Here is a 112614-nt window from a genome sequence, read left to right on the forward strand (position 1 = left end):
TCGAGGTCACCTCGCCCTGCCGGGTACGGCTCACCGCGTACCGCGTCGACCGTCTCCGCCGCACCCGCACCCACGAGGTCTTCGACGGCGTGCTCGAACCGGGCGGCCACCGCATCGCCCTGGACGCGCGGACGGTGAAGGGGGAGTCCTTCGTGGTGGCACGGGCGCCGGGAAGCGTGCTGGTGGCGGCGGTGACGCACGGGAAACCCCACTGATCGGGCGGCCGGCCGCCGGCAGGGCTGTCCGACCACTCCGTGCCTGCCTCGCGGCGCCCTCCGGGCGGACGACGGGAACGGTCGGACAGGCCCTAGGATCGACGGTCTGATGACTGCCACCCTCGTCGCCAAGAACCTCGCCGCCGGCCACGGCGACCGCTCCCTGTTCACCGGGCTCGACCTCGTCGTCGCCCCCGGTGACGTGATCGGACTCGTCGGAGCCAACGGCGCGGGCAAGTCCACCCTCCTGCGGATGCTCGCCGGGCTGACCACGCCGGAACAGGGCGAACTGCGCCTGTCCCCGCCGACCGCCACCGTCGGCCACCTCCCGCAGGAGCCGGAGCGCAGGCCCGGCGAGACCGTCCGCGCGTTCCTGGCCCGCCGTACCGGCGTGACCGAGGCCCAGCGCGCCATGGACGAGGCCACCCAGGCGCTGGTCGACGGGGCTGCCGGAGCCGACGACGCCTACGCGACCAGCCTGGAGCGCTGGCTCTCCCTCGGCGGCGCCGACCTGGACGACCGCGCGGCGGAGACCGCCGACGCGCTGGGCCTGACGGTCGATCTCGACCAGCCGATGACGTCCCTGTCCGGCGGCCAGGCCGCGCGGGCCGGCCTCGCCTCCCTCCTTCTCTCCCGCTACGACGTCTTCCTCCTCGACGAGCCGACCAACGACCTCGACCTGGACGGCCTCGAACGCCTCGAACGCTTCGTGACCGGCCTGCGCGCCGGCACCGTCGTCGTCAGCCACGACCGCGAGTTCCTCACCCGCACCGTCACCAAGGTGCTCGAACTCGACCTCGCCCAGCAGCAGATCAACCTCTACGGTGGTGGCTACGCGGCCTACCTGGAGGAACGCGAGGTGGCGCGTCGGCACGCCCGCGACGAGTACGAGGAGTACGCCGACAAGCGGGCGGCCCTCCAGGACCGGGCGCAGACGCAGCGCGCCTGGATGGACAAGGGCGTCAAGAACGCCCGGCGCAAGGCGGGCAACGACAACGACAAGATCGGCCGCAAGTTCCGCAGCGAGGCCAGCGAGAAGCAGGCAGCCAAGGCCCGCCAGACCCAGCGCATGATCGAACGCCTGGAGGTCGTCGAGGAGCCGCGCAAGGAGTGGGACCTGCGCATGGAGATCGCCTCGGCACCACGCTCGGGCGCGGTGGTCGCCACTCTGCGCGACGCCGAGGTCCGACGCGGCGGCTTCGTCCTCGGCCCGGTCTCCCTCCAGATCGACTGGGCCGACCGGGTCGCGGTGACCGGAGCCAACGGCGCGGGCAAGTCCACGCTGCTCGGCGCCCTCCTGGGCCGCGTCCCGCTCGACGCCGGGCACGCCGCGCTCGGCTCCGGCGTTCTGCTCGGCGAGGTCGACCAGGCCCGCGAGCTGTTCTACGGCCCCGAGGTCCTGCTGGACGCCTTCCGCGCCGCCGTCCCCGACACGGAACCGGCCGAGAACCGCACCCTCCTGGCCAAGTTCGGCCTCAAGGCGGACCACGTCACACGGCCGGCGTCGACCCTCTCCCCGGGCGAACGCACCAGGGCCGCCCTGGCCCTCCTCCAGGGCAGGGGCGTCAACCTCCTGGTCCTGGACGAGCCGACCAACCACCTCGACCTGCCGGCGATCGAACAGCTCGAATCGGCTCTGGACGCCTACGAGGGCACGCTGCTCCTGGTCACCCACGACCGCCGCATGCTGGACGCGGTACGGGTGACCCGCCGCCTGGAGGTGGCGGACGGCAAGGTGACGGAGCACTGAGACCGGCGGCACGGGCGGGGGCGCGGCACGCCGTCGGCGCCGGGCCGCGCACCCACCCGCAGTGGCTAGTGCCGCGGCAGGCAACGGCTTCCGGCCGGCACGCCGAGAGCACGCACCGGACGCCGCTCCTTCACGGGCGAACGTTGCCCGCCGCGGCACTAGGCCAACCCCGCCCGCCGCAACGCGTCGGCCATCGCCCCGTTGGACGGCGCGGGCGCCGCGGACGGCCGCCCCTTCCCGCCCCCGGAGCCCTGCCGCTGCTGCCGCTGCCTGGGGGGCTTGCCGCCACGCTCCCGCTTCTGCTCGCCCTGCGGAGCGGCCTCGTCCTCCAGCCGCAACGTCAACGAGATCCGCTTGCGCGGAATGTCGACGTCCAGCACCTTCACCTTCACGATGTCCCCGGGCTTGACCACGTCCCGCGGATCCTTCACGAAGGTCTTCGACATCGCGGACACGTGCACCAGGCCGTCCTGGTGCACACCGACGTCCACGAACGCCCCGAAGGCCGCGACATTGGTGACGACGCCCTCGAGCACCATGCCGGACGACAGGTCGGAGATCTTCTCCACGCCCTCCTTGAAGGTGGCCGTCCTGAACGCCGGCCGCGGGTCGCGCCCCGGCTTCTCCAGCTCCTTCAGGATGTCGCTCACCGTCGGCAGACCGAACTTCTCGTCCACGAACTCCGTCGGCCGCAGCGACCGCAGCACCGAGGTGTTGCCGATCAGGCCGGCCACCTCCTGCCCGGCGGTCTTCACCATCCGGCGCACCACCGGGTACGCCTCGGGGTGCACGCTGGACGCGTCCAGCGGGTCGGTGCCGCCCCGGATGCGCAGGAAGCCCGCGCACTGCTCGTAGGCCTTGGGCCCGAGCCGCGACACCTTCTTCAACTCGGTCCGGGACCTGAACGGCCCGTTGGCGTCCCGGTGCGCCACGATGTTCTCGGCGAGCCCGGAGGTGATGCCGGAGACGCGGGCGAGCAGCGGGGCCGACGCCGTGTTGACGTCCACGCCCACGCCGTTCACACAGTCCTCGACCACCGCGTCCAGCGAGCGCGAGAGCTTCACCTCGGACAGGTCGTGCTGGTACTGGCCGACGCCGATCGACTTCGGGTCGATCTTCACCAGCTCGGCCAGCGGGTCCTGGAGCCGCCGGGCGATCGACACCGCGCCGCGCAGCGAGACGTCCATGTCCGGCAACTCCTGGGAGGCGAAGGCGGAGGCCGAGTACACGGATGCGCCCGCCTCGGACACCATCACCTTGGTGAGCTGCAACTCGGGGTGCCTGGCGATGAGTTCACCGGCGAGCTTGTCGGTCTCGCGGGACGCCGTGCCGTTGCCGATGGCGACCAGCTCGACCGCGTGCTCCTTCGCCAGCCGGGCCAGCTTGGCGATCGCCTCGTCCCACCGGTTGGCGGGGACGTGCGGGTGGATCACGTCCGTGGCCACGACCTTGCCGGTGGCGTCGACCACGGCGACCTTCACGCCCGTACGGAAACCCGGGTCCAGGCCGAGCGTCGCGCGGGTGCCCGCGGGAGCGGCCAGCAGCAGGTCGCGGAGGTTGGCGGCGAAGACGTTCACCGCCTCGTCCTCGGCGGCCGTGCGCAGCCGCAGCCTGAGGTCGATGCCGAGGTGCACCAGGATGCGGGTGCGCCAGGCCCAGCGGACGGTGTCCGTCAGCCACTTGTCGGCGGCCCGGCCGCGGTCGGCGATCCCGAACCGGCTCGCGACGATCCCCTCGTACGAGGACGGCCCGTCGGTGGCCTCCTCGGGCTCCAGGACGAGGTCGAGCACGTCCTCCTTCTCGCCGCGCAGCATCGCGAGGATCCGGTGCGAGGGCAGGTCGGTGAATGGCTCGGCGAAGTCGAAGTAGTCGGCGAACTTGGCGCCGGCCTCCTCCTTGCCGTCCTTCACCCTGGCGGCGAGCCGTCCGCGCTTCCACATCCGCTCCCGCAGCTCGCCGATCAGGTCGGCGTCCTCCGCGAACTTCTCCGTGAGGATCGACCGAGCCCCGTCCAGGGCCGCCTGCGGATCCGCCACGCCCTTGTCGGCGTCGACGAACGCGGCGGCCGTGGCGACGGGGTCCACCGACGGGTCGGCGAGCAGGCCCTCGGCCAGCGGCTGCAGACCCGCCTCGCGGGCGATCTGCGCCTTCGTGCGCCGCTTGGGCTTGTAGGGCAGGTAGATGTCCTCCAGGCGCGCCTTGGTCTGGGCCGAGCGGATCCGCGCCTCGAGCTCCTCGGTGAGCTTGCCCTGCTCGCGCACCGCGTCGAGGACGGCCGTACGCCGCTCCTCCAGCTCCCGCAGATAGCGCAGCCGCTCCTCGAGCGTGCGCAGCTGCGCGTCGTCGAGCATCTCGGTCGCTTCCTTGCGGTAGCGGGCGATGAAGGGCACCGTCGAGCCGCCGTCGAGCAGCTCCACGGCGGCCTTCACCTGCCGCTCCCGTACGCCGAGTTCCTCGGCGATCCTGCTTTCGATGGACCCTGCTTCAATGGACCCGCTGGACCCGGGTGTCGTCACGATCCCGTACCGCCTTCTCACTGGGGTTGCGCGGCAATTGTGGCAGGTGGCGACGACAATCGGGGATCAGGGCGCGACGCGAGCCGGTCGAAACCGGGCGGAGCCGGACCCGCGGGACGGTCCCCGCGGGCCGGACCCCGCCGCTCAGACCCGGCGGCCGCGAGTGGCGGACGAGGCCCCGCCGAAGAGCCGGGCCAGGGCCCGGAAGGGAAGCGTCACCACGGTGGCGACGGCGCCACCGATCTGGCGCAGCACGTCTGCGACGGCACGGAACACGGACAGCCCCTTTCCTCTCCCGGCCCCTCGGCCGGGAACAGCACGGGTACCTCGTCATCGGCCGGACATGCCCGGCCGCGTGCCCGGACCGCCGCTCAGGCCCTGCCGAAGAGGTCTGCCGGGAAGGCGCCCGCTCCGACTGCCGTACGCGCGAAGGCGGTTGCGAGCTCCGTCAGACGGGCCACGCCCTCCGCCCCCAGGTGCGCGTAGGGGGCCGCGTCGAGCCGGTCCGTCTCCCGCTCGATCTCGTCGCGCAGCGCGGTGCCCCGCTCGGTCAGGGCGCCGGTCTCGTCGAGCAGTCCGCGGTCGCGGAGCCGGTCCGTCGCCGCGTCCCATTCCTCGCGCGTCCAGCCCCGGGTGCCGAGGACCCACTTCGGCGCGATGCCCTTGCCGGTCGCGGTGTGCGTCACCAGCGCCTCGAGGCCGTCGAGGTCCGCGGCCATGAGCACGGCGAGGTGGCCGTCCCCCCGGTGCTCGCGCAGCAGGGTCGCCGCGTGCCAGTACGCCAGGTGCGCCTCCTCGGGCACGGGCAGGTCCGCGTGGGCCGAGTACAGCGGGCGCGCGCCGCGCGAGCAGCCCTCGGTGGCCCGCAGGGCCAGGCCGGCCGCCTCCGACATCTCCGCGGACGTCAGGGTGTCCTCGCCCAGCAGGCGGCGCAGCGTCGCGTCGACGGCACGCGCGCGTGCCGCCAGCGCCTGCCGTGGCGTGACCGTCTCCCACACCGCGGGCACGTGCCGCGCGACGAGGTCGTGCTTGTAGTTGTAGAACGCGGCCGTCACCGCGCCGGCCCCGACCGGCCCGAGCGCTGCGGCACGCACCGCGAAGTTGACGGCCCGGGGGTCGGTGACCCCGAGGGCGCCCAGCTCCCGGCCGAGGTCGGGCGAGAAGTAGTGCGTCGAGTGCAACGAGTTGAGGGCGTTGTGGCAGCGGCGGCCGGCGCGCGCGTCGAGGGCGGCAGTTGTCATGCCGCGCAGGTTACCAACCGCTCAGTACGTGCTCCAGGCTTGTTCCACGCGCGCGTGCCGCATGGCAGGAAAGGTGGGGAGCTCGTCATTGCGGCCACCGGGGGCCGGGCGAAGAATCGACGGCATGGCCCAGCGAACCGTCCGAACCGTACTGGTCCTCCTCTTCGACGACGTCCAGAGCCTCGACGTCACCGGCCCCGTGGAAGTCTTCGCGGGCGCCGAGAAGCACACGCCGGGTACCTACCGGATCCGTACGGCCTCGCTGGACGGCGCCCCCGTACGCACGTCCAGCGGTCTGAGCGTCGTACCGGACGGGGCGCTCACCGACGCGGCCGACCCGGACACCCTGATCGTCCCCGGCGGCCGGGGCACCCGCCGACCCCACCCGCGCCTGACCGCATGGTTGCGCGGGCACGGACCGCGCGCCCGGCGTCTGGTGTCCGTGTGCACCGGGGCCGTCCTGCTCGCCCGTGCCGGTCTCCTGGACGGCCGCCGCGCCACCACCCACTGGGCGTACTGCGACCGGCTGGCCCGCGACCACCCGGCCGTGGACGTCGACCCCGACCCGATCTACATCCGCGACGGACACGTCGCCACGTCCGCCGGAGTCACCTCCGGCATCGACCTCGCCCTCGCCCTGGTCGAGGAGGACCTGGGCCGGGACGCGGCCCTGACCGTCGCCCGCCACCTGGTGGTGTTCCTGCGCCGGCCCGGGAACCAGGCCCAGTTCAGCGCCCAGCTCGCCGCCCAGACCGCGCGGCGCGAGCCCCTGCGGGAACTCCAGCAGTGGATCACCGAGCACCCCGGCGCCGATCTCGGCGTCGAGGCCCTGGCCGCCCGCGTCAGTCTCTCGCCGCGTCACTTCGCCCGCGCCTTCCAGGCGGAGACCGGCATGACACCCGGCCGGTACGTCGACCGGGTACGCCTCGAACACGCCCGCCGACTGCTGGAGGACACCGGCGACGGCGTCGAGGAGGTCTCCCGCGCCAGCGGTTACGGCACGTCCGAGGCCATGCGCCGCGCCTTCGTCAAGGCGCTCGGAACCCCACCGGCCGAGTACCGCCGCCGGTTCCGCCCCGCCCCCGTCCACTGAGCGGACCTTTTCCGCTCACCGACCCACCACGAAAGGCAGCCCGTGCAGATCGCCATCGTCCTTTACGACCGCTTCACCGCCCTCGACGCCGTGGGCCCGTACGAGGTCCTGAGCCGCATCCCGGACGCGGAGACCGTCTTCGTCGCCGAACGGACCGGCCCCGTCCGCAACGACACGGGAAGCCTCGCGCTGACCGCCGAGCGCACCCTCGCCGACGTACCGGCCCCGGACGTCGTCCTCGTGCCGGGCGGCCCCGGTCAGGAGGCGCAGATGGACAACGAGGCCCTGCTGGGCTGGCTGCGTGCCGCCGACGCCACCAGCACCTGGACCACTTCGGTCTGCTCCGGCTCCCTGCTGCTCGCCGCGGCGGGACTGCTCACGGGCCGCCGCGCCACCACGCACTGGCTGGCCCTGGGCCTGCTGAAGCGGTACGGCGTCGAGCCGACCGGGGAGCGCGTGGTCATCGACGGCAAGTACGTCACCGCGGCCGGCGTCTCCTCCGGCATCGACATGGGCCTCACCCTGGTGGGCCGGATCGCCGGCGACGAGCACGCCCAGGCGGTCCAGCTGCTGACGGAGTACGACCCGCAGCCGCCCTACGACGCCGGGTCCCCGCAGAAGGCCCCCGCGCATCTCGTCGAGGAGTTCCGCACCAGGAACCGGTTCATCCCGAGGTAGGCACGCTCCAGCCGAAGCGCGGCTGCCTGCGCTCCAGGAAGGCGGCGACCCCCTCCGCGGTGTCGCCGCTGCCGCGTGCCTGCGCGGCCCAGTACGCGTCCCGGTCCGTGCGCCCGTTGGCGAACTCCTTCGCCGCGGCCTGCGTCAGCTGCGAGCGCGACACCAGGACACGGGTGAACCCGGCGACCCGCTTGCCGAGTTCGCCCTCCGGCAGTACCTCGTCGACCAGCCCGGTGCGCAGCGCCCGCCCGGCGTCGATCAACTCTCCGGAGAACAGCAGGTACTTGGCGGTGGCCGGTCCCACCAGCGACACCAGCCGCCGGGTCGCCGACGCCGGATACACCACGCCGAGCTTGGCGGGGGTGACCCCGAACAGTGCCCCCTCCTCGGCGAACCGCAGGTCGCAGGCGGCCGCCAACTGGGCGCCGCCGCCCACGCAGTGACCGCGGATCGCCGCCAGCGTCGGTTTGGGGAAGGCCGCGAGGGCCTCCTCGGCCGCGACGGCGAGTCGCTGCGCCTCCTCCGCGGAGCCCCGCAGGGTCGAGATGTCGGCGCCGGCGCAGAACGTCGCCCCCTCACCGGTGAGGACCAGCGCCCGCACCGCCGGGTCGTCCGCCAGGGTGTCGAGCAGTTCCGGCAGCGCCCGCCACATCGCGGTCGTCATGGCGTTGCGCTTGGCCGGGTGGTGGACGACGACGGTGGCGACCGAGTCGGTGACCCGGTGCAGCAGCTGCGGCTCCATGGGCCGGATGCTATCCGCCGGCCGATGGGCTCGGGCAGGCGGTACAAGCGGGACAGGAACGGTCCCACAACTGACGGTGTCATACGCCAACGATCAGAAGTGTTCGATATCTGCAGACTTGTGCTCAGTTCTCCGGTACGGAGCGACGCGTACCGACACTCAGGGTGTGGTGACAATCGAGCCCGAGGGTGGCGACCGGACGATGGACGAGACCGGGCCCGCCGGGCCGCTGCCGTACGAAGGCGTCTGGCGGTTCACCGCCCCCGCCGTGGACGCGTCGGTCCCGCAGGCACGGCACGCGGTGCGGGACCTGCTGGTGCGCCAGGGCGTGCCGGTCTCCGACGACGTGACTCAGGGCCTGCTGCTGATCGTCTCGGAGCTGGTCACGAACGCCGTCCGGCATGCGGCGGTGCTGTCGCCGATGCTCGCCGTGGAGGTCGCCGTCGGGCCCGAGTGGGTCCGGGTGTCCGTGGAGGACAACCACCCCTACCGCCCGACCGCCCTGGAGACCGATCACGCTCGGACCGGCGGGCGCGGGCTGCTCCTGGTGCGTGAGATCACCCTGGAGGCGGGCGGGGCGTGCGACGTGGCCCACACGGCGAGCGGCGGCAAGGTGATCTGGGTCGCCCTGCCGCTCAAACCCGCCCCGCGGTAGCGCGGGCCCGCGCCGCTCACCAGCCGGCGGACGGGCCCGTCAGCTCGCGGACGGCGGGCCGGGCCGCGTCCAGCACCGTCATGAACCACGCGGAGAAGGTGTCCCGCGCATGCCGTTCGGTCAGCTCGGCGGGGGACACGAAGGCGGTCTGGGCCACTTCCTCCGGGTCGGGCCGCGGCGCTTCCTGCACCAGGCCGACGAACAGGTGGTTGTACTCCTGCTCGACCAGCCCGGAGGCCGGGTCCGGGTGGTTGTAACGCACCGTGCCCGCCTCGGCGAGCAACGACGGGGAGACGCCGAGCTCCTCGAACGTCCGCCGGGCCGCCGCCGCGAACGGCGCCTCGCCGGGGTAGGGGTGCCCGCAGCAGGTGTTGGACCACACACCGGGGGAGTGGTACTTGCCGAGCGCCCGCTGCTGGAGCAGCAGCCGGCCCCGTTCGTCGAAGAGGAACACGGAGAAGGCACGGTGCAGCCGCCCCGGCGGCTGGTGCGCGGAGAGCTTCTCCGCGGTGCCGATCGTCACACCGTTCTCGTCGACCAGTTCCAGCAAGATCGCGTCTGCGGTGCCGTTCGACGAGCTGGGCGTCGCGGTGGCAGGAGTGATCGGCATACCCATCCTTCACATCGGTCCTCGCGCCCCAAGTGTGCCGTACGAATCCGGCACTCCCGGCACTTCCCGGCACCCCCGCATGTCCCGCGCGAAGGCGTGGGCGGCGATCGTCACCGGTCGGACGCCGAGGAGGGGTCCGGAGGTTGATCGTTCCCGACATCGCGGACCGGGAACCGTCCGGGGCGTGACGGGGAGGAGTGCCGCGGGCGGACCGGAAGCGGACGAGCAGCGGACGGCGCACTTCACGGCGCGTTCCCCAACCCACGCGCCCCTGGGTGACGTACGGCGCCGCCACCGCGTCTCAGTGGCACAACCGCGCCTCGTGCTCCGCGTGGCCGCTGGGCTCCAGCTGGAAGGTGCAGTGCTCCACGTCGAAGTGGTCGCCGAGGCAGCCCTGCAGCTCGTGGAGCATCTTCTCGTGGCCGATCGCGTTCAGCGCCTCGCCGCTCACCACCACGTGCGCGGACAGCACCGGCATGCCGGAGGTGATCGTCCAGGCGTGCAGGTCGTGGACGTCCTCGACCCCGTCCAGCGCCAGTATGTGGGCGCGCACCTCGGCGATGTCCACGCCCTTGGGCGCCGCCTCCAGCAGTACGTCCAGGGTCTCGCGCAGCAGCCGCCACGTACGCGGCACGATCATCAGACCGATGACCAGCGACGCGAGGGGGTCGGCCGGCCGCCAGCCCGTGGCGAGGATCACCAGCGCCGAGACGATCACGGCCAGGGAGCCCAGCGCGTCCGCCGCCACCTCCAGGAAGGCGCCCCGGACGTTCAGGCTCTCCTTCTGGCCCCGCATCAGCAGCGTCAGCGACACCATGTTCGCCACCAGGCCGATCGCGCCGAAGACGACGGTCAGCCCGCCCGCGGTGGCGGCGGGTGTGATGAACCGTTCGACCGCCTCGTACAGGACGTAACCGCCGACCCCGAGCAGCAGGAGACAGTTCGCCAGGGCCGCGAGGATCTCGGCGCGGGCGTAGCCGAAGGTGCGCCGGTCGCTCGGCGGCCGGTTCGCGAAGTGGACGGCCAGCAGCGCCATGCCGAGGCCCAGGGCGTCCGTCGCCATGTGCGCCGCGTCGGCGATCAGCGCGAGGGAGTCGGCGAGCACGCCCCCGACGATCTCGACGACCATGACGGTGAGGGTGATCGCCAGCGCCACCCGGAGCCTGCCCCGGAACGCGGCGGTCGCCGTCCCCCCGGCGTGCGCCCCGTGCGCGTGACCGTGATCGTGCCCAGCCCCCATGCGAAGCCGCCTCCCTGTCCGTGTCCGGTTCCGGCGTCCGCGTCACAGTCAACTACGGGTGGGGGGTATCGGGCAACGCGGCACTGAACACCGTTGTCATAAGCTCTGACCTGCGGAAACGATCCGCAGGTCAGGGCGTCGCCGGCTCGCGGAGGCACTGCCTGGACCGTGTGGGTGACCGGACCGCGAGAGGGGCGCCCTGACGGTGCGCGCACAGGCGTCGACACTGTGCGATGTCCGCGATGCCCGGTCTGCGAGCGCGGTTTGTGGGGCGGGCTCCGGATCCACCATGATGATCGCGGCAAAGGCGGGTGCAAGCGGCGTGGACCGACCGTGAAACGGGCGGTGAACACGGCGTTCCAGGCATCCGATAGCCTCTGCCGACATGCTGCCCGGGTGCCACAGGCACGGGCGCTCCACCATGCACAGGCCCGGCGCCCAGGCGCCGGCACCCAGGGAGTGAGTTCGGTTGCCGACCGCCATCCTCACCGGTCAGCCGGTCCCCGGTTCGTCGATCGAGAGCGAGCTGCGGTCCCTGGGCTTCGACGTCCGCCCGGCCTCCGGCACCGACGACACCGAGGCACTGCTGGCCCGGGTGCCGGCCGGTGAGCGGGTCGCCGTGGTCGACGCCCGCTTCGTCGGCCATCTGCACGCCCTGCGCCTCGGCCTCACCGACCCCCGCTTCCCGCTCGCCGCGATCCCGGGCGCCGTGACGGCCCAGCCGGACGCCCGGCAGGCCCTGACCCGCGCGATGGCCCGCGAGAACTCCGCGGGCGGCCGCACGGCCGACGGGGGCGCCCCCGCGCGAGCGGAGCCGGGCGCGGAGGACGTCGACAGCCTCGCCGACCGGATCACCGCCGCCCTCGACGCCGACGGCGCCGACGTGCACCGGCCCGAGCTCGGCAGCCTCGTCGCCGCCGTCCCCGCCGACCCGCAGACCCGCAACGAGGCACGGCAGGCCGTCGCCGCCGTCGACGACGAGGCCGTACGCCTGAAGTCGGCGGTGAAGGCCCGCGACGGGTTCGTCACCACCTTCTTCATCAGTCCCTACTCCCGCTACATCGCCCGCTGGTGCGCGCGCCGGGGCCTGACCCCCAACCAGGTCACCACCGCCTCGCTCGTCACCGCGCTCATAGCGGCGGGCTGCGCGGCCACCGGCACCCGCGGCGGCTTCGTCGCCGCCGGCGTCCTGCTCATCGCCTCCTTCGTCCTCGACTGCACCGACGGGCAGCTCGCCCGCTACTCCCTGCAGTACTCCACGCTCGGCGCCTGGCTGGACGCCACCTTCGACCGTGCCAAGGAGTACGCCTACTACGCGGGCCTCGCCCTCGGAGCCGCCCGCGGCGGCGACGACGTGTGGGCCCTCGCCCTCGGCGCGATGGTCCTGCAGACCTGCCGGCACGTGGTGGACTTCTCCTTCAACGAGGCCAACCACGATGCCACCGCGCTCGGTAAATCGTCGCTGGCCAGCCCCACCGCCGCCCTCTCCGGCAAGCTCGACAGCGTCGGCTGGACGATCTGGGCGCGTCGCATGATCGTCCTGCCGATCGGTGAACGCTGGGCCATGATCGCCGTCCTGACCGCGGCCACCACCCCCCGGATCACCTTCTACGCGCTGCTGATCGGCTGCGCGTTCGCCGCGACGTACACCACGGCGGGCCGGGTCCTGCGCTCGCTGACCCGCAGGGCCACGCGCACCGACCGTGCGGCGAAGGCACTGGCCGACCTCGCGGACTCCGGGCCACTGGCCGAGGCGGTCTCCGCGGGCCTCGGCAAGCCCGCCCGCCGGCTGCCCGGCTTCACCGCCCCCGCGGCCGCCCTCCTCGGCGGCGTCGCCGTCGTCGTGACGGCCGCGCTGACCGACTTCGGCGGCCCCTGGCCGGTCGTCGCCGCGATCGCCTACGTCCTGACGTCCGGACTCGCTGTCGCCCGCCCCCTCAAGGGCGCCCTCGACTGGCTGGTCCCGCCGTTCCTGCGCGCCGCCGAGTACGGCACCGTCCTCGTACTGGCGGCGAAAGCGGACGTGAACGGGGCGCTACCGGCGGCTTTCGGGCTGGTGGGAGCGGTCGCCTACCATCACTACGACACGGTCTACCGCATCCGCGGCGACGCGGGCGCGCCGCCGCAGTGGCTGGTGCGGACGGTCGGGGGGCACGAGGGCCGCACGCTGGTGATCACCGTGCTGGCCGTGCTGCTCACCGCCCCGCAGTTCAAGGTCGCGCTCACGGTTCTCGCCGTGGCCGTGGCACTCGTGGTGCTCGTGGAGAGCATCCGCTTCTGGGTCGCCGCCCACAAGGTCGGCGCACCCGCCGTACACGACGAAGGAGAACCCGCATGATCGGCCTCGTGCTGGCGGCCGGCGCCGGACGCCGTCTGCGCCCCTACACCGACACCCTGCCCAAGGCACTGGTCCCGGTCGGCCCCGAGGGTGCGGAGGACAGCATCACGGTGCTGGACCTGACGCTGGCCAACTTCGCCGAGGTCGGCCTGACCGAGGTCGGGATCATCGTCGGCTACCGCAAGGAGGCCGTGTACGACCGCAAGGAGGCGCTGGAGCAGAAGTACGGCGTCAAGCTCACCCTCATCGACAACGACAAGGCCGAGGAGTGGAACAACGCCTACTCCCTGTGGTGCGGCCGTGACGCCCTCAAGGACGGCGTGATCCTCGCCAACGGCGACACCGTGCACCCGGTCTCCGTCGAGAAGACCCTGCTCGCCGCCCGCGGCGACGGCAAGAAGATCATCCTCGCGCTCGACACGGTGAAGAACCTCGCCGACGAGGAGATGAAGGTCGTCGTCGACCCCGACAAGGGCGTGCAGCGCATCACCAAGCTGATGGACCCGGCCGACGCGACCGGCGAGTACATCGGCGTCACCCTCATCGAGGGCGAGGCCGCCGTGGAGCTGGCCGACGCCCTGAGGACGACCTTCGAGCGCGACCCGCAGCTCTACTACGAGGACGGCTACCAGGAGCTGGTCGACCGCGGCTTCAAGGTCGACGTGGCGCCGATCGGCGACGTCAAGTGGGTCGAGATCGACAACCACGACGACCTCGCCAAGGGCAGGGAGATCGCGTGCCAGTACTGACGAGGCTCATCCCGTCGCCGGTCGTCGTGGACATCCGCGCGGGTGCCCTCGACGACCTGGGATGTGTGCTCGCCGACGAGCGCATCTCCCATTCGGGCAAGCTCGCCGTCGCCGTCAGCGGCGGCTCCGGTGCCCGGCTGCGCGAGCGGGTCGCCCCGTCGCTGCCCGGCGCCGACTGGTTCGAGGTCGGCGGCGGCACCCTGGACGACGCGATCGAGCTGGCCGGCGCCATGAAGGGCGGCCACTACGACGCGGTCGTCGGCCTCGGCGGCGGCAAGATCATCGACTGCGCCAAGTTCGCCGCCGCGCGGGTGGGCCTGCCGCTGGTCGCCGTGCCGACGAACCTCGCGCACGACGGTCTGTGCTCCCCGGTCGCCACCCTCGACAACGACGCGGGTCGCGGCTCCTACGGCGTCCCGAACCCGATCGCCGTCGTCATCGACCTGGACGTCATCCGCGCGGCACCGGCACGCTTCGTGCGGGCGGGCATCGGCGACGCCGTCTCCAACGTCTCCGCGATCGCGGACTGGGAGCTGGCCAACCGGGTCAAGGGCGAGCGGATCGACGGCCTGGCCGCCGCGATGGCCCGCCAGGCGGGCGAGGCCGTGCTCCGGCACCCGGGCGGCATCGGGGACAACGAGTTCCTCCAGGTGCTGGCCGAGGCGCTGGTGCTCAGCGGCATCGCCATGTCGGTGTCCGGCGACTCGCGGCCGTCCTCCGGCGCCTGCCACGAGATCAACCACGCCTTCGACCTGCTCTTCCCCCAGCGCGCCGCCGCCCACGGCGAGCAGTGCGGCCTGGGTGCGGCCTTCGCGATGTACCTGCGCGGCGCTCACGAGGAGTCCGCCCACATGGCCGGGGTCCTGCGCCGGCACGGGCTGCCGGTGCTGCCGGAGGAGATCGGTTTCACCCCGGAGGAGTTCTTCCGGGCCGTGGAGTTCGCCCCGCAGACGCGACCCGGCCGCTACACGATCCTCGAGCACCTCGACCTCAAAACCGACCAGATCAAGGACCTGTACGCCGACTATGTCAAGGCCATCGGTAGCTGAACTACGTCCGGTCGTCCATCCCGCGGGGGTCAAGGACCGGCGCAGCGGCGAGCACTGGGCGGGACGCCTCTACATGCGCGAGGTCTCGCTGCGGATCGACCGCTACCTGGTGAACACCAGGATCACGCCCAACCAGCTCACGTACCTGATGACCGTCTGCGGCGTCCTGGCGGCCCCGGCGCTGCTGGTGCCGGGCATCACGGGTGCCGTGCTCGGCGTCGTGGCGGTCCAGCTGTACCTGCTGCTGGACTGCGTCGACGGCGAGGTCGCGCGCTGGAAGAAGCAGTACTCGCTCGGCGGCGTCTACCTGGACCGCGTCGGTGCCTACCTCACCGACGCCGCGGTCCTGGTCGGCCTCGGCCTGCGCGCCGCCGACCTGTGGGGCACCGGGCGGATCGACTGGCTGTGGGCCTTCCTCGGCACCCTGGCCGCCCTCGGCGCCATCCTGATCAAGGCCGAGACCGACCTCGTGGGAGTGGCCCGGCACCAGGCCGGGATGCCCCCGGTCAAGGAGGCCGCCTCCGAGCCGCGCTCCTCCGGCATGGCCCTGGCCCGCCGCGCCGCGGGGGCGCTCAAGTTCCACCGGCTGATCCTCGGCATCGAGGCGTCCCTGCTGATCCTCGTCCTCGCGATCGTCGACCAGGCGCGCGGCGACCTGTTCTTCACCCGCCTCGGCACGGCCGTACTCGCCGGTATCGCGCTCCTGCAGACCCTGCTGCACCTGGTCTCCGTCCTCGCCTCCAGCAGGCTGAAGTGAGCGGGGCCATGAAGGTCGGCGCGGTCGTCATCACCATGGGCAACCGACCCGACGAGCTGCGCGCCCTGCTCGACTCGGTCGCGAGGCAGGACGGCGACCGGGTCGAGGTGGTCGTGGTCGGCAACGGCTCGCCCGTCCCGGAGGTGCCCGAGGGCGTCCGCACCGTCGAGCTGCCCGAGAACCTGGGCATCCCCGGCGGGCGCAACGTCGGCATCGAGGCGTTCGGCCCCGGCGGCACCGACGTCGACATCCTGCTCTTCCTCGACGACGACGGCCTGCTCGCCCGCACCGACACCGCCGAGCTGTGCCGCAAGGCGTTCGCGGACGACCCGGAGCTCGGCATCATCAGCTTCCGCATCGCCGACCCGGACACCGGCGAGACCCAGCGCCGGCACGTCCCGCGGCTGCGCGCCTCCGACCCGATGCGCTCCTCCCGGGTGACCACCTTCCTCGGCGGCGCCAACGCCGTGCGCACCCGCGTCCTCGAGCAGGTCGGCGGCCTGCCGGACGCCTTCTTCTACGCCCACGAGGAAACCGACCTGGCCTGGCGGGCCCTGGACGCGGGCTGGATGATCGACTACCGGTCCGACATGGTGCTGAACCACCCCACGACCGCGCCCTCGCGGCACGCGGTCTACCACCGCATGGTCGCCCGCAACCGTGTCTGGCTCGCCCGCCGCAACCTGCCCGCGCTCCTCGTCCCGGTCTATCTCGGGGTGTGGATGCTGCTCACGCTGGTGCGCCGCCCCTCGCGACCGGCCCTGAAGGCCTGGTTCGGCGGGTTCCGGGAGGGCTGGACCAGTCCGTGCGGTCCTCGCCGGCCGATGAAGTGGCGTACGGTGTGGCGGCTGACCCGGCTGGGCCGCCCTCCCGTGATCTGACAAGCTCGTACCCGAGGGCATCCGGCCCCGTCCGGGGCCCCCCGGGCCCCACCCGAGGCCGACAGGCCCGTGCCGGGCCGCTACCGGCCCGGCACGGACGAAAGACGAAAGTATCCACTAGTGAGTGAGACAACGCACGACGGCACGGTCGCCATGACCAAGCCCGTGTCGCCCGACGAGGGCCTCACGGCGGCGCGGCTCGCCGCCAAGTACGGTCTGTCCGTGAGCGGTGCCAGGCCGTCGCTCGTGGAGTACGTCCGTCAGCTCTGGGGACGACGGCACTTCATCCTCGCCTTCTCCCAGGCGAAGCTGACCGCCCAGTACAGCCAGGCCAAACTCGGCCAGCTGTGGCAGGTCGCCACCCCGCTGCTGAACGCGCTCGTCTACTACGTGATCTTCGGTCTGATCCTGAGCGCGGGCCGGGGCATGGAGAAGGACGTCTACATCCCGTTCCTGGTGACGGGCGTCTTCGTCTTCGCCTTCACGCAGTCCTCGGCGATGGCGGGCGTGCGCGCGATCTCGGGCAACCTCGGCCTGGTGCGCGCGCTGCACTTCCCGCGGGCCTCGCTGCCGATCTCGTTCTCGCTCCAGCAGCTCCAGCAGCTGCTGTACTCGATGATCGTGCTCGTCGCGGTGGTGATGGCCACCGGCAGCCGTCCCTCCCTGTCCTGGCTGCTGGTCCTCCCGGCGCTCGTCCTGCAGTTCCTCTTCAACACCGGTCTCGCGCTGATCGTGGCCCGGATGGGGGCGAAGACGCCGGACCTGGCCCAGCTGATGCCGTTCATCATGCGGACCTGGATGTACGCGTCGGGCGTCATGTTCTCCATCCCGGTCATGCTGGAGGACAAGCCGGCCTGGATCACCGACGTGCTCCAGTGGAACCCGGCCGCCGTCTACATGGATCTGATGCGCTTCGCCCTGATCGACGGATACGGCTCCGAGCACCTGCCGCCGCACGTGTGGGCGGCCGGGCTGATCTGGGGCGTGCTGTTCGCCGCGGGCGGCTTCGTGTACTTCTGGAAGGCGGAGGAGAGGTACGGCCGTGGCTGAGCAACAGGGCGAACGGGTGCCGACGGTCATCGCGGACGAGTTGCACATCGTCTACCGCGTCAACGGCGCCAAGACCGGCAAGGGCAGCGCGACCGCGGCCCTGAGCCGCATGATCAGGAGAGGCTCCGGCGACGCGGCGCGGGGCGTGCGCAAGGTGCACGCCGTGCGGGGCGTCTCCTTCACCGCCTACCGGGGCGAGGCCGTCGGCCTGATCGGTTCCAACGGATCCGGCAAGTCGACCCTGCTGCGGGCCATCGCCGGCCTGCTGCCCGCCGAGCGCGGCAAGGTCTACACCGACGGTCAGCCCTCCCTCCTCGGGGTGAACGCGGCCCTGATGAACGACCTGACCGGCGAGCGGAACGTCATCCTGGGCGGGCTCGCCATGGGCATGACCCGCGAGCAGATCAAGGAGCGCTACCAGGACATCGTCGACTTCTCGGGCATCAACGAGAAGGGCGACTTCATCACCCTGCCGATGCGGACGTACTCCTCCGGCATGGCCGCCCGCCTGAGGTTCTCCATCGCCGCCGCCAAGGACCACGACGTCCTGATGATCGACGAGGCGCTGGCCACCGGTGACCGCAAGTTCCAGACGCGCTCCGAGGAGCGCATCCGGGAGCTGCGCAAGGAGGCCGGCACCGTCTTCCTGGTCAGCCACAACAACAAGTCCATCCGCGACACCTGCAACCGCGTCCTGTGGCTGGAACGCGGCGAGCTGCGCATGGACGGCCCGACCGACGAGGTGCTCAAGGAGTACGAGAAGTTCACGGGCAGGTAGCCCGACACGCCGGGACCGCGCCGGAACTGGTCCGGCGGGGTCCCGCGTCCGCGAAGGAAGCATCAACTCCCGGCGTTCTCAGGAATCTTGAACCCGATCGATGTGTTCTCGTGATGCGAGGAGCACCCCGGCGGACCGCCGTGAGTTGTACAACGTAAGCTGTACCGGTCCCGAAACGCGGCACATGGGGCGATAATGCCCGACACCCTCGAGCGGGCCTGCCGCGCGGGCAGTGGGGCGGCGTGTCCGAAATAGTATGTATTGGGTCGGCAGTGTAGAACGGGAGATGTGACGGCAATGGCTACGGAAACTCCCCAGCTCCGCGAAGCGTGCGCCGTCGCCGCCCAGGGCAGCCCGCGATGACGGTCAGTGACACGGCGCACGCCGTCGACCCCTCGCGCGGCACCCTCGACAAGGCCGCGGGTGAGAACTTCCCCGTGGCTCCCTTCTTCCTGCCCCGCGACTGGCGCACCGACCTGATGGCCGTGTACGGCTTCGCCCGCCTCGTCGACGACATCGGCGACGGCGACCTGGCCCCCGGCGGCGCCGACGCCCGTCTCCTCGGCGTCCCCGGTGATCAGGCCGACGACCGGCTGCTGATGCTGGACGCCTTCGAGGAGGACCTGCGCAGGGTCTTCGACGGGACACCGCGCCACCCGCTGCTGCGCCGCCTGAAGCCCACCGTGCGCCGCCGCTCGCTCACCCCCGAGCCCTTCCTCGGGCTGATCGCCGCCAACCGCCAGGACCAGCTGGTCCGCCGCTACGAGACCTACGAGGACCTCCTCGCCTACTGCGAGCTGTCCGCCAACCCGGTCGGCCATCTGGTCCTCGCCGTCACCGGCACCTCGACGCCCGAGCGGATCCGCCGCTCCGACGCGATCTGCACCGCCCTCCAGATCATCGAGCACCTCCAGGACGTCGCCGAGGACCTGGGCCGGGACCGCGTCTACCTGCCCGCCGAGGACATGAAACGCTTCCACGTCCAGGAGACGGACCTCGCCGCCAGGAGCGCCGGCGCGTCGGTGCGGGCCCTGATCGCCTACGAAGCACAACGCGCCCGTGATCTCCTGGATGAAGGTGCCCCCCTGGTGGGTAGCGTCCACGGCAGGCTGCGACTGCTGCTCGCGGGGTTCGTGGCCGGGGGCCGGGCGGCCGTCCGGGCGATCGCCGCCGCTCAGTACGACGTACTTCCCGGACCGCCCAAGCCCGGCAAGGCGCAGTTGCTGCGCGAGGTGGGCGTGACCCTGCGAGGAGAGGGGTGATCGGGACCGTGGAGTCGTCAGCGCACGCGTCGGCACCGGTACTCGCCGCCTACAGCTACTGCGAGACCGTCACCGGACAGCAGGCCCGTAACTTCGCCTACGGCATCAGGCTCCTGCCGACGCCCAAGCGCCGGGCGATGTCGGCGCTGTACGCGTTCTCGCGCCGCGTCGACGACATCGGCGACGGGGCGCTGGCGGACGACGTCAAGGTCGCCAGGCTCGAGGAGACCCGGGCCGTACTCGCCCGCATCCACGAGGGCGCGGTCGACGAGGACGACACCGACCCGGTCGCCGTGGCCCTCGCCCACGCCGCGCGTGCCTTCCCGATCCCGCTCGGCGGGCTGGACGAGCTGATCGACGGCGTCCAGATGGATCTGCGCGGCGAGACCTACGAGACCTGGGACGACCTGAAGGTCTACTGCCGGTGCGTGGCGGGCGCCATCGGACGCCTCTCGCTGGGCGTGTTCGGTACGGAGCCGGGGGCGCGCGGCGCCGAGCGCGCGTCCGAGTACGCCGACACGCTCGGGCTCGCGCTCCAGCTCACCAACATCCTGCGGGACGTCCGGGAGGACGCCGAGGGCGGCCGCACCTATCTGCCCGCCGACGACCTGGCCAAGTTCGGCTGCTCGGCCGGTTTCGCGGGGCCGACGCCACCCGAGGGCTCCGACTTCGCGGGCCTCGTGCACTTCGAAGTGCGTCGGGCCCGCGCCCTTTTCGCCGAGGGCTACCGGCTGCTCCCGATGCTCGACCGGCGCAGCGGCGCCTGCGTCGCCGCCATGGCCGGCATCTACCGCCGCCTCCTGGACCGCATCGAGCGCGACCCCCAGGCCGTGCTGCGCGGACGCGTCTCGCTGCCCGGCCGCGAGAAGGCCTACGTCGCCGTGCGCGGCCTGTCCGGGCTGGACGCCCGGCACGTGACCCGGCGGGCCGTCAGGAGGCGCGCCTGATGGCCACACCCGACACGCCGGCCCCAGGCGACGCCGACGGCGGACAACGGCGCGCAACCCTCCGGTGGCGCGCGGCGTCCCTGACTGAGACGGTCGGCGGTACGCCGTTCAAGCACCACACGGACCATGGCGACCGGACAGGGAAGGGCGCACCATGACCCACGGCAACGGCACGCGTGACGGCGGGCGGCTCGCGGACGTCTCCGCCGTCCGCCCCGGCGGACACGCCGTCGTGGTCGGCGGTGGACTCGCCGGTGTCACCGCCGCGCTCGCGCTCGCCGACGCCGGGGTGCGCGTCACCCTGCTCGAAGGCCGGCCGCGCCTAGGCGGGCTCGCCTTCTCCTTCCAGCGCGGCGACCTCACCGTCGACAACGGCCAGCACGTGTACCTGCGCTGCTGCACCGCCTACCGCTGGTTCCTCGAGCGCATCGGGGGGACGGCGCTCGCTCCCGTGCAGGAACGTCTCGACGTGCCCGTCGTCGACCTGGCCCGGCCCGAGGGACGGCGGCTCGGCAGACTGCGGCGCGACGCCCTGCCCGTGCCCCTGCACCTGGGGCGCAGCCTGGCGACGTACCCGCATCTCTCGCTCGCCGACCGCGCCAGGGTCGGGCGTGCCGCGCTCGCGCTCAAGGGGCTCGACCTCACCGATCCGGCCCTGGACACGCAGGACTTCGGCAGCTGGCTGGCCGCGCACGGTCAGTCGGCGCGCGCCGTCGAGGCCCTGTGGGACCTGGTCGGGGTCGCCACCCTCAACGCGGTCGCGGGCGACGCCTCCCTCGGGCTCGCCGCGATGGTGTTCAAGACCGGTCTGCTGTCCGACCCGGGCGCGGCCGACATCGGGTGGGCCCGCGTCCCGCTGGGCGAACTGCACGACCGGCTCGCCCGCAAGGCGCTCGACTCCGCGGGCGTCCGTACCGAGGTCCGTACACGTGTCACCTCCCTCCGTGTCAACGACCACGGCGGCTGGAGCGTCCAGGTTCCCGACGAGACGCTGGAGGCGGACGCGGTCGTCCTCGCCGTACCGCAACGCGAGGCGCACGACCTGCTGCCCGCGGGCGCCCTCGACGCCCCCGGGGAACTCCTGGAGATCGGCACCGCGCCGATCCTCAACATCCACGTCGTCTACGACCGCAAGGTGCTCGCCACGCCGTTCCTCGCGGCACTGGGCACCCCGGTGCAGTGGGTGTTCGACCGTACCGACGCCTCCGGGCTGAAGGACGGCCAGTACCTGGCGCTGTCGCAGTCGACGGCGCAGGACGAGATCGACGAGCCCGTGGCCGCGCTGCGCGAGCGGTACCTGCCCGAACTGGAGCGGCTGCTGCCCCGTACCCGGGGTGCCGAGGTGAAGGACTTCTTCGTGACCAGGGAGCGCGCGGCGACCTTCGCTCCCGCCCCCGGCGTCGGCCGGCTCAGGCCCGGCGCCCGCACCAAGGCACCCGGCCTGTACCTGGCCGGAGCGTGGACCGCCACCGGGTGGCCCGCGACCATGGAGAGTGCGGTTCGCAGTGGTGTCGGGGCGGCGGGCGCCGCGCTCGGTGCCCTCGGCCGGTCCCGCGGCCTCCTCCCCGACTTCTTCGAGGAGGCGGCGTGAGAACCGATCCGCGTGGGACCGACCCCCGCACTCCCGGTACCGCAACTGGAGGAGAGACTGTGCCCACTGTGCCCCCGGCCCCGAAGGCCGATCGACGGACCACGGTGGACGTGACCGCGCTTCTGGAGCGCGGCCGGACCCTGGCCACGCCGGTCCTGAGGGCGGCCGTCGACCGCCTGGCACCTCCCATGGACACCGTCGCCGCCTACCACTTCGGCTGGATCGACGCCCAGGGCAACCCCGCGGACGGCGACGGCGGCAAGGCCGTCCGCCCCGCACTCGCGGTGCTCTCCGCCGAGGTGACCGGCGCCGCGCCCGAGACCGGCGTACCCGGCGCGGTGGCCGTGGAACTGGTGCACAACTTCTCCCTGCTGCACGACGACCTGATGGACGGCGACGAGCAGCGCCGCCACCGCGACACCGTCTGGAAGGTGCACGGCCCCGCCCAGGCCATCCTGGTCGGCGACGCCCTGTTCGCCCTCGCCAACGAGGTGCTGCTGGAACTCGGCACCGTCGAGGCCGGCCGCGCCACCCGCCGCCTGACCAAGGCCTCCCGCGCCCTGATCGACGGTCAGGCCCAGGACATCTCCTACGAGCACCGCGACCGGGTCAGCGTCGAGGAGTGTCTGGAGATGGAGGGCAACAAGACCGGCGCCCTGCTCGCCTCCGCCAGCTCCATCGGCGCGGTGCTCGGCGGCGCCGACGAGCACACCGCCGACACGCTGGAGAAGTACGGCTACCACCTCGGCCTGGCCTTCCAGGCCGTCGACGACCTCCTCGGCATCTGGGGCGACCCGGGGGCCACCGGCAAGCAGACCTGGAGCGACCTGCGCCAGCGCAAGAAGTCCCTCCCGGTCGTGGCCGCGCTCGCGGCGGGCGGCCCCGCCTCCGAACGGCTGGGCGAGATCCTCACCGCCGACGCCAAGAGCAGTGACTTCGAGAACTTCTCCGAGGAGGAGTTCGCGGCCCGCGCCGCCCTCATCGAGGAGGCGGGCGGCCGCGACTGGACCGCCGACGAGGCACGCCGGCAGCACACCATCGCCATCGAGGCCCTCGACACCGTGGACATGCCCGACCAGGTGCGGGATCGTTTCACGGCGCTCGCGGACTTCGTCGTCGTACGAAAGAGATGATCACTATCGGTCGAATAGCCCTCGCGTAGTCGCCGGCCGGTGCCCTCCACTTCCGGCTTCTCCCCCCACTCCCGGCTTCTCCCCGCTCCGACCCCCACTCTCGGCTTCGCCCGAGCGGGGGGACCTTCCATGAGCGGGGGCCCCATGAGTGGAGGGACCCCCACGTGGACGAGCACCGGCCGACGGCGGACCCACAGCAGACGCACCGCTTGCACACTGCACGAAGGGGAAGCCATGACAGCGACGACCGACGGAAGCACCGGGGCCACCCTGAAGCCCCTCGCAGCCGCGGCCAGCGAAACAACCGACATCACCATCCCCGCCGCGGCGGCCGGGGTACCAGAAGCCGCCGCACGCGCCACCCGGCGCGCCACCGACTTCCTGCTCTCCCTGCAGGACGCCCAGGGCTGGTGGAAGGGCGACCTCGAGACGAACGTCACGATGGACGCCGAGGACCTGCTCCTGCGCCAGTTCCTCGGCATCCAGGACGAGGAGACCACGCGGGCCGCCGCGCTCTTCATCCGCGGCGAGCAGCGCGAGGACGGCACCTGGGCCACCTTCTACGGCGGCCCCGGCGAACTGTCCGCGACCATCGAGGCCTACGTCGCCCTCCGCCTGGCCGGCGACGCCCCCGACGCACCGCACATGGCGAAGGCGTCGGAGTGGATCCGGTCCCGGGGCGGCATCGCCGCCTCCCGCGTCTTCACCCGGATCTGGCTCGCCCTGTTCGGCTGGTGGAAGTGGGACGACCTGCCCGAACTCCCGCCGGAACTCATCTACTTCCCCACCTGGGTACCGCTCAACATCTACGACTTCGGCTGCTGGGCCCGGCAGACCATCGTGCCGCTGACCGTCGTCTCGGCGAAGCGGCCGGTGCGCCCCGCACCCTTCCCGCTCGACGAACTGCACACCGACCCGGCCCGCCCCGGCCCGCCGCGCCCCCTGGCGCCGGCGACGAGCTGGGACGGCGTCTTCCAGCGCCTCGACAAGGCGCTGCACGCCTATCGCAAGGTCGCCCCGCGCCGGCTGCGCCGGGCCGCGATGAACACCGCCGCCCGCTGGATCATCGAACGGCAGGAGAACGACGGCTGCTGGGGCGGCATCCAGCCGCCGGCCGTGTACTCGGTCATCGCGCTGTACCTCCTCGGCTACGACCTCGAACACCCCGTCATGCGCGCGGGGCTGGAGTCCCTGGACCGCTTCGCCGTGTGGCGCGAGGACGGCGCCCGGATGATCGAGGCCTGCCAGTCCCCGGTGTGGGACACCTGCCTGGCCACCATCGCGCTGGCCGACGCCGGGGTGCCCGAGGACCACCCGCAGCTGGTGAAGGCCGCCGACTGGATGCTCGGCGAACAGATCGTGCGCCCCGGCGACTGGTCGGTGAAACGGCCCGGACTCCCGCCCGGCGGCTGGGCGTTCGAGTTCCACAACGACAACTACCCCGACATCGACGACACCGCCGAGGTGGTCCTCGCCCTGCGCCGGGTCAGGCACCACGACCCGGAGCGGGTCGAGAAGGCCATCGGCCGCGGGGTGCGCTGGAACCTCGGCATGCAGTCGAAGAACGGCGCCTGGGGCGCGTTCGACGTCGACAACACCAGCGCCTTCCCCAACCGGCTGCCGTTCTGCGACTTCGGCGAGGTCATCGACCCGCCGTCCGCGGACGTCACCGCGCACGTCGTGGAGATGCTCGCCGTCGAGGGCCTCGCCCACGACCCGCGCACCCGGCGCGGCATCGAGTGGCTGCTCGCCGCACAGGAGCCGGACGGCTCGTGGTTCGGCCGCTGGGGCGTCAACTACGTCTACGGCACCGGATCCGTCGTCCCCGCCCTGACCGCCGCCGGACTCCCCGCCTCGCACCCGGCCATCCGCCGCGCGGTGACCTGGCTGGAGTCCGTCCAGAACGGCGACGGCGGCTGGGGCGAGGACCTGCGCTCCTACCGCTACGTCAGGGAGTGGAGCGGCCGGGGCGCCTCGACCGCCTCGCAGACCGCCTGGGCGCTGATGGCGCTGCTGGCGGCGGGGGAGCGGGAGTCCAGGGCCGTCGAGCGCGGCGTCGAGTGGCTGGCCGCCACCCAGCGGGAGGACGGCTCCTGGGACGAGCCGTACTTCACCGGCACCGGCTTCCCCTGGGACTTCTCCATCAACTACCACCTCTACCGGCAGGTCTTCCCGCTCACCGCGCTCGGCCGGTACGTCCACGGAGAGCCTTTCGCCGAGAAGTCGCGTGCGGCACGGACCACCGCCGGGCAGACTTCGACCGAGACATCCACGGCCGAGGCGAAAGGCAGCTGATGAACCGGCAGTCCGGCCCGTCCCCGCTGCTGATCGCCTGCGCGCTCGGCATCGAGCACCTCGCCCTGCGCACCGGCGACCGCGGCGGTGCGGGCGGGCCGGTCACCGTCCTGCGCACCGGTATGGGCCCGAAGGCGGCCGAGCGCTCGGTCGCCCGGGTCCTGGCCGACCCGGCGCTCGGTGACGCCGTGGTGCTGGCCACGGGCTTCTGCGCGGGACTGGCTCCCGGTATGCACCCCGGCGACCTGGTCGTCGCCGAGGAGACCCGGGACCCGCGGGGCACCGTCGCGTGCGTGGGGACCGACCGGCTCGTCAAGGAACTCGCGCGGGCCGCCCCCGGACGCACCCTGCACACCGGACCGCTGACCGGTTCGGACCACGTCGTCCGCGGCGCCGAGCGCGCCGACCTGCTCGCGACCGGCGCGATCGCCGTCGACATGGAGTCCGCGGCCACGCTCCTGAGCGCCGTCCGGGTGGGCGCGCGCCCGGTTGCGGCCGTCCGGGTGGTGGTGGACGCTCCAGAACACGAACTCGTCCGGATCGGCACAGTGCGCGGTGGAATATCGGCTTTCCGCGTTCTTCGATCCGTTCTTCCCGCATTTTTCGAATGGCACCGTTCTTTGCTGCTCCCCCGGAGGTGAGCCCAGATGGCCATGCCGCTGCGTCAGTCCATCAAGGTCGCTACATACCTGGCCGAACAAAAGATCCGCCGACGGGACAAGTTTCCGCTCATCGTGGAGTTGGAGCCCCTCTTCGCCTGCAACCTGAAATGCGAGGGATGCGGCAAGATCCAGCATCCGGCCGGGGTGCTCAAGCAGCGCATGCCGGTCGCGCAGGCCGTGGGAGCGGTACTCGAATCGGGTGCCCCGATGGTCTCCATCGCCGGCGGGGAACCGTTGATGCACCCGCAGATCGACGAGATCGTGCGCCAGCTGGTGGCCAAGCGGAAGTACGTCTTCCTCTGCACCAACGCCCTGCTCATGCGCAAGAAGATGGACAAGTTCACCCCTTCCCCGTTTTTCGCCTTCGCGGTGCACATCGACGGGCTCCGCGAGCGGCACGACGAGTCCGTGGCGAAGGAGGGCGTGTTCGACGAGGCCGTGGAGGCCATCAAGGAGGCCAAGCGGCGCGGCTTCCGGGTCACCACCAACTCGACCTTCTTCAACACCGACACCCCGCAGACCATCGTCGAGGTCCTCAACTTCCTCAACGACGACCTCAAGGTCGACGAGATGATGATCTCGCCCGCCTACGCCTACGAGAAGGCGCCCGACCAGGAGCACTTCCTGGGCGTGGAGCAGACCCGCGAGCTGTTCAGGAAGGCCTTCTCGGGCGGCAACCGGTCCCGCTGGCGGCTCAACCACTCCCCGCTGTTCCTGGACTTCCTGGAGGGCAAGGTCGACTTCCCGTGCACCGCGTGGGCGATCCCGAACTACTCCCTCTTCGGCTGGCAGCGCCCCTGCTACCTGATGAGCGACGGGTACGTGCCCACCTACCGGGAGCTGATCGAGGAGACCGACTGGGACAAGTACGGCCGGGGCAAGGACCCGCGCTGCGCCAACTGCATGGCGCACTGCGGCTACGAACCGACCGCCGTCCTGGCCACCATGGGCTCCCTCAAGGAGTCCCTGCGCGCCATGCGGGAGACGGTGTCCGGGAACCGGGAGTGACGGCATGACCGCCGTCTCCCTGGGCGTCCCCGAGGTACCGGTCCGGCCGATCGCCGAGCGGCGCGTGCCGCGGCGGATCCAGGTCGGGCCGGTGGCGGTCGGGGGTGGGGCCCCGGGTCGGTGCAGTCGATGACGACGACCCGTATCTCGGGCGTCGGCGCGACGCTCCGGCAGAGCGGAGCCGACGGCCTCCGGCTGCCAGATCGTGCGTCCCGCTGCGCGTCGCCGTCATGGGGTGCGTGGTCAACGGGCCCGGTGAGGCCCGCGAGGCGGACCTCGGCGTCGCCTCCGACAACGGCAAGGGCCAGATCTTCGTGAAGGGCCAGGTCGTCAGGACCGTCCCCGAGTCGAAGAGTGTGGAGACGCTGATCGAAGAGGCGGCGCGGATCGCCGAGCAGATGGAGAAGGACGGCGCGTCGGGGGAGCCGGCCGTCACCGTGAGCTGAACAGCACGGACCGAAGGGGGCCCGAGCGTGACGATTCTGGAGAGCATCCGGGGACCACGCGACCTGAAGGCGCTGTCCGAGGCGGAACTCGGCGAACTGTCCGAAGAGATACGTGACTTCCTGGTGCACGCGGTCGCCCGCACCGGCGGGCACCTCGGGCCCAATCTGGGGGTGGTGGAACTCACCGTCGCCCTGCACCGGGTCTTCGAGTCACCGGCCGACCGCATCCTGTGGGACACCGGCCACCAGAGCTACGTGCACAAACTGCTGACCGGCCGTCAGGACTTCTCCAAACTGCGCGGGAAGGGCGGCCTCTCCGGCTATCCGTCGCGTGAGGAGTCCGAGCACGACGTCATCGAGAACAGCCACGCCTCCACCGTCCTCGGCTGGGCCGACGGCCTCGCCAAGGCCCGCCAGGTGCAGGGGGAGCGCGGCCACGTCGTCGCCGTCATCGGTGACGGCGCGCTCACCGGAGGCATGGCCTGGGAGGCCCTGAACAACATCGCGGCCGCCAGGGACCGGCCGCTGATCATCGTCGTCAACGACAACGAACGCTCGTACGCGCCCACCATCGGGGGCCTCGCCAACCACCTCGCGACGCTCCGTACGACCGACGGCTACGAGCGGATGCTGGCCTGGGGCAAGGACGTGCTGCAGCGCACACCCGTGGTCGGCAACACCGTCTACGAGGCCCTGCACGGCGCGAAGAAGGGCTTCAAGGACGCCTTCGCCCCGCAGGGCCTGTTCGAGGACCTGGGGCTGAAGTACCTCGGCCCGATCGACGGGCACGACATCGGGGCCGTCGAGTCGGCGCTGCGGCGCGCGAAGCGCTTCCACGGGCCGGTGCTGGTGCACTGCCTCACCCAGAAGGGCCGCGGCTACGAACCCGCCCTGCGCGACGAGGCCGACCACTTCCACACCGTCGGCGTGATGGACCCGTTGACCTGCGCACCGCTCGGCCCCGCCAACGGGCCGTCCTGGACCTCCGTGTTCGGCGAGGAGATCGTCCGGATCGGCGAGGAACGCGACGACGTCGTCGCGATCACCGCGGCCATGCTGCACCCGGTCGGCCTCGGCCGTTTCGCCGAACGGTTCCCCGACCGGGTCTGGGACGTCGGCATCGCCGAGCAGCACGCCGCCGTGTCCGCCGCCGGCCTAGCCACGGGCGGACTGCACCCGGTCGTCGCCGTCTACGCCACCTTCCTCAACCGCGCCTTCGACCAGCTCCTGATGGACGTGGCGCTGCACCGCTGCGGCGTCACCTTCGTCCTGGACCGGGCCGGCGTGACCGGCGTCGACGGGCCCTCGCACAACGGCATGTGGGACATGTCCGTGCTGCAGGTCGTCCCGGGCCTGCGCATCGCCGCGCCGCGCGACGCCGATCAGCTGCGTGCCCAGTTGCGCGAGGCGGTCGCCGTCGACGACGCGCCGACCCTGCTCCGCTTCCCGAAGGAGTCCGTCGGACCGGCCGTGCCGGCCGTCGACCGGGTCGGCGCCCTGGACGTCCTGCACGCCGCCGACCGGCCCGAGGTGCTGCTCGTGGCGGTCGGCGTGATGGCGCCCGTCTGCCTCGGCGCCGCCGAGCTTCTCGAGGCCCGCGGCATCGGGTGCACCGTCGTCGACCCGCGCTGGGTCAAACCCGTCGACCCCGCACTCGCGCCGCTGGCCGCCCGGCACCGTCTGGTGGCCGTCGTCGAGGACAACAGCCGTGCGGCCGGGGTCGGTTCCGCGGTGGCGCTGGCGCTGGGCGACGCCGAGGTCGACGTACCCGTACGGCGGTTCGGCATTCCCGAGCAGTTCCTCGCGCACGCCAAGCGCGCCGAGGTGCTCGCCGACATCGGTCTCACCCCGGTCGAGATCGCCGGCCGGATCAGCGCGAGCCTGGCCGTCGGGGAACGGGCGGGAGAGCGGGCGGGAGAACCGGCCGGAGAACAGCCCGGGGACGAACGGATCGTCATGCCAGCGCAAGGAGAGTACTGAATGACCAAGGAGTTCGACCTCGCCGCGCTCTTGGCCGAGCGCGGAGCCGAGCGGTACGAGCTGCACGCGAAGCACCTCAACCACCAGCTCCCGCGCATGCTGCGCACCATCGGCTTCGACAAGGTCTACGAGCGGGCCGAGGGCGCGCACTTCTGGGACGCGGACGGCAACGACTACCTGGACATGCTCGCCGGGTTCGCGGTGATGGGCCTGGGACGCCACCATCCCGTCGTCCGCAAGGCGCTGCACGACGTCCTCGACGCCTCGCTGGCCGACCTGACCCGCTTCGACTGCCCGCCGCTGCCCGGGCTGCTGGCGGAGAAGCTGCTCTCCTACAGCCCGCACCTGGACCGGGTCTTCTTCGGGAACAGCGGTACGGAGGCGGTCGAGACCGCGCTGAAGTTCGCCCGGTACGCGACCGGCAGGCCGAGGATCCTGTACTGCACGCACGCCTTCCACGGGCTGACCACCGGGTCGCTGTCCGTCAACGGCGAGGACGGGTTCCGCGACGGCTTCACCCCCTTGCTGCCCGACACCGCCGTCCCTCTCGGTGACCTGGACGCCCTGGCCCGGGAGCTGAAGAAGGGCGACGTGGCCGCGCTGATCGTGGAGCCGATCCAGGGCAAGGGCGTCCACGAGGCCCCGCTCGGATATCTGCGCGCCGCCCAGGAGCTGCTGCACCGGCACAAGGCACTGCTCATCGCCGACGAGGTGCAGACGGGGCTGGGCCGGACCGGGACCTTCTACGCCTTCCAGCACGAGGACGGGGTCGAGCCCGACCTGGTCTGTGTGGCCAAGGCGCTGTCCGGCGGATATGTGCCGGTGGGGGCCACCCTGGGCAAGGACTGGATCTTCCAGAAGGTGTTCTCCTCGATGGACCGGGTCCAGGTCCACTCCGCGAGTTTCGGGTCCAACGCCCAGGCCATGGCGGCCGGACTCGCGGTGCTGTCGGTGATGGAGAACGAGGAGATCGTGGCGAACGCCGAGGCGGTGGGAGGGCGGCTGAAGTCCCGGCTGGGTGAGCTGGTGGACCGCTACGAGCTACTGGCCGACGTCCGAGGCCGGGGGCTGATGATCGGGATCGAGTTCGGCCGGCCCAGGTCCCTGAAGCTGCGCAGCCGCTGGACGATGCTGCAGGCCGCGCGCAAGGGGCTGTTCGCGCAGATGGTCGTGGTGCCGCTGCTGCAACGGCACCGGATCCTGACCCAGGTGTCCGGCGACCACCTGGAGGTGATCAAGCTCATCCCGCCGCTGATCATCGACGCCCAGGACGCGGACCGGTTCGTCGACGCCTTCACCGAGGTGATGGACGACGCGCACAACGGCGGTGGCCTGATGTGGGACTTCGGCAAGACCCTGGTCAGGCAGGCGGTGGCCAACCGCTGACGCCGCCGACCGCCGGCGGTTCCGCTTCCGGCGTTTGCCTGTGAGGCAAGAAAATTGCCTCCTGGGTAATTCTCGGGCTGAATGGAGGCATGACCTCGCACGAGACGGAGCCGCCGTCGCCGGACGTGGCGGACGTGGCGGACGGAGCGGCGGCCGCGGTGTCCGTCGTCGCGCCGCAGCTGCGCGCCCTGCGCCGCAGGGCCGCCCTCACCCTGGAGGTGGCGGCCCGCTCGGCCGGGCTGTCGCCCGCCCACCTCTCGCGGCTGGAGACCGGGCAGCGCCAGCCCTCGCTGCCGATGCTGCTCTCCCTCGCCCGTGTCTACGGTACGACCGTCTCGGAGCTGCTCGGCGAGACGGCCGCCGACCGGGACGCCGTCGTGCGCGCCGACGCCATGGAGCCGACGGAGGCGGGCGGCTGGACGTACTGGCAGGCGGGAGGGGCCGGCCGCGGGATGCAGGCCCTGCGCGTCCATGTGCCGCACGGCTCCCAGGGCGACATCGTGCGGGTGCACCCCGGTGAGGAGTGGCTGTATGTCCTCAGGGGCCGGCTGCGGCTGCGCCTCGGGGACACGGTGCACCGGCTCGGGCAGGGGGACAGCGCGCACTTCGACTCGCTGACCCCGCACCGGATCGCCGCACGGGACCCCGACGGGGTCGAGCTGCTCTTCGTCCACACCCTGTTGCAGAGCCCCACGGCCGCGCTGTGCCTCGGCCCGACCCCCGGAGAGATGCCATGAGCGCCATTCAGGACAAGTTTCCGCGTGCCCTGTGGGTACGACTCTTCATCTACATCGCCCTCGGGCACGTCTTCGGTGCCTTCCTGTACCTGCTGTTCGAGGTGGGGGCCAAGTAGCCGGCGACCGACCGGGCGCGTGGCTCAGTCCAGCATCCGCTCGCGCAGCCGCTCCCGGGTCTCCGGAGTGACCCGCAGGCCCTTCTCCAGGTAGGCGTCGACCCCGCCCCAGGTCTCCTCCACGGTCTCGAAGGCCGCCGTCAGATACTCGGCGCGCGCGTCGAACAGCGGGTTGAGCAGCTCCATGACCTCGGGGGAGTACGCCGAGGCGGCGGAGCTGCTGCGGTGCACCTTGTAGCGGCGGTGGGCGGCGTTCGACTTCAGGTAGTCCTCGACGACGGCCTCGCGTTCGACGCCGAGGGCGAGCAGGGTGATCGCGATCGACAGGCCCGCGCGGTCCTTGCCGGCCGCGCAGTGCATCAGGGCGGGGACGCTGTCCTCGGCGAGTGCGTGCAGCACCCGGGAGTGCTCCGCCGTGCGCTCCTTGATGATCGTGCGGTAGGAGCCGATCATCCGCTGGGCGCCCTTGTCGTCCGCCAGGATCTCGCGCAGCTGGTCGAGGTCGCCGTCGCGGACCATCTTCCAGAACTCGGCGCCGTCGGCCGGATCGCTCAGCGGCAGGTTCACGTTGCGCACGCCCGGAAGCTCGACGTCCGGACCCTCGAGCTTCTGGTCGGCCGCGTTGCGGAAGTCGAAGACGGTGTGCAGGCCCAGTGAGGCCAGGAACGCCGTGTCCTCCCCGGTGGCGTGCGCCAGGTGACCGCTGCGGAACAGCACCCCCTGCCGCACCCGCCGCCCGTCCACGGTGGGCAGTCCGCCCAGATCGCGGAAGTTGCGCACACCGGCCAGCTCGGGCTCGGTCGACGGGACCTGCTGCGTCACGGGGGCTCCTCCCACTCCGCCCCGCCGGCGCTGCTCGACGACGGGCGCCACTCGACGATACGGCATCTCTTGCCTGGGGCAATGAGTTGTCCACAGGGCATTGCGGGAGGACCGCACCAGTGGCAACGATGTTGGTATCTGAGCGAACCTGTTCGCATCCGTTTCTTCCTTGTGGGGGCCTGATGCCGGAGATCTCCGAAGACGGCCGCACCTGGCTCCGCACCGGACCGGGCAGCGCCTACGCCCTTCACCTCACCGGACGCGACGAGCTCGTGCATCTCCACTGGGGCCCGCGCATCGCGCTCCCGGCGCCTCGGGGTGCTCGCCCGCACGGACCAGGTGTGGACGTCTGACAACACCGACCCGCTCGACCGACTCGCCGTCCAGGAGGGCTCAGTCGGATCCACCCGGCGCGGGTCACGGCCGCCTGGGTCACCGACAGCCCCCAACGCCATGCGCAACGGCCGGGTCGGCTCCCTGCGCTTCCGGTTCGTCAGCGCGATGGCCGGGGTCGGCATCGGCGGCGACCTCACGAAGTGGACCGAGGCGGAGCCGGCCGAGGCCCGGGACCGGTGGCTCTCCACGAGGGGATCCGGCCCCTCGTGCGGCGCGGCGACCTCTACCGGCTGCGGCCTCCGCGGGGCGGGCTCAGTGCCGTGCAGTACGTGTTCGGCGACGGGACCGCCGTCCTCGCCCGGCTGCAGGCCCAGCACCACGGCGAGCCCGTACCCGCGCCGAGGTGGCGCGGGCTCGACCCGGAAGCACCGTACGCATGCCGTGAAACGGGTGAAGTGCATCGAGGGGCGGTCCCGCTGCACCACGGTGTGTGCCTCGCTCTGCGTGGGGACCTCGACGCCACGGTCATCCGGCTGCGCCGCATCTGAGCCTTCTGACTCTTTTGGCTCTTCTGTCCGAAATTGACGCCTTCCTTCCAACTCGCTCTGGAATAAAAGAGGCTGGGGCGGTCTCGGGTGAGCAGCGTCATATCCGTGACGGTGCGTTGTTCGTCATGCTCACGTAATTCTGGCGGTTTTCAAGGCCGTTTACGTGAAGGGCCGCATGTGAAATCGACGGAGTGTGACCGGCGATTCCCGCAATGGATCACATGAAAGTCCCGCCCCAGGAAAGTCACGCTTGTCCCTGGGAGTCCTGGTCCCTTACGTTCACCACCGATCCGGACGGACGCCTAATCCTGCCGCCGACCGGAGCCCCACTCATCCATCACCCGTACCCGGCAGGAGCGGGGGACCCACAGGTACCACTGCCTGTTCCGGTTCCCGGAACGGCTCGGGGTAAAGCCGCGCTTCGGCGCGGCCGGGCATCTCCAGCCCGCACCCGACAGCTCACCTCGCAGGCGCCGGAGAGGAATCCGCCATGCCCGCGAAGGGTAAGCACCGCCGTACCAGGGCCATGCGCCTCACCCGAACCCTCGCCGTCGCCGGAACCGGTGGCGCCGCGCTCGCCCTCCCGCTGATGGGTGCCGCCGGTGCCCAGGCCGCTCCCGCGCAGTCCGTCTCCGAGCAGGCCGCGCAGTCCCTCCCGACGACGGCCGAGCAGGCCGCCGGGAACAGCGCCGGGAAGAACTCGGGCGCGACGACGTACACCGTGCGGAGCGGTGACTACCTGTCGAAGATCGCTGACGAGCAGCACGTCGACGGCGGCTGGAAGAAGCTCTACTCGGACAACCGCCAGGTCATCGGCTCCGACCCGGCGTTGATCCACCCGGGCCTCGAGCTGTCGATCGGCCAGAAGGCCGCGGACGAGTCCGCCGAGAAGCCCGCGGCGCCGAAGAGCACCGCGCCGAAGAGCGCCGCGTCGGACAGCACCGAGCCGGAGAAGTCGTCGAACGGTTACACCTCCCCCGTCGCCGGCGGCAGCGTCGGTACGCCGTACCACCAGTCGGGCAGCATGTGGTCCAGCGGCTACCACACCGGCACGGACTTCGTCGTCCCGACCGGCACCTCGCTCAAGGCCGTCGGCGCGGGCACGGTCGTCTCCGCCGGCTGGGGCGGCGCGTACGGCAACCAGGTCGTCATCAAGCTCGCCGACGGCCACTACGCCCAGTACGCCCACCTGTCCTCGCTCTCCGTCTCCGCCGGCCAGTCGGTGACGGCGGGCCAGCAGGTCGGCCTCTCGGGCGCCACCGGCAACGTGACCGGCCCGCACCTGCACTTCGAGATCCGCACCACGCCGGACTACGGCTCGGACGTGGACCCGCTGTCCTACTTGCGCTCGCACGGCGTCTCGGTCTGACGCCGGTTTCGGCGCGGCCTCCGCGCCACCGAAGGCCGGACCCCGATCCCCGGGTCCGGCCTTCGGCCTACGGTCCGTCTTCGGCCTGTCGTCGGTCTTCCGCGTATTCCGGAATTGACGAACACTTTAGGCGTGGTTTTTCTCACCGCCCGTCAACCCCTTCCTACGGTCGCGTAGGTCACATTCCACGGTGAATCATGGGCCGATGTGGCAGACGATTCGAAGAGTGACAGCAGAGCAGTGATCGGGTCGTACGTGGCGGTGGGGGACAGCTTCACCGAGGGCGTCGGCGACCCCGGCCCCGACGGGGCGTTCGTCGGCTGGGCCGACCGGTTCGCCGTCCTGCTCGCGGACCGGCGCCCCGAGGGCGACTTCACGTACACGAACCTCGCCGTGCGCGGCAGGCTGCTCGACCAGATCGTGGCGGAGCAGGTCCCGCGGGCCGTCGAACTCGCACCGGACCTGGTCTCGTTCTGTGCGGGCGGCAACGACATCATCCGGCCCGGCACCGACCCCGACGAGGTGGCCGAGCGGTTCGAACGGGCGGTGTCCGCGCTGACCGCCGCGGCCGGCACCGTCCTGGTGACGACCGGGTTCGACACCCGCAAGGTGCCCGTCCTCAAGCATCTGCGCGGCAAGATCGCCACGTACAACGGACACGTGCGCGCCGTCGCCGACCGCTACGGCTGCCCGGTGCTCGACCTCTGGTCGCTCCGGAGCGTCCAGGACCGCAGGGCGTGGGACGCGGACCGGCTGCACCTCTCGGCGGAGGGCCACACACGTGTGGCGCTGCGCGCGGGCCAGGTCCTCGGCCTCAGCATCCCGGCCGACCCGGACCAGCCCTGGCCGCCGCTGCCGCCCCGCGGCACCCTCGACGTCCGGCGGGACGACGTGCACTGGGCACGCGAGTACCTGGTGCCGTGGATCGGACGCCGGCTGCGCGGAGAGTCCTCGGGAGACCACGTGACCGCCAAGGGGACGCTGTCGCCGGACGACATCAAGTCGCGCATCGACGCGGTGGCCTGAAGGCGGGACGGGGACGGGGGACAGGGAGGCAGACGGGGACGGGGCGCAGCAGCGGAGATCCCGGGGCCGGGCGGCTCATCGCGGCGATGCCGTCAACGCCTCCCGTGCCAGGCCCAGTTCCCGGGCGAGCGCCTCGTCCGTCCACTCCTGTGCCTGGGCCCGTGTCACCGCGCCCGCGTACGACGTCAGCTGCACGGCCAACCCGTCGAGCAGGGCCGTCAGTCGCAGGGCGGCGCCGTCGGGGTCCGGGCACGGGAACTCCCCGGCGGCCACGCCCTCCGCGATGACCTCGGCGATCGCCGCCTTCCACTGCCGGTCGAGCTCCCGCGCGACCTCACGCAGGTCGGGCTCGCGCAGGGCCACGGCCCAGCTCTCGATCCACAGCCGCCAGCCCTTGGCCTGCCCGGTGGGGGCGTACCACCGCACGGCCGTCCGCAGGCGGCGCAGCGCCGACGTACGGCGGCCCAGCAGCTTGCGCAGATGGGCGAGATCGTCCTCGGCGGCGTGCGCGAAGGCGGCGGCGACCAGCTTCTCCTTCGTCGAGAAGTGATAGAGCACCAGTGCGTTGCTGACACCGAGCGCGGCGGCCACGTCGGCGATCCGCAACGCCGCCACGCCCCGCGCCGATATCTGCTCGATGGCCGCGCACAGCAGCTCCTCGCGCCGCTCCGTCACACTCAACCGGACTCTCGCCACGCCCGTCAGCCTATACAGGCGCCCGGACGTGCGGCGACGCCCGCCTCCGGCCCCTGGATTCAGTCCGTCGCGGCGGCGGCACCGGCCCCGCGGCCCGTGTCGGACAGGTCGCAGGAGTCCTTGAAGCCCTGGCTGGTGAGGTCGGGCGCCTTGCCGGGGTCGAGGACCTTGCCGTAGGTGCGCCTGGAGTACCACTCCATGACGCGGAGGAGGAGCGTCCGGGGCGGGGTGAGGGATACGCGGGCCATGGGGGCCACCCTCCTGTCCGTCGGTCGTGCCGTGCCGTTCCGGGCGCTTTGGCGGGGCGCCCTCACCGGTACGACGGGTGGAGGGAACCCGAATGTGACACCGGTCGTTCGAGGTGACGTCGGACAGGACGACAATGAGATCCTGACCCACTCCACCAGGAGGTACCGTGGCCGCCCCCCGTTCCCCTCACACCGGGCTCCGCGTGCCGCGGCCCGCGGCCTTCGGCGCCGACCCGGGCGGTGAGCGCATGGCGCGTATCCGCCGTTCGCCGCACTTCCGCGACGGGGTGTTCCAGAACCCCGGAGGCACCGCCCGCACCCGGCCCTCCGGATCGGCCCGCGAGTTCGCCAAGATCTATTTCGACCGGGAGTCGCGGCTGCGCCGTTCCCCGGGGGGACCGGTCCCGGTACACGCCACCACGCTCGCCGACATGGCCCGGCCGCCTGCCACCGGACTGCGGCTGACCTGGATGGGGCACTCCAGCGTGCTCGCCGAGATAGACGGGCAGCGGGTGCTCTTCGACCCGGTGTGGGGCGAGCGCTGCTCCCCGTTCCCGTTCGCCGGGCCCAAGCGGCTGCACCCGGTCCCGGTGCCGCTCGCCGCCCTGGGCGAGGTGGACGTGGTCGTCATCTCCCACGACCACTACGACCACCTGGACATGCCCACGATCAAGGCGCTGGCCGGCACGGACACCCTGTTCGCGGTGCCGCTCGGTGTCGGCGCCCACCTCGAACACTGGGGCGTGTCCGCCGACCGGCTGCGCGAACTGGACTGGCACGAGTCGACGCGCGTCGGCGGCCTCACCCTGACCGCCACCCCGGCGCGGCACTTCTGCGGGCGCGGCCTGCGCAACACCCAGCACACCCTCTGGGCGTCCTGGGTCGTCGCCGGCGAGGAGCACCGCGTCTACCACAGCGGCGACACGGGCTACTTCGACGGCTTCCTGGACATCGGCGCCGCCCACGGCCCGTTCGACGCGACGATGATCCAGCTCGGGGCGTACGCCGAGTTCTGGCCGGACATCCACATGACACCTGCTCAGGGGGTCCAAGCCCATCTCGACCTCCAAGGAGGCCGGCCGGGCGGGGTCCTGCTCCCGATCCACTGGGGCACCTTCAACCTGGCACCCCACCCGTGGGCGGAGCCGGGGGAGTGGACGAAGGACGCGGCCGAGGAGGCCGGCCAGGCGGTGGCGTTCCCGCGGCCGGGCGAGCCGTTCGAGCCTGCGGGGAAGCTGCCGGTGGAGGCGTGGTGGCGGGCGGTGTCGGGTCCGGTCGCGCACCCCTGGCGGCGTCCCCAGGGTACTGAAGGTGTGGCCGAGACGAGCAGGAAGGATCTCGACCTCGCGGGTGAGCGGTGACGTCGGTCGGGCACAAGGTGGGGGAGACGGTGCGGACGGCGGAGCGTCTCCAGGCTGAAGAGCAGGATGGATCGTTTGCTGCGAGCCTTGGACGGAGCGCCCAGCGTGGAGCGTGAAGCCATTGCTCAGCGATTCTCACCCTTGCCGTCCCTCACCCTCGGCGAGGCCACCCCCCGCCCTGTCCGGCGGCGAGGCCCAGCGACTGAAGCTCGCCACCGAACTGGGCCGCGACCAGCGCGACGCCCTGTTCGTCCTGGACGAACCCGGCGTCGGCCTGCATCCGCTCGACGTCCGCGTCCTGCTCGGCGTACTGCAACGCCTGGTCGACAACGGGGCCACCGTCGTCTTCATCGAGCACGACCTCGACGTGATCGCCAACGCCGGTCACGTGATCGACCTCGGCCCCGGCGGCGGTGTGCACGGCGGACGCGTCACCGCCGCCGGCACCCCCGAACAGATCGCCGACAGCCCCGACGGAGTCACCGGCCGCTACCTGGGCGAGGTACTCGCACACGCTGGCCGACCCGGCCCGCGGTGACGGCCCGCTGCGACCCCGAGGGCCGATGGGTGTCGCCCGCTCCAGCCGTCGTCGCGGTGAAGTCGACCGTTCCGGCAAGTACGCACCCCGCCACCGCGACTCACCCGCCATCGCCATCGCCAGCACCGTCGCCCGTGCACGGGCAGGTGGCCGAGTCGGTGCCGAGATGTGCAAGGTCCCGAGTGCCCTCCAACAGGGCTGGAAACCGGGGCGCGCCGGGTTTCCCTGCTGTGTGATGATCCTTCCGGTGTGCCGGGGCTCCTGGCACATCAGTCACCTTTCCACACACTTGGGGGGTAGCAATGAGCCTGTCATCTGCCGGACGCCCGGTACGTCTCAGATCCGGCGCCGCCGTGGTGATGGCGGCCGGCCTGCTGGCGGCCGGCCTCGCCTCGCCCGCGTTCGCCGCCGACGACCCGCCGCAGAGCGACCAGCTGTGGATCAACACGCCGTACGAGCAGATGCTGCCGATCGGTACCGACGGCGGTCAGCCGCAGTCCCGCACCCTCGGCGTCGGCATCTACCACGACAACGACAACTTCACGGTGACCGACGGCAGGCTCACCGTCGACGTCTCCGGCCTCGCCGGGGTCGCCGAGGTGACCTGGTCCGACAACTGCACGCCGAGCGGCGCCGGCGCGGTGTGTGACATCCCCGTGGTCCCCACGATCGGGGGCGACTATGAGGACCAGGTGTTCCTGACGGTGCGCGCGGCCGCCGGTGCCGAAGTCGGCGCGCAGGGCAGGATCACCTACGAGGCGACGGCCACCGGCGGCCCCGACGGGACGCTCACCGCGCCGCACGAGAGCTTCGACACCACGCTCACCGTCGGCGCAGGGCCCGACCTCGCCATCGACCCCGTCGCCGGCATCGAGGAGGGTCTGCCCGGCGACGAGCGGACGATCCCGTTCAAGGTCACCAACAAAGGCAACGAGAGCGCGAACGGGTTCACCGTCGAGCTGTACGCCTCGTACGGCCTGACGGATCTGACCCGGTACGACGCCTGCACTTACACCACGACGGACGGCAACGACTACGCACCGTCGAACAAGGCGGTCTGCACGTTCGATCAGGTGCTGGCGCCGGGCGACACCTTCGAGCTGCCCGAGCCGCTGACGGTGCGACTCGCTCCGCACGCACTGAACGAGCGGCTGGACATCGACGTCGAGCCGGGCGACGGCGCCCAGGACATCGACCCCGACAACGACTACGAGGTCGTCCAGATCGGTGCGGAGAACACCGCGGACTTCTCGGTGACCGGTGACACCGTCTCAGGCGCGGCGGGCGAGACAGCCACGGCCGAGCTCACGTTCAAGAACAACGGTCCGGCCTGGCTCGGCAACCTCGGTTCCGGCGACCCGGTCGCCGAGGTCCGGCTGGTCGTTCCCGCAGGCACCACGGTCACCGGCGTGCCGTCCGGCTGCTACCCGCGCACCCTCGACGGCGGCTACCACCCGAAGCAGACGGGGGCCCCGCGCTACGACTGCAGCCTGCGGTACTGGGTGCTGGAGGACACCCGGCGCACGTTCGCGTTCTCCGTGCGCGTCGACACCGTGGTGCCCGGCGCGACCGGTGCCGTGAGCATCCACCCCGCGTACGGTGAGTTCGGCGAGTACCCCTTCGGCTTCGACCCGGATCTCACGAACAACACGGCGGTCCTGGCCGTCAACTGACCGCCCGGAGGGTTCGGAGCAGCCGCCCGAGAGGCTGCTCCGAACCCGCGCTCCACAGGGCGGCAGGTGCCCCTCGGCACGCGGCTGGACATCGACCCGCCGGTGTACGAGTCGTGGCGCGATGAGGAGCGCCGTCCGTCGGCGAACGCGGCGGAGGGCGGGTGAACCGAGCAGGACGGCTCTGCCGCGTTACTGACGGGGAAGCTGCCCTCGGACCTCTGGTGCCGGGCTGTGACTCATCCGGTCGCTCGCCCTTGGCGTCGGCCCCGGCCGCGGCCGTCTCCCACCGAGGCCCGCACGGACGTCCTCGACCTTGCGGGTGATCGGTGACAGCGGGGCGAGGACGACCTCGGAGTCAGTGCCAGGGCGCCGAGGAGTCGTTCAGCCTGCCTGAGCAGACGCCCCTATGGTCACCGACGGTGACAGTTTCTGATTGGTTCCGACCGGTATTCCGTCCTTTCGGAGCGGGCGCTTCACCGGCTTATCGGCCTGTCGTACGAGGCCTCATACCAGAGCGGGACGTTGTCCGAGGGACTTTGCCAACTGCCCACCACACATGATGCGCAGGCGACTACTGTCAGTGTCCGTCGGGCGACGCAGGGCTGGATCACCCGGTCCTCTCGGCCGACACCGCGATGACGCGTGCCCACGTGGCGTCGCGTGTCCGCGTGGCGTCCGGCACCACGCGCGAGCACCCAGGCCCGACGGACCAGTACGAGGACACCGATGTCTCACCTCCGCGCCCCGGCCGCGCGAGCAGATCGCCGTGAGGGCGGGCGGCACGGCCGGCCGGCCTCCAAGACCGCCCCCGCGCTGCCCGAGACCCACATACGGCCCCAGCTCCTGCGTCTCGCCGTGCTGCCGCCCGTCGCGGTCGCCCTCAGCGCCTGCGCGGCCGTCCTGTTCACCATCCGGTCCACCGGCGTCCGGCCCGGCCTCGGCCTGTGGGGCGTGCTCGCCGGGGCGGTCTCGGTGGCCCTCGCGGCCGTCGTCATCGCCGCCGTCGCCGCCGACCGCGCCGCGCGGTCGGTGTACGAACGCGTCGGAGCCCTGCGCCGCAGCACCGCGCGTGGCGAGGGCGATCTGCAGGCCGTGGTCGAGGCGCTGCGCCGCGGCGAGACCCCGCCCCAGCGCAAGCCCCGCGGCGGACCGCCGCAGGACGCCGACGACTTCGAACTGCTGGCCGCCGACCTGTCCCGCGCCCACGACGGGGCCGTCACCGCCGTGGTCCGGGCCGCCCAGCTCTCCAGCCAGGCGGGCAGCGAACAGAAGCTGGAGGTCTTCGTCAACCTCGCGCGGCGCCTCCAGTCGCTGGTGCACCGGGAGATCTCCATCCTGGACGAGATGGAGAACGAGATCGAGGACCCCGATCTCCTGAAGGGCCTCTTCCACGTCGACCATCTCGCCACCCGCATCCGCCGCCACGCCGAGAACCTCGCCGTGCTCGGCGGTGCCGTCTCGCGTCGGCAGTGGAGCAACCCCGTCGACATGACCGAGGTGCTCCGCTCGGCCATCGCCGAGGTCGAGCAGTACTCGCGCGTCCGGCTGGTCCCGCCGATCGACGGCACCCTGCGCGGACACGCCGTCGCGGACGTCATCCACCTGCTGGCCGAACTCGTCGAGAACGCCACGCTGTTCTCCGCCCCGCAGACCCAGGTGCTGATGCGCGCCAACCTCGTCACCTCCGGCCTCGCCGTCGAGGTCGAGGACCGCGGACTGGGCATGCCCGTCGGCGAGCAGAGCCGGATGAACGCCCTGCTCGCCGACCCCGACCAGGTCAACGTCGCCCGCCTGCTCGCGGACGGCCGCATCGGGCTGTACGTCGTCTCCCAGCTCGCCAGGCGGCACGGCATCACCGTCCGCCTGCAGACCAACATCTACGGCGGTGTCCAGGCCGTACTGGTCGTACCGCAGGCCCTGTTGGGCGCGGAGCCCGGAGCTGGGCCCACGGCCGCGAACCGGACGCAGGAGGCGACGGGGGCCGAGGCGACGCCCGTACCACCGCCCCGGCATCAGTCGCGCCCCGCGATGCCGCCGGCTCCCGTGGCGCCGGTTCCCGTGCCGCCGGCTCCCGTGGCACCCGGGCCCAGCGCGTCGGCCGGTGTCCACGGGGGCGAGCCGGTGCCGCTGCCCGTGCGCGGCGCCCACGAGGACCGGTCCAACCCGGCGGCCGCCGTGCCCGGCGTCAGGCCCGACGACCGGGGCGTCCTGGCAGAGCACGCGGCCACCCCGCCCGTCCCGCGCCACAGCGCCGTGCGCGGCACCATGGGCAAGCCCCACCTGCCCCGCCGCCGCGCCCAGGAGCACATCGCACCCCAGTTGCGCGGCGGCCCCGCGCCGCGCCAGGAACCCGAGGACCACGCGGGCCACGACCCGGGCCTGATGGCGGCCTTCCAACGCGGCATCGGCCTCGCGGAGGCCCAGCAGCACGTGCGAACGAGTCCCGTGCGAACGAGTCCCGTGGAGCCGGCCCGCGTAGAGCCTGCCCACGCGGGGCCGGTCCACGTGGAGCCGAGCCGTGTGGAGCGGGTCCATCCAGAGCCGACCCCCGTAGAGCCGGCCACCCCACAGCCGCCCCGACCAGAGCCGACTTCCGTAGCGGCAGCCCCCGTAGTGCCGATCCACCCGGAGTCGCCGCACGGGGAGCCGACCCACAGGGACTCGTCCGGATGACCACCCGGATGCCCACCCGGGCGATCACCCCCGCCCCCGCCCCCACCTCCACCACGACCAGCGCTCCCGCAGACCTTCGTACCCCAAGGAGTCGATCCACCATGGCGAGCGATGCGCCGACCGGCCAAGTGTCCGACCTCGACTGGCTGATGAGCGGCCTCGTGCAGCGCGTGCCGCACACGAGCAGCGCGGTGCTCCTGTCCTGCGACGGACTGGTCAAGTCCGTGCACGGCCTCGATGCCGACAGCGCCGACCACATGGCGGCGTTGGCCTCCGGCCTGTACTCCCTCGGCCGCAGCGCCGGAGTCCGCTTCGGCGACGGCGGAGACGTACGCCAGGTCGTCGTCGAACTCGACTCGACCCTGCTCTTCGTCACCACGGCCGGCTCCGGCACCTGTCTCGCCGTGCTGGCCGGCCGGGAGGCCGACGCCGCCGTACTCGGCTACGAGATGGCGATGCTGGTCAAGAGCGTGCGCCCCTACCTGGTCACCGCACCCCGACAGCACGCCGTCGAACCCCCGGCGATGAGGCCTTGAGGGTGGCCGCGGCCGGCGACGGGCCCTGGCTCGACGACGCGGCCGGTCGGCTGGTGCGCCCCTTCACCGTCAGCAACGGCCGTACCCGGCCCACCGTCGCCCTCGACCTGATGTCCCAGGTGATGGCCACGGGGACGACCCCCCTCGGCTATCTCGGCCCCGAGCACGCACAGGCACTCGACCTGTGCCGGGCGCCCCTCCCGGTCGCCGAGCTCGCCGCTCACCTGAGGCTTCCGGTGGCAGTCACCAAGGTGCTGCTGTCGGACCTCGTCGACTGCGGCGCGCTGACCACCAAACCCCCCGCCGCGTTCCACCACGACCCCACGGACCGGGCCCTTCTGGAGGCAGTGCTCGATGGACTACGACGACAGCTCTGACTACGGCCACGGATCCGTCCCGGGACCCGGCCACGACACCAGCGACCCCTTTCCCACCGCGCTGAAGATCCTCGTGGCGGGCGGATTCGGAGTGGGCAAGACGACCTTCGTCGGCGCGGTCAGCGAGATCGCTCCGCTGAGCACGGAGGAACTGCTCACCACGGTCAGCGCCGCCACCGACAACCTCGACGGAATCGAGAACAAGCTCGAAACGACCGTGGCCATGGACTTCGGCCGCATCACCCTCGACCCGGAACACGTGCTGTACCTGTTCGGGACGCCCGGCCAGGAACGGTTCTGGTTCATGTGGGACGAGCTGTGCGAGGGCGCGCTCGGCGCGGTGATCATCGCCGACACCCGGCGGCTCGAGGAGTCCTTCGCCGCCGTCGACTTCTTCGAGGAACGCGGACTCGGCTTCATCGTCGCGATCAACGAGTTCGACGGCGCGTACCGCTACGACCCCGAGGAGGTGCGCGCGGCCATGGACCTCCACCCCGAGATCCCGATCGTGCGCTGCGACGCCCGGATCTCCAGTTCCGGCGTACAGACGCTGCTCACCCTCGTACGCCACCTGATCGCCCACACACCGGCCCCCACGACGGGGTTCGGCGCCCACAGGTGATGCCCAGGCATACACAGGTGATGCCCGGGCACGCACGGGTGATGCCCGGGCACGCACAGGTGATCCCCGCCCACACCGCCACGGAGCCGCACATGACGCACGTCCACAGCGACGGAGCCCGCCGATGAGTTATGACCCGCCGCGCCCGGTCGGACGTCTGCTGCTCACCCCCGAGGACCGGGAGGCCCCCGCGCGGGTGCGACGGCTGCGCCGGCTCGGTCTCGCGGAGCGCCCGGATCCGGCCCTCGACGCCTTCGCGGCCCACCTCGCCCGCCTCGCCGAGGCGCCGTACGCGATGGTCAACTTTCTGGTCGAGAACGGGCAGTTCTTCGCGGGGCTGCGGATTCCCGAGATCGCGCCGGTGACGCGCGGGGACGGCACCAGCCCCGAGTTCGGCCGGGTCCAGCCCCGCGACCACGGTTTCTGCCCGCACGTGGTGGTCCGGCGCAAGGCGCTGGTCCTGGAAGACGTGCGCGACTATCCGCGGTTCGCGGGCAACCCGGTCGTCGACGAGTTCGGCATCCGCTCCTACCTCGGAGCTCCCCTCATCGACAGCACGGGGACGGTACTGGGCACGGTGTCCGCGGCCGACGTGCGGCCCCGGGTCTGGGGCAGGGCGGGCCTGGCGACGATCAAGTCGACGGCGGCCGACCTCGTACGCCGCATCGAACGCAGCGCGGAGGACGGGCTGCCGCTGTGAGGCTCCCCGTTGTGAGGCCCCCGCTGTGAGCTGCCGGGCGCCGTGCGGGGCGTGAAGGAAAGCTGTGACCAGGCTTAAGAAAGGCTCGATGGACCCGGGACGGTGTCGTACGGCAGATTGCTGTGCGATTCCCCTCCCCTCCTCGGACGCGGGCCGCTTCGGCGTGCCCGGCGCCGGGACCTCACCCGTCAGGAGCCGTAGCGTTGAAGGCGCTGGTCAAGGAGAAGGCGGAGCCCGGGCTGTGGCTCGCCGACGTCCCCGAGCCCGTCATCGGACCCGGTGACGTACTCATCAAGGTGCTGCGCACCGGCATCTGCGGCACCGACCTGCACATCCGGGCCTGGGACGGCTGGGCGCAGCAGGCCATCCGCACCCCGCTCGTCGTCGGGCACGAGTTCGTCGGCGAGGTCGTCGAGACCGGGCGGGACGTCACCGACATCAAGGCCGGCGACCGCGTCAGCGGCGAAGGACACCTCGTGTGCGGCAAGTGCCGCAACTGCCTGGCCGGACGGCGCCACCTGTGCCGGGCCACCGTCGGGCTCGGCGTCGGCAGGGACGGGGCGTTCGCCGAGTACGTCGCCCTGCCCGCCGCCAACGTCTGGGTGCACCGCGTCCCCGTCGACCTCGATGTCGCGGCGATCTTCGACCCGTTCGGCAACGCCGTGCACACCGCCCTGTCCTTCCCCCTGGTCGGCGAGGACGTCCTCATCACCGGCGCCGGACCCATCGGCCTGATGGCCGCCGCCGTGGCCCGGCACGCGGGCGCCCGCAACGTCGTCATCACCGACGTGAGCGAGGAGCGCCTGGACCTGGCGCTCAAGGTCGGCGTGAGCCTCGCCCTCGACGTGTCGAAGGCGACCATCGCCGACGGCCAGCGCGAACTCGGCCTGCGCGAGGGCTTCGACATCGGCCTGGAGATGTCCGGCCGCCCCGAGGCGATGCGCGACATGATCACCAACATGACGCACGGCGGCCGGATCGCGATGCTCGGCCTGCCGTCCGAGGAGTTCCCGGTCGATTGGGCCCGGATCGTCACCTCGATGATCACGATCAAGGGCATCTACGGCCGCGAGATGTTCGAGACCTGGTACGCCATGTCGGTGCTGCTCGAAGGCGGCCTCGACCTCGCCCCCGTGATCACCGGCCGCTACGGTCACCGCGACTTCGAGGCGGCCTTCGCCGACGCCGCGAGCGGCAAGGGCGGCAAGGTCATCCTCGACTGGACCGCGTAAGTCATCTGCTTTCCTAGGAGCTTCTGAGATGTTCGACTCCGTGCGCGACGACCTGCGCGCCACCCTCGACGAGATCCGCGCCGCCGGCCTGCACAAGCCCGAGCGCGTCATCGGCACCCCGCAGTCCGCGACGGTGAACGTCACCGCCGGCGGCCGTCCCGGCGAGGTCCTCAACTTCTGCGCCAACAACTACCTCGGCCTCGCCGACCACCCAGACGTCGTCGCCGCCGCCCACGAGGCGCTGGACCGCTGGGGCTACGGCATGGCGTCCGTGCGCTTCATCTGCGGCACCCAGGAGGTCCACAAGGAGCTGGAGGCCCGCCTCTCCGCGTTCCTCGGCCAGGAGGACACGATCCTCTACTCCTCCTGCTTCGACGCCAACGGCGGCGTCTTCGAGACCCTCCTCGGCCCCGAGGACGCGGTGATCTCCGACGCCCTCAACCACGCCTCGATCATCGACGGCATCCGCCTGTCCAAGGCCAGGCGCCTGCGCTACGCCAACCGCGACATGGCCGACCTGGAGGCCCAGCTCAAGGCAGCCGGCGACGCCCGCCGCCGGCTCATCGTCACCGACGGCGTCTTCTCCATGGACGGCTACGTCGCCCCGCTCCGCGAGATCTGCGACCTCGCCGACCGCTACGACGCCATGGTGATGGTCGACGACTCGCACGCCGTCGGCTTCGTCGGCCCCGGCGGACGCGGCACCCCCGAGCTGCACGGCGTCATGGACCGCGTCGACATCATCACCGGCACCCTCGGCAAGGCCCTCGGCGGCGCCTCCGGCGGCTACGTCGCCGCCCGCGCCGAGATCGTCGCCCTGCTGCGCCAGCGCTCCCGGCCGTACCTCTTCTCGAACACGCTGGCCCCGGTGATCGCCGCCGCCTCCCTCAAGGTGCTCGACCTGCTGGAGTCGGCCGACGACCTGCGCGTCCGGCTCGCGGAGAACACCGCCCTGTTCCGCCGCCGGATGACCGAGGAGGGCTTCGACATCCTCCCCGGCGACCACGCCATCGCGCCGGTGATGATCGGCGACGCGTCGAAGGCGGGTCGCATGGCCGAGCTGCTGCTGGAGCGCGGGGTGTACGTGATCGGCTTCTCGTACCCGGTCGTCCCGCAGGGCCAGGCCCGCATCCGCGTGCAGCTGTCCGCCGCCCACTCCACCGAGGACGTCGACCGCGCGGTGAACGCCTTCGTGGCGGCACGCGAGGAGCTGGACGCCTGACACCGGCCCGACCGGCCCGTGTCCGAATATCGGTGTCCGACCTGAGAGAATCGATCCCGTGATCGAAGCGCGGCGGCTGCACATCCTCCGAGCGGTGGCGGACCACCGCACCGTGACGGCCGCGGCCGCCGCGCTGTACCTGACGCCGTCCGCGGTCTCCCAGCAGCTGACCGCCCTGGAGCAGGAGACCGGTCACCGCCTGGTCGACCGTGGCGCCAAGGGCGTACGGCTGACCCCGGCCGGCGAGATCCTGCTCAGCCACACCAACGCCGTCCTCGCCCAGTTGGAGCGCGCCGAGGCGGAACTGGCCGCGTACGGTTCGGGCGCCGCCGGCACCGTCACCGTCGCCTCCTTCGCGACCGGTATCGCCCTGGTCGTCGCGCCCGCGCTGGCCCGCCTCGCCGAGTCGGCGCCCGGCATCCGCATCCGCGTCCAGGACGCCGAGGGTGACGCCAGCCTGCCGATGGTGCTGGACCGGCTGGTCGACGTGGCCGTCGCCGTCGAGTACCGCGGGGCGCCCTCCGCCGACGACCCGCGCCTCACCCACGTCCCCCTGTACGCCGAGCCCTTCGACGCGGTCGTGCCGGTCACCCACCGGCTCGCCGACGTCGACGAGGTGCCGCTCGCCGAGCTGGCCAAGGACCCGTGGATCGGCCCCTACCCGGGCAACCCCTGCCACGACGTGGTGGTCCTGGCCTGCGAGAACGCCGGCTTCCAGCCCAGCCTGGAGCACTCCTCGGACGACTTCCGCGCCGTGGTGTCGCTCGCCGCGGCCGAGGCCGGCGTGGCCCTCGTGCCGCGGTCGGCCCTGCACGGCACGGACCTCACGGGTGTGGTCGTCCGCCCGGTCGACGGGGTCGCGCCCACCCGCCGGGTCTTCGCGGCCGTGCGCCGGGGAGCCGAGGAGCATCCACTGATCCGCCCGGTGCTGGACGCACTCGACGAGGCGGCCCGGGCGTGATGCCTCGGTGTGTGAGGCTTCGGCAACACGGCCGTCTCATGTTCGGGATAACGTCCCGGATGTGAGAGAGACCGATGAGGTTCCCGACCTCGTGGACACCCGGCTCGCCGCCCGTCTGGCCGAGCTGAGGGCCGAACGCGGCTGGTCGCTGGACGAGTTGGCGGAGCGCAGCGGAGTGAGCCGGTCCACGCTGTCCCGGGCCGAGCGGGCGGAGATCAGCCCCACCGCCTCCTTCCTGAACCGCCTGTGCGCGGTCTACGGACGGACCATGTCCCGGTTGCTCAGCGAGGTCGAGGCGCAGCCCGCGCTCCTGGTGCGGGCCGCCGAACAGCCGCTGTGGGAGGACCGGGCCGCCGGGTTCGCGCGACGATCGGTCTCGCCGCCGCACGCCGGGCTGCGCGGCGAACTCGTCGAGGGACGGCTTGCCGCCGGCGCCGACATCGCCTACGACCGGCCGCCCGTGCCCGGCCTGGAGCAGCACATCTGGGTCCTGGACGGAGCCCTGGAGGTGACGGCCCAGGACGTCGGGCACCACCTCGGCACCGGGGACTGCCTGCGGCTGCGGGTGTGGGGGCCGACGAGGTTCCGGTGTGCCGGACCCGGGGACGTGCGCTATGCGCTGGCGGTGGTGCTGCCGTGATCGTGAGCCGCCTCGACGAGGACCGACTGACCGCGCTGCTGGGCGGGCTGGCCGACCTGCTGACCGATACCGTGGCGGGCGGGGCGTCGGTCGGCTTCCTGGCGCCGCTCGACCGCGCGGAGGCCGTCGCCTGGTGGCGGGAGCGGACCGCCGCCGTGGCCGCCGGGCGGCTCGCCGTCTGGGTGGCGCGGGAGGGGGAGCGGGTGGCGGGGACCGTGAGCCTCGCGCTGCCCGACAAACCCAACAGCCGCCACCGCGCCGAGCTGGTCAAACTCATGGTGGCCCGCGAGGCCCGCGGCAGGGGACTGGGCCGCAGGCTCCTGACCGCCGCCGAGGAGGCGGCCGCGGCGGCCGGCATCACCCTGCTCCACCTGGACACCGAGACCGACAGCCCCGCCGAACACCTCTACCGCTCCGCCGGATGGACCCGGGCCGGGACGATCCCCGACTACGCCGCGGACCCGGGCGGGCGGCTGCGGCCGACGACGCTCTACTTCAAGCAGGTCGGCGCCTCGGCGGTCACCGGGTGATTGTCAGTGGGGGCCGCTACGGTGCCTGACATGCCGGACGCAGATGACGTACGCCGTATCGCCCTGTCCCTGCCGGACACGACGGAGAAGACCGCCTGGAGCATGCCCACCTTCCGGGTCGCGGGGAAGATGTTCGCCACGCTGCCCGAGGACGAGACCTCCATCGCGGTGCGCTGCCCGAAGGAGGAGCGCGACGAGCTCGTGCTGGCCGAGCCGGAGAAGTTCTGGATCGCCGGCCACGAGGCCCAGTTCGCCTGGGTGCGGGCCCGCCTCGCCGCCCTGGAGGGCGAGGACGAGCTGCGTGACGTCCTCGCCGACTCCTGGCGGCAGGCGGCTCCGCCCCGGCTGCTGGAGGCCCATCCCCGGCTGGGGTTGCCGGCCGGGGGCTGAAAACCCCTCGGGCACGGTCAGTGCGCCGTGGCATGATCCGCAGACGTGCTCGGCAGCCGGGGCCGGAGGGGGCTCCGGCTGTCGGACGTACGACGTGAGCGGGGGATCGGCAGCGGTGGCACGGGGTGGCCGGCGGGGCCGGCCGGGGAGGGGAGCGCGCAATGACCGGGATGTCGTCGCAGCCCACGCGTGAGGGCGAGGGGACGGCCGGGGCGCCTGCGGCGCGAGCCGTCTGGTCGCGGGACTTCGCGCTGTTCTTCATGGCCCGGGCCATCGCCCGGCTGGGCGACACCATGCTTCCCGTGGCGCTCGCCGCCGGACTGCTCCAGCACGGGTACGGGGCGGGTGCGGTCGGTCTCGCCATGGCGTCGACGGCCGCCGCGTTCGCCGGGCTGGTCGTCTTCGGCGGAGTCGTCGCCGACCGCTTCAGCACCCGCAAGCTGATGATCGGCGCCGACCTGGTGCGGCTGGGCACCCAGGCCCTGGCCGCCGCGCTCTTCTTCTCCGGCCATGTCGTGCTGTGGCAGATCTGCGCGATCGGGTTCGTCAACGGCGTCGCCGGTGCCGTGTTCCAGCCCGGCGTCGCCAGCACCGTCCCCCGGCTCGCCTCCGACATCCAGGGCGCGAACGGCGCGATACGGGTCGCCGAGTCCGCCGCCCAGCTCGCGGGCCCCGCCGTGGCCGGGCTCCTGGTCGGCTTCGCCTCGCCCGGCGGAGTCTTCGCCGCCCATGCCACCACCTACGCCGTCAGCGCCCTGTGCCTGCTGCTGCTCCGGCTCCCCCCGCTCGCGCCGGGCAGTGGGCGGGCAGCCGTCGGCCGGGGGACGAAGGCCTTCCGTGCCGACCTGGTCGAGGGGTGGCGCGAGTTCCGCTCCCGCCAGTGGCTCTGGGGCGTCATAGCCGTCTGGTGTCTCTACATGATCGCCGTCTGGGGGCCCACGGTGCCCCTGGTGGCCACCGAGGTGGTGCGGGAACACGGCCCGCGCGCCTACGGCCTGGTCAACTCCGCCCTGGGCGCCGGCACCGTCGTCGGTGGGCTCCTCGCGCTGCGGCTGCGGCCCCGCCGCATGCTCCGCGCCGGCGCGATCGCGCTCTTCGGCTTCGCCGCCTTCCCCGCGACCGTGGGAGCCGGGCTCGGTCCACCGGCCATGGCGACCGGAGCCGCCGTCGCGGGGGCCGGCATGTCCTTCTGGGGCGTGATGTGGGCGACCAGCGTGCAGACGCAGGTCCCGCAGGACGTGCTCAACCGGATCCACGCCTACGACGTGGCGGGCTCACTGGCGATGATGCCCGTCGGCCAGGCCCTCGCGGGACCGGCGGCCTCGGCCCTCGGCGCCGGCCACGTCCTGCTCGTCGCCGGCGCGACGAGCTTCGTCGTCTGCACCACCCTGCTCCTGATACCCGCGGTACGCGGACTGGTCCGGGTCGACGCCGCGGCGGCCGGCTCGGCCCGGACGGCGGTGCCCGGGCCTTCCCCCGCCCACAAGCGCTGACCGCGGCCCGGGCCTCGAAAACCGGTGCGCGACCACCGGCCCGAGTGCGGTATGGTTTTCCTGCGCGTCCGGCCAGGGAAACCCCAGGTCAGACGGGTAACGGGACGTGGCGCAGCTTGGTAGCGCACTTGACTGGGGGTCAAGGGGTCGCAGGTTCAAATCCTGTCGTCCCGACTGGAGACAGTCGCGGATCGAGGGGCGGTTTCGGAGGAATCCGAAACCGCCCCTCGGTCGTGGACGGGTCCGCGCGGCGGGGAGTTCCCCGGAAGCCGGGTCGGCCCGGGGCCGGTCCGGTGGCGTCGCGGACGCTGCGGCGTGCCTGGACGCCCGGTCGATATGCCCGATATATCACTGACGGGTGTCCTGTCCTCCCGCCGCCCCCGTGCCCTCGCACGGGCCCACGTGACCGCGCTCATCCTCTGCCACTTCGTGCTCGCGCTGTTCGCCGCGCCGCTCGTGAGGTGGTGGGGTACCCGTGCCTTCCTCGTGCTGGCCCTGCCGCCCGCGGCGGCGACCGTCTGGGCGGCCACACGGTGGAGCGCGACGGCCGCGGGCGGCGTCGACACCGCCGAGTGGCACTGGCTACCGGCCTACCACGTGGACTGGGCGCTGCGGCTGGACGCCCTCGCCGAACTCATGGTGCTGCTCGCCGCCGGGGTGGGCACCCTCGTCCTGGTCTACTGCGCCTCGTACTTCGACGACCGGTCGCGGCAGCTGGGCAGGTTCGCCGGGAGTCTGCTGGCCTTCGCCGGGGCCATGCTCGGCCTGGTCCTCGCCGACGACCTCGTCCTGCTCTACGTCTTCTGGGAACTGACGACCGTCTTCTCCTACCTGTTGATCGGCCAGACCAGCGACCACAAGCGGAACCGGCGCAGCGCGCTGCAGGCCCTGACGGTCACCACGCTCGGCGGACTGACCATGCTCGTCGGTTTCCTGATCCTGGGTCACGAGGCGGGCACCTACCGGATCTCGGCGATCCTCGCCGACCCGCCGCCCGCGTCGGCGGCGCTGTCCACGGCGATCGTGCTGATCCTCGTCGGCGCCCTCTCCAAGTCCGCGATCTGGCCGTTCAGTCTGTGGCTGCCCAACGCCATGGCCGCCCCCACCCCGGTCAGCGCCTACCTGCACGCCGCCGCGATGGTCAAGGCCGGCGTCTACCTCATCGCCCGGCTCGCCCCCGCCTTCGCTGAGGTCACGCCCTGGCGGCCGCTCCTGCTCGTCCTGGGCTCCGCGACGATGCTGCTGGGCGGCTGGCGGGCGCTGCGCCTGAACGACCTGAAGCTCGTCCTCGCCCACGGCACCGTCAGCCAGCTCGGCTTCCTCACCGTCCTCACCGGCGCGGGCCGTCACGACACCGGCCTCGCCGCCACCGTCATGATCCTCGGCCACGCCCTGTTCAAGGCCCCGCTCTTCCTGGTCACCGGAATCATCGACCACGCCACCGGAACCCGTGACCTGCGCAGACTCTCCGGGCTCGGGCGCCGGCTGCCCGCCGTGTGCGCCACGGCCTCGGTCGCCGGACTGTCCATGGCAGCCGTACCGCCGCTGCTCGGCTTCACCGCCAAGGAGGCCGCCTTCCAGTCCCTCCTGGAAGGGACCACCGCCGACCGCTGGGCGCTCGCCATGACCGTCGTCGGCTCGGCCCTGACCACCGCCTACACCCTGCGCTTCCTGTGGGGTGCCTTCGCCCGCAAGCCCGGTGTCCCGGACACGGACGCGCACGCCGTCCCGCCGGCCTTCCTCGCGCCGCCCGCCGTGCTGGCCCTGGCCTGCCTCGCCCTGGGACCCGGCGTGTCCTGGCTCCAGGGGCTCCTCGGCACCTACGCCGAGCAGTTCCCCGTACCCGCCCACCCCTATCACCTGGCGCTGTGGCACGGGGCGGGTCTCGCCCTCGGCCTGTCCTGCGCGGCCTGGGCGGGCGGTGTCCTGCTGTTCCTCGCCGCGAGCCCCGTCCGGCGCGTCGGGCAGGTCCTCGCCTGGCGCTCGGCCGACCGGTTCTTCGGACGGCTCCTGCTCGGACTGGAGCGCACCGCCCTGCAGTGCACCGGTTTCGTGCAGTGCGGCTCGCTGTCGGTGTACCTCGTGACGACCATGAGCGTGGTGCTCGCCGGGCAGACCGCCGTCCTCCTCGTGGACGAACCCTGGAGCGGAGTCCCCGCCCCGCGACTGTGGGACCACCCGGCCCAGGCCGGCGTCGCGCTGCTGACCTGTGCCGCCGCCCTGCTGTGCCTGGGCGTGCGGCGCCGGATGAAGGCCGTCGTGCTCGCCGGGCTCACCGGATACGGCACCGCGCTGCTCTTCGTCGTGCAGGGCGCGCCCGACCTCGCGCTGACCCAGTTCTGCGTGGAGACCGTCTCGATGATCGTCTTCGTGCTCGTGCTGCGCCGGATGCCGGTGCACTTCGAGGAGACCTACAGCAGGTGGCGGCGCGCACTGCGGATGCCGGTGGCGCTCGCGGGCGGCGCCGCCGTCGCCGTCGTCGTCTGGATCGCGGCGGGGCACCGCCGAGCCGACAGCGCCGGGGCGGCGATGGTCGAGGAGACCGCCCACCACGGCCTGAAGGACGTCGTCGCGACGATCCTCGTGGACCTGCGGGCCTGGGACACGATGGGGGAGTCCGCGGTGCTCGCCGCCGCCGCGATCGGCGTCACCAGCCTCATCTACCTGCACCGCCGCACCGACAGCGCCGAGCAGCCGGTACTGCCGCTGCCGGGGGACCACCCGCACGCCGGGCTGCGCACCGCCTGGCGTGCCACCTCGTACGAACTGGCGGGCCTGCCCAGCGGCGACGAGGGCGCGCCGGAGCGGACCTGGCTCGCGGCCAGTTCCACCCTCGCCCCCGAGCGCCGCTCCCTCATCCTGGAAGTGGTCGCGCGCCTCATCTTCCACCCCATCCTCCTCCTCTCCGTCTACCTGCTGATGTGCGCGGAGAACCTGCCGGGCGGCGGCTTCGTCGCGGGCCTGACCGCCGGCGTCGCCTTCATCGCCCGCTACCTCGCGGGCGGGCGCCACGAACTCGCCGACGCCGTGCCCTTCAAGCCGGGACTGTTCACCGGCCTCGGGCTGTTCCTGTCCACCGGGGTCGCGCTGTGCGGCCTCGCCGAGGGCACCGTGCTGCACGGCTGGACCTGGCACGGCCACCTGCCCGTGTGGGGCGACGCCCACCTGTCCACCGCCGTCCTCTTCGACTGCGGGGTCTACCTCCTCGTGCTCGGAGTGGTCCTGGACATCGTGCGGGCCCTCGGCGCCCGGATCGACCGGCAGATCGAACGGGCCGCCGCCCAGCGCGCCGCACGCGGGGAGGCGGGCCCCGCATGACCGTCAGCCTCGCCCTCCTGGTGGCCGCCGCCGTCCTCAGCGCCGTCGGCACCACCCTGCTGCTCACCCGGTCCCTGACCCGCATCCTGCTCGGCGCGGTCGTCCTCGGCAACGGCGTCAACCTGCTCGTGCTCGCCTCCACGGGCAGCGCGGGAGAGGCGCCGTTGCTCTACCCGCACGTCATCCGCAACCGGGTCACCGACCCGCTGCCCCAGGCCATCGCCCTCACCGCGATCGTCATCACCCTCGCCACCACCGCCTTCCTCCTCTCCATGGCCTACCGCAGCCACCAGGTCACCGGCTCCGACGAGATCAGCGACGACACCGAGGACCGGCTGGTCGCCCTGCGCGCCGAGTTCCTCGACCGGCGCGGCGAACTGCGGGAGCGCTACCGCGAGGTGCGCGCCGAGCGCGGCACCACCCACGAGCAGCGCGCCCGCTACCGCGCCGCACGCAAGCGGCTGCGCCGGCGGGTCCGCGAGGAGCGCGCCTACCAGGCCCGCGCCAACGACGTCTCCGGGAACCTCTGGAACGACATCCTGGGCGCCGACCCCGAGGACTACCGCGAGGGCCGGGAGCGGGGCTCCACCGACGCGACGGGCCGCCCGGGGCCGGCACCGGCCCGTGTCGCCGGGCCGTCCAACGACCCCGAGGAGTCCGGCCGCGAGCCCGACTCGCACCCCGGCGAGGACTCCGGCCACCCGCCGCCGGACCAGCCCGACGACCCCGCGGGCGCCGGCACGGAAGGAACCACGTGAACGCGCTCGTCCCCCTCCCCGTACTGCTGCCCCTGTGCGTCACGGGCCTGAAGCTGGCCATCGGCCCCCGGCTCCAGCGGTTCCAGCGCTTCGTCAGCCTCGCCGTGCTCGGCGCGGTCCTCGTGCTCTCCGTGATCCTCATGGTGGCCGCCGACCGCCAGGGCCCGCTCAGCGTGAACCTCGGCGACTTCGCGCCCCCGCTCGGCATCACCCTCGTCGCCGACCGGCTCGCCGGCCTGATGCTCACCGTGTCCAGCGCCGTCACCCTGCTCGTCAACCTGTACTCCCTGGGCCAGGGCATGGCCGACCGTGACGACCAGACCCCGGTCGGCGTCTTCCACCCCGCCTACCTCATCCTCGTGGCCGGAGTCTCCTGCACCTTCCTCGCCGGAGACCTCGTCAACCTCTACGTCGGCTTCGAGATCATGCTCGTGGCGAGCTTCGTCCTGCTCACCATCGGCGGCACCGCGACCCGCATCCGGGCCGGGTCGACGTACGTGATCATCTCGCTGTTCTCCTCGGTGCTCTTCCTCGTCGCCATCGCCATGACGTACGCGGTCGCGGGAACCGTCAACTTCGCCCAGCTCGCGGGGCGGTTGCAGGAGATCCCGCTCGGGGTGCGCACCCTGCTGGAGGCCATGCTGCTGACGGTCTTCGCGATCAAGGCGGCGGTGTTCCCGCTCGCGGCCTGGCTGCCCGACTCCTACCCGACCGCCCCGGCACCGGTCACCGCGGTCTTCGCCGGCCTGCTGACCAAGGTCGGCGTGTACTCGATGCTGCGCACCCAGACCCTGCTCTTCCCCGGCCACCGCCTCGGCGACCTGCTGATGCTCGCCGCGCTCGCCTCCATGCTCATCGGCATCCTCGGCGCGGTCGCCCAGACCGACCTGAAGCGGGTGCTGTCCTTCACCCTCATCAGTCACATCGGCTACATGGTCTTCGGGATCGCGCTCGCCGGGCGCGGTTCGATCAGCGGGGCGATCGTGTACGTGGCCCACCACATCACCGTGCAGACCACCCTCTTCCTCGTGGCCGGGCTCGTCGAACGGCGCGGCGGCACCACGGAACTCACCCGCCTCGGCGGCCTGGCGAAGACCGCGCCGCTGCTCGCCGTGCTGTTCTTCGTCCCCGCCATGAACCTCGCGGGCATCCCTCCGCTCTCCGGGTTCATCGGCAAGCTCGGCCTGATGCGGGCGGGCGTCGACAACGGCGGCGGCTGGGCCTGGGTGCTGGTCGCCGCGTCCGCCGCCACCAGCCTGCTCACCCTCTACGTCATGGCGAAGGTGTGGAACCTCGCGTTCTGGCGCGACGCCCCGCCCGGGTCCGAGGGCGAGGGCGTGGTGCTGGAGTCCGCCGAGGACGAACCGGGCGACGACGAGGACGACGAGGCCGAGGGGGCGGCCGGGCCGGGGAGCGGCCTGCCGGTACCGGCGGGCGCCGTGGTCTCCGCCGGCTTCCTGGGACAGTCCATCACCACCACCAAGCGGCTGCCCTGGCCGATGCTGGTGGCGACCGGTGCCGCCGTCGCCCTCGGCCTGCTCTACACCGTGCTCGGCGGCCCCCTCACCACCTTCACCGAGGCCGCCGCCACCGAACTCCTCGCCCGCACCCCCTACGTCGAGGCGGTGCTCGGCCGATGAGCGACCTCTTCCGCGACCGCTCCCCCTACAGTTGGTCCCTGCGCGTCGGCAGCGGCAGACGCGTGCTCGACCTGCCGCTCATCGCCTGGCTCACGGTCATCTGGATCCTGCTGTGGGGCACCCTGTCCTGGGCCAACCTCGTCAACGGCGTCATCGTCGCGGTGTGCCTGTGCCTCGCCTTCCCGCTGCCCGCCGTCGACCTCGGCCTGCGGCTGCGCCCGCTGGGCATCCTGCGGCTCGCGGCCTACCTGCTGTACGACATGTTCTCCTCGAGTGTCCAGGTCACCCGGCAGATCTTCGCCAAGGGCCCCCACCACGCCGCGGTCGTGGCCGTCCCGCTACGGGTGCGCAGCGACCTCATGCTCACGGCCACCGCCGTCGCCGTCTCCAACGTCCCCGGCGGCTCCGTGATCGAGGTGCGCCGGTCGACGGCCACCTTGTTCGTGCACGTCCTCGACGCCGACGACCCCGGCGAGATCGAGAGCGCCCAGCGGTCGGCGTGGCGCATGGAGGAACTCGTCGCCCGCGCCTTCGGCACCGCCGAGGACATCGCCCACGCCGCTCAGCCCGTACCGGAAGGGGATGTCTCGCCGTGACCACCCTGCACACCGTCGAAGAGGCCATGCTGGTCGCCTCGGTCGTGATGATCCTCGTCGCCGGCGCCCTGCTGCTGTACCGCATCTGGTACGGGCCCTCGATGCTGGACCGAGCGGTAGCCCTGGACGTGGCGGCGGCGCTCATCATCGCCGGCATCGGCGTCAAGGCCGCCCACGACGGCGACTCCTTCTACTTCCCGGTGATGCTGGTGCTCGCCTTCCTCGGCTTCACGGGCTCGGTGGGCATCGCCCGGTTCATCGCCGTGCGCGACCGGCCCTCGGTGCGGGCGGACGGCAAGGAGGACCACCGGTGAACGCCTGGGCCGAGGCCGCCGACCTCGCGGGGGCGGTCCTGCTGTTCCTCGGCAGCCTGCAGAGCCTGCTCGGTGTGGTCGGGATGCTCCGCTTCCCCGACGTGCTCTCCCGCAGCCACGCTGCCACCAAGCCGCAGACCCTCGGGATGCTGCTCGTCCTCGTCGGCGTGGCGCTGCGGTTGCGCAACGGCATCGACCTGGGCACCCTCGCGCTCGTCGCCTTCTTCCAGTTCCTCACCAGTCCGGTCGCCTCCCACCTGGTGGCCCGCTCCGCCTACCGCACCGGCCAGACGGGGTCGCGGGGTCTGCTCCGGGACGACCTGGACCCGCAGCTGAGCGACGGGGAGCGGCCCGGGGGGTAGCTCCGGGGAAGCCCCGGCCGGCCGGCGGTACGGCGGCCTGCCCCGGCTTTCCGCGCCGGGGCAGGCCACCCGCCGGGGCCCTCAGATCACGCAGCCCACATGCGCCAGCGCCTGCTTCAGCAGCACCCCGTGCCCACCGGGCATCTCACTCTGCACCGCCGGCGACAGGGCCTCCTGCGGGCTGAACCAGACCAGGTCCAGCGCGTCCTGCCGGGGCCGGCAGTCTCCGGCCACCGGCACCACGTAGGCGAGGGAGACCGCGTGCTGCCGGGGGTCGTGGTACGGCGTGACGCCGTGCGTGGGGAAGTACTCGGCCACCGTGAACGGCTGGAGCGAGGACGGGACCCGGGGCAGCGCCACCGGGCCGAGGTCCTTCTCCAGGTGGCGCAGCAGGGCGTCCCGGACCCGCTCGTGGTGCAGCACCCGGCCGGAGACCAGAGTCCGGCTGACCGTCCCGTCGGGCCCGATGCGCAGGAGCAGGCCGACGCTGGTGACTTCGCCGCTGTCGTCGACGCGCACGGGCACGGCCTCGACGTACAGGATCGGCATGCGGGCGCGCGCCATCTCGAGCTCGTCGCTCGGGAGCCAGCCTGGCGTGGTTTCGGTCATGTCAGACATCGCTTGATCATACTTTCAGCGTCTCGTGCTTCCTGGGCGCCGCTCCGGACTGTGACCGTCCCCACGTCGCTCAGCCGTCGTCCGGCGGGTCGTCGGCAGGGCCGCCGGGCAAGCGGTAGACCCGGCGCGCGTTGTCCCGTCCCGCCCAGCGCGCGATGCGCAGCGCGTCCGGCAGGGCCAGTTCGTCGGCGTCCACCCGCTCCTGGAGCAGTGCGGCCAGCCCCTGCCGGAAGGCCAGCGCCCCGAGGTGGTGGAACTCGGCCACGCCATAGGCGTCGGAGCTGTACAGCAGCTTGCGGAACGGGGTGATCTCCAGCGCCTCGGCGAGGATCGCGGGGGCCCGGGCGGGGCCGACGTGGTGCAGGGTGAGGCCCACGTCGAGGTGGACCCGTTAAGACCGCCGCGAGATAGGCCGCCTGGCGCACGTAGGGCCAGCAGTGCAGCAGCAGGACCGGGATCGTGCCCGCGGTCAGGTGCAGCCAGTCGGTCAGGTGGGTGGGGTCCACACGGTGCATGCGGATGTCGCTGTCGCCGAACCCGGTGTGCAGTTGCAGCGGCAGCCCGAGATCGACGGCGGTCCACAGCAGGTGCCGTACGAGCACCGGGTCGTCGAGTCGGCCGCCGCGGGTGAGCCAGCGCCGGGCGGCGTCGGTGACCTCGTCGGGCGAGGGCCTGGCGGGGTCCAGGTCGAAGCCGGTGCGGTAGGCCGCCACCGACTTGACGCCCACGACGCCCGGCCGCCGCACCGCCTCCCACGCGGCCGTGCGGAACGCCTGAGCGTACGCGTCCGGCTCGACACCCCCCGTCGCCACCGCCTCCGCGACGCCCTCCAGCCGGACCACCTCGTACGCCACCGCGTCCGCCGCCCGTGCCAGTTGGGCCGGCGTGGTCAGACGGTGCGGGGCGTACCCCGTGTCCACGCAGAACACGCCCGTGCGCGCGGCCCGCAGGAACCGCCGGTTCACCTCGGCGCCGCCCAGCTCGCTCCGCCGGGCCAGGTACGCGTCGGCGGAGGCGTGGCGCGGCAGGTCCAGCAGGGGAGCGCAGTGGCGGCGGACGGCGATGCCGACGGGACTGTCGAAGGGGGAGACCCCGGGCCACGCCTCGCCCTCGGTGAGGAGGGACTCGAAGCCTTCCCGGTCGAGGTCGTCGGTGACGGCGCCGTGGCAGTGGTGGTCCACCAGCTCCAGCGCGGCGAGCCGCTCGTGGACGGGTCCGGCCGCCACGTCAGTACTTCCAGCGGTAGGCCGCCGCCACCTGGTCGTCGTCCAGTCCGTCGACCGCCTCGATCTCCCCGCGGCGTACGGCCGTCACCGCGTCGGCGAGGACCGGCCCCAGCGCGGAGCGGAGCACGTCGTCCGCGCGGAACGCCTCGACCGACTCCGCGAGCGAGACCGGCAGCCGGCGCACGCCCCGGGCCGCGGCCTCGTCCGCGTCGAACCGCGCCGGATCGCCGGTGATCTCCGCCGGCAGGGACGCCGCCGACGCGAGCCCGTCCAGCCCGGCGGCGATCACCGAGGCGAGGGCGAGATAGGGGTTGGCGGCCAGGTCGACCGGCTTCACCTCCAGGTTCGCCGCCCGGTCGCGCACCCCGGCGGTGCCGGTGACGATCCGCAGGGCGGCCTCGCGGGTCTCCCGGCCCCAGGCGGTGAACACCCCCGCCCACTGCGAGGGCCTGAGCCGCAGACGGCTGGCCGGGCTCGGCGCGGTCACCGCCGTCAGCGCCGGGAGGCGGCCCAGCACCCCGGCCACGAAGGACTCGGCCCCGGCGGTCATGCCGTACCGGCGCCCACCGCCGGCGTGCAGGTTCCGCCCGTCCCGCCAGGCGGAGAGGTGGAGGTGCCCGCCGTTGCCGACGCCCTGGCCCAGCACCGCCGGGGCGAAGGAGACCCGCATCCCGTGCCGCCGGGCCACCGCCCGGATCGTCTGCCGCACCAGCACGCTGCGGTCGGCCGCCCCGACCGGGTCGAGCGCCCCCACCGAGACCTCGAACTGCCCGGGCGCGTACTCGGGATGGAACTGGTCCACGTCCACGCCCTGCGCCGCGAGCGACGCCAGCAGCTCCGCGGCGCAGTCGCTCAGCTCGACCTGCCGGGTGGCGCCGTACGCGGGTCCCGACACGGCCGGGACGAACGCGCCCTCGGGAGCGTCGTCCCGGCCCAGGATCCACTCGATCTCGATCGCGGCCTTGAAGGTGACGCCGTGCCGCTCGGCGGCCCGCGCCACGATCCGGCGCAGAACGGTGCGCCCGCACGCCGGATGCGGTTCGCCCTCCTGCGTGATCCGGTCGACCGGCGCCCACGCCCAGCCGGGCTGCGCCGCCAGCACGGCCAGCCGGTCGAGGTCGGGGTACAGGCGCAGGTCGCCGTCCGGGGAGCCGAGGACGTCCGTGGTGACGACCGCGTCGTTCGCGAGGAAGGTGTCGAACACCGGCGACATGCCGACGCCCCAGGCCGCCGCGGAGGCGAGCTTCGCGGTGGGTACGGTCTTCACCCGGCCGATGCCGGCGGTGTCGACGTAGGCCAGCACGACACCGTGCACGCCCTGCCCGGACAGCTCACCACTCAGCGCGGTGGCCCGCTCGACCTCGCCGGGACGTCCGCCGGGAACGGGACCGGCGGGAGCGGCCGTACCTGCCGCGGCGGTGCCCGGTCCCGGTAATCCGCCCGGCACGGTGTCGCTCTCGCTCACGTCTCGGCTCCTTCGTGCGTGTGCCGCCCGACGCGCACCATTGTGCCGTCCGGTGATCACGCTGTCCGGGTTTCGCCCGAGGTGCGCACACGGCGGTGCCCCGCAGGGGTGACCGGGCGACCGGCCGCCGGGCCGGGAGGATCACCCCGCGCGGTCGAGGGTGTCCCGGACGATCTCCTTGTCGACCGCCGCGCGCACCAGCGCGGCCGCGAGGACGGCCGGTTCCGTCTTCCCGGCCAGGTCGAGGAGCCGGTCCGGTTCCCCCGGCAGGCCGAGGCGTTCCGCGCCCTTGAGGGCCTTGGGGTCCAGGTAGGGGGCCGCCTCCGGCCACACGCGCTGGGCCTCGCGCAGGAAGATGTCCGCACCGGTCGGGCCCACGCCGGGGAACTCCTGGAGCAGCCGGCGCACTTCGGGGACCTCGCCGTCCGCCTCCTTGCGGAGCCGGCGCAGATCCCCGCCCCACCGCTCGGTCAGCAGCTCGGCCGCCTCGCCGAGCTGGGTGGCGGTGCGCTCGTCGTAGCGCCGGTAGCCGCCCCGGCCCAGCGCGTCCACCCGCTCCTGCCAGTCGGCGTCGGCCATCCGGCGCGGGTCGCGCAGTCCCGCCTCCTGCAGGGCGCGGGCGGTGGCCACGGCGATCGAGCCCTGGATGCGGGCGCTGAGCAGATGGGCGAGGACCAGCAGCCGGTACAGCGGTTGCGGGGTGTCCTTCAGCCGGATGCCCGCCTCCTCCGCGTACGTCTGCCCGTGCGCGTCGACGAGTGCGCGTACGACGCGCCGTTGGTCACGGCTCACGGCTACGGCTTCAGCGGGTCGTGACCGACCGTCATCAGCCGGTGCCTGAGCCGGGTGTCGTCGGACTGGGGCTCGTTCTCCAGGTCGGTCTGTGATGTCACGATGTCCACGACCTTGCGCATCGCGCGGAGGTCGTCCTCCGTCAGGTCCGTGCGGCGCTTCTGCAGGATCGCGAGGACGTGCTGACCGAGCGGCGAGCCGGCGTCGTCGGGCAGTGGCTCGGTCAGCTCGCCGGAGTCGCGTACCCGCAGCCAGTCCGCGAGCTCCGCGGACGTCATGTTCACCACGCGGTGGAAGTCCTCCCACAGCGCGTCGAGTTCGAGGGCGTCGGCCATGAGGTGCCCCTCTTTTCGTCGTGCGTACGTGCGTACTGCGTGGTCGTACGGAGCAGAGCGACGCGCTCCTCCTCGCAGGTGCCTCCCCACACGCCCGACGTCTGCCCCAAGTCCAGGGCGAACGCCAGGCACTGGGCGGTCACCGGGCACCGCGCGCAGACGCGCTTGGCGGCCGCGGTGTCCCGCAGGGCCGGTCCGGCGGTGCCCACCGGGAAGAACAGTTCGGGATCCTCGTCGACGCAGGCGGCGCGGCGCAACCACTCCATGGGGGCGCGGGTGCCCATGGGGCTCCGGGGCAAACGCCCGACGCCGCTCAGTGGGCGAGCGCGCCGTCCAGGAAGCGCGTGACGTCCGCGAACACATCCGCCCGGTTCGTCTCGTTGAAGACCTCGTGCCGGGCGCCCGGGTAGATCCGCTCGGTCAGGCCGCCACCGCTGAGCCGCTCGACGCCGACGCGGCTGCCGTGCAGCGGCACGAGCCGGTCGTCGTCGCCGTGCACCCACAGCAGCGGGAGCCGGCCGACGTGGCCGCCCTCGGCCACGGTCTCCAGGGTCCGTACGAAGGCCTCCAGCGTCGGCCGCTTCATCGGGCCGTGCCACACCAGCGGATCCGCGGCGTACGCGGCGCCGACCGCCGGGTCGCGGGAGAGCGAGGCCGGGCTGATCGGGGTGTCGGGGATCTCCTCCAGGGCGAGCAGCCGGCGCGGCAGCTTCCAGTCGCCGATGACCGGGCCGGACAGCACCAGCGCGATCAGCGTGCCGGGGTGGCGCTGGGCGTAGCGGGAGGCGATCAGGCCGCCCATGGAGTGCCCGACCATGACGACCGGAATGTCGGGGTGGGCGGCGCGGGCGAGGTCCGCCACGCTCCGCAGGTCGGTGACCACGTCCTCGAAGTCCTCGATCAGCACCCGTTCGCCGTCCGACCGGCCGTGCCCCGTGTGGTCGACGCCGTACACGGCCGCGCCGTGCTCCACCAGGACGCCCGCCACCTCCTCGTAGCGGCCGATGTGCTCGCCGTAGCCGTGCACCAGCAGGGCCACGTACCGGGGCCGCTCGGCGGGCCACTCGCGGGCGGTGATCCGCCCCCGTGATCCGGTCAGGACGTGTTCGCGGGTCTCGGCCATGTCTCCTCCGGCTGCGTCGGTGAAGGTCACCGACGGATCTTCCCAGGGAGCCGCCCGGCGGTCTATAGTCCAAAACTAGCAGTGCTAATTAAGGCCCCACGGCATCCACGGACGACGTCGAGATCCATGGATGCCGAGCGACCACGGTCAGGAGTCCCCTCGTGCGTCCCGTCCACTTCGCGGCCGCCCGCCGCACCCCGATCGGCAAGCTGCGCGGCGCCCTGTCCGGCGTGCGGCCCGACGACCTCGCCGCGACCGTGATCCGGGGCCTGGTCGCCGACGTGCCCGCGCTCGACCCCGCCCGCGTCGACGACGTGTACTGGGGTGCCGCGAACCAGGCGGGCGAGGACAACCGCAACGTGGCCCGCATGGCCGCCCTGCTCGCCGGCCTGCCCGAGTCCGTGCCCGGTGCCACGGTGAACCGGCTGTGCGCCTCCGGCCTGGAGGCCGTCACCACCGCGGCACGCACCATCGCCGCCGGCGAGGCCGACGTGGTGCTCGCGGGCGGTTCGGAGTCGATGAGCCGCGCCCCCTTCGTACTGCCCCGCCCCGACGAGGCCCTGCCGCACCGCATCGAGACCGCCGACACCCGGCTCGGCTGGCGCCTGGTCAACCCGGCGATGAAGGACCTGCACGGGCTGCTGGCCATGGGCGAGACGGCCGAGGAGGTCGCCGACCGGTACGGCATCGCGCGCGAACGCCAGGACGAGTTCGCCCTGCGCAGCCACCGCCTGGCCTCCGAGGCCAGGAAGAACGGCCACTTCGACGACGAGCTGCTGCCCGTCGAGCGCCCCGACGGTGTGGTCGTCGACACCGACGAGTGCGTCCGCGAGGACACCTCCGTCGAGAAGCTGGCCCGCCTGAGGCCGGTCTTCCGCCCCGGCGGCACGGTCACCGCGGGCAACGCCTCCCCGATGAACGACGGCGCCGCCGGACTCCTGCTGGTCAGCGAGGAGGCCCTCAACGACCTCGGACTGGAATCGCTCGGCCGCTACGTCGCCGGCGGCTCGGCCGGTGTCCACCCCGACGTCATGGGCATCGGCCCGGTCCCCGCCACCCAGAAGGTCCTCGCCCGCGCCGGCTGGAGCATCGAGGACGTCGCGGAGGCCGAGTTCAACGAGGCGTTCGCCGCCCAGGCCCTCGCCTGCGTGGACCAGCTCGGCATCGATCCCGGCCTGGTCAACCCCTACGGCGGCGCCATCGCGCTGGGCCACCCGCTCGGCTGCTCCGGCGCCCGCATCCTCACCACCCTGCTCCACCGCATGCGGCGCACCGGAGCCGCCCGCGGACTCGCCACCATGTGCGTCGGCGTGGGGCAGGGCAGCGCGGTGCTCGTCGAGCGGCACTAGGGCCTGCCTGACGCCGCGAGGCCGCCCTCCGGGCGACGACGGGAATTGTCAGACAGTTCCTGGCGCCGTACCCCACCCATCCCTCTGCAGAGCCGCAGCAAGGAAACGGAGCAACACCCCATGGCAACCCTCTCCGTCGCCGCCATCCTCGCCGAGAACGCCCGGCGCCGCCCCGACAAGGAGGCGCTGGTCGAGGGCGACCTGCGGCTCACCTTCGCCGAGGTGTGGCAGCGGGCCCGGGCCCGGGCCGGGGCACTCACCGGCCTCGGCGTCCGGCCGGGGGACCGGGTCGCGCTGATGGCGCCGAACACCGCCGACTTCCCGCAGGCGTACTACGCGATCGCCGCGACCGGGGGTGTCGTCGTCCCGGTCCACCTGCTGCTGTCCCCGGCGGAGGTCGGACACGTCCTGCGCGACAGCGGCGCGACGCTGCTGCTGTGCCACCCGGCGCAGGCGGAGACCGCGGCGGCCGCCGCGCGGGAGACGGGCGTACGGATGATCACGCTCGGCGACGAGTTCGACAAGCTCGCCGCGGACGCGGACCCGCTGCCCTCGTACGTCACCCGCGACGCCGACGACCCGGCCGTGGTCTTCTACACCAGCGGCACCACCGGCGTCCCCAAGGGGGCCGTGCTCAGCCACTTCAACCTGGTGATGAACGCGACCGTCAACGCCTTCGACGCCAACGACATCCGGCCCGACGACGTCGCGCTGGGCGCGCTGCCGCTGTTCCACGCCTTCGGGCAGACCGTCTCCCTGAACTCCACCTGGCGGGCCGGGGCGACGCTCGTCCTGCTGCCGCGCTTCGACGCGGCCCGCGCGATCGAGCTGATGGTGAAGGAGAAGGTCAACACCTTCCACGGGGTGCCGACCATGTTCGTCGCCCTCGCCGCCGCGGCGGCCGACGCCGACGCCCTGCCGGAGCTGCGGGTGTGCGTCTCCGGCGGAGCCTCGCTGCCCGTCGCCGTGCTGGAGCGGTTCGAGGAGGCCTTCGGCGCGAAGATCTACGAGGGGTACGGACTGTCGGAGACCTCTCCGGCGGCGGCCGTCAACCAGCCGGTGTTCGGTGCCCGGCCCGGCACCATCGGCCACCCGCTGTGGGGCGTGGACGTGGAGATCGCCCGCGCGGAGGTCGAGGAGCGCGTCGAGCTGCTGCCACCCGGCGAGCTCGGTGAGGTCGTCGTGCGCGGCCACAACGTCTTCTCCGGCTACCTCGGCCGCCCCGAGGCCACCGCCGAGGCGCTCGTCGACGGCTGGTTCCGCACCGGCGACCTCGGCACCAAGGACAACGAGGGGTTCCTCAGGATCGTCGACCGGAAGAAGGACGTCATCATCCGGGGCGGCTACAACGTCTATCCGCGCGAGGTCGAGGAGGTCCTGGTGCGCCACCCCGGCATCGCACAGGTCGCCGTCATCGGCCTCCCCGACGAACTGCACGGCGAGGAGGTGTGCGCCGTCGTCGTCCCCGCCGCGGACAGCGCGCCGGACGCCGCCGCGATCACCGAGTGGTCCCAGCAGTACCTCGGCAGGTACAAGTACCCGCGCCGCGTGGAGTTCGCGGACGAACTGCCGCTGGGACCGAGCATGAAGGTGCTGAAGCGGGAACTGCGGGTGCGGTACGCCGCCCGCCCGGGCGCATAAGGATCATCTGGCAAGACGCTGCTTACGGCCACGGTCGGGTGCGCATAGCATCGGTGCCCGCAATGGACACCATGACGCTCTGGCACCTCACCGGCTGGGAATTCGCCGCCCTCGCCTTCGCCGCCTTCCTCGTCGGCTTCTCCAAGACCGCCGTGAGCGGGGCCAACACCGTCAGCCTCGCGATCTTCGCGGCGGTCCTGCCCGCCCGCGCCTCCACCGGCATCCTGCTGCCGGTCCTGATCGCCGGTGACCTCCTCGCCGTCCTCACCTACCGGCGCCACGCGCACTGGCCCACGCTGTGGCGGCTGTTCCCGGCGGTGGGGGTCGGCGTGGTCGCGGGCACCGTGTTCCTGGTGTGGGCGAACGACGCGGTCGTACGGACGTCGATCGGCGTGATCCTGCTGGTCATGGCCGGGGTGACGGTGTGGCGCCGACGGCAGGCGGACGCGGCCGGGCAGCCGGACGAGATCACCTCACGATCCGGCCGGGTGAAGGCCCGCTCGTACGGTGTCCTGGGCGGCTTCACCACCATGGTCGCCAACGCGGGCGGCCCGGTGATGTCGATGTACCTGCTCTCGGCGGGCTTCCGCAAGCTCGGCTTCCTGGGTACGTCGGCGTTCTTCTTCCTGATCGTCAACGTCTCCAAGCTGCCGTTCAGCGCCGGCCTCGGCCTGATCGACGGCCGCTCGCTGCTGCTCGACGCCGCGCTCGTGGTGTTCGTGGTGCCCGGCGCGTTCCTCGGCAAGTGGGCTGTGCGCAGGATCAACCAGCGGCTGTTCGAGCGGCTGGTGATCGCGGCGACGGTGGTCGGGGGCCTCCAGCTGCTGCTGCGCTGACGGGCCGTACCCTCGGCGTCATGTCCCCGCACGTGCTGATCCTCGGCGGCACCACCGAGGCCCGCCGACTGGCCGCCGACCTGGCGGCGCGCCCCGGCCTCAGGGTGACCACCTCGCTCGCCGGCCGCGTGACCCGTCCGGGGTCCCTGGCCGGCGAGGTACGGATCGGCGGCTTCGGCGGCGCCGAGGGGCTGGCGGCCTGGCTGCGCGACCAGGATGTGGACGCCCTGGTCGACGCCACGCACCCCTTCGCCGCCACGATCACGGCGAACGCGGCACGAGCCGCCGCGATCACGGAAACCCCCGCGGTGATCCTGCGCCGCCCGGGCTGGCAGGCCGGCTCCGGCGACCACTGGCACCCGGTCGGGTCCCTCGCCGAGGCGGCGGACCTGCTGCCGGACCTCGGCCGCCGCGTGTTCCTGACCACCGGCCGCCTGGGCCTGGCGGCCTTCGCGCACCTGACGGGCCTCCACTTCCTCGCCCGCTCGGTGGAGCCGCCCGAGCCGCCCCTCCCACCGGACACCCGGGTCCTGCTGGCGCGGGGCCCGTTCACGGTGGCCGACGAGACGGCTCTCCTGCGCGAGCACCGCATCGACGTCCTGGTGACGAAGGACAGCGGGGGAGCGGCCACCGCGGCCAAGCTCACCGCGGCCGGGGCGCTGGACCTGCCCGTGGTGATGGTCCGCAGGCCCCCGCCGCCGGCGGGGGTGCCCGTGGAGCCCGACGTGCCGGCGGTACTGGAGCGGCTTGAGCGGCTGGGCCTCAGCCGGTCGTGACCGGCTGCCGCACGCGATCGGGCAGGCCGCTGCTCAGGTCCTCGACCAGCAGGCGCTTGGCGATGGAGTCGACGGCGGCGCGCAGCTCCGTGTCCGAGGGACGGCCGATGTCCTGCTCCACCCGGTCCTCCAGCCAGGCGGCCCAGGCCCGGCCGATGACCAGGGCCTCACGGGCGCCCGCGTCGGTGTGGGTGAGCAGGGAGCCGTGGCGGGTCAGGAAGCCCTCCTCGACCATGCGGTCGAAGACCGGCAGCAGCACCTCCGGCGGCAGTCTGCGGCGGGCGGCGATGAGGCCGAGGCTGGCGTGCCCGACCAGCCGCGTGAACAGCTCGACCTGCATGACGGCCCAGGCGCCGGCGACATCGAGCCGGGTGTCGCTGTCCGCGATGATCCGGCGGGCGGTGTCCAGCTCCGTACGGCCGATGATCTTCCCGACGGCGGTCTCCAGCGTCCGCCTGCTGCTGGCGTCGTGCGGTGAGGCGAACCCCTCACCCATGTCGGTGGAGCCCGCGCGGGCGCTGTCGCGCAGCTGGACCTGTTTGAGGAACAGGGCGACCAGGAAACCGAGCGCCGCGACCGGCACCGTCCACAGGAACACGGTCTGGATGGTGTCCGCGTACGCGCCGATGATCGGCGCCGACGCGTCCGGCGGCAGCCGGTGCAGGCCCTCGGGACGGGTCGCCGCCCCGCCGATCACGGCCGGATCGGCGGCGCCGGTCCTCGTCGCGGCGGCGATGCCGTCCCGCAGGTTGGGGCCGAGGGCGCCCGCGTAGATCGTGCCGAACACGGCGGTGCCGAAGGAACTGCCCAGCGTGCGGAAGAAGGTGACGCCGGAGGTCGCGGTGCCGAGGTCGGCGTAGTCGACGGTGTTCTGCACGGCGATGGTCAGCACCTGCATGGACAGGCCGATGCCCGAACCCAGCACGAACATGTACAGCGACTCCAGCCAGGCGCCGGTCGACGGCCCCATGAGGGACATCAGGTACAGGCCGGCCCCCATCACCAGGGTGCCCACGATCGGGAACAGCCGGTACCGCCCCGTCCTGCTGACCACGCTCCCACTGAAGACCGAGGCGATCAGCAGGCCGGCCACCATCGGCAGCGTCCGGACGCCGGAGACGGTGGCCGAGTCGCCGTCGACGTACTGCAGGTACGTCGGCAGGTAGGTCAGCGCACCGAGCATCGCGAAGCCGACGATGAAGCTGAGGACCGAGCAGACCGTGAACACCGGGTTGGTGAACAGCCGCATCGGCAGCATCGGTTCGGCCGCCCGGCTCTCCACCCAGCAGAACAGGCCGAGCGCGATCAGCCCGCCGGCGAACAGGCCGATGATGACGCCCGAACCCCAGGTGTACTCGTTGCCGCCCCAGCTCGTCGCCAGGATCAGCGCGCCGGCGCCCAGCGCGACCAGCGCGATGCCCAGGTAGTCGACGACGGGGCGGGCGGCCGACTTCACCACCGGGATGGTGCGGGCGGCGGCGATCACGACGACGATCGCGATGGGCACGTTGACGTAGAACGCCCAGCGCCAGGACAGGTGATCGGTGAACAGCCCGCCCAGCAGCGGTCCGATGACCGTCGCCACCCCGAACACCGCGCCGATGGCGCCCTGGTACTTGCCGCGCTCCCGCAGGGGGATGACGTCCGCGATCAAGGCCATCGACGTGACCATCAGGCCGCCCGCGCCGATGCCCTGCATCGCCCGCCAGGCGATCAGCAGCGGCATGCTCGTGGCCAGCCCGCACAGGAACGAACCCGTGATGAACACGATCGCCGAGATCTGGAAGACCACCTTGCGGCCGAACAGGTCGCCGAACTTGCCGACCAGCACCGTCGCCACGGTCTCCGCGAGGAGGTACGAGGTCACCACCCACGACATGTGCGCGGCGCCGCCCAGGTCCGACACGATCGTCGGCAGCGCGGTGCCGACGATCGTCTGGTCCAGGGCCGCCAGGAGCATCCCGAGCATGATCGTGACGAAGACGACGTTGCGGCGACGCTTGTCCAGCACGGGCGGTTGGGCGGCGGCGGTCCGTGGCGTTTCCTCGACGGCTGTCACCTGGTCACGATCACACCGGTGCACCGGCCACGCATGCGGGAACGGTCCGCCCGGGTGCCGCCCGCCGGCCGGACTACCGGTCCTTCGGGTTGCGCCGCAGCAGGTACGTGTCCATGATCCAGCCCTTGCGCTCCCGGGCCTCGGCGCGCAGCCGCTCGATGCGGGGTGCGGCTTCGGCGATCGGGCCGGAGGCGAGGATCTCGTCCGGGGTGCCCAGGTAGGCGCCCCAGTAGATGTCGATGTCCTGGTCCGCGTACCGCCGGAAGGCCTGGTGGGCGTCGAGCATGACCACGACGTCGTCCACGCCCTCGGGGAAGCCCTCCGCGAGCCGCCGCCCGGTGGTGATCTGCACGGGCCGCGCGACCCGGTTCAGCCCGGTCCGGTGCCGGGCGACGAGCGAGGAGACGCTGCTGATGCCGGGCACGACGTCGAAGTCGAACGCCACCTCACCGCGCTCCAGGATCTCCTCCAGGATGCCCAGCGTGCTGTCGTACAGCGCAGGGTCTCCCCACACCAGGAACGCGCCGCTCTCGTCCTCGCCCAGCTCCTCGGCGATCATCCGCTCGTAGATCCCGGCGCGGGCACTGCGCCAGTCCCCGACGGCGGGGGAGTACGCCGCCCCGCCCGCGCTCCGGTCCCGCTCGGGGTCGCGGGCCTCGACGACCCGGTACGTCCCCTCCGGCAGGTGCGTCTCCAGCATGTCCCGGCGCAGGCGCACCAGGTCGGCCTTCGCCTCGCCCTTGTCCAGGACGAAGAACACGTCCGTGCTCCGCAGCGCCCTGACCGCCTGCAGGGTGAGCTGGTCGGGGTCGCCCGCGCCGATACCGATCACATGAATCTTCCGCACGCCACGAGTCTGCCGTACGCCACTGACAACGCCCGGACCGGGCCGCCCTCTCATCACCGGTCGCCGTTGACGCCCCTCAGCGCTTTCAGCCCCTCCTCAGCCCTTCAGCCGCGGCGCCCGCGCCCCCGCGTCCACGACCGCGCCGCCCTCCACGTCCCCCGCCAGCTCCGAGGCCCACCCGGCGACCCCGCCCAGATCCATCCCGTACGGCCGCTCCCGCCCGGCCGCCGACGCCGCCCACCGAGTCACGGCCCCGGCTCCGCGCCGCAGCAGCCTCGCCCCGCCGGTGACATTGCCGCGAGCGGCGTGCGTCAGCCCGACGGCCAGCTGGGCCAGCCCCCGCCACAGCTCCCGCTCCTCCTCGGGACCCGACTTCCAGGCGTCCTCGAAGACCTCGTGGGCGTGGAACGGTTTCCCCTCGTCCAGCAGCCGCTGCGCCTCGGCGACGGTCTCCTCGGGCGCCCGCACGACGCCCTCGGGCTGACGGGGCACGCCGTCCGCGCCGTACGGCAACGGGCGCCCCAGCCCGTCCCGCGGCCGGGCGTTGCGCGCCCGGCCCTCCTCGTCGCGGTCCCGCCCGTCCACCGGCCGGTTCGAGGCTGTGCTGTCCAGTGCACTGTCCATGGGCCGATTGTCCCTCCCCCCGGCCCGCTTAGGCGTGGCCCGGGGTGTGGGGTAAAGTTCTCTTCGCGTGATCGCGCGGTTCACCCCGTGTGAGCACATCGGGACGTGGCGCAGCTTGGTAGCGCACTTGACTGGGGGTCAAGGGGTCGCAGGTTCAAATCCTGTCGTCCCGACTCGTGAGAGTCGCAGGTCAGGGCCGGGTTCGGAGGCATCCGAACCCGGCCCTTGATCGTTTCTGGGGACCGGTGCGTGTCCGGGACGATGCGGCTGAGCCACGGCCGGCCGTGCCGCGCCCCTGCCTGACCGTGCTCGGCCTCGTCGCAGGGAGGATCCGGTCGTGGGGGAAGAAGCCGAGGGTGCGCGAGTCCACGCTGACGGCGGAGTTGTCCCCCAGCAGCACCAGCGCGCCGTCGGGCACACGCCTCCCCGGACCCGTACGTGACCGGGCGAAGGACTGGGGGACGGGCGGCGGACGGCCGCCTTCCGGTCGTCGCGTCCTGTCCGGCCGTCCGCCGGACAGCCCCCTGACCAGCCCGGACAGGATTCAGGTGTCCGGGACGCAGGCGAGCCCTTGCTGCGGTGAAACCGCACTGCAAACGTCCGACGCGAGCGCTTGCGGACGCAGTCGACGGAAGCACGGGCAGACCGGCGAGCGGCGGAGACAACCGGGAGACGTGAGGGCGGACATGCGGGTGACCGAGTTCAGTACGGAGACCGTTCGAGCGCCGGAGCGGTTCGCGCTCTGGGAGGACACCACAGCGCGGTCGCACATGCGCAACCGACTGCACAGCAGGCAGCAGGACGACTTCCGAGCCAGAATGCGCGTCGTGGACCTGGGGGAGTTACAGGTGTCCGCGCTGGCGTACCCGCATCTGGGGGTCGTGCGCTCGGCGAAGGTGATCCGGCAGTCCGACCCGGAGGTGTACCAGATCAACTACTTTCTCAACGGGGAGGGAACCCTCTCGACGGCCGGGGGCGAAGCAGCGGTGCGCAGCGGTGAACTGGTGGTGATGGACAGCAGCCGCCCCTACCGCGGCGATGTCCACCACCATCCGGGCCCTTGGTCGCATGTGACCATGCAGTGTCCCCGCAGGATGCTGCCCCTGCCGGAGAAGACGGTGCAGAGGCTGCTCGCCGTCCCGCTCAGCGGGCGCCACGGCATGGGCGGGACGTTCGCCCGCTGGCTGACCGACCTCACCGCACGCGCGGCCGAGCACACCCCGGCGGACGGTACGACCCTGGCCTCGGTCACCGTGGACCTCCTCGCCTCACTCCTCGCCCGCAACCTGGAAGCCGAAGCGGCGATGGACCCTCAGGCCCGAAGGCGGGCCCTGCTGTTGCGCATCCGGGACTTCATCCAGCAGAACCTCGCCGACCCGCGCCTCAGTCCCGAGACCGTCGCGGCCGCCCACGACATATCGACCCGCCACCTCTACGCTCTCTTCCGCGACCAGGGCGTGAGCGTCGCCGCGTGGATCCGTGAGCGCCGCCTGGAGTGCTGCCGCCGTGCCCTCACGGACCCCTCCAAGCTCTCCCTCCCCATCCAGGCCATCGCGGCACGGTGGGGTTTCCCCGACCCGGCCCACTTCAGCCGCACGTTCCGTGAGGCCTATGGCATGCCTCCCCGTGACTACCGGCATGCAGCTGTGTCGCGGGACCCCGCGCAACGCCGGTCGACGACGGCCCGGGCACGGTCAGGGACTGCCACTCCCGCATCCCCCTAGATCGCCCGTGGGCCGGACGACCTCGGGCCCCGACGGGGTGCCCACCGGCGGCGTTGGGGGGCGGATCGGCGGCCCTCACATCCTGGCGCCCGGCCTGGGCCAGGGCGAAGTCGCCGACGTCGCCGTGCCGCCCTCAGCCACGCGCCCCCGCGGCGATCAGCAGGTCGGCCGTCTCGGGACGGGGCCCCCTCGTGGCCCACTCCAGCGGCGTCCACCCCGTGCCGCGGTCCTCGCGGAGGTTCGGGTCGGCGCCGTGCTCCAGGAGGGCGCGGACCGCGTCGGTGTGGCCCCAGCGGGCCGCACCGCACAGCGGGGTCCCCTCCGAGCCGATGCCGCTCTCCGTGTCGGGTGAGGCCCCGGCTGCCAGCAGCAGGCGGACGATCTCGGCGTCGCCGTCGACGGCCGCCTGGTACAGCGGCGTCGTGCCGGCCGCGTCGGCCGTTTCGGCGGGTGCCCCGGCGCGCAGCAGTGCGCGCACCCCGGTGCTGTCGCCGAGGAGGGCGGCGACGACGAGACGCTGGGACAGTTTCTTGCGCTGCCGTCGGGTCATGGTGCCTCCACGACCGGCGGCTCGCCACGCGGCAGGGTCAGGGCGTCGCGCAGTGCCGTGGCCGCGGCGGCGCCGATGCGCTCGGCCAGGACGTCCTCGACGACGGTGAGGGTCGCCTGGGCGCGTCGGTGGACGCGCATGCCCTCCGCGGTGATGCGGATCAGGCGGTTGCGTGCCGAGGAGGGGTCCGCGACCTGTTCCAGCAGGCCGAGGGCGAGCAGACCGTGCACGGCCTGGTGGGCGGTCTGCCGGGTGACGCCGAGGCGGCGGGCCAGCTCGGCGACCGTGGTGCCCTCCGCGTCCAGCAGGGCGAAGACCTGCCCCTGGGCGCTGCTCAGCGGCTGCTCGCCGGCCGCCCGCATGCTCGCCATCAGCGCGTCGTCGAACCAGCGCCTGGCACCGGCCAGCAGCATGGGCATGTTGTGCGGGGCTTCCTTGGCTTGCGTCATGACTCCTCGGCTCGTCGGTCTTGAGCATACGGGCGCAGGCGCGGGGAATTTCCGCCGCCACCGTGTCAAGGGTGTCGCTCGAGCTCGCTGTCAGGTAGCCTGACATTTGAACGTCAGGCACCCTGACATTGTTCGTCCCCGCACCGCGTCGAGCCGGAGGCTTCCATGACCATCGAATTCGCCAGGCGCTCCCACTCCCTCATTCCCGCCGAGCCGGGCAAGCCCTACTTCATCGAGAAGGGCATGGGCGACCGCGCCCACCTCTTCGGCGACCTGTTCACGATCTACGCGGGCGGACCGCAGACCGAGAACACCTTCAACTTCTTCACCTGCGACGGCCCCAAGGGCGACATCATCCCGGCCCACTCCCACCCCGACACCTACGAGGTCTTCTTCATCACCCAGGGAGCCGTCCGGCTCTTCGTCGAGGACCTCGAGGGGGAGCAGCACGAGAAGCTGCTCACCGTCGGCGACTTCGGCTTCGTACCGAAGAACTGCCCGCACGCCTACCGCATCGAGCGCCACCACAGCCAGATCGTCGGCGTCGCGGCCGGCCCCGGCGGCACCTTCGAGCGGTTCTTCGAGACCCTCGGCACCGACACCGACGCGCTCAGCCTGCCGCAGCCTCCCTTCGTGCCCGAGCCGCACAAGTTCGCCACCGTGCCGCAGCAGTACGACGTGACCTTCCTGCCCGACCACCAGTGGCGCACGGGAAGCTGAGAGCACCATGGCGTACGTACGGGCGCTGCTCGCCGGCGCTCTCGTGGGCGCGCTCTACGCCGCCCTGAAGGTGAGGTCCCCGGCACCACCGCCGGTCGCCCTGTTCGGCCTGCTGGGCATGCTCGCGGGCCAGGCACTGCTGGGGGCGCTGTGAGACCGACCCTCATCCGGGCACGCGCCGTCGTCGCCCGCGCACGGGCCGCCGTCGTCAGCCTCGCGGCCGGGCTGCTGATGGGGGCCGTCTACTGGGCCCTCGACCTCACCTCGCCCGCCCCGCCCCTGATCGGCCTGACCGGACTGCTCGGCATCGTCCTCGGCGAGCGCGCCGTCACCTGGGGACGCGGGCGCGCGGCCGCATCGAGACACCACACCCGGAGGGAACAAGCCCATGACCCGCACCGCCGAACACATCGCTGAACAAACCGCTGATCAACCCGGCCCCGGCCTCGTCGACGTGCACGCCCATTTCGTCACCGACTCCTACGTGCGACAGGCGAGGGCGGCCGGCCACGAGCTGCCGGACGGCGTGCCCGCCTGGCCGGCCTGGTCCGCCGAAGCCCACCTGGAGCTGATGGACAGAAACGGCATCCGCACCTCGCTCCTGTCCGTGTCGTCCCCCGGCGTGCACTTCGGCGACGACGCGGCCGCCCGTGGCCTGGCCCGCGAGGTGAACGAGGACGCCGCCCGCGTCGCCGCCGAACACCCCGGCCGCTTCGGCTTCTTCGCCTCCCTGCCGCTGCCGGACGTCGACGGCGCCCTCGCGGAGATCACCCACGCCTTCGACGAACTCGGTGCGGACGGCGTCGTACTGGAGACCAACACCCACGGTGTGTACCTGGGCGACGAGCGGCTGGAGCCCGTCTTCGCCGAGCTCGGCCGCCGTCGCGCGGTCGTCTTCCTGCACCCGACCTCGCCCGTCTGCTGGGAGCGCTCGGCCCTCGGACGGCCGCGCCCGATGGTCGAGTTCATCTTCGACACCGCCCGCACCGTCACCGACCTGCTGATGGCCGGCACCCTGGAACGCCACCCGGGCCTGGAGGTGATCGTCCCCCACTGCGGCGGTGCGCTGCCCGTCCTCGCCGACCGCATCAACGGCTTCATGAAGCTCTTCCTGCCGGCCGCCGGGTCCGGCGCCCCCGACGCCGTGGAGCAACTGCGCCGCCTGCACTACGACATGGCCGGCCCCGCCTTCCCGCGCCAGGTCCCCGCACTGCTCGGACTCGTCGAACCCGACCGGCTGCTCTACGGCAGCGACTACTGCTGGACCCCGGCCCACGGCGTGGACGCCCACATCGCCTCCGTCGACGCGGCCCCGGTGCCGACGGGTGCCGCCGACTGGCGGTCCCTCACCACGGCCAACGCGCACCGACTGCTGCCCCGCCTCGCCGGCCGCCCGCTCCGCACCCCCGAGGAGTGACCCGGTGCACCCCGAACTCGCCCCTTTTCTCGCCCCGCCCGACCCCGCGACGCTGCCCCTGCCACCCGCCGCACACCCCGCGGACGGCGTACGGCTCCTGCGCGGCGTCCCGTACGCCGTGCGCGACGGCAGCCGCCCCCTGGAGCTCGACCTGTGGCTCCCCGACGCCCCGGCCGCCGGTCCGCCGCCCGTGATCCTCTTCGTCCACGGCGGTGCCTGGCGCACCGGACTGCGCGACGACCTCGGCCCACGCTTCCGCGCCTGGCGGCCCGGCCCCTTCGCCCGCCTCGCCCAGGCCGGGTTCGCCGTCGCCTGCCCCGACTACCGGCTCAGCGGCGAAGCCGTCTTCCCCGCCCCACTGGACGACCTGACCGAGGCACTGGCCTGGCTGCGCGTGCGCGCCACTGACCTCGGCGTCGACGCCGAACGGACCGTCGCCTGGGGCGAGTCCGCGGGCGGCCACCTCGCCGCGCTGCTCGCCCTGACCACCGCCCCGGCCGCCCTGCGCGGCTGCGTCGTCTGGTACGGCCCCACCGACCTCACCGCCGCGCCGCCGGACACCCCCGAAGCGGCACTTCTCGGCGCCGCCGCCGTCGACGCCCCGGAACGGGCCCGCGCCGCCAGCCCGCTCGCCCGGGTCGCGCCGGGCGCCCCGCCCTTCCTGATCCTGCACGGCGCCGAGGACACGGTCATCCCCCTCGCCCAGGGCGAGGCCCTCGCCTCGGCCCTGCGCGCGGTGGGCGCGGAGACCGGATTCCGGGCCGTCCCGGGCGCCGACCACCTGTGGATCGGGGCGGCCGAGCACGACGTGGAGGGCTGCTTCACCGCCTCGCTCGACTTCGTACGGAGCCGGACCAGGTGATAGAAGCGGGCATGACCACCTTGCGCCACCCCGTGCCCCTGGACGGCCCACGAGCGGACGGCCCCCGATGACCGCCGGCATCGACACCCCGGACCGCCGGGGCCGCACCGGACTCGACCGGGCCGGCCAGGACCTGACCGGCAACCCCCGGGTGAAGATCCGGGACGTGAGGCTCCTCTCCAGCCACTGGTACGTCGAACGCACCACGACCTTCGACCTCCGGCGCGCCGACGGCACCTGGAGCACCCAGGAGCGCGAGACCCACGACCGCGGCAACGGCGCCACCGTGCTGCTCTACGACGCCGAACGCGAAACCGTCCTGCTCACCCGCCAGTTCCGCCTGCCCGCGTACGTCAACGGGCACCCCGACGGCATGCTGATCGAAACCCCCGGCGGGGTGCTCGACGACGAGGACGAGCACCCCGAGGCCGCCGTACGGCGCGAGGTCGTCGAGGAGACCGGGCACACCGTCGGTGAGGTCCGGCACGTCTTCGACGTGTACATGAGTCCCGGTTCGGTCACCGAACGGGTCGGCTTCTACGCCGCCGCCTACGGCCCGGCCACCCGCACCCACGAGGGCGGCGGCCTGGACGAGGAGGGCGAGGACATCGAGACCCTCGAACTCCCCTTCCACCGCGCACTGGAGATGATCCGCTCGGGTGCGATCGCCGACGCCAAGACCATCATGCTGCTCCAGTGGGCGGCGCTGGAGGGCCCGTTCGCCCGCCTCCGGTAAGCCGCCCGAGGTGCTTGACCCGAAGTACGCCCCAACCGTCAGGGCCTGACCAGCAGCTGGAAGTCGAACGCGTACCGGGACGCGCGGTATATGTGCGTCCCGTACTCGACCGGACGCCCGGTGTCGTCGTACGCCGTGCGCCACATGGTCAGCAGTGCGGCGCCCTCCTCCTCGTCGAGGCGGTCCGCCTCCTCGCGGGTGGCCGAGCGGGCGCCCACCGTCTGGCGGGCGCTGTGCAGGGTGATGCCGGACGCGCGCATCACCCGGTAGAGGCCGGTCGACTCCAGCCGGGCGCTGTCGAGGTCCAGCAGCGTCGTCGGCAGGTAGTTGCAGAGCACCGCCACGGGCTGGCCGTGGGTGAGGCGCAGGCGCTCCAGGACGGTCACCTCGCCGCCCTCCGCGACGCCGAGGGCCGCCGCCACGTCGGCGGACGCGGCGACCACCTCCTTGCGCACCACCTGCGTGGTGGGCCCCTGCCCGGCCGCCTCCAGGTCGTCGTAGAGACTGCTCAGCTCCAGCGGACGCCTGACCTGGCTGTGCACCACCTGGGTGCCGACCCCGCGCCGCCGTACCAGGAGCCCCTTGTCGACCAACGACTGGATGGCCTGGCGGACGGTGGGACGGGACAGGCCGAGGCGCACGGAGAGGTCGACCTCGTTGCCCAGCAGGTTCCCCGGGACGAGGGCGCCGTGCTCGATCGCCGCTTCCAGCTGCTGGGCGAGCTGGTAGTACAGCGGCACCGGACTGCTCCGGTCCAGGGCGAATTCCAGGGCGCTGAGCGCGGGGCCGGTCACGGCACGTGCGGGGTCGCCGGTCTTCGCCATGGACGTCCCTTCCTTGCACAGGTGGCCGAGTGCCACGGACGGCGGTTGTCAGAGGTGGCGGCGGCGGTCGGCGACGGCGCGTTCGTAGTGCGCACGGGCATCGGTGACGGCCTTTCGGGTGGACACCTCGGCCACCGGCACGTCCCACCAGGCCTCGGCCGGGGGCGCGGTCGGCGCGGGGTCGGTCTCGACGTAGACGCAGGTCGGACGGTCCGACGTGCGGGCCGCCGTCAGCGCCTCGCGCAGCTCGCCCACCGTCTTGGCGCGAAGGACGTCCATGCCGAGGCTGGCCGCGTTGGCCGCGAGGTCGACGGGGAGCGGGGCGCCGGTGAAGGTGCCGTCCGGGGCCCGGTGGCGGTAGGCGGTGCCGAAGCGCTCGGCGCCCACCGACTCGGACAGGCCGCCGATGGAGGCGTAGCCGTGGTTCTGGACCAGCACCAGCTTGACCGGCAGGTCCTCCTGGACGGCGGTGACGATCTCCGTCGGGTTCATCAGGTACGTGCCGTCACCGACCAGCGCCCACACGTTCGTGCCGGGCGCCGCCTGCTGCACGCCGAGCGCGGCCGGGATCTCGTAGCCCATGCAGGAGTAGCCGTACTCCAGGTGGTACTGGCGCGGGGAGCGGGCGCGCCACAGTTTGTGCAGGTCACCGGGGAGCGAGCCGGCCGCGTTGATCACCACGTCCGTGTCGCCCACGACCGCGTCCAGTGCGCCCAGCACCTGGGTCTGGGTCGGCACGGCACTGTCGTCGTCGGCACGGTAGGCCGCCTCCACGACCTCGTCCCAGCGGTTCCTGCCCGCACGGTACTCGGCCTCGTACGACGGCGTCACCCGGTGCCCGGACAGCTCCTGCGTCAGCGCCGTGAGCCCCGCCCGCGCGTCGCAGACCAGGGTGCGGGCGGCGAGCTTGTGGGCGTCGAAGGCGGTGATGTTGAGGTTCAGGAAGCGTACGTCCGGGTGCTGGAAGAGGGTGCCGGAGGCCGTGGTGAAGTCCGAGTAGCGGGTGCCGACGCCGATCACCAGGTCGGCGGTGCGGGCGAGGTCGTCGCTGACGGCGGTGCCGGTGTGGCCGACGGCGCCGAGGTCGGCCGGGTGGTCGTGGCGCAGCGCGCCCTTGCCCGCCTGCGTGGAGGCGACGGGGATGCCGGTGGCGTCCACGAACGCCTTCAGCGCCTGTTCGGCCTCGCTGTGGTGGACGCCACCGCCCGCGACGATCAGCGGACGCTCGGCGGCGCGGATCGCGTCCGAGGCTTCGGCCAGTTCGGACGGGTCGGGCGCGGGGCGCCGTACGCGCCAGACGCGGTCGGCGAAGAACTCCTCGGGCCAGTCGTACGCCTCCGCCTGCACGTCCTGGGGGAGGGCGAGGGTGACCGCGCCGGTCTCCGCCGGGTCGGTGAGCACGCGCATCGCCCGGAGCGCGGAGGCGAGCAGGGCCTCGGGGCGGGTGATGCGGTCGAAGTACCGGGAGACGGGCCGCAGGGTGTCGTTGACGGACACGTCGGCCTCGATCGGGTGCTCCAGCTGCTGGAGGAGCGGGTCGGCGGCGTGCGAGGCGAAGTAGTCGCCGGGGAGCAGGAGGACGGGCAGACGGTTGATGGTGGCGAGTGCGGCGCCGGTGACCAGGTTGGTGGCGCCGGGACCGATGGACGTCGTCACCGCCTGCGCGGACAGGCGGTTGAGCTGACGGGCGTGAGCGACGGCCGCGTGCACCATGGCCTGTTCGTTGCGGCCCTGGTGGTACGGCATGATGTCGGCGTACTCGACGAGCGCCTGGCCGAGGCCGGCCACGTTGCCGTGGCCGAAGATGCCCCAGGTGCCGGCGATCAGGCGGTGCCGCACGCCGTCGCGTTCGGCGTACTGGGCGGCCAGGAAGCGGATCAGGGCCTGCGCGGTGGTCAGTCGGCGGGTGGCGGCGCTCATGCGGACCTCTCCGGTGCGGTGTAGAGGGGGAGCCGGGGGTCGACCGGCTGGTCGGGCCAGGTGTCGCGGATCCAGGCGTGGTCGGGGTGGTCGCGGATCAGCCAGGCGCGTTCGGCCTCCGGGCCGGCCATGACGTTGAGGTAGTACATGTGGTGGCCGGGCACGGCCATGGACGGTCCGTGCCAGCCGTCGGGGATGAGGACCACGTCTCCGTCGCGCACCTCCGCCAGCACGTCCGTGCCCCGTCCCCGCCCGGACGGGGAGACCCGCTGGTAGCCGAGGCCGGGGGTGCCGTCGTGGTCGGCGAACTCGAAGTAGTAGATCTCCTCCAGCACGGACTCCTCGCCGGGGCGGTGCTCGTCGTGCTTGTGCGGCGGGAAGGAGGACCAGTTGCCGCCCGGGGTGATGACCTCGACCGCGATGAGTTTGTCGCATGCGAAGACCCCGGCGGCGCCGAAGTTGTTGACCTGGCGGGAACAGTTCCCGGTGCCTCGCAGCTCCACCGGCACCGAAGACGCCGGCCCGTACCGTGCGGGCAGGCGGCGGGTGCAGCGGGCGCCGGTGAGGGCGAACCGGCCGCCGCCGGAGGAGGTGACGGTCGTACGGGCGTCGCGCGGCACGTAGGCGAAGTCGCTGACGCCGCTGAACACGCTGCCACGGCCGGTGAGGACGAAGGTGTCCCGGCCGAAGTCGTCGGCCGTGGCGACCGTGCAGCCGCCGCTGAGCGGGAGGACGATCCACTCGCTGTCGCCGCTGTCGAAGGTGTGGCCGCCGCCGGGCGGCAGGTGCAGGACGCGCAGACCGGAGTGGCCCCAGCCGGCCGTCTCGGGGGCCACGTCCACGGCATACGGGCCGCGTGCGGCCTTGCCCGCCGAAAGGTGGTACGTCATCGGATCAACTCCTCTGCCAACTCAACTCCTCTGCCGGCTCAGCTCCTGGGCCGACTCGGCTCCTGTGTCACAACAGGCCGACGGCGGTGTCCACGGCCTGTTCCACGCTGCCCTCGGCCGGGTAGAGCAGCGAGCGGCCGACGACCATGCCCTGCACGGTGGGGAGCCTGAGCGCCTTGCGCCAGCGTTCGTAGGCGGCGGACTGGTCCGCGGGGGAGCCGCCTATGTCGCCGCCGAGCAGGACCGCGGGCAGCGTGGAGGTCTCCAGGACCTCGCCCATGTCGTCCGGGTCGTGGGTGACGGGCAGTTTCAGCCAGGTGTAGGCGGAGGTGCCGCCCAGACCCGAGGCGATGGCGACGGACCGGGTGACCGCCTCGGCGGACAGGTCGTTGCGGACCCGGCCGTCGACGCGGCGGGAGATGAACGGTTCGACGAACACGGGCAGTTCACGCGCGGCCATGGCGTCGACCGCGCGGGCGGTGGCCTCCATGGTGGTCAGCGAGCCGGGGTCGTCGTAGTCGATGCGCAGCAGCAGTTTGCCCGCGTCGAAGCGCATCCGGGCGATGTCCTCGGCGCGGTGGCCGGTGAAGCGGTCGTCCATCTCGAAGGCGGCGCCCGCGAGGCCGCCCCGGTTCATCGAGCCCATGACGACCTTGTCCTCCAGCACTCCGAGCAGCAGCAGGTCCTCCAGCACGTCGGCGGTGGCGAGCACCCCGTCGACGCCGGGCCGTGACAGCGCGGTGCACAGGCGTTCCAGCAGGTCGGCCCGGTTGGCCATGGCGAGCCGGCGGTCGCCGACGCCGAGCGCGCCGCGCGCCGGATGGTCCGCGGCCACGATCATCAGGCGGCCGGAGTCGCCGATCAGCGGGCGGCGTACCCGGCGGGCCGCCGCCTCGGCGATCGCCTCCGGGTGCCGGGCTCTGACCGTGGTGAGGTCGGGGATGCTGAGGGACAAGACGAAGCTCCGTTCAGGGGGTGGTTCGCGCGAGGAGGTCGTGGACCTCCGCCTCGGTGGGCATCGCGGACGAGCAGGCGAGCCGGGAGGCGACGAGGGCGCCGGCCGCGTTGGCGTACCGCATGGTCTTCTCCAGGTCCCAGCCGGAGAGCAGACCGTGGCAGAGGCAGCCGCCGAACGCGTCGCCCGCGCCGAGGCCGTTGACCACCTCGACCGGCACCGGCGGTACCTCGGCCGTCCGGCCGTCGCGGTGCACGGCGAGGACGCCCTTCGGGCCCTGCTTGACGACGGCCAGTTCCACACCGGCGGCCAGCAGGGACTCGGCGCAGGCGCGCGGCTCGCGCACGCCCGTGGCGATCTCGCACTCGTCGAGGTTGCCGACCGCGACGGTCGCGTACCGCAGCGCCTCGGCGTAGTAGGGGCGGGCCTGGTCGGGGTCGGTCCAGAACATGGGGCGCCAGTCCAGGTCGAAGACCGTGGTGCCGGACTTCGCCCGGTGGGCGAGAGCGGCCAGCGTCGCCGTACGGCTCGGTTCCTCGCTCAGTCCGGTGCCGGTGATCCAGAAGATGCGGGCGGCGCGGATCGCGCCGAGGTCCAGCTCGCCCGGGTGGATCTCCAGGTCGGGGGCCTTGGGACGGCGGTAGAAGTACAGGGGGAAGTCGTCCGGTGGGAAGATCTCGCAGAACGTGACGGGGGTCGGGTGGGCGGCGACCGGCGTGACCCAGCGGTCGTCGACGCCGAACTCCGTCAGCGCCTGGTGCAGATAGCCGCCGAACGGGTCGTCACCCGTGCGGGTGACGACGGCGGTGGCCCGGCCGAGGCGGGCGGCGGCGACCGCCACATTGGCGGCCGAACCGCCGAGGAACTTGCCGAAGGTCTCAACCTCCGCCAGGGACACACCTGTTTGCAGGGGGTAGAGATCGACCCCGATGCGCCCCATCGTGATGAGATCGAAATGCTGGACTGACTCGGCCATGTGCGACGCTCCTCGGGCTGGGCGGGGCCTGCCGCCTCCCAGGTGTATGACTCCTGGCGGACCATGTCAATACTTTGTACTTACATTCGGACCTGCTGGTGAAATGATGTCTTAACAAAGTATTGACAGCGGGCGTCCCAAGTACTTGTATCCGGTCCCAGCGCAACAGCCGTTCTTCTCTGGTCTGGCACACGGCTTCCCCGTAGCACAGTCGCACAGTGAGGTGCAGGAAAAGATGGACCGCTCTTCGCACGCCCGCTCCCGCAGATTCGCCCCTGCGGTGGCCCTCGCCGCCGCCGCGGCCCTGACCCTGGCCGGCTGCTCCAGCAGTTCCGGGGGCAAGAAGGCCGACGAGGAGGGGGCCTCGGGCGCCTCCGCGGGCAAGGCGAACACCCCCCGCATGACGGTCGCCCTGGTCACCCACCAGGCGCCCGGCGACACCTTCTGGGACATCGTCCGCAAGGGCGCCGAGGCCGCCGCCGCCAAGGACAACGTCAAGCTCGTCTACTCCGCCGACCCGAACGCGGGCAACCAGGCCAACCTGGTGCAGAACGCGATCGACCAGAAGGTCGACGGCATCGCGGTCACCCTGGCCAAGCCGGACGCCCTGCGCAGCGTCCTCGACAAGGCGGAGAAGGCCGGCATACCCGTCGTCGGGCTCAACTCGGGCCTCGCGGACTGGAAGAAGCTCGGCCTGATGGAGTTCTTTGGGCAGGACGAGACCGTGGCCGGCGAGGCGCTCGGCAAGCGGCTGAACGAGGACGGCGCCAAGAACGCCGTCTGCGTGATCCACGAGCAGGGCAACGTCGGCCTGACCCAGCGCTGCGACGGCGTGAAGAAGACCTTCGAGGGGTCGATCGAGAACCTGTACGTCAACGGCACCGACATGCCCTCGGTGAAGTCGACCATCACCGCCAAGCTCAAGCAGGACGGCGACATCGACCACCTCGTCACGCTCGGCGCCCCGTTCGCCATGACCGCCGTGCAGTCGGTGGACGAGGGCGGCAGCAAGGCGAAGGTGGCCACCTTCGACCTCAACAAGGAACTGACCGGCGCCGTCGAGAAGGGCGACATCGCGTTCGCCGTCGACCAGCAGCCCTACCTCCAGGGCTACTTGGCGGTCGACGGCCTGTGGCTCTACAAGAACAACGGCAACTACAGCGGCGGCGGTGAGCAGCCGGTGCTGACCGGCCCGGCCTTCGTCGACAAGTCCAACGTGAAGGCCGTCGCCGGGTTCGCCGCGAAGGGCACCCGGTGAGGAGCATGACCCAACAGGCTGCGCCGGCGGTGAACACACCGCCGGCTCCCGGCCCGAAGGAGACCGACGGGCGGACCCGGCAGCGCTCCCTGGCGCTGCGGCTGCTCGCCCGGCCCGAGGTCGGGGTCTTCCTCGGCGCCGTCGCCGTGTTCGTCTTCTTCCTGGTCGCGGCGCCCTCGGTCCGCGACGGCAGCTCCATGGCCACGGTCCTCTACCAGTCGTCCACCATCGGCCTCATGGCGCTGCCGGTCGCCCTGCTGATGATCGGCGGCGAGTTCGACCTGTCGGCCGGTGTCGCCGTGGTCACCTCGGCGCTCACCGCCAGCATGCTCAGCTACCAGCTGACCATGAACGTCTGGGTGGGCGTGATCGTCGCCCTCGCGGTCTCCCTCGGGGTCGGCGCGTTCAACGGCTGGGTGCTGGTGAAGACCGGCCTGCCGAGCTTCCTGGTCACGCTCGGCACCTTCCTGATCCTCCAGGGCGTCAACCTGGCGGTCACCAAGCTGGTCACCGGCAACGTCGCCACCGACGACATCAGCGACATGGACGGCTTCGGCCAGGCCAAGGCCCTCTTCGCCTCCTCCTTCGACGTCGGCGGCGTCCAGGTGAAGATCACGGTCGTGTGGTGGCTGGTCTTCGCGGCCCTGGCCACCTGGGTGCTGCTGCGCACCAAGTACGGCAACTGGATCTTCGCGGTCGGCGGCAGCCAGGAGTCCGCCCGCGCGGTCGGCGTCCCCGTCACCTTCACCAAGATCACGCTGTTCATGCTGGTCGGCTTCGGCGCCTGGTTCGTCGGCATGCACCAGTTGTTCTCCTTCAACACCGTGCAGTCCGGCGAGGGCGTCGGCCAGGAGCTGATCTACATCGCCGCCGCGGTGATCGGCGGCTGTCTGCTCACCGGCGGCTACGGTTCCGCCATCGGCCCGGTCTTCGGCGCCTTCATGTTCGGCATGGTGAACCAGGGCATCGTCTACGCCGGCTGGAACCCCGACTGGTTCAAGGCCTTCCTCGGCGTGATGCTCCTCGGCGCCGTCCTCATCAATCTGTGGGTCCGCCGCGCGGCGACCCGGAGGTGATCGGAAATGACCAGCAAGACCACCGGCACCCACGGCGCCGTCCTGGAGGACACCGCCCCCCAGGACGGCGACCGGCCGCTCGTCGAACTGCGCGGCGCCGGCAAGGCCTACGGCAACATCCGCGCCCTGCACGGCGTCGACCTCGCCGTCCATCCCGGCCGGGTGACCTGTGTGCTCGGCGACAACGGCGCCGGCAAGTCCACCCTCATCAAAATCATCTCCGGGCTGCACCAGCACACCGAGGGCGACTTCCTCGTGGACGGCGCACCGGTGCGCTTCACCACGCCCCGCGACGCCCTCGCCCGGGGCATCGCCACCGTCTACCAGGACCTCGCCACCGTGCCCCTGATGCCGGTGTGGCGCAACTTCTTCCTCGGCTCCGAGATGACCAAGGGCCCCTGGCCCGTTCGTCGCCTCGACATCGCCCGCATGAAGAAGACCGCGGACGAGGAGCTGCGCAACATGGGCATCGTCCTGGACGACCTGGAACAGCCCATAGGCACCCTCTCCGGCGGCCAGCGCCAGTGCGTCGCCATCGCCCGCGCCGTCCACTTCGGCGCCCGCGTCCTCATCCTCGACGAGCCCACCGCAGCCCTCGGCGTCAAACAGTCCGGAGTGGTCCTCAAGTACATCGCCGCCGCCCGGGAACGCGGCCTCGGCGTCATCTTCATCACCCACAACCCCCACCACGCCTACCTGGTCGGCGACCACTTCAGCGTGCTGCGTCTGGGTACCCTCGAACTCAGCGCCGCCCGCGCCGACATCACCCTCGAGGAACTCACCAACCACATGGCCGGCGGCGCCGAACTCGCCGCCCTCAAGCACGAACTGGCGCAGGTCGGCGGGGTCGACGTGGCGGCGCTCCCGGACGAGCAGCCGGAGGTTCCCGCGCCCGCCACCGCAGCACCCGCCGGCGTCGCTTCGGAAGCCGCGGCACCCGCCACCGCGGCTTCGGAAGCCGCCGCACCCGACACCGCCGAAGGGAAGGCCTGACATGCCCGCTGCCCTGGACCGCATCCGCGTCGGCTCGGCCCCCGACTCCTGGGGCGTCTGGTTCCCCGACGACCCGCGGCAGGTGCCCTGGGAACGGTTCCTGGACGAGGTCACCGAGGCCGGTTACGAGTGGATCGAGCTGGGCCCCTACGGCTACCTCCCCACCGACCCGGCCCGGCTCACCGACGAGGTGACCCGGCGCGGCCTCAAGGTCTCCGCCGGCACCATCTTCTGCGGCCTGCACCGCGGTCCCTCCGAGTGGGACGCCACGTGGGAGCAGGTCAGCCGCGTCGCCGCCCTGACCCGGGCCATGGACGCGAAGCACCTCGTCGTCATCCCGTCCTTCTGGCGCGACGACAAGACCGCGGAGATCCTGGAGCCGCCGGAGCTGACCGGCGAGCAGTGGGCCCACCTCACCCGGGGCATGGAACGCCTCGGCCGCGAGGTGAAGGAGACCTACGGCCTGGACATCGTCGTCCACCCGCACGCCGACACCCACATCGACACCGAGGAGCACGTCGAGCGCTTCCTCGACGTCACCGACTCCGAGGTGGTCAACCTCTGCCTGGACACCGGCCACTACGCCTACTGCGGCGGCGACAGCGTCAAACTGATCGAGACCTACGGCGAGCGCATCGGCTACCTGCACCTCAAGCAGGTCCACCCCGAGATCCTCGCCGAGGTGCGGGCCGGCGGGGTGCCGTTCGGGCCGGCCGTGCAGCGCGGCGTGATGTGCGAGCCGCCCACCGGCGTACCGGAGCTCGGCCCGGTGCTCACGGCGGCCCAGAAGCTGGGCGTGGACCTGTTCGCCATCGTCGAGCAGGACATGTACCCCTGCGAGCCCGACAAGCCGCTGCCCATCGCCGTGCGCACCCGCAGGTTCCTGCGCTCCTGCGGCGCCTGAGGCCGACCGCGCCGGCGGGGCGGGTCCCGCCGGCGCACCGCTCGGCGGGCCGTCGTCGGTCATGCGCGCTAGCGTGCACAGCACCGGCACTTCGTCCCGTCAAGAGAGGCAGCCATGACCTCACGTCTCAACCCCTACCTCGGCTTCGACGGCGACGCCCGACAGGCCATGGAGTTCTACCAGCAGGTGTTCGGCGGCTCACTGGCGCTGAACACCTTCGGCGCGTTCGGAGAGTCCGACAGCCCGCACGCCGAAAAGATCATGCACGGCATGCTGGAGACGCCGGACGGCTTCACCCTGATGGCCTCCGACACCCCGCCCGGGATGGAGTACAGCGCGGGGACGAACTTCTCGGTGAGTCTCAGCGGCGACGACGAGGCCGAGCTGCGCGGCTACTGGGAGAAGCTGTCCGCCGACGGGACCGTCGCCGTGCCGTTGGAGAAGCAGATGTGGGGCGACGTCTTCGGCATGTGCACGGACCGGTTCGGCGTCCCCTGGATGGTGAACATCAGCGAGTCGGCGAGCTGACCGCGCGGCCCGCCGGCCCCGGCGCCCGGTTCACCCCTGCCGTACCTCCGCGATCGTCACCGGCCGGTGCTCGCGCAGCGACAGGGTGCACGCCTCGGCGATCCAGCCCGCCTCCAGGGCGTCCTCGATCGTGCACGGGGAGGGGCGGTTGCCGGCGGCGACCTCGGTGAACGCGGTGAGCTCCGCGCGGTAGGCGGCGGTGAAGCGGTCCATGAAGAAGTCGTGCGGAGTGCCGGCCGGGAAGGTCACGCCCGGCTCGACCGAGCGCAGCGGCAGCTTGTCCTCCAGGCCGACCGCGATGGAGTCCGCGAAGCCGTGGATCTCCATACGGACGTCGTAACCGCGCGCGTTGTGACGGCTGTTGGAGACCACGGCGATCGTGCCGTCGTCCAGGGTGAGGACCGCGCCGGTGGTGTCGGCGTCGCCCGCGTCCTTGATGAAGTCGGCGCCGCGGTTGCCGCCGACGGCGTACACCTCACGCACCTCGCGGCCGGTCACCCAGCGGATGATGTCGAAGTCGTGCACCGCGCAGTCGCGGAAGATGCCCCCGGAGGCGGCGATGTACGCGGCGGGCGGCGGCGCCGGGTCCAGCGTGGTCGACCGCACGGTGTGCAGCGTGCCCAGCTCACCCGCCCGCACGGCGGCCCGCGCCGCGACGAACCCCGCGTCGAAGCGGCGGTTGTAGCCGATCTGGATCGGTACGTCGTGATCCGCGACGGCCTTGAGCACCTCGACGCCCTCCGCCATGGTGCGGGCGACGGGCTTCTCGCAGAAGACGGGCATGCCCGCCTCGACGGCGGCCAGGATCAGACCGGGGTGGGCGTCGGTCGCGGCGGCGATCACCACCGCGTCCACCCCGGCGGCCAGTACCGCCTCGGGCGAGTCCGCGACCTCGGCGCCGAACCGCTCGGCGGCCGCCTTCGCGGCGTCCGCGAACGGGTCGGCGACGACGAGCGATTCGACGGCGTCGAGACCGGAGAGGGTCTCGGCGTGGAAGGCGCCGATGCGGCCGAGGCCGAGGATTCCGATACGCATACGTGTTGTGCTCCTTGATGAGTCAGGACGCTCGACGAGTGCCCGGAACGTGTCGTCCGACCTGGGCGGGGGGTGGTAGCGGCGGCCCTCCGCCGGGTGCTGCGCGCCCTCATCCCTCCGGTCGCACCTCGACCCAGGCGCCGCGCTCGGCCGACCGCGCCATGGCGTCCAGTACGGCCGCGCTGTGCACGGCATCCACCAGGGTGGCGCCGTGCGGGGTGTTCTCGGCGATCGAGCGCAGGAAGCGGTAGGCCTCGATCACCTTCAGGTCGTCGTAGCCCATGGCGTTCGCGGCTCCCGGCTGGAAGGCGGCGAACTCGCCGTGCGCGGGGCCGACGTAGACCGTGCTGACGGGCTGGTCCTGGTACGCCGTGCCGCGGCTGACGCCCAGCTCGTTCATGCGGCGGAAGTCCCAGAACACCGCCCCGGTGGTGCCGTGCACCTCGAAGCCGTAGTTGTTCTGCTCGCCGACCGAGACCCGGCAGGCCTCCAGGACACCGCGGGCGCCGGAGGCGAAGCGCAGCAGACAGCTGACGTAGTCCTCGTTCTCGACCGGGCCCGTCTCGCCGCCCGCGGCCCGGGAGTGACCGGCCGTGGCGCCGGTCGGCCGGGCCCGCTCGGACACGAAGACCGCCGTGTCGGCGGTCAGGGACGCGATGTCGCCGAGCAGGAACCGGGCCAGGTCGGCGCCGTGCGAGGCGAGGTCGCCGAGCACCCCGCTGCCGCCGCGCTCCCGCTCGTAGCGCCAGGTCAAGGCGGACTCGGGATGGGCCGCGTAGTCGCTGAAGAGGCGGATGCGGACGTGGGTGACGGTGCCGATCTCCCCGGCGGCGATCAGGTCGCGGGCGGCCTCCACGGCGGGCGCGTTGCGGTAGTTGAAGCCGACCGCGCCCTGGACGCCGGCCTTGGCGACCGCGTCCGCCACCGCCCGCGCGTCCTCGGCGGTCAGGCCGACCGGCTTCTCGATCCAGATGTGCTTGCCGGCCTCGGCCATCGCGACGGCGATCTCGCGGTGCAGGAAGTTCGGGGCGGTGATGCTGACCGCCCCGACCCGCGGATCGGCGGCCACGTCGCGCCAGTCGCGGGTCGTCGAGGCGAACCCGAACTGGGCGGCGGCCTCCTCGGCACGCCCCGGCACCTCCTCGGCGACGGTCACCAGCTCAGGGCGGAGGGCCAGCCGGGGGTAGTGGTGCCGGACCCGGGCGTACGCCTGGGTGTGCACCCGGCCCATCCAGCCGAACCCGACGACGGCGACACCGAGTGCGTCCACCATGAGACCTGAGACCCCCTCTTCGGACCTGTCCGCGATCTGTCCAGGCCACCCTGGGGCGGCATCGGCATCATGTCAACCTTTTGACAGGACAAAGTTCCAGGGCGGCCCTGGCCGCCTCGCGCGGGGAGCAGATCACCGTCGCGTGCCTGACCTTCGGCGAGCGAGGCGAGTCCGCCAGGGCCTGGCGGGAGGCCAGGAAGCTGGAGAGAACAAGGCGATGCGCCGGGCCGGGGCGGAGAAGGCCGCAGCCGTCCTCGGCGCCGAGGGCCGTTTCTTCGAGCCGGTGATCACCCGCTGACCGCCACCCCTCGAGCCCGACCGACCGACTGGTCGGGCTCCACCGCGCCACCCAGCCCGACGTCGTGCTCACCCACCCGGCCGAGGACCGTACGACAGTGACCACCCGGCCGCCCACCGCATGGCCCTGGAGGCCCGCGTCCTCGCCCGGGCCATCGGCTATCCGGACGAGGGCGAGTTCATCGGCGCGCCGCCCGTCTTCTGCTCTTCATCGGCATCGCGGCGCCGCGCACGAGTCCAGTCGGCGACAGCGCGGAGCGGAAACTGGTCGCCGCGCACCGACCGCCTCCGGCGGCTGGGGGACGCACGTCGACCACCGCGAGGACGCCGCGGTCGGTGTCGGCGTACGGACCGGTAGCCATCCGGAACCGGGCGGGACCAGGGCCGGTAGCGTGGCGATCATGGGTGAGTGGGAACTTCGGCCCGCGTCGACATCGGACGTGGAAGCCGTCGCCGAGTTGCGGGCCGTGGTACTGCGGGCGGATCTGGAGCGGCTCGGCCGGTACGACGAACGGCGGGTGCGGCAGCGGCTGAGGGACGGGTTCGACCGGACGCACACCTGGGTGATCGAGGTGGAGGGCGCGTTCGCCGGTTGCGTGGCGCTGCGACCGGCCGAGGACGCCCGGTGGCTGGAGCACTTCTACCTCGTCCCCCGCCTGCAGGGCGCAGGCATCGGCTCGGCCGTGCTCCGCGCGCTGCTGGCGCGGTGCGACCGCAGCGGTGACCCCGTCCGCCTGAACGTGCTGAGGGGCAGCGCGGCCCGACGGCTGTACGAGCGACATGGGTTCACCGTCGAGGCCGTGGACGCCGTGGACGTCTTCATGGTGCGCGAGCCGGTCCGGACCTGACCGTTCTCCGACGCGCGCCGACCGGGGGCCGCGTCGGAGAACCCCGCTCGGCCGACCGCCGGTCACCGCCCCCGGCGTGAGAGCCAGGCCGCGGCCAGTGCGCCGGAGACGTTGTGCCAGACGGAGAAGACCGCGGCGGCAGCGCCGCCAGCGGGCTGAAGTGGGCGGTGGCCAGGGAGGCCGCGAGGCCGGAGTTCTGCATGCCGACCTCGAAGGCCATGGCACGGCTGCCGGGCTCACCCAGCCGGCCGAGGCGTCCCGCGCCGTAGCCGAGCGCCAGGCCGAGACCGTTGTGCAGCACGACGGCGAGGAACACCATCCCGGCCGCCGACTTGATGGCCTCCGCGCTGCCCGCGACGACCACGGCCACGATCACGGAGATCGTCAGCGCGGACAGCCACGGCAGCGCGGGCAGCGCCCGCTGCACGTACCGCCCCGCCACGAGCCGTACGACGACGCCCGCGAGGATCGGCAGCAGCACCGTCTTGAGGATGTCCGTGACCATGGAGCCCGCGTCGACCGGGAGGTACTCCCCGGCCAGCAGCAGCGTCAGCGGCGGGGTGACCAGCGGGGCCACGAGCGTGGAGACGGTGGCGACGGAGACCGACAGGGCCACGTCACCGCGGGCCAGGTACGTCACCACGTTGGACGCCGTGCCGCTGGGCGCGCAGCCGACCAGGATCACACCGGCGGCGAGCTGCGGCGGGAGGTCGAGCAGGTGGGCGATCGCCCAGCCGAGCCCCGGCATGATGACGTAGTGCGCGACCAGCCCGAGGGCCACCGCCCAGGGTCGCCCGGCGACCCCGCGGAAGTCCTCCGGGGTCATGGTGATGCCCATGCAGAACATCACGACGCCCAGCAGGTACGGCACCGACTCGCTCCAGCCGGTGAAACCGCCGGGGAGCAGCAGGCCGAGGGCGCCGGCCGCGACGACGAGGATCGGGAAGACGGTGACGGCGCGCCGCGCGGAGCGGTCGCCGGTGGCGTCGTTGCTGAGGTGTTCGGGTCGTTCGGTTCGCACCGTGCGAGGTAACGCCTGGTGGGCGGCATGACGCAAAGCCGTCTCGCGATGTGATCATCGGGATGGCCGGCTTCACCGCTCCGCGGGGATCGTCAGGTGCTCGTCGCGGTCGTGCGCGAGCGGCGGCGCCCCGGAGCCCGTCGGGTACACGCTCATGGCCGCCCGTGTCGCGGTTCTCCCCGCCGCCGACGGAGTAGTGGTCAACGGTGTCGCGACGACGGCACCGCCCAGGCCGAGCAGGGCACGGACGCGGCCGTCGGCTCCACCCCACCGTCCGGGATGAGGTAGGGTTGACCAGCGCGATCACACGGAAGCCGATCACACGGAATCCATGCGACGCGCACCGGGACGTGGCGCAGCTTGGTAGCGCACTTGACTGGGGGTCAAGGGGTCGCAGGTTCAAATCCTGTCGTCCCGACTCGAGAGAGTCGTAGATCAGGGGCCGTTTCAGAGCGCTCTGAAACGGCCCCTGACCGTTTTCGACGTCATGCCCGGGTGGGCCGGAGCGTCAGAAGGTCAGGCTCCAGCCGTCGAGGTAACCGGGGTCGACGGTGAAGATGCCGGGGGTGTTGTCGGTGACGCGCAACTTCCACCTGCCGTTGGCCGGCACGGCCGACGCGTCGACGGTGAACGTGTCGTGGAGCTCTCTGCCCTCGTCCCAGACGAAGTCCTTCACCAGGATCACCGTGCCGTCCTCGGCCACGAGGTTGATCACCTGGCCGCCGATGAAGTCGTGGACGAGGTCGACGGTCACCTTGAGATCATTCGGCGCGTTGCCGGTCCGGCCGGTGACGGTGAGGGGGGACTCGACGGTGACCCAGTTGGGGATGTCCACCCGCGCCGGGTTGGTGAAGAAGTCCCCGCCCGAGGCCAGCACGGACCAGGTGAAGGACAGGTCGCGGGTCTCCGAGGCGGAGTTCGTGACGGTGACGACCGGGGCGAAGTCACCGGCCGTCGTCGGGGTGCCGCTGATGACTCCGGTGGCGGTGTCGATGCTCAGCCCGGCGGGCAGGCCGGCCGCGGCGTAACCGAGGGCGCCGGGACGGGTCGAGACCGCGTCGATCCGCAGTTCGGTCGGCTGGCCCACCGCGGCCTTCTGGGCGGAGGGGACGACGGCCGCGATGTTGTTGACGTACGAAGGGCCGACGTTGACCGCGGCCCAGGCGTTGCCGACGGCCGTGTACGCGCCGTTGTCCACACCGAAGAGGTCCTTGGCGGCCTGGAGGGTGGCGGTGCGGGCACCCGCGTAGTCGGTGCGGCTGGTCATGTAGACCGTGAGGGCCCGGTACCAGATCGCGGTGGCGTTCTCGATGCCGATGCCGGCGACCGGGTTGCCGTCGTAGGTGGGGCTGTCGTACGCGATGCCCTGGATGGTCTTCCGGCCGCTGCCTTCGGCCAGCAGGTAGAAGAAGTGGTTGCCCACGCCGGAGCTGAAGTGCGGGTCGAGCTTCCTGGTCTCGGAGGTCCAGTAGTCCTGGGACGTGCCCTTCGCGGAGGCGTCCTTGGAGGGCTGGTCCATGTACCGGATCGGCCGGCCGGTGCCCCGCAGGTCGATCAGCTCGGCCATGGTGTAGTCGGGCGTGTCCAGCGGGTTGTCGGCGTAGAACTCCACGGCGGCGGCCATGATGTCGCTGGTCGCCTCGTTGAGGCCGCCCGACTCACCCGAGTAGGTGAGGTTGGCGGTGACGTGGGTGACGCCGTGGGTCATCTCGTGGGCCGCGATGTCCATGGAGGTCACGGGCCGGGCGTCGCCGAGACCGTCGCCGTAGGTCATGCAGAAGCAGAGGTCGTCCCAGAAGGCGTTGGCGTATCCGCTGCCGTAGTGCACCCGGGAGCGAGCACCGACCCCGTCGTCGGCGATGCCGTTGCGGCCGAAGCGGTCCTGGTAGAAGTCCCACGTCTTCTGCGCGCCGTACGCGGCGTCCACGGCGGCCGTCTGCTCGTGGGCGGCGGTGCCGTCACCCCACTGGTCGTCGTCGTCGGTGAGCAGGCTCTGCGTGTTGTCCGGCGCGAACGAGTAGGTCCGGTGGTTGCCCCGCGCCGGGTCGGTCAGCTCGTACGCGGTGCCGTTGTGGACCGAGCCGATCCGCACGGGGCCGCTGTACTGGCTCTGGCCGTCGCCGGCGTGGATCTGCTCCGAGCTGTGCAGCTGCTCGCCGGTGGTCGCGTCGGTCACCACCTGGAGGCGGCTCGGGGTGCCGTCCTCCCGGATGCCGGTGACGAAGGTCTCCCAGGCCAGGACGGGTTCGCCGGATCCCGCCCAGACGACCTTGCGGGGCGCTCGGGAGACGGCCGTCTTGGCGGTGTCCTCCGCCTCGCCCGCCGCCAGCGCCTCCTTCCTGGCGGCGCCCGCCGCGACGGCGGGTTCGATCGAGTCCACGGTGATCTGCGCCGCAGCGGCCTTGGTGACGGTCCGGGAGGCCCGGCCCTCGTGGACGACCAGGTCGCCGCCGAGCACCGGAAGTCCGGCGTAGGTGCGCTCGTAGCGGGTGTGGACGGTGCCGTCCGCGTCCTTGACGACGTCCTTCGGTATGAGCTTCTCGCGGTCCCCGAGTTTCAGGTTCCGGGCGGTGGCGGTGCTCTGGTCGGAGGCTGCCCCGAGGAGCTTCTCCCGCTGCGCGGCGGAGAGTTCGAGGCTCCCGGATCCGGGGCGCGGGGCGACCTCGATCTGCCGGGGCGCCCGGCCCGTGTCCGCGGCGAAGGCGGACGGTCCCGCCGCCGTCGTGACCGGGAGGAGGAGCGCGCCCACCGTGAGTGCCGCGGTCAGCGCGGCGCGCCTTCGCGGAGTGGCACCGCCTCGGGGGGTTCGGGATCCGGGTATGCGTGCAGGTATGGAAGATGACACTCTGTCAGCCACTTCTGTAGCTCTCCTTGTGTCCGGCCGTACGCGCGACGGCCGGTGACGCGGACGCCCGGGTGGACCGGACGACCGTCTCCGGGCGGAGGTGTGGTCCGCCCGGAACAGGTCGATGCTTTCAAGAAGTGAAGAGAATGGGCAGGAGTAGTCGAATCGTTGTCCGAAACCCATTGAGCGTTCGGCCCGTCATCCAACATGCCCGAACAGAAACCCACTTGGGGTAACACCATCCCACATCAGCGCTGTGATCAGCGTGTTTGTGTGCGCGGTAGGGGCAACTGCGCCCCCGCGCACCAGCAGATGGGGCGCGCACAACTCCTGGGCGGTGAGGATCACCTTCGCGCCAACGGTGAATCCAGGCGGCACCTGCTGTACATCTGCCTGTAACAAAATGAAGGGCAAGGCGCCTTGACTGCTCCTGAACTCCAACTACTTGAATCCAAGACCCGCACGCCCGGCGGCGTTCACACTCCGGCCGCGCGCGCCTTCTCGTACACCCCGGCGGCGACGTCCTTCAACTCCTGGGCGTCGCGCGGCCCCCTCTGGAGGTCGATGAGGATCTCGTCGAAGCCGATCCCGGCGTGCGCGACCAGGTCCTCGACGATCTGCCCGGCGTCGCCCTGGAAGAGGGCGCGGTCACGGCCCTCGTACGGTGTGGGGGTGTACGCGGCGTTCGCCCGCAGCACCGTCCGGATCGGCTTGGTACGCCCGCGTTCGGCCGCCAGTTCCCGCAGAACGCGCCACTGGGCGGCCGTCTGCTCGGCGCCCAGGGCCAGCGGCAGCCAGCCGTCGGCGTGGTCGACGAGCCTGCGCAGGGCCCGCCCGTTGCCCGCGGCCAGCATGATCGGAATCGGTCGGGCGGGCTTGGGGCCGACGACGGCCGACGCGATCCGGGTGATGTCCCCCTCGTAGACGACCGGGTCCGGCCCCCACACCGCCCGGCAGACCTCGATCACCTCGTCCAGCACCTTGCCGCGATCCTCGAAGGGCCGGACGCCCGCGGCCGCGTATTCGTCGAGGGACCACCCCGAGCCGAAGCCGGCGACCACCCGGCCGCCGCTCGCCGCGTCCAGCGTGGCGAGCGACCTGGCGAGCTGGAACGGCCCGTGCAGCGGTGCCACCAGTACGGACGTGCCCAGCCGGACCCGTTCGGTGACCGCGGCCGCCAGGGACAGCGTGATCAGCGGCTCGGCCACGAAACGGTAGTCGTCGGGCCAGGCCAGGCCGGGGACGCCGAACAGGCCCTGGGTGGCGGGCTCGGGGAAGAGGGCCCGTTCGTAGGCCCACAGGCTCTGGTATCCGATCTGCTCGGCGGTGCGTGCCACGTCGGGCACGTCCCTGCCGACGTCGTACTGACGGTTCTGCGGGAGGCCGAGTCCGAGTGGGGTGGTCACGATGGGTGAGCTCCTCAAGTGATGCGGGACGCCTGCTGATCCGTGGGCTATCGCTGCCTGGTGGGGCGGATGACGAGTTCGTTGACGTCGACGTCGGGCGGTTGGCCGATGGCGTAGGAGACGGCGGCCGCGATCGCGTCGGCGGAGATGGGCGCTTCCCGGTAGGCGCGTATGGCCTCCTGGACGTCCGGCTCGGTGATCGAGTCGGCGATCTCGGACTCGACGATCCCGGGGGAGACCGTGGTGACGCGGATGCTCGGGTCCACCTCCAGGCGCAGGCCCTCGGTGATGGCCCAGGCGGCGTACTTGGTGGCGCAGTAGACGGCGCCCGTGGGCATGACCTCGTGGGCACCGACCGAGGCGATGGTGACGAAGTGGCCGGCGCCGCGGCGCTGGAAGTGGGGCAACGCCGCGGCGATGCCGTGCAGCAGGCCGCGGATGTTGACGTCGATCGTCCGGTCCCACTCGTCGGTCAGCAACGAGTCCAGCCGCGACAGGGGTCCGATCCCGGCGTTGTTGACGATCACGTCGATCCGGCCGTGCCGGTCCACGGCGGTGTCGACGAAGGCGGTGACGCTCCCCGGGTCGGTGACGTCGAGGCGGTGCGTGTCGGCGCTCCCGCCCGCGTCCCGGATCGCCCCGGCCAGCGTGGCGAGGCGATCGGTACGGCGGGCTCCGAGGACGACGTGGTGTCCCTCACCCGCGAGCCGCAGCGCGGTGGCATGTCCGATGCCACTGCTCGCTCCGGTGACGAGTACGACTTTCGAGTCGGTCATGGAGTGGTGTCCTTTGATCGGGAAGAGGAGTGCGTCCGGACGGGGCTCACGGCACTACGACTCAGGGGGCGAGGAAGTCACACCGCGGTGGTCTCCGCGCCCGTGGACAGCGCCTTCAGCCGCGGCAGGATGTCGTTCACGCCGACTTCGACACGGCTGTACACCTCGCCGTTGAGGACCAGGGTGCCGTCGAAGTCACCGGCATGGGCATAGAAGCCGACCGGTGCGGTCGCGGCCTGGAAGAAGCCGAAGAGGGGCCGGAGCGCGTGCTCGACGACGAGCGCGTGGCGGTCGCTTCCTCCGGTGGCCACCAGGATGACGGGTTTGTTCGTGAGGCCGTACTGGTCGACGAGATCGAAGAGGTGCTTGAACATCCCGGAGTACGACGCTCGGAACACCGGTGTCGCCGCGACGACCACGTCGGCTTCCTCCACCAGGCGAATCCGGTGTTCGACCTCGGGCGACACGTCCTCGCGCAGGGTGGCTCCGGTGAAGCTCGGCCCGAGCCGGTAGACATCGACCTGATGGAGTTCGACCGGCAGAAGGTCGCCGAGCCGGGAGGTGACGAGGCCGGCGAGCCCCATCGTCCTGGACCGCTCGTTCGGGCTGCCGTTGACGACGGCGACGCTCAGGGCGCGGCTCATGCCGCGTTCTCGGGGGTGCGGGACAGCTCACGCCGCATCACGGGCGCGACCTCGGTGCCGAGACGTTCGACGGCGGCGAGAACGTCCCGCTGCGGCATGTGCCCGTAGCCGAGATGGAAAACGGCTCGGGTCGCTCCGTAGAGTTCGTGGTAGGCCATCAGTTTGTCGACGACTTCCTGCGGGCTTCCCACGAGCAGCCCTCCGCCCGGTGTCGCCTGTGCGTCGAAGGCGCGTCGCGGCAGGGCGATCCGGCTCCGCGCTGGTGGTTGTTCTCCCACATGCCCCTTTTGAAATAGGGGAACATCGTGTCCCGGGCGCCCTGACTCGTCGCGCCGACATGGCCGTGGGTCGTGATGCCGACCCGCGCGGCCTCCGCGGGACGGCCGGAGGTCTCGAACGCCTCGTGGTACTTGGCCACCCCGTCGGCGAACTGGCCGATCGGCCCGAGGAGCAGGGCGAGCGCCAGAGGCAGGCCCAGTGCACCCGCTCGGACGGCGGAGGCGGGAGTGCCTCCGCTCCCGATCCAGACCGGCAACTCGCCGACCGGACGGGGAGCGATGTCGAGCCCGGTGAGGTCACGGGTGTGCGGCCCGCCGGACCAGACCGCGGGGTTGCCGCCGCGGATGGCGAGAAGGGCGTCGAGCTTCTCCCGGTAGAGGTCCGCGTAGTCGGCGGCGTCGTAGCCGAACAGGGGGAACGACTCGGTGAAGGAACCCCGGCCGGCGATGATTTCGGCTCGGCCGCCGGAGAGCAGATCAAGGGTCGCGAAGTTCTGGAAGACCCGGACTGGGTCCTCCGAGCCCAGCACCGTCACACCGCTGGTGAGGCGGATGTGCCGGGTCCGGGCGGCCACCGCCGCCAGGACGACCGGCGGAGCCGAAGCGACGAAGTCGGATCGGTGATGCTCACCGACGGCGAAGACGTCCAGGCCGACGTCGTCGGCGACGACCGCCTGCTCCACGATCTCGGCCATGCGGTCACGCGGTGACATCGGTCGACCGGTCGCGGGATCGGGACCGATCTCACCGAAGGTGATGATCCCGACTTCAAATGGATGTGTCATGTCCGTCCTCGGATGCGGATTTCGGCCATGGGAGGCCATGGGAGGCCACGGGCGGCGGCATGTTGGTGACGTGTCATCTACATGACGTGGACCATACATGACGTGTCACCTACCCTGCTAGACTGCTCGGGTGGCAATGACGAATGACATCCCGTGGCTGAACGACGACGAGCAGCACATGTGGCGGCAGTGGATGGGTCTCCACGCGGAGCTTCTGGCGACGCTCAACCGGGAGATGCAGGCGGACACCGGGCTGTCCAATCCGGACTACCAGGTGCTCGTCGTGCTGACCGACTCCGCCGAAGGCCGCATCCGGGTGTCCGACCTGGCGGCGTCGTTGCAGTGGGAACGCAGCCGGGTGTCCCACCATGTCGCGCGGATGGAGAAGCGCGACCTGGTGTCGCGGCGCGGGTGCCCGGACGACGGCCGTGGCGCCTTCGTCCGCATCACCGAGACGGGGCGGGCGGCCATCGAGCGTGCCGCCCCCGCCCATGTGCGCGCCGTACGTGACCTGGTGTTCGACGCGCTCACCGCGGACGAGGTGGCTCAGCTCGGCGCGATCTTCGACCGGCTACGGTCCCGCATCGGTCCGTCGGCCGGGTGAAGCACGGCCGGGTCGGCCGGTGGGTGGCGCCGACCGACACCTGCCTGAAGGGCCTTCGCGAACAGCCGCTCGCGGGGCCCTTTTCGCATGCGGTGTACCGACGGCTGGACACCCCCTTGACGGCTCACGGGCGCCGGTCGAGACTTCCCTAGTAATCCTAGTGAACAGGTGGGGAAAGCATGGGGCGCCTCGTTCCGGTCGGCAGCCGTACGGCCAGTACGCCCGCACCCTCGCCCGAGCTCACCTCCCGCCGTCACATCGACCTCCTCCGCGTCTGCAGCGCGCTCAGCCTCCCGCGCTGACCACCGCGACGCCGGCCGACGGCGGTCCCCGTACGGACGCTGCCCGGATTCGCCCGCCGCTCACGGCCCGACGCCTGCCTCCACCGCGCGTACGTCACGCGCCCGCACCCGGGGAGAACCATGACCGTCACACCGCTCACCCCCGCCCCCGCCTTCCGGGGACGGATCGGCCGCGACCCGCGCAGCGGCCACTACGCCGTGCCGCGCCGCTACCGCCTCCACCTGGCGCCCGACCACGACGACTGTCTGCGCATCGCCGTCGTCCACGGCCTGCTCGGCCTGGACCGGGTCTGTCCGGTGACCGTCCTGGACGCGGTCCCCGACTGCTCCGACGGCGGTCACTCCGTGTTGCGCCCGCTGTACGAGGCGAGCGCGCACCGCTACCGGGGGCCGGCCGTCGCGCCGGTGCTCAGCGACCACTGGTCGGGCCGGATCGTGAGCACGCACGCCCGCGACATCATGCGTGACCTCGCCCGGTACTTCACGCCGGCCGCCGGTCCGGTGCTGTACCCGGCCGGGGCGGAGGCGGAGATCGAGGGCGTCGAGCTGCTGTGCGCGCGCACCGCCGACCCCGCGGCCCTGCCCGACGTGCTGGACCTCCTGGAGCGACGCCTGACCGCGCACGCCTACGTCCTGGGCGACCGGCCGACCGCCGCCGACGTCGAGGTGTGGGTGGCCCTCGTACGGCACGACAGCCCCCGGCGTGCGGCCGACCACCCCGCCCTCTGGTCCCACGTGCGGCGCCTGACCGCCCACCCGGCCTTCGGCCGGCACCTCGCGGGCCGTCCCGCCTGACGCGGAGGAAGCCGACGCCGCCACCACCGGTCCCACCCGCGCCGCATCCCCGCACACGCCGGCCGCGTGATCGTCCCGTTCGACTCCGATGCCCCCGCGCCGACCGCCGCCGCGGGCGCCTGGATCCGCCTGGAGTTCGGCACGGCGTGCCGCGCGCGCAAGGCGCCACGCTCGCATGCCGTTTCAGCGGACGGGGCACCCCCGGGAGGGCGTGCGGCAACCGCCCTGCGTCATGGCGCCGCCGTGTCCGCCGCCCCTCCCGGCGGACACGGCGTGGCCGGGACACGTCACCCTCCGCCCCGGGCGCGGACGGAGAGCCCGGCACCCCGGGGGCCGACGGCACGGACGGGGTTCAGGGCCCGCAGGGTGAGCCCGGCCCCGCAGGGCCGGCGGGTCCCGCAGGCCCGGCCGGACCGTAAGGTGAGCAGGGCCCCGCGGGGAGCAGGGTCCGGCCGGGCCGTCGTGTCCTTCCGGCTACAGTCTTCAGGCGCCACAGGATGACGCGGACGCCCTCGTGTGCCGTCGCGACAGTGCACCGGACGTTGGAGGCGATACGCCTACGAGTCCTCTTCCGCTGGCCTTGGACCCGCAGCGCCGCCAGTACCCATGAGATTTTGGCCCCCATCGCCCTCGCGGGCGGTGGGGGCCGTTTCGTCATGTCCGGATAGGGTCGGCCGCATGATTCGCGCTGTGATCTTCGATGTCGGCGAGTGCCTTGTAGACGAGACCCGGGAGTACGGCACCTGGGCCGACTGGCTTCGAGTGCCGCGCCATACTTTTCACGCGATGTTCGGAGCCGTCATCGCCCAGGGCCGCGACTACAGGGAGGTCTTCCAGGAATTCCAGCCGGGGTTCGACCTCTACGAGCAACGCGAGGCGCGGGCCTCTGCCGGCCAGCCCGAGACCTTTGGAGAGGAAGACCTCTACGACGACGTTCGTCCGACGCTGGCACAGCTACGACGCGATGGCCTGTGGCTGGGTATCGCAGGCAACCAGACAGTTCGTTCAGGGAAGATCCTGCGCAGCCTGTTCTCCGACGACGTCGATCTGATCGGGACTTCGGACGACTGGGGTGCGTCCAAGCCCGACCCCAAGTTCTTCGAACGCGTCGCCGAGGTCACTCCGTACGACAACGACGAGATCCTCTACGTCGGGGACCGTCTGGACAACGACGTGCGTCCAGCCGCCGAGGCGGGCATGCGGACTGCTCTGGTACGCCGGGGCCCTTGGGCCACGATCCAATGGTGGTCGGTGGACGCCAGGAAGGCGCCTACTTTCCGGGTGGAAAGCCTCCTGGAACTGTCCGGCGCGGTCCGCAGGTTCAACGAGCCAGAGCACTGACTGTCGTCGACCACCCGTACAGCCGGTCGTCCAACTCCCGCACGCACCTCTCGTGCTGGTGCGGCGCCAACGCGCGCCGTACCTCCCGCACCCGGTCCATGCCCATCGCGTACCACGTGCGCTCCAGCTGGGCGAGCGCCCGCAGCGCATACCCGCAGGCCGCCTCGGGGTCTCCGGCCGCGACTTCGACGGCTGCCAGGTCGCCGAGCACGACGGTCTGCTGCTTCTCCTCGGCGGGCCCCAGTTGGTCAAGGACACCGAGGAGAGTCTCGCGGGCCTGCGGCAGGTGGCCGGCCCGCAGCTGCGTGTTCCCCTTGAACGCGGCGAGCCTGACCGAGGAGAACCAGTCCAGCCAGTCGGGGCTCTCGTGCTCGCTGCCGTCGGCGAGGACGTCCTCGGCGTGCCCGATCAGGTGCAGCGCCGTCCTCGTGTTGCCGCAGCGGGTCTCGCACTCGGCCTCCACCGCGTCGAGCCAGGCGAGCAGCTCGGCCGAGGCCGGACCGCGCCGGGCATAGGTTCGCGCGGCCACCATCCGCTCGACGGCCGCATCACGGTCGCCCTCCCACGCGGGGGCGAAAGCCATGTGAGCCAGCGCCGCAGCGCCGAGTAGAGAGTCGTCGGCTTCTCCTGCGCCCTGGAGCGCACGGAGCAGGGTCTGCTGCGCACGGTCGGCGTCCCGCATGTCGAAAAACTCGATCCTGCCCGCCAGCAAGTACGTCTCGGCGAGCGCCGCGGCGATCCGCTGCCGTGTCTGCCCGGCCGTCTCGGGGAGCAGCGCGCAGCCGAGGGTGGCGTGCGCGATCGCCGCAGGGTGCAGGGTGGCGGGGGCCACCGACCAGTACAGACGTCGATGGGAGCGGGTGACGGCCTCGTAGTCCTCGGCCGCGGTGGCAGGCTGCACGGCGACGGACTGGGTGGGGACCGCGGCGAGCCCCACGGCGGCGGCGAGGACGGTCCGGCGGCCTGGGACCGCACCGTCTGTGGTGAATCCCAGCGATGCGAGGTCTTGGCCGAGGAGGCGGGTAAGAATCTGGGCCACCTCGGGCTGCGGCATCGGTGGCTGGTCGGACTCCCACCGGCGGACCTGCCGTACGCCCACCCGTAGGGCGTCCGCGAGGGCCTGCTGAGAGTGGTAACCGGCCGCGAGCCGGGCCGCCTTGAGCTGGGTGTTGGCCACTGGTGCACCTCCGTCGTCATGTGCTGCCGCCAGTGTCGTCGGAAGTCCCCTCGCTGGCCAGTCGTCACCCGACAGACGCAAGGAAAGTCCTCTTTCTGTCCATGAAGAGACCTCTCGAAGCCCTCGGCGTGACCTGTGACGGGGGCCACTCTTATACGCACCTGATCACCACGGTGCCAAGGAGCCACCATGCCGACCACGCCCTTACCTACCATTCCGGATGCCGCGATGAGAGGCTCGAAGGTGATCCGCGTGCCCCGGCAGCTCGGCCTCGCCGCGATGACCATGCTGGGCGCGTGCGCCGGCGCGGTCGTGGAGGCCCCTGTCGCAGGGACCCTCTTCTTCTTCGTGCCGACGGGCACCGCCGACACCTGGGACGCGGAGAACACCCACGCGGTCCCCGGAGGCACGCGGATCCCGATCCCGCCGCGGCGCCGCACGACCGGCCCGGGCCCACACCGGCGGATGTGCCCGGGCGACGGCGGCTGGCACACCGACCCGGCCGCGCTGCGTGCCGCGATCGAGGACGCTTTCGGGCCACGACTGGGCGACGCTGCGGAGGTCGGGGCGTGACCTGCTGCGCGATCTGCGACAAGGCGATCAAAGAAGGGGAGCCGTTCCGACGGCACCGACGCCGCGATCTCACCGGCAGTGTCCTGGCGACAAGCCACACCCACAAGGCGTGCCGCGGCCGGCCGACCATCGTGCCGTTCATCGCACAGTGGTCGGGCGAGACCGCATCGGACCCGACCGTTGTCCTGAGCCCGTTCAGCGGCGTGGCCTACGCCGACGAGACCGCCCTCGACCGTGACGACCGCGGCGTGCTGTGGCAGCGCCGGCCCGACAGCCGCGGCGTCGGTCGGCCGATGTACGGCAAGGTACACAGCGGCCGCCAGCGCCAAGCCATGGCCGGCCTGCTGTGCCATGTGTGCGGCGGTCCCGCCGACCAGGACGACCGTGGCGTGCTGTGGCTACTCGAAGACGGTGCCCGGGAGTACCCGCAGTGGCCCGAGGACCTGATGACGGTGCACCCGCCGATCTGCCTCGACTGCATCCCACTTGCGCGGCAGCAGTGCCCGCACCTGTGGGCGGGCAGCGTCGCTGTCCGCGTCAAGGCCTCCAAGGCGTGCGCCGTGTTCGGGCTCCGGTACACCGCGAGCCGGGTCGGGCCGATCCCCGTCGAGGGCGACATCTACCCGTTCGAGTCGCCGCTACTGCCGCTCGTCGTCGCGACGCAGCTGGTGCGCGCGCTGTACGACTGCACGATCGTGACCCTCACTGAGGAACTCGCGGCTCACGCATGAAGACCAGTCACCGGCGCGTGTCCGTCGCCGATCGTGCCGGTGGCTTCCAGGCGGCCCGTCTCCGTCCCCCGCCGGGGGCGGGCCGCTCACCACCACACGCCCCTACGCTGCACGGTCGTTGAGTCAACAGCAGCCCCCAACGATCGGAGACCCAACCCATGGCAGGCATCGAGTTCGAGGCGAAGACCCTCGACATCGACCCCGACAAGATGGCCCAGCTCATCCGCGACGCCGGCGGCACGCAGCAAACCGAACCGCGCCTGATGCGCCGGTACGTGTACGACACCATCCCGGCCGTACCCGGCCGCTGGGTACGACTGCGCGACACCGGCGCTGGCACGACCCTGTGTGTCAAGGAGATCCGCACGGACGCCGTCGACGGAACGCACGAGACCGAGGTCACCGTCGACAGCTTCGAGGAGACCGCCGCACTCCTACGCCTCACCGGTCTGACACCGCGCGGCTACCAGGAGAACCGGCGCACCTCGTACACGCTCGGCGCCGTCCGCCTGGAAGTCGACGAGTGGCCGCGCATCCCGCCGTACCTGGAGATCGAGGCCGACACCGAAACCCGGGTATGGGAGGCCGCCGCCGCCCTCGGGATCGACCGCGACCGTCTGACGTCGATCAACACGACCAAGGTCTACGCCATGTACGGCATCGACCTGGACTTCATCGCCGACCTGCGCTTCGAGTAGGGCGGCACCCGTTGATCCCGGCCGGGGCACCGTGCCCCGGCCGGATCGGAGAGGGGTACTCATGCACGACCTGAGCACTGTGCCGGTGGTGGTGAAACCGGATCGCACGCTCCGCGTGAAGATCATCGATGCGTGCGGACTCGCCTGCAATTTCTGCCACAACGAGGGAACGCCCGTTGTCACTGACAACGCCGACCGCTCCGCCGACCAGTTCACCGGCACCCCGGGCCGCTCCGGTCGGGTCTCCATCTACCTCCGCACCAACGGCGCCGGCTTCCTGCCCGCCCGGATCCCCGCCACCCCCGACTTCGCCCTGGCCCTCGCCGCCGTCCGCGGCAGCCTCCCGACGACCGAGGTGCACTTCACCGGCGGGGAACCAACGCTGCACCCCGACCTGCCCGGCCTGATCACCATCGCCCGGCGCCTCGGGCTCACGGTCGGGCTCACCTCGAACGGCGAGAACGGCGCCGCGGTCCTGCCCGCCGCCGCAGCGGCCGGCCTCGACCGGATCAACCTCAGCGTCTTCGGTACCACCCCCGCCGAGCTCGCTGCGGTACAGGCACCGCGCCTGTCCTCCTCGAAGCTGGCTGAGCGCAAGTTGGCCGCCCTCGACGCAACGATCGAGGCCGCGACCATGCACGGCATCAAGGTGTCCGCGAACATCGTGATCCCTGACCGCGACCACGTCGACCGTGTCCTCCGCATCATCGAACGCCACGGCCGCTCCGTCGTCGTCCGGATGCTCGTGTCGCTCGAGGACGGCGGCGCTTCACTGGACGCCATGCAGGAGGTCATCGACCGCCTGGGTGCCCTACCGGTTCGCCGCATCATCACGGCCGGCGCGTCCGACCAGCGGGTGCGGTACCGCCTGCCCGACGGACGCACCGTGTACGCGAAAAGCATCCGGCCCGTTCGCTTACCCGAGACCTGCGCCGACTGCCAGTTCAACAACCCGGACGACTGCCAGGAGGGCTACTACGGCGTCCGGCTGTACCGGGCTGTGGACGGCCCGTTCATGATCGGCGTGTGCATCCAGCGCATGGACCTGTGCCTGACGCTCGGCGAGTTCGTGATGAGCCAGCGCTGCCGGGAGGTGGCTGCCTTCCGTGACGACGAGACTGCACGGCTGACCCGTCTGCACGCCACGACAGCGATGGCCGGGGGATCCCACCTTGGCTGAACCGTCCGCGGCTGCCCGTACCGAGCTTCAAGGAGTGGTCAGCCGTCCGTCAGCCGACGAGGTCAGTGATGGGTACGTCAAGAACGCGGGCGATCCGCGGCAGCGCGTAGAGCGGAGGGTCATGGCTCCCCGCTTCGAACTTGTGGAGTACGTCTCGGCTCATACCGGCACGGAGGTGCAACTGCTCATGAGTGATCTTCCGGTGGCGCGCCTTGCGGATGCGGTCGCCGTTAGGCGTGTGGAGAGTACACGCAGAACAAGACACCCGGTCGAGCGACCGCGCGGCCGACTGGGCGACGTGCTGGAGCTGATCGAGGAGATCACCGAGCTGTAGCACCTGCCCATGGCCGGGCCCTGCTTCCTCCCCCGAAGAAGCAGGGCCCGGCGAGCCGGGAAACGTCACCTCAGTGTCTAAGCGACACTGTCCCCCGAAGGCGACGTGTCCCGGCCGGCCCCCGGCGCCGGACTGTGGTCTCGGTGCCCGGGTGCTCCGGAGACGCGCGGTCACCAGCACATGACCGCCGTCTCGCCCGCACCCCACGCGGAGTACAGGCGCACCCGGACGACATAGCGGCGGCCCTTGACGAAACGGGCCCTGATCGCGGCGTTGCGGGAGGTTCCCCCGTCGTCCTGTCCGACGAGGTAGCGGGGCTGCCCGTCCCGCTCCTCGAAGATCACGACGACGGTGTCGCTGTCGCCGAAGGTGCCCACGGTGTACTCCCGGGTCTCCGGCGGATCCACGCGGAAGTCGGCCTGCTCGCCCGGCCCGAGGCCGAGCGGCACCGAGCGGAACGGCACCAGCGGCCCCGGCCGGCCGATGGGCGGGTACCAGCGCAGGGCGAACTCCTTGTCGGCCGCGGAGAGGGTGCCGGGCGGTTGCAGGCCCGAGCGGTAGTGCTCGGGCTCCAGTATCAGCCCCGACGGGAACGGGTACTCCATGATCGACTGCGGGTCCCAGACCGGACCGTTGACCTCGTCCGTGTCCAGCTTGCGCAGGATGTTGTGGAAGGTCCGCTCCCGGCTCCAGTGGTTCGGCGGGCCCGCCAACTCGGCGTAGACGGCCTCGTCGTCCCAGAGGATGCCGGCGAACGGGCTCTGGTGCTCGTGCAGCATGCCGAGCGCGTGCCCGATCTGGTGCAGGGCCGTCGCGCGCTCCCCGGGCGCGGTCAGGTCCCAGCCGAAGTTCGTCGTGCGGTCGTTCAGACCCACCCGGAGCGCGTCCCTGCCCACCGCCGACCAGGACCCGTCACCGGGCTGGAAACCGATGCGCAGCTCGGCCTCCGAGCGGTCGCCGACCTCGGTGAGGACCAGCCCGATGCCGAGGTCCTGCCACTCCCGGAAGCAGTCGCGCACCACGGCCCGCTGCTCCTCGGTCCCGAACCACGACACCCGCCTGGGCCGGCCGGTACCCGGCATGGGCACGACCGAGGCGTCGGTGTCGCCGCCGAGGAAGCAGTAGTGCAGAACGGTGCCGTTGACCCACATCCGCTGCCCGCCGACGAGCGCGGCGAGACGCTCGGCGGCCAGCCCCGGCGGGAACGCGGGGGCGGGCTGCTGCGCGAGCGAGCAGTAGCGTGCGGTCATGGCCCACACACTGCCGTGCGCCCCGGTCCGGCGCCTGAGTCGAGGGCTACTCAAGTCCCCCTGTATCAGGGATGAGTACGCCGACTCCTGTTGCCGTGACGACTTCTCTGCGCGACGCGAAGACGCTGGAGCCGGCCTGGCCGTTCACCGGGCGGGCGGACGAACTGGAGCTGGTGCGCCGGTCCCTGGCCGCCGGACGGAACGGCCTCGTGGTGACCGGCCCGGCGGGCTGCGGCAAGACCCGGCTCGTGACGGAGGCCGTCCGCGGCACGGAACACTCCAGGGCGGCCGGGACGCCCGCGACCGACGGCATTCCCTTCGCCGCGTTCGCGCACCTGCTGCCCGAGACCGTCACCCTGCACCGTGCCGTGCAAATGCTGTCCGGCGTACGGCTGCTGATCGTCGACGACGCCCACCTGCTCGACGACGCCTCCGCGGCCCTCGTGCACCAGCTCGCCGTGCACGGCCGTACCCGGCTCCTGATCGTCGCCACCGAAGGCGTCCCCGTGCCGGGCGCGGTGTCCCGGCTGTGGTCCGGCGAGCTGCTGCCGCGCCTCGCCCTGGAGCCGCTGCCCCGCGAGGAGACCGCCGAACTGCTCTCGGCGGGTGCGGGCGTCGGCGTGGAGCCGCTCACCGTCGACCGGCTGCACCGCCTGTGCCGGGGAGACCTGCGGCTGCTGCGCGAACTGCTGACCGCCGTACGCGAGCGGGGGCTTCTCACGCCGGTCCCGGACACGGACCGGCGGGCGTGGCGGGGTCCGGTGCCGGTCACCGCGGCCGTGCGGGAGCGCACCGCCCACGTCCTCGACCGCGCCCGGCCCGAGGAGCGCGAGACGCTCGAGCGGCTGGCCTTCGCCGAGCCGTTGCCGCTCGACCTGGACTCCTTCGACGCACGCACCCTGGAGCAACTGGAGGCCGAGGACCTGGTCGTCGTCGACGAGCACGGGGCCACCCGGCTCAGCCACCCTCTGCACGGCCCCGTCCTGCGGGCCGCCGCGGGCCGGCTGCGGGCCCGGCGCCTGTCCCGTACCCCGGACCAGTGCGGTCCCGCGCTGGCCGAGGAGCGGGCCGCCCTGGTCCGACGCATCGAGCAGGCCGACGTACGGGCCCTGGAGACGCCCGTGGGGGAGTGGCTGGTGGCCGAGGGAGTGCCGCTGCCCGCGGAGTACGCGGCACTGCGCGCACGGTTCGCCCGCCTGCGCGGCCGGCTGCGCGAGGCCGCGGCCTGGGCCCGCGAGGGCCTGCGCACGGCCACCGACGACATCGCGTGCATGACCGAACTCGCCCTCGCCGCAGCGCAGTCGGGCGACGCGCCACCGGCAACGGCCCACGGCGCCCCCACCGCGGACGCCGCCGTGTGGTCCGCCGCGGCGCGCGGTGACCTCGACGAGGCGGTCCGTGAGGCGGCGCTCGCCCAGGACCCGTACGACGCCGTCCGGCTCGGTGCCCCCGAGTGCACGGTCGGCCGCCTCACCGGCGTCTTCGCCGCGCACGCCGACGCCCTCGCACGGGGCGACGGACCGGCCCTGGACCAGGTGGCCGAGCAGCTGGAAGGGCGCGGCTTCCTGCTGTTCGCGGCCGAGGCACACGCCCAGGCGGTACGCGCGCACCGCGACCCGAGCGCCGCCCGCACCGCCCGCACCCGCGCCGCCGCCCTCGCCCGGCGCTGCGAGGGCGCCCGGACACCCGCACTCTCCGGTCTGGTGCTCGGCGAACTCACCGCCCGCCAGCGGCAGATCGTCACCCTCGCCGCCGCCGGCCTGAGCAACCGGCAGATCGCGGAGAGACTCACCCTCTCCGTCCGCACCGTCGGAAACCACCTCTACGGCGCCTACACCCGCCTCGGCGCCGGCGACCGGGCCGCCCTGCCCTGGCTGGTGGAACTGCCCGAGGCCCAACCGGCCTGACGCGCGGCCCAACCGGCCTGACGCGCGGCCCGACCGGGCCCGACGCGCGACGTACGAGGCCTCAGGCCGCGCCGAACGCGCAGAACGCCCACCCCGTCGCCTGGTGCACCGCGTCACCGGGCAGCGCGGCCCGCGCGTCCCGCAGCGCCTCCGCGAGGGAGAGCCCGGCGTCCAGGCCCTTGTGCAGCGCGAGCATCAGCGGCACCACCGCGGCGTCGTTGACCGGCGCGCTGCACGCCACCACCCCGGCCGTGCCCAGCGGCAGCAGCGCGGTGACCAGCCCGAGCAGCTCGTCGGCGCCGACCGACGCGAACCGGGCGGTGTCGCAGCAGGACAGGATGATCCGGTACGGGCTGCGGGCCAGACGCTCGAAGTCGTGCACGATGAGCGGCCCGTCCGCCATCCGCAGCGACGAGAACAAGGGGCTGTCCGCACGGAAGGTGCCGTGCGCGGCGATGTGCGCCAGCGCGGCCCCGTCCAACTCCCGCAGCACCCGCGGCACCCGCCTCGTACTCGCCCCCGGCCGAAGGCCCCCACGCCCCGCCGGACCCGGCACCCCGCGACACCCCGTACCGGTCGGCGAGGTGCGGCACCTCCGCCCCGCCGCTCGCCAGTCCCGGCCCGCGGACCAGGACCTGACGGCCGCCGGGCGGGGGCGTGGTCTCCTTCGCGCGCAGCCAGCTGGTCGCCGACGGCGACACGCTCAGGACCCGTTCCCGCAGGGCGGGCAGCAGGGCCCACGGCACCCGGTGCAGGCGGCCCGGCGGGACCACGACGACCGGGCCCGAGCCGAGGTGCGCCGCCGCGCGGCCGAGCAGCAGCTCCTGCAGGCGCGCGCCCGCCGCCTCCACCAACGGCAGCCGGGCCTCCGCTCCCGGATGGGCCAGCCGCCGCAGCCCGGCCTGCACGTGCTCGGCCTCCCGCTCCGCCTCCGCCAGCAGCCCCGCCTCGAACCGCCGCACCCGGCCCTGCCCGCACAGCAGTACGTGCACCCGTCCGTCGAGCACGGCCAGCTCCACCAGCCGTACGTCCTCACCCAGCCGCCGCAGCAGACGGCCGACGTCGAACCGGTCACCGTCACCGGGCGCCTCGCCCCGCATGTGCAGGGTGCGCGAGCGGATCTCCCGCTCCAGGCGCCGCTGTTCCCGCTCCAGG

The 112614-nt window shown here is 72.3% G+C and carries 111 protein-coding genes, 3 tRNA genes, 6 pseudogenes and 1 riboswitch (2 of these 121 cut by a window edge); of the genes and pseudogenes, 80 read left to right on the top strand and 40 right to left on the bottom strand.

Annotation, left to right across the window (positions count from 1 at the left end; genetic code table 11):
- Both RM812_RS01475 and RM812_RS01480 read left to right on the top strand, forming a co-directional pair.
- Positions 1–215 carry the 3' end of an oxidoreductase gene (locus RM812_RS01475; RefSeq protein WP_311570511.1) on the top strand. It extends 817 nt beyond the left edge of the window, so 215 of the gene's 1032 nt are visible here — the last part of the coding sequence; its start codon lies beyond the left edge, outside the window; the stop codon is at positions 213–215.
- Between the two features lie 109 nt (positions 216–324).
- Positions 325–1965: an ABC-F family ATP-binding cassette domain-containing protein gene (locus tag RM812_RS01480; RefSeq protein WP_311570512.1), complete on the top strand. Its 1641-nt coding sequence runs from the start codon at positions 325–327 to the stop codon at positions 1963–1965.
- A gap of 158 nt (positions 1966–2123) precedes the next feature.
- Here RM812_RS01480 and RM812_RS01485 read toward each other — a convergent pair whose 3' ends face one another.
- The 3 genes from RM812_RS01485 to RM812_RS01495 all read right to left on the bottom strand — a co-directional run bounded on the left by RM812_RS01485 (position 2124) and on the right by RM812_RS01495 (position 5722).
- The gene (locus tag RM812_RS01485) at positions 2124–4481 is read right to left on the bottom strand and encodes a Tex family protein (RefSeq protein WP_311570513.1); all 2358 of its coding nucleotides are present in this window, start codon (positions 4479–4481) and stop codon (positions 2124–2126) included.
- 144 nt (positions 4482–4625) lie between these two features.
- On the bottom strand, positions 4626–4757 hold the full coding sequence (locus RM812_RS01490; protein WP_311570514.1) for an LPFR motif small protein: 132 nt from the start codon (positions 4755–4757) through the stop codon (positions 4626–4628).
- A 95-nt stretch (positions 4758–4852) separates the two neighbouring features.
- The gene (locus RM812_RS01495; protein ID WP_311570515.1) at positions 4853–5722 is read right to left on the bottom strand and encodes an SCO6745 family protein; all 870 of its coding nucleotides are present in this window, start codon (positions 5720–5722) and stop codon (positions 4853–4855) included.
- A 124-nt stretch (positions 5723–5846) separates the two neighbouring features.
- Between RM812_RS01495 and RM812_RS01500 the strand changes: the two genes are divergently transcribed.
- Entirely contained in the window at positions 5847–6815 is a 969-nt protein-coding gene (locus RM812_RS01500; RefSeq protein WP_311570516.1) for a GlxA family transcriptional regulator, read from the top strand.
- 42 nt (positions 6816–6857) lie between these two features.
- Positions 6858–7493: a DJ-1/PfpI family protein gene (locus tag RM812_RS01505; protein WP_311570517.1), complete on the top strand. Its 636-nt coding sequence runs from the start codon at positions 6858–6860 to the stop codon at positions 7491–7493.
- On the opposite strand, the gene RM812_RS01510 is transcribed toward RM812_RS01505, so the two are convergent.
- Positions 7480–8235 carry an enoyl-CoA hydratase/isomerase family protein gene (locus RM812_RS01510; protein WP_311570518.1) on the bottom strand — a complete coding sequence of 252 codons (756 nt, stop codon included), beginning with the start codon at positions 8233–8235 and terminating at the stop codon, positions 7480–7482. The genes RM812_RS01505 and RM812_RS01510 overlap by 14 nt on opposite strands.
- A gap of 202 nt (positions 8236–8437) precedes the next feature.
- On the opposite strand from RM812_RS01510, the gene RM812_RS01515 reads away from it, so the two are divergent.
- Positions 8438–8890, top strand: coding sequence for an ATP-binding protein (locus RM812_RS01515; RefSeq protein WP_311570618.1), 453 nt, complete (start codon positions 8438–8440; stop codon positions 8888–8890).
- Positions 8891–8906: 16 nt separating this feature from the next.
- On the opposite strand, the gene idi is transcribed toward RM812_RS01515, so the two are convergent.
- Positions 8907–9500, bottom strand: coding sequence for an isopentenyl-diphosphate Delta-isomerase (gene idi / locus RM812_RS01520; RefSeq protein WP_311570519.1), 594 nt, complete (start codon positions 9498–9500; stop codon positions 8907–8909).
- 301 nt (positions 9501–9801) lie between these two features.
- Entirely contained in the window at positions 9802–10740 is a 939-nt protein-coding gene (locus RM812_RS01525) for a cation diffusion facilitator family transporter (RefSeq protein WP_311570520.1), read from the bottom strand.
- A 469-nt stretch (positions 10741–11209) separates the two neighbouring features.
- Here RM812_RS01525 and RM812_RS01530 point away from each other — a divergent pair, with 469 nt between their 5' ends.
- The 20 genes and pseudogenes from RM812_RS01530 (at position 11210) to RM812_RS01625 (ending at position 31905) form a co-directional block, all read left to right on the top strand.
- Positions 11210–13078, top strand: a complete 1869-nt coding sequence (locus tag RM812_RS01530) for a DUF5941 domain-containing protein (RefSeq protein WP_311570521.1) — start codon at positions 11210–11212, stop codon at positions 13076–13078.
- Positions 13075–13827 carry a phosphocholine cytidylyltransferase family protein gene (locus RM812_RS01535; RefSeq protein WP_311570522.1) on the top strand — a complete coding sequence of 251 codons (753 nt, stop codon included), beginning with the start codon at positions 13075–13077 and terminating at the stop codon, positions 13825–13827. The genes RM812_RS01530 and RM812_RS01535 overlap by 4 nt, the downstream gene beginning before the upstream one ends.
- Positions 13815–14876, top strand: a complete 1062-nt coding sequence (locus tag RM812_RS01540; protein WP_311570523.1) for an iron-containing alcohol dehydrogenase family protein — start codon at positions 13815–13817, stop codon at positions 14874–14876. Before RM812_RS01535 ends, RM812_RS01540 begins: the two co-directional genes overlap by 13 nt.
- Positions 14854–15633, top strand: a complete 780-nt coding sequence (locus RM812_RS01545) for a CDP-alcohol phosphatidyltransferase family protein (RefSeq protein WP_311570524.1) — start codon at positions 14854–14856, stop codon at positions 15631–15633. Before RM812_RS01540 ends, RM812_RS01545 begins: the two co-directional genes overlap by 23 nt.
- Positions 15634–15641: 8 nt before the next feature.
- The gene (locus RM812_RS01550) at positions 15642–16514 is read left to right on the top strand and encodes a glycosyltransferase family 2 protein (RefSeq protein WP_311570619.1); all 873 of its coding nucleotides are present in this window, start codon (positions 15642–15644) and stop codon (positions 16512–16514) included.
- 120 nt (positions 16515–16634) lie between these two features.
- Complete coding sequence (locus RM812_RS01555; RefSeq protein ID WP_311570525.1) at positions 16635–17564, top strand: ABC transporter permease; 930 nt, start codon at positions 16635–16637, stop codon at positions 17562–17564.
- Positions 17557–18342, top strand: a complete 786-nt coding sequence (locus RM812_RS01560; RefSeq protein ID WP_311570526.1) for an ABC transporter ATP-binding protein — start codon at positions 17557–17559, stop codon at positions 18340–18342. Before RM812_RS01555 ends, RM812_RS01560 begins: the two co-directional genes overlap by 8 nt.
- 359 nt (positions 18343–18701) lie before the next feature.
- The gene (hpnC, locus tag RM812_RS01565) at positions 18702–19604 is read left to right on the top strand and encodes a squalene synthase HpnC (RefSeq protein WP_311570527.1); all 903 of its coding nucleotides are present in this window, start codon (positions 18702–18704) and stop codon (positions 19602–19604) included.
- Positions 19601–20551, top strand: coding sequence for a presqualene diphosphate synthase HpnD (gene hpnD, locus RM812_RS01570; RefSeq protein WP_311570528.1), 951 nt, complete (start codon positions 19601–19603; stop codon positions 20549–20551). The genes hpnC and hpnD overlap by 4 nt, the downstream gene beginning before the upstream one ends.
- Positions 20551–20709 (top strand): DUF6380 family protein, encoded by a 159-nt coding sequence (locus tag RM812_RS01575; protein WP_311570529.1) that lies wholly within the window; start codon positions 20551–20553, stop codon positions 20707–20709. The genes hpnD and RM812_RS01575 overlap by 1 nt, the downstream gene beginning before the upstream one ends.
- Complete coding sequence (hpnE, locus tag RM812_RS01580) at positions 20706–22142, top strand: hydroxysqualene dehydroxylase HpnE (RefSeq protein WP_311570530.1); 1437 nt, start codon at positions 20706–20708, stop codon at positions 22140–22142. The genes RM812_RS01575 and hpnE overlap by 4 nt, the downstream gene beginning before the upstream one ends.
- A gap of 68 nt (positions 22143–22210) precedes the next feature.
- On the top strand, positions 22211–23275 hold the full coding sequence (locus tag RM812_RS01585) for a polyprenyl synthetase family protein (RefSeq protein WP_311570620.1): 1065 nt from the start codon (positions 22211–22213) through the stop codon (positions 23273–23275).
- Between the two features lie 234 nt (positions 23276–23509).
- Positions 23510–25570, top strand: coding sequence for a squalene--hopene cyclase (gene shc, locus RM812_RS01590; RefSeq protein WP_311570531.1), 2061 nt, complete (start codon positions 23510–23512; stop codon positions 25568–25570).
- A complete protein-coding gene (locus RM812_RS01595; RefSeq protein ID WP_311570532.1) occupies positions 25570–26211 on the top strand; it encodes a phosphorylase family protein in 642 nt (213 codons plus the stop codon). Before shc ends, RM812_RS01595 begins: the two co-directional genes overlap by 1 nt.
- Positions 26212–26217: 6 nt before the next feature.
- Positions 26218–27240 (top strand): adenosyl-hopene transferase HpnH, encoded by a 1023-nt coding sequence (gene hpnH, locus RM812_RS01600; protein ID WP_311570533.1) that lies wholly within the window; start codon positions 26218–26220, stop codon positions 27238–27240.
- A gap of 209 nt (positions 27241–27449) precedes the next feature.
- Positions 27450–27686: pseudogene (locus RM812_RS01605) on the top strand (flavodoxin-dependent (E)-4-hydroxy-3-methylbut-2-enyl-diphosphate synthase); the annotation flags it as partial.
- A 27-nt stretch (positions 27687–27713) separates the two neighbouring features.
- Positions 27714–29666, top strand: a complete 1953-nt coding sequence (dxs, locus tag RM812_RS01610; protein WP_311570534.1) for a 1-deoxy-D-xylulose-5-phosphate synthase — start codon at positions 27714–27716, stop codon at positions 29664–29666.
- Positions 29667–31052: an aspartate aminotransferase family protein gene (locus RM812_RS01615; protein ID WP_311570535.1), complete on the top strand. Its 1386-nt coding sequence runs from the start codon at positions 29667–29669 to the stop codon at positions 31050–31052.
- Positions 31053–31141: 89 nt separating this feature from the next.
- Positions 31142–31789: a helix-turn-helix domain-containing protein gene (locus RM812_RS01620; protein WP_311570536.1), complete on the top strand. Its 648-nt coding sequence runs from the start codon at positions 31142–31144 to the stop codon at positions 31787–31789.
- Positions 31786–31905 carry a DUF6126 family protein gene (locus RM812_RS01625; protein ID WP_217145942.1) on the top strand — a complete coding sequence of 40 codons (120 nt, stop codon included), beginning with the start codon at positions 31786–31788 and terminating at the stop codon, positions 31903–31905. Before RM812_RS01620 ends, RM812_RS01625 begins: the two co-directional genes overlap by 4 nt.
- A 24-nt stretch (positions 31906–31929) precedes the next feature.
- On the opposite strand, the gene RM812_RS01630 is transcribed toward RM812_RS01625, so the two are convergent.
- Positions 31930–32727, bottom strand: a complete 798-nt coding sequence (locus RM812_RS01630; RefSeq protein WP_311570537.1) for a tyrosine-protein phosphatase — start codon at positions 32725–32727, stop codon at positions 31930–31932.
- Between the two features lie 318 nt (positions 32728–33045).
- Here RM812_RS01630 and RM812_RS42985 point away from each other — a divergent pair.
- From RM812_RS42985 to RM812_RS01645, 4 genes and pseudogenes are all read left to right on the top strand, one after another.
- Positions 33046–33225: pseudogene (locus tag RM812_RS42985) on the top strand (hypothetical protein); the annotation flags it as partial.
- A gap of 74 nt (positions 33226–33299) precedes the next feature.
- Positions 33300–33611, top strand: coding sequence for a GH36 C-terminal domain-containing protein (locus RM812_RS42990; RefSeq protein WP_394816408.1), 312 nt, complete (start codon positions 33300–33302; stop codon positions 33609–33611).
- A 328-nt stretch (positions 33612–33939) separates the two neighbouring features.
- Positions 33940–34097, top strand: a riboswitch (cyclic di-AMP (ydaO/yuaA leader).
- 4 nt (positions 34098–34101) lie between these two features.
- Positions 34102–34980, top strand: coding sequence for a M23 family metallopeptidase (locus RM812_RS01640; RefSeq protein WP_311570538.1), 879 nt, complete (start codon positions 34102–34104; stop codon positions 34978–34980).
- Between the two features lie 240 nt (positions 34981–35220).
- Positions 35221–36006 (top strand): SGNH/GDSL hydrolase family protein, encoded by a 786-nt coding sequence (locus RM812_RS01645; protein WP_311570621.1) that lies wholly within the window; start codon positions 35221–35223, stop codon positions 36004–36006.
- A gap of 75 nt (positions 36007–36081) precedes the next feature.
- On the opposite strand, the gene RM812_RS01650 is transcribed toward RM812_RS01645, so the two are convergent.
- Together RM812_RS01650 and RM812_RS01655 are read right to left on the bottom strand one after the other, a co-directional pair.
- On the bottom strand, positions 36082–36702 hold the full coding sequence (locus tag RM812_RS01650; protein WP_311570539.1) for a TetR/AcrR family transcriptional regulator: 621 nt from the start codon (positions 36700–36702) through the stop codon (positions 36082–36084).
- Between the two features lie 59 nt (positions 36703–36761).
- Positions 36762–36950 carry a hypothetical protein gene (locus tag RM812_RS01655; RefSeq protein WP_311570540.1) on the bottom strand — a complete coding sequence of 63 codons (189 nt, stop codon included), beginning with the start codon at positions 36948–36950 and terminating at the stop codon, positions 36762–36764.
- A gap of 167 nt (positions 36951–37117) precedes the next feature.
- On the opposite strand from RM812_RS01655, the gene RM812_RS01660 reads away from it, so the two are divergent.
- From RM812_RS01660 to mnhG, 22 genes are all read left to right on the top strand, one after another.
- Complete coding sequence (locus RM812_RS01660) at positions 37118–38311, top strand: MBL fold metallo-hydrolase (RefSeq protein ID WP_311570541.1); 1194 nt, start codon at positions 37118–37120, stop codon at positions 38309–38311.
- Between the two features lie 121 nt (positions 38312–38432).
- A complete protein-coding gene (locus tag RM812_RS01665) occupies positions 38433–38849 on the top strand; it encodes a hypothetical protein (RefSeq protein ID WP_311570542.1) in 417 nt (138 codons plus the stop codon).
- Positions 38850–39151: 302 nt separating this feature from the next.
- Positions 39152–40522 (top strand): COG1361 family protein, encoded by a 1371-nt coding sequence (locus RM812_RS01670; RefSeq protein WP_311570543.1) that lies wholly within the window; start codon positions 39152–39154, stop codon positions 40520–40522.
- A gap of 726 nt (positions 40523–41248) precedes the next feature.
- Positions 41249–43195 carry an ATP-binding protein gene (locus RM812_RS01675; RefSeq protein WP_311570544.1) on the top strand — a complete coding sequence of 649 codons (1947 nt, stop codon included), beginning with the start codon at positions 41249–41251 and terminating at the stop codon, positions 43193–43195.
- A 101-nt stretch (positions 43196–43296) separates the two neighbouring features.
- Positions 43297–43731: a roadblock/LC7 domain-containing protein gene (locus RM812_RS01680; protein WP_064730860.1), complete on the top strand. Its 435-nt coding sequence runs from the start codon at positions 43297–43299 to the stop codon at positions 43729–43731.
- 2 nt (positions 43732–43733) lie between these two features.
- The gene (locus tag RM812_RS01685) at positions 43734–44108 is read left to right on the top strand and encodes a DUF742 domain-containing protein (RefSeq protein WP_311570545.1); all 375 of its coding nucleotides are present in this window, start codon (positions 43734–43736) and stop codon (positions 44106–44108) included.
- Entirely contained in the window at positions 44086–44730 is a 645-nt protein-coding gene (locus RM812_RS01690) for a GTP-binding protein (RefSeq protein ID WP_311570546.1), read from the top strand. The genes RM812_RS01685 and RM812_RS01690 overlap by 23 nt, the downstream gene beginning before the upstream one ends.
- Before the next feature lie 124 nt (positions 44731–44854).
- Complete coding sequence (locus RM812_RS01695; protein WP_311570547.1) at positions 44855–45430, top strand: GAF domain-containing protein; 576 nt, start codon at positions 44855–44857, stop codon at positions 45428–45430.
- A gap of 203 nt (positions 45431–45633) precedes the next feature.
- Entirely contained in the window at positions 45634–46662 is a 1029-nt protein-coding gene (gene tdh, locus RM812_RS01700) for an L-threonine 3-dehydrogenase (protein ID WP_311570548.1), read from the top strand.
- A gap of 28 nt (positions 46663–46690) precedes the next feature.
- Entirely contained in the window at positions 46691–47884 is a 1194-nt protein-coding gene (locus RM812_RS01705; protein WP_311570549.1) for a glycine C-acetyltransferase, read from the top strand.
- A 58-nt stretch (positions 47885–47942) separates the two neighbouring features.
- Positions 47943–48845, top strand: a complete 903-nt coding sequence (locus tag RM812_RS01710) for a LysR family transcriptional regulator (RefSeq protein ID WP_311570550.1) — start codon at positions 47943–47945, stop codon at positions 48843–48845.
- A 61-nt stretch (positions 48846–48906) separates the two neighbouring features.
- On the top strand, positions 48907–49485 hold the full coding sequence (locus tag RM812_RS01715; protein ID WP_311570551.1) for a helix-turn-helix domain-containing protein: 579 nt from the start codon (positions 48907–48909) through the stop codon (positions 49483–49485).
- Entirely contained in the window at positions 49482–50015 is a 534-nt protein-coding gene (locus RM812_RS01720; protein ID WP_311570552.1) for a GNAT family N-acetyltransferase, read from the top strand. Before RM812_RS01715 ends, RM812_RS01720 begins: the two co-directional genes overlap by 4 nt.
- 30 nt (positions 50016–50045) lie before the next feature.
- On the top strand, positions 50046–50405 hold the full coding sequence (locus tag RM812_RS01725; protein ID WP_311570553.1) for an MmcQ/YjbR family DNA-binding protein: 360 nt from the start codon (positions 50046–50048) through the stop codon (positions 50403–50405).
- Positions 50406–50566: 161 nt separating this feature from the next.
- Positions 50567–51898, top strand: a complete 1332-nt coding sequence (locus RM812_RS01730) for an MFS transporter (RefSeq protein ID WP_394816409.1) — start codon at positions 50567–50569, stop codon at positions 51896–51898.
- A gap of 100 nt (positions 51899–51998) precedes the next feature.
- A tRNA-Pro gene (locus RM812_RS01735) sits at positions 51999–52072 on the top strand.
- A gap of 228 nt (positions 52073–52300) precedes the next feature.
- On the top strand, positions 52301–55216 hold the full coding sequence (locus tag RM812_RS01740; RefSeq protein WP_311570623.1) for a Na+/H+ antiporter subunit A: 2916 nt from the start codon (positions 52301–52303) through the stop codon (positions 55214–55216).
- A complete protein-coding gene (locus RM812_RS01745; RefSeq protein ID WP_311570554.1) occupies positions 55213–55974 on the top strand; it encodes a Na(+)/H(+) antiporter subunit C in 762 nt (253 codons plus the stop codon). The genes RM812_RS01740 and RM812_RS01745 overlap by 4 nt, the downstream gene beginning before the upstream one ends.
- Complete coding sequence (locus RM812_RS01750) at positions 55971–57614, top strand: Na+/H+ antiporter subunit D (protein ID WP_311570555.1); 1644 nt, start codon at positions 55971–55973, stop codon at positions 57612–57614. The genes RM812_RS01745 and RM812_RS01750 overlap by 4 nt, the downstream gene beginning before the upstream one ends.
- Positions 57611–58210, top strand: a complete 600-nt coding sequence (locus tag RM812_RS01755; protein WP_311570556.1) for a Na+/H+ antiporter subunit E — start codon at positions 57611–57613, stop codon at positions 58208–58210. Before RM812_RS01750 ends, RM812_RS01755 begins: the two co-directional genes overlap by 4 nt.
- A complete protein-coding gene (locus RM812_RS01760; RefSeq protein WP_311570557.1) occupies positions 58207–58524 on the top strand; it encodes a monovalent cation/H+ antiporter complex subunit F in 318 nt (105 codons plus the stop codon). The genes RM812_RS01755 and RM812_RS01760 overlap by 4 nt, the downstream gene beginning before the upstream one ends.
- Entirely contained in the window at positions 58521–58886 is a 366-nt protein-coding gene (mnhG, locus tag RM812_RS01765; protein WP_311570558.1) for a monovalent cation/H(+) antiporter subunit G, read from the top strand. The genes RM812_RS01760 and mnhG overlap by 4 nt, the downstream gene beginning before the upstream one ends.
- A gap of 81 nt (positions 58887–58967) precedes the next feature.
- Here the strand turns inward: mnhG and RM812_RS01770 are convergent, their stop codons facing one another.
- The 7 genes and pseudogenes from RM812_RS01770 to RM812_RS01800 all read right to left on the bottom strand — a co-directional run bounded on the left by RM812_RS01770 (position 58968) and on the right by RM812_RS01800 (position 64445).
- Entirely contained in the window at positions 58968–59495 is a 528-nt protein-coding gene (locus RM812_RS01770) for an NUDIX hydrolase family protein (RefSeq protein WP_311570624.1), read from the bottom strand.
- 79 nt (positions 59496–59574) lie between these two features.
- Positions 59575–60730, bottom strand: a pseudogene (locus RM812_RS01775) (amidohydrolase family protein).
- Between the two features lies 1 nt (position 60731).
- Complete coding sequence (locus tag RM812_RS01780; RefSeq protein WP_311570625.1) at positions 60732–62177, bottom strand: glutamine synthetase family protein; 1446 nt, start codon at positions 62175–62177, stop codon at positions 60732–60734.
- 159 nt (positions 62178–62336) lie between these two features.
- Positions 62337–62987: an HhH-GDP family DNA glycosylase gene (locus tag RM812_RS01785; RefSeq protein ID WP_311570559.1), complete on the bottom strand. Its 651-nt coding sequence runs from the start codon at positions 62985–62987 to the stop codon at positions 62337–62339.
- Between the two features lie 2 nt (positions 62988–62989).
- Positions 62990–63322, bottom strand: a complete 333-nt coding sequence (locus RM812_RS01790) for a DUF3140 domain-containing protein (protein WP_311570560.1) — start codon at positions 63320–63322, stop codon at positions 62990–62992.
- Positions 63268–63606, bottom strand: a complete 339-nt coding sequence (locus tag RM812_RS01795; RefSeq protein ID WP_394816410.1) for a WhiB family transcriptional regulator — start codon at positions 63604–63606, stop codon at positions 63268–63270. The genes RM812_RS01790 and RM812_RS01795 overlap by 55 nt, the downstream gene beginning before the upstream one ends.
- Before the next feature lie 29 nt (positions 63607–63635).
- Positions 63636–64445 carry an alpha/beta hydrolase gene (locus tag RM812_RS01800; protein ID WP_311570626.1) on the bottom strand — a complete coding sequence of 270 codons (810 nt, stop codon included), beginning with the start codon at positions 64443–64445 and terminating at the stop codon, positions 63636–63638.
- Positions 64446–64606: 161 nt separating this feature from the next.
- On the opposite strand from RM812_RS01800, the gene RM812_RS01805 reads away from it, so the two are divergent.
- From RM812_RS01805 to RM812_RS01820, 4 genes are all read left to right on the top strand, one after another.
- Entirely contained in the window at positions 64607–65794 is a 1188-nt protein-coding gene (locus RM812_RS01805; protein ID WP_311570562.1) for a thiolase family protein, read from the top strand.
- Between the two features lie 120 nt (positions 65795–65914).
- Complete coding sequence (locus RM812_RS01810) at positions 65915–67435, top strand: long-chain-fatty-acid--CoA ligase (protein WP_311570563.1); 1521 nt, start codon at positions 65915–65917, stop codon at positions 67433–67435.
- Positions 67436–67497: 62 nt separating this feature from the next.
- Positions 67498–68271 carry a sulfite exporter TauE/SafE family protein gene (locus RM812_RS01815; protein ID WP_311570564.1) on the top strand — a complete coding sequence of 258 codons (774 nt, stop codon included), beginning with the start codon at positions 67498–67500 and terminating at the stop codon, positions 68269–68271.
- Between the two features lie 20 nt (positions 68272–68291).
- A complete protein-coding gene (locus RM812_RS01820; protein ID WP_311570565.1) occupies positions 68292–69047 on the top strand; it encodes a cobalt-precorrin-6A reductase in 756 nt (251 codons plus the stop codon).
- Here RM812_RS01820 and RM812_RS01825 read toward each other — a convergent pair.
- The 3 genes from RM812_RS01825 to RM812_RS01835 all read right to left on the bottom strand — a co-directional run bounded on the left by RM812_RS01825 (position 69034) and on the right by RM812_RS01835 (position 72577).
- On the bottom strand, positions 69034–71106 hold the full coding sequence (locus RM812_RS01825) for an MDR family MFS transporter (protein ID WP_311570566.1): 2073 nt from the start codon (positions 71104–71106) through the stop codon (positions 69034–69036). The genes RM812_RS01820 and RM812_RS01825 overlap by 14 nt on opposite strands.
- Positions 71107–71179: 73 nt before the next feature.
- Complete coding sequence (gene cobF, locus RM812_RS01830) at positions 71180–71953, bottom strand: precorrin-6A synthase (deacetylating) (protein WP_311570567.1); 774 nt, start codon at positions 71951–71953, stop codon at positions 71180–71182.
- Positions 71954–72049: 96 nt separating this feature from the next.
- The gene (locus RM812_RS01835) at positions 72050–72577 is read right to left on the bottom strand and encodes a DUF309 domain-containing protein (protein ID WP_311570568.1); all 528 of its coding nucleotides are present in this window, start codon (positions 72575–72577) and stop codon (positions 72050–72052) included.
- A gap of 99 nt (positions 72578–72676) precedes the next feature.
- Here RM812_RS01835 and RM812_RS01840 point away from each other — a divergent pair.
- Positions 72677–72750 (top strand) — tRNA-Pro (locus tag RM812_RS01840).
- Between the two features lie 17 nt (positions 72751–72767).
- On the opposite strand, the gene RM812_RS01845 is transcribed toward RM812_RS01840, so the two are convergent.
- Positions 72768–72995: a S26 family signal peptidase gene (locus RM812_RS01845; RefSeq protein WP_311570569.1), complete on the bottom strand. Its 228-nt coding sequence runs from the start codon at positions 72993–72995 to the stop codon at positions 72768–72770.
- Positions 72996–73263: 268 nt separating this feature from the next.
- Here RM812_RS01845 and RM812_RS01850 point away from each other — a divergent pair, with 268 nt between their 5' ends.
- Positions 73264–74301: an AraC-like ligand-binding domain-containing protein gene (locus RM812_RS01850; RefSeq protein ID WP_311570627.1), complete on the top strand. Its 1038-nt coding sequence runs from the start codon at positions 73264–73266 to the stop codon at positions 74299–74301.
- A 133-nt stretch (positions 74302–74434) separates the two neighbouring features.
- Here the strand turns inward: RM812_RS01850 and RM812_RS01855 are convergent, their stop codons facing one another.
- Together RM812_RS01855 and RM812_RS01860 are read right to left on the bottom strand one after the other, a co-directional pair.
- Positions 74435–74851 (bottom strand): ankyrin repeat domain-containing protein, encoded by a 417-nt coding sequence (locus RM812_RS01855; RefSeq protein WP_311570570.1) that lies wholly within the window; start codon positions 74849–74851, stop codon positions 74435–74437.
- Positions 74848–75300 carry a MarR family winged helix-turn-helix transcriptional regulator gene (locus RM812_RS01860; RefSeq protein ID WP_311570571.1) on the bottom strand — a complete coding sequence of 151 codons (453 nt, stop codon included), beginning with the start codon at positions 75298–75300 and terminating at the stop codon, positions 74848–74850. The genes RM812_RS01855 and RM812_RS01860 overlap by 4 nt, the downstream gene beginning before the upstream one ends.
- A 165-nt stretch (positions 75301–75465) precedes the next feature.
- Here RM812_RS01860 and RM812_RS01865 point away from each other — a divergent pair, with 165 nt between their 5' ends.
- The 6 genes from RM812_RS01865 to RM812_RS01890 all read left to right on the top strand — a co-directional run bounded on the left by RM812_RS01865 (position 75466) and on the right by RM812_RS01890 (position 79035).
- Positions 75466–76020, top strand: a complete 555-nt coding sequence (locus tag RM812_RS01865) for a quercetin 2,3-dioxygenase (RefSeq protein WP_311570572.1) — start codon at positions 75466–75468, stop codon at positions 76018–76020.
- A 7-nt stretch (positions 76021–76027) separates the two neighbouring features.
- On the top strand, positions 76028–76174 hold the full coding sequence (locus RM812_RS01870; RefSeq protein ID WP_311570573.1) for a DUF1427 family protein: 147 nt from the start codon (positions 76028–76030) through the stop codon (positions 76172–76174).
- Positions 76171–76437 carry a XapX domain-containing protein gene (locus RM812_RS01875; protein ID WP_311570574.1) on the top strand — a complete coding sequence of 89 codons (267 nt, stop codon included), beginning with the start codon at positions 76171–76173 and terminating at the stop codon, positions 76435–76437. Before RM812_RS01870 ends, RM812_RS01875 begins: the two co-directional genes overlap by 4 nt.
- Positions 76409–77437, top strand: coding sequence for an amidohydrolase family protein (locus RM812_RS01880; RefSeq protein ID WP_311570575.1), 1029 nt, complete (start codon positions 76409–76411; stop codon positions 77435–77437). Before RM812_RS01875 ends, RM812_RS01880 begins: the two co-directional genes overlap by 29 nt.
- Positions 77438–77441: 4 nt before the next feature.
- Positions 77442–78299, top strand: coding sequence for an alpha/beta hydrolase (locus tag RM812_RS01885; RefSeq protein WP_311570576.1), 858 nt, complete (start codon positions 77442–77444; stop codon positions 78297–78299).
- Positions 78300–78366: 67 nt separating this feature from the next.
- A complete protein-coding gene (locus RM812_RS01890) occupies positions 78367–79035 on the top strand; it encodes an NUDIX domain-containing protein (RefSeq protein ID WP_311570577.1) in 669 nt (222 codons plus the stop codon).
- 38 nt (positions 79036–79073) lie between these two features.
- On the opposite strand, the gene RM812_RS01895 is transcribed toward RM812_RS01890, so the two are convergent.
- The 5 genes from RM812_RS01895 to iolC all read right to left on the bottom strand — a co-directional run bounded on the left by RM812_RS01895 (position 79074) and on the right by iolC (position 84600).
- Entirely contained in the window at positions 79074–79859 is a 786-nt protein-coding gene (locus tag RM812_RS01895) for a GntR family transcriptional regulator (protein WP_311570578.1), read from the bottom strand.
- Between the two features lie 48 nt (positions 79860–79907).
- Positions 79908–81779 (bottom strand): 3D-(3,5/4)-trihydroxycyclohexane-1,2-dione acylhydrolase (decyclizing), encoded by a 1872-nt coding sequence (gene iolD / locus RM812_RS01900; RefSeq protein WP_311570579.1) that lies wholly within the window; start codon positions 81777–81779, stop codon positions 79908–79910.
- Positions 81776–82669, bottom strand: a complete 894-nt coding sequence (gene iolB / locus RM812_RS01905; protein ID WP_311570580.1) for a 5-deoxy-glucuronate isomerase — start codon at positions 82667–82669, stop codon at positions 81776–81778. Before iolB ends, iolD begins: the two co-directional genes overlap by 4 nt.
- A 67-nt stretch (positions 82670–82736) precedes the next feature.
- The gene (locus tag RM812_RS01910; RefSeq protein WP_311570581.1) at positions 82737–83624 is read right to left on the bottom strand and encodes a Cgl0159 family (beta/alpha)8-fold protein; all 888 of its coding nucleotides are present in this window, start codon (positions 83622–83624) and stop codon (positions 82737–82739) included.
- A 13-nt stretch (positions 83625–83637) separates the two neighbouring features.
- Complete coding sequence (iolC, locus tag RM812_RS01915; RefSeq protein ID WP_311570582.1) at positions 83638–84600, bottom strand: 5-dehydro-2-deoxygluconokinase; 963 nt, start codon at positions 84598–84600, stop codon at positions 83638–83640.
- A gap of 235 nt (positions 84601–84835) precedes the next feature.
- Here iolC and RM812_RS01920 point away from each other — a divergent pair, with 235 nt between their 5' ends.
- The 5 genes from RM812_RS01920 (at position 84836) to RM812_RS01940 (ending at position 89359) form a co-directional block, all read left to right on the top strand.
- Positions 84836–85858: a sugar ABC transporter substrate-binding protein gene (locus RM812_RS01920; protein WP_311570583.1), complete on the top strand. Its 1023-nt coding sequence runs from the start codon at positions 84836–84838 to the stop codon at positions 85856–85858.
- Positions 85859–85863: 5 nt separating this feature from the next.
- Complete coding sequence (locus RM812_RS01925; RefSeq protein WP_311570584.1) at positions 85864–86934, top strand: ABC transporter permease; 1071 nt, start codon at positions 85864–85866, stop codon at positions 86932–86934.
- A 6-nt stretch (positions 86935–86940) separates the two neighbouring features.
- Positions 86941–87927, top strand: coding sequence for an ATP-binding cassette domain-containing protein (locus RM812_RS01930; RefSeq protein ID WP_311570585.1), 987 nt, complete (start codon positions 86941–86943; stop codon positions 87925–87927).
- A gap of 1 nt (position 87928) precedes the next feature.
- Complete coding sequence (locus RM812_RS01935) at positions 87929–88831, top strand: sugar phosphate isomerase/epimerase family protein (protein WP_311570586.1); 903 nt, start codon at positions 87929–87931, stop codon at positions 88829–88831.
- 114 nt (positions 88832–88945) lie between these two features.
- Complete coding sequence (locus RM812_RS01940) at positions 88946–89359, top strand: VOC family protein (protein WP_311570587.1); 414 nt, start codon at positions 88946–88948, stop codon at positions 89357–89359.
- Positions 89360–89389: 30 nt separating this feature from the next.
- Here RM812_RS01940 and RM812_RS01945 read toward each other — a convergent pair whose 3' ends face one another.
- Both RM812_RS01945 and RM812_RS01950 read right to left on the bottom strand, forming a co-directional pair.
- On the bottom strand, positions 89390–90394 hold the full coding sequence (locus tag RM812_RS01945) for a Gfo/Idh/MocA family protein (protein WP_311570588.1): 1005 nt from the start codon (positions 90392–90394) through the stop codon (positions 89390–89392).
- Between the two features lie 109 nt (positions 90395–90503).
- Complete coding sequence (locus RM812_RS01950; protein WP_311570589.1) at positions 90504–91667, bottom strand: Gfo/Idh/MocA family protein; 1164 nt, start codon at positions 91665–91667, stop codon at positions 90504–90506.
- Between the two features lie 50 nt (positions 91668–91717).
- Here RM812_RS01950 and RM812_RS01955 point away from each other — a divergent pair.
- A pseudogene (locus RM812_RS01955) lies at positions 91718–92166 on the top strand (PIG-L family deacetylase); the annotation flags it as partial.
- A 199-nt stretch (positions 92167–92365) separates the two neighbouring features.
- A complete protein-coding gene (locus RM812_RS01960) occupies positions 92366–92812 on the top strand; it encodes a GNAT family N-acetyltransferase (protein WP_311570590.1) in 447 nt (148 codons plus the stop codon).
- A 62-nt stretch (positions 92813–92874) separates the two neighbouring features.
- Here RM812_RS01960 and RM812_RS01965 read toward each other — a convergent pair.
- A pseudogene (locus RM812_RS01965) lies at positions 92875–93833 on the bottom strand (bile acid:sodium symporter family protein).
- A 344-nt stretch (positions 93834–94177) separates the two neighbouring features.
- Here RM812_RS01965 and RM812_RS01970 point away from each other — a divergent pair.
- Positions 94178–94251 (top strand) — tRNA-Pro (locus RM812_RS01970).
- Between the two features lie 90 nt (positions 94252–94341).
- Here the strand turns inward: RM812_RS01970 and RM812_RS01975 are convergent.
- The 6 genes from RM812_RS01975 to RM812_RS02000 all read right to left on the bottom strand — a co-directional run bounded on the left by RM812_RS01975 (position 94342) and on the right by RM812_RS02000 (position 100567).
- Positions 94342–96582, bottom strand: coding sequence for a M4 family metallopeptidase (locus RM812_RS01975; protein ID WP_311570591.1), 2241 nt, complete (start codon positions 96580–96582; stop codon positions 94342–94344).
- A 572-nt stretch (positions 96583–97154) separates the two neighbouring features.
- Entirely contained in the window at positions 97155–98084 is a 930-nt protein-coding gene (locus tag RM812_RS01980) for an LLM class F420-dependent oxidoreductase (RefSeq protein WP_311570592.1), read from the bottom strand.
- Positions 98085–98131: 47 nt separating this feature from the next.
- Positions 98132–98860 carry an SDR family oxidoreductase gene (locus RM812_RS01985; RefSeq protein WP_311570593.1) on the bottom strand — a complete coding sequence of 243 codons (729 nt, stop codon included), beginning with the start codon at positions 98858–98860 and terminating at the stop codon, positions 98132–98134.
- A gap of 77 nt (positions 98861–98937) precedes the next feature.
- On the bottom strand, positions 98938–99504 hold the full coding sequence (locus RM812_RS01990) for an NAD(P)H-dependent oxidoreductase (RefSeq protein ID WP_311570594.1): 567 nt from the start codon (positions 99502–99504) through the stop codon (positions 98938–98940).
- On the bottom strand, positions 99501–99695 hold the full coding sequence (locus tag RM812_RS01995) for a hypothetical protein (protein WP_311570595.1): 195 nt from the start codon (positions 99693–99695) through the stop codon (positions 99501–99503). Before RM812_RS01995 ends, RM812_RS01990 begins: the two co-directional genes overlap by 4 nt.
- Positions 99662–100567 (bottom strand): LLM class flavin-dependent oxidoreductase, encoded by a 906-nt coding sequence (locus RM812_RS02000; RefSeq protein ID WP_311570596.1) that lies wholly within the window; start codon positions 100565–100567, stop codon positions 99662–99664. Before RM812_RS02000 ends, RM812_RS01995 begins: the two co-directional genes overlap by 34 nt.
- A gap of 136 nt (positions 100568–100703) precedes the next feature.
- Here RM812_RS02000 and RM812_RS02005 point away from each other — a divergent pair, with 136 nt between their 5' ends.
- From RM812_RS02005 to RM812_RS02020, 4 genes are all read left to right on the top strand, one after another.
- Complete coding sequence (locus RM812_RS02005; protein WP_311570628.1) at positions 100704–101171, top strand: MarR family winged helix-turn-helix transcriptional regulator; 468 nt, start codon at positions 100704–100706, stop codon at positions 101169–101171.
- Positions 101172–101350: 179 nt separating this feature from the next.
- The gene (locus RM812_RS02010) at positions 101351–101473 is read left to right on the top strand and encodes a putative leader peptide (RefSeq protein ID WP_311570597.1); all 123 of its coding nucleotides are present in this window, start codon (positions 101351–101353) and stop codon (positions 101471–101473) included.
- Between the two features lie 120 nt (positions 101474–101593).
- The gene (locus RM812_RS02015; protein WP_311570598.1) at positions 101594–102268 is read left to right on the top strand and encodes a glutathione S-transferase C-terminal domain-containing protein; all 675 of its coding nucleotides are present in this window, start codon (positions 101594–101596) and stop codon (positions 102266–102268) included.
- A 678-nt stretch (positions 102269–102946) separates the two neighbouring features.
- The gene (locus tag RM812_RS02020; protein ID WP_311570599.1) at positions 102947–103609 is read left to right on the top strand and encodes an HAD family hydrolase; all 663 of its coding nucleotides are present in this window, start codon (positions 102947–102949) and stop codon (positions 103607–103609) included.
- On the opposite strand, the gene RM812_RS02025 is transcribed toward RM812_RS02020, so the two are convergent.
- Positions 103590–104786 (bottom strand): helix-turn-helix domain-containing protein, encoded by a 1197-nt coding sequence (locus RM812_RS02025; protein ID WP_311570600.1) that lies wholly within the window; start codon positions 104784–104786, stop codon positions 103590–103592. The two genes, RM812_RS02020 and RM812_RS02025, sit on opposite strands and share 20 nt — an antisense overlap.
- A 228-nt stretch (positions 104787–105014) precedes the next feature.
- On the opposite strand from RM812_RS02025, the gene RM812_RS02030 reads away from it, so the two are divergent.
- From RM812_RS02030 to RM812_RS02045, 4 genes are all read left to right on the top strand, one after another.
- Complete coding sequence (locus RM812_RS02030) at positions 105015–105359, top strand: hypothetical protein (RefSeq protein ID WP_311570601.1); 345 nt, start codon at positions 105015–105017, stop codon at positions 105357–105359.
- Entirely contained in the window at positions 105356–106090 is a 735-nt protein-coding gene (locus RM812_RS02035) for a hypothetical protein (protein WP_311570602.1), read from the top strand. The genes RM812_RS02030 and RM812_RS02035 overlap by 4 nt, the downstream gene beginning before the upstream one ends.
- A gap of 158 nt (positions 106091–106248) precedes the next feature.
- Positions 106249–106788 carry a class IV adenylate cyclase gene (locus RM812_RS02040; protein WP_311570603.1) on the top strand — a complete coding sequence of 180 codons (540 nt, stop codon included), beginning with the start codon at positions 106249–106251 and terminating at the stop codon, positions 106786–106788.
- A 61-nt stretch (positions 106789–106849) separates the two neighbouring features.
- The gene (locus RM812_RS02045; protein WP_311570604.1) at positions 106850–107968 is read left to right on the top strand and encodes a radical SAM protein; all 1119 of its coding nucleotides are present in this window, start codon (positions 106850–106852) and stop codon (positions 107966–107968) included.
- Positions 107969–108017: 49 nt separating this feature from the next.
- On the opposite strand, the gene RM812_RS42995 is transcribed toward RM812_RS02045, so the two are convergent.
- Together RM812_RS42995 and absR1 are read right to left on the bottom strand one after the other, a co-directional pair.
- A complete protein-coding gene (locus RM812_RS42995) occupies positions 108018–108233 on the bottom strand; it encodes a helix-turn-helix domain-containing protein (RefSeq protein WP_394816412.1) in 216 nt (71 codons plus the stop codon).
- A gap of 239 nt (positions 108234–108472) precedes the next feature.
- Positions 108473–109552, bottom strand: a complete 1080-nt coding sequence (absR1, locus tag RM812_RS02050; protein WP_311570605.1) for a beta-glucuronidase AbsR1 — start codon at positions 109550–109552, stop codon at positions 108473–108475.
- 71 nt (positions 109553–109623) lie between these two features.
- Between absR1 and RM812_RS02055 the strand changes: the two genes are divergently transcribed.
- Positions 109624–111459, top strand: coding sequence for a LuxR family transcriptional regulator AbsR2 (locus RM812_RS02055; RefSeq protein WP_311570606.1), 1836 nt, complete (start codon positions 109624–109626; stop codon positions 111457–111459).
- 61 nt (positions 111460–111520) lie between these two features.
- Here RM812_RS02055 and RM812_RS02060 read toward each other — a convergent pair.
- A pseudogene (locus RM812_RS02060) lies at positions 111521–112614 on the bottom strand (CHAT domain-containing protein); it runs 1508 nt beyond the window's last position.

This window comes from Streptomyces lancefieldiae (assembly GCF_031845825.1).
GTDB lineage: Bacteria > Actinomycetota > Actinomycetes > Streptomycetales > Streptomycetaceae > Streptomyces > Streptomyces lancefieldiae.

Bases quoted from the DNA above. Each gene is read 5' to 3' on its own strand.
- RM812_RS01705 (WP_311570549.1), top strand. From the start codon at position 46,691: ATGTTCGACTCCGTGCGCGACGACCTGCGCGCCACCCTCGACGAGATC.
- RM812_RS01495 (WP_311570515.1), bottom strand. From the start codon at position 5,722: ATGACAACTGCCGCCCTCGACGCGCGCGCCGGCCGCCGCTGCCACAAC.
- RM812_RS01480 (WP_311570512.1), top strand. From the start codon at position 325: ATGACTGCCACCCTCGTCGCCAAGAACCTCGCCGCCGGCCACGGCGAC.
- RM812_RS01820 (WP_311570565.1), top strand. From the start codon at position 68,292: ATGTCCCCGCACGTGCTGATCCTCGGCGGCACCACCGAGGCCCGCCGA.
- RM812_RS02045 (WP_311570604.1), top strand. From the start codon at position 106,850: ATGCACGACCTGAGCACTGTGCCGGTGGTGGTGAAACCGGATCGCACG.
- RM812_RS01920 (WP_311570583.1), top strand. From the start codon at position 84,836: ATGGACCGCTCTTCGCACGCCCGCTCCCGCAGATTCGCCCCTGCGGTG.
- RM812_RS01940 (WP_311570587.1), top strand. From the start codon at position 88,946: ATGACCTCACGTCTCAACCCCTACCTCGGCTTCGACGGCGACGCCCGA.
- RM812_RS01755 (WP_311570556.1), top strand. From the start codon at position 57,611: ATGAGCGACCTCTTCCGCGACCGCTCCCCCTACAGTTGGTCCCTGCGC.
- RM812_RS01790 (WP_311570560.1), bottom strand. From the start codon at position 63,322: ATGGCCGACGCCCTCGAACTCGACGCGCTGTGGGAGGACTTCCACCGC.
- RM812_RS01680 (WP_064730860.1), top strand. From the start codon at position 43,297: ATGGCGAGCGATGCGCCGACCGGCCAAGTGTCCGACCTCGACTGGCTG.
- RM812_RS01855 (WP_311570570.1), bottom strand. From the start codon at position 74,851: ATGACCCGACGGCAGCGCAAGAAACTGTCCCAGCGTCTCGTCGTCGCC.
- RM812_RS01525 (WP_311570520.1), bottom strand. From the start codon at position 10,740: ATGGGGGCTGGGCACGATCACGGTCACGCGCACGGGGCGCACGCCGGG.
- RM812_RS01795 (WP_394816410.1), bottom strand. From the start codon at position 63,606: ATGGGCACCCGCGCCCCCATGGAGTGGTTGCGCCGCGCCGCCTGCGTC.
- RM812_RS01800 (WP_311570626.1), bottom strand. From the start codon at position 64,445: ATGGCCGAGACCCGCGAACACGTCCTGACCGGATCACGGGGGCGGATC.
- RM812_RS01950 (WP_311570589.1), bottom strand. From the start codon at position 91,667: ATGGTGGACGCACTCGGTGTCGCCGTCGTCGGGTTCGGCTGGATGGGC.
- RM812_RS01860 (WP_311570571.1), bottom strand. From the start codon at position 75,300: ATGACGCAAGCCAAGGAAGCCCCGCACAACATGCCCATGCTGCTGGCC.
- shc (WP_311570531.1), top strand. From the start codon at position 23,510: ATGACAGCGACGACCGACGGAAGCACCGGGGCCACCCTGAAGCCCCTC.
- RM812_RS01895 (WP_311570578.1), bottom strand. From the start codon at position 79,859: ATGGCGAAGACCGGCGACCCCGCACGTGCCGTGACCGGCCCCGCGCTC.
- hpnC (WP_311570527.1), top strand. From the start codon at position 18,702: ATGACGGTCAGTGACACGGCGCACGCCGTCGACCCCTCGCGCGGCACC.
- RM812_RS01870 (WP_311570573.1), top strand. From the start codon at position 76,028: ATGGCGTACGTACGGGCGCTGCTCGCCGGCGCTCTCGTGGGCGCGCTC.
- RM812_RS02040 (WP_311570603.1), top strand. From the start codon at position 106,249: ATGGCAGGCATCGAGTTCGAGGCGAAGACCCTCGACATCGACCCCGAC.
- RM812_RS01810 (WP_311570563.1), top strand. From the start codon at position 65,915: ATGGCAACCCTCTCCGTCGCCGCCATCCTCGCCGAGAACGCCCGGCGC.
- iolB (WP_311570580.1), bottom strand. From the start codon at position 82,669: ATGACGTACCACCTTTCGGCGGGCAAGGCCGCACGCGGCCCGTATGCC.
- RM812_RS01770 (WP_311570624.1), bottom strand. From the start codon at position 59,495: ATGACCGAAACCACGCCAGGCTGGCTCCCGAGCGACGAGCTCGAGATG.
- hpnH (WP_311570533.1), top strand. From the start codon at position 26,218: ATGGCCATGCCGCTGCGTCAGTCCATCAAGGTCGCTACATACCTGGCC.
- RM812_RS01675 (WP_311570544.1), top strand. From the start codon at position 41,249: ATGTCTCACCTCCGCGCCCCGGCCGCGCGAGCAGATCGCCGTGAGGGC.
- RM812_RS01960 (WP_311570590.1), top strand. From the start codon at position 92,366: ATGGGTGAGTGGGAACTTCGGCCCGCGTCGACATCGGACGTGGAAGCC.
- RM812_RS01835 (WP_311570568.1), bottom strand. From the start codon at position 72,577: ATGGACAGTGCACTGGACAGCACAGCCTCGAACCGGCCGGTGGACGGG.
- RM812_RS01945 (WP_311570588.1), bottom strand. From the start codon at position 90,394: ATGCGTATCGGAATCCTCGGCCTCGGCCGCATCGGCGCCTTCCACGCC.
- idi (WP_311570519.1), bottom strand. From the start codon at position 9,500: ATGCCGATCACTCCTGCCACCGCGACGCCCAGCTCGTCGAACGGCACC.
- RM812_RS01510 (WP_311570518.1), bottom strand. From the start codon at position 8,235: ATGGAGCCGCAGCTGCTGCACCGGGTCACCGACTCGGTCGCCACCGTC.
- RM812_RS01745 (WP_311570554.1), top strand. From the start codon at position 55,213: ATGACCGTCAGCCTCGCCCTCCTGGTGGCCGCCGCCGTCCTCAGCGCC.
- RM812_RS01640 (WP_311570538.1), top strand. From the start codon at position 34,102: ATGCCCGCGAAGGGTAAGCACCGCCGTACCAGGGCCATGCGCCTCACC.
- RM812_RS01595 (WP_311570532.1), top strand. From the start codon at position 25,570: ATGAACCGGCAGTCCGGCCCGTCCCCGCTGCTGATCGCCTGCGCGCTC.
- iolC (WP_311570582.1), bottom strand. From the start codon at position 84,600: ATGGCCGAGTCAGTCCAGCATTTCGATCTCATCACGATGGGGCGCATC.
- RM812_RS01925 (WP_311570584.1), top strand. From the start codon at position 85,864: ATGACCCAACAGGCTGCGCCGGCGGTGAACACACCGCCGGCTCCCGGC.
- RM812_RS01815 (WP_311570564.1), top strand. From the start codon at position 67,498: ATGGACACCATGACGCTCTGGCACCTCACCGGCTGGGAATTCGCCGCC.
- RM812_RS01615 (WP_311570535.1), top strand. From the start codon at position 29,667: ATGACCAAGGAGTTCGACCTCGCCGCGCTCTTGGCCGAGCGCGGAGCC.
- RM812_RS01990 (WP_311570594.1), bottom strand. From the start codon at position 99,504: ATGAGCCGCGCCCTGAGCGTCGCCGTCGTCAACGGCAGCCCGAACGAG.
- RM812_RS02005 (WP_311570628.1), top strand. From the start codon at position 100,704: ATGACGAATGACATCCCGTGGCTGAACGACGACGAGCAGCACATGTGG.
- RM812_RS01690 (WP_311570546.1), top strand. From the start codon at position 44,086: ATGGACTACGACGACAGCTCTGACTACGGCCACGGATCCGTCCCGGGA.
- RM812_RS01625 (WP_217145942.1), top strand. From the start codon at position 31,786: ATGAGCGCCATTCAGGACAAGTTTCCGCGTGCCCTGTGGGTACGACTC.
- RM812_RS01850 (WP_311570627.1), top strand. From the start codon at position 73,264: ATGCGGGTGACCGAGTTCAGTACGGAGACCGTTCGAGCGCCGGAGCGG.
- RM812_RS02015 (WP_311570598.1), top strand. From the start codon at position 101,594: ATGACCGTCACACCGCTCACCCCCGCCCCCGCCTTCCGGGGACGGATC.
- absR1 (WP_311570605.1), bottom strand. From the start codon at position 109,552: ATGACCGCACGCTACTGCTCGCTCGCGCAGCAGCCCGCCCCCGCGTTC.
- RM812_RS01880 (WP_311570575.1), top strand. From the start codon at position 76,409: ATGACCCGCACCGCCGAACACATCGCTGAACAAACCGCTGATCAACCC.
- RM812_RS01575 (WP_311570529.1), top strand. From the start codon at position 20,551: ATGGCCACACCCGACACGCCGGCCCCAGGCGACGCCGACGGCGGACAA.
- RM812_RS01620 (WP_311570536.1), top strand. From the start codon at position 31,142: ATGACCTCGCACGAGACGGAGCCGCCGTCGCCGGACGTGGCGGACGTG.
- RM812_RS01500 (WP_311570516.1), top strand. From the start codon at position 5,847: ATGGCCCAGCGAACCGTCCGAACCGTACTGGTCCTCCTCTTCGACGAC.
- RM812_RS01695 (WP_311570547.1), top strand. From the start codon at position 44,855: ATGAGTTATGACCCGCCGCGCCCGGTCGGACGTCTGCTGCTCACCCCC.
- RM812_RS01655 (WP_311570540.1), bottom strand. From the start codon at position 36,950: ATGGCCCGCGTATCCCTCACCCCGCCCCGGACGCTCCTCCTCCGCGTC.
- RM812_RS01730 (WP_394816409.1), top strand. From the start codon at position 50,567: ATGACCGGGATGTCGTCGCAGCCCACGCGTGAGGGCGAGGGGACGGCC.
- RM812_RS01930 (WP_311570585.1), top strand. From the start codon at position 86,941: ATGACCAGCAAGACCACCGGCACCCACGGCGCCGTCCTGGAGGACACC.
- RM812_RS01985 (WP_311570593.1), bottom strand. From the start codon at position 98,860: ATGACCGACTCGAAAGTCGTACTCGTCACCGGAGCGAGCAGTGGCATC.
- RM812_RS01535 (WP_311570522.1), top strand. From the start codon at position 13,075: ATGATCGGCCTCGTGCTGGCGGCCGGCGCCGGACGCCGTCTGCGCCCC.
- RM812_RS01935 (WP_311570586.1), top strand. From the start codon at position 87,929: ATGCCCGCTGCCCTGGACCGCATCCGCGTCGGCTCGGCCCCCGACTCC.
- RM812_RS02030 (WP_311570601.1), top strand. From the start codon at position 105,015: ATGAGAGGCTCGAAGGTGATCCGCGTGCCCCGGCAGCTCGGCCTCGCC.
- RM812_RS02010 (WP_311570597.1), top strand. From the start codon at position 101,351: ATGGGGCGCCTCGTTCCGGTCGGCAGCCGTACGGCCAGTACGCCCGCA.
- RM812_RS02000 (WP_311570596.1), bottom strand. From the start codon at position 100,567: ATGACACATCCATTTGAAGTCGGGATCATCACCTTCGGTGAGATCGGT.
- RM812_RS02055 (WP_311570606.1), top strand. From the start codon at position 109,624: ATGAGTACGCCGACTCCTGTTGCCGTGACGACTTCTCTGCGCGACGCG.
- RM812_RS01550 (WP_311570619.1), top strand. From the start codon at position 15,642: ATGAAGGTCGGCGCGGTCGTCATCACCATGGGCAACCGACCCGACGAG.
- RM812_RS01890 (WP_311570577.1), top strand. From the start codon at position 78,367: ATGACCGCCGGCATCGACACCCCGGACCGCCGGGGCCGCACCGGACTC.
- RM812_RS01865 (WP_311570572.1), top strand. From the start codon at position 75,466: ATGACCATCGAATTCGCCAGGCGCTCCCACTCCCTCATTCCCGCCGAG.
- RM812_RS01670 (WP_311570543.1), top strand. From the start codon at position 39,152: ATGAGCCTGTCATCTGCCGGACGCCCGGTACGTCTCAGATCCGGCGCC.
- hpnE (WP_311570530.1), top strand. From the start codon at position 20,706: ATGACCCACGGCAACGGCACGCGTGACGGCGGGCGGCTCGCGGACGTC.
- RM812_RS01515 (WP_311570618.1), top strand. From the start codon at position 8,438: ATGGACGAGACCGGGCCCGCCGGGCCGCTGCCGTACGAAGGCGTCTGG.
- RM812_RS01545 (WP_311570524.1), top strand. From the start codon at position 14,854: ATGTCAAGGCCATCGGTAGCTGAACTACGTCCGGTCGTCCATCCCGCG.
- RM812_RS02020 (WP_311570599.1), top strand. From the start codon at position 102,947: ATGATTCGCGCTGTGATCTTCGATGTCGGCGAGTGCCTTGTAGACGAG.
- iolD (WP_311570579.1), bottom strand. From the start codon at position 81,779: ATGAGCGCCGCCACCCGCCGACTGACCACCGCGCAGGCCCTGATCCGC.
- RM812_RS01725 (WP_311570553.1), top strand. From the start codon at position 50,046: ATGCCGGACGCAGATGACGTACGCCGTATCGCCCTGTCCCTGCCGGAC.